85 protein-coding genes (2 of these 85 cut by a window edge) are annotated in these 115,343 nt (G+C 46.4%); 51 read left to right on the top strand and 34 right to left on the bottom strand.

What is annotated here, in order from left to right:
• From HQ865_RS08295 to HQ865_RS08355, 13 genes are all read left to right on the top strand, one after another.
• A protein-coding gene (locus HQ865_RS08295; RefSeq protein ID WP_237073773.1) for a glycoside hydrolase family 95 protein crosses the window boundary here: on the top strand, positions 1–2,353 show its 3' portion. The gene continues 137 nt to the left of window position 1, outside the view; only the last 2,353 of its 2,490 coding nucleotides appear in the window; its start codon lies beyond the left edge, outside the window; the stop codon is at positions 2,351–2,353.
• On the top strand, positions 2,353–3,402 hold the full coding sequence (locus HQ865_RS08300) for a family 43 glycosylhydrolase (protein ID WP_237073774.1): 1,050 nt from the start codon (positions 2,353–2,355) through the stop codon (positions 3,400–3,402). The genes HQ865_RS08295 and HQ865_RS08300 overlap by 1 nt, the downstream gene beginning before the upstream one ends.
• A gap of 539 nt (positions 3,403–3,941) precedes the next feature.
• A complete protein-coding gene (locus tag HQ865_RS08305; protein ID WP_173414450.1) occupies positions 3,942–6,242 on the top strand; it encodes a fasciclin domain-containing protein in 2,301 nt (766 codons plus the stop codon).
• A gap of 17 nt (positions 6,243–6,259) precedes the next feature.
• Positions 6,260–9,547 (top strand): SusC/RagA family TonB-linked outer membrane protein, encoded by a 3,288-nt coding sequence (locus HQ865_RS08310; RefSeq protein ID WP_173414451.1) that lies wholly within the window; start codon positions 6,260–6,262, stop codon positions 9,545–9,547.
• An 18-nt stretch (positions 9,548–9,565) separates the two neighbouring features.
• Positions 9,566–11,062: a RagB/SusD family nutrient uptake outer membrane protein gene (locus tag HQ865_RS08315; RefSeq protein ID WP_173414452.1), complete on the top strand. Its 1,497-nt coding sequence runs from the start codon at positions 9,566–9,568 to the stop codon at positions 11,060–11,062.
• A gap of 35 nt (positions 11,063–11,097) precedes the next feature.
• On the top strand, positions 11,098–12,816 hold the full coding sequence (locus HQ865_RS08320) for a fasciclin domain-containing protein (protein WP_173414453.1): 1,719 nt from the start codon (positions 11,098–11,100) through the stop codon (positions 12,814–12,816).
• Between the two features lie 46 nt (positions 12,817–12,862).
• Complete coding sequence (locus HQ865_RS08325) at positions 12,863–14,434, top strand: fasciclin domain-containing protein (RefSeq protein WP_173414454.1); 1,572 nt, start codon at positions 12,863–12,865, stop codon at positions 14,432–14,434.
• 16 nt (positions 14,435–14,450) lie between these two features.
• Positions 14,451–17,678, top strand: coding sequence for a SusC/RagA family TonB-linked outer membrane protein (locus HQ865_RS08330; RefSeq protein ID WP_173414455.1), 3,228 nt, complete (start codon positions 14,451–14,453; stop codon positions 17,676–17,678).
• A 26-nt stretch (positions 17,679–17,704) separates the two neighbouring features.
• Positions 17,705–19,489, top strand: a complete 1,785-nt coding sequence (locus HQ865_RS08335; RefSeq protein WP_173414456.1) for a RagB/SusD family nutrient uptake outer membrane protein — start codon at positions 17,705–17,707, stop codon at positions 19,487–19,489.
• A 287-nt stretch (positions 19,490–19,776) separates the two neighbouring features.
• Complete coding sequence (locus tag HQ865_RS08340; protein WP_173414457.1) at positions 19,777–22,470, top strand: glycoside hydrolase family 2 protein; 2,694 nt, start codon at positions 19,777–19,779, stop codon at positions 22,468–22,470.
• Between the two features lie 152 nt (positions 22,471–22,622).
• Complete coding sequence (locus HQ865_RS08345) at positions 22,623–24,578, top strand: rhamnogalacturonan lyase (RefSeq protein WP_173414458.1); 1,956 nt, start codon at positions 22,623–22,625, stop codon at positions 24,576–24,578.
• Between the two features lie 18 nt (positions 24,579–24,596).
• Positions 24,597–26,507, top strand: coding sequence for a rhamnogalacturonan lyase (locus tag HQ865_RS08350; protein WP_237073775.1), 1,911 nt, complete (start codon positions 24,597–24,599; stop codon positions 26,505–26,507).
• Positions 26,508–26,531: 24 nt separating this feature from the next.
• Entirely contained in the window at positions 26,532–27,614 is a 1,083-nt protein-coding gene (locus HQ865_RS08355) for an arabinan endo-1,5-alpha-L-arabinosidase (RefSeq protein ID WP_173414459.1), read from the top strand.
• Between the two features lie 138 nt (positions 27,615–27,752).
• On the opposite strand, the gene HQ865_RS08360 is transcribed toward HQ865_RS08355, so the two are convergent.
• Both HQ865_RS08360 and HQ865_RS08365 read right to left on the bottom strand, forming a co-directional pair.
• Positions 27,753–28,580 carry an SGNH/GDSL hydrolase family protein gene (locus HQ865_RS08360; RefSeq protein ID WP_173414460.1) on the bottom strand — a complete coding sequence of 276 codons (828 nt, stop codon included), beginning with the start codon at positions 28,578–28,580 and terminating at the stop codon, positions 27,753–27,755.
• A gap of 35 nt (positions 28,581–28,615) precedes the next feature.
• Entirely contained in the window at positions 28,616–29,590 is a 975-nt protein-coding gene (locus HQ865_RS08365) for a family 43 glycosylhydrolase (RefSeq protein WP_202020459.1), read from the bottom strand.
• 200 nt (positions 29,591–29,790) lie between these two features.
• On the opposite strand from HQ865_RS08365, the gene HQ865_RS08370 reads away from it, so the two are divergent.
• Positions 29,791–30,729, top strand: coding sequence for a glycoside hydrolase family 43 protein (locus tag HQ865_RS08370; RefSeq protein WP_173414461.1), 939 nt, complete (start codon positions 29,791–29,793; stop codon positions 30,727–30,729).
• Between the two features lie 69 nt (positions 30,730–30,798).
• Positions 30,799–32,349, top strand: coding sequence for an alpha-N-arabinofuranosidase (locus HQ865_RS08375; protein WP_173414462.1), 1,551 nt, complete (start codon positions 30,799–30,801; stop codon positions 32,347–32,349).
• Positions 32,350–32,494: 145 nt separating this feature from the next.
• Here HQ865_RS08375 and HQ865_RS08380 read toward each other — a convergent pair whose 3' ends face one another.
• The gene (locus tag HQ865_RS08380) at positions 32,495–33,526 is read right to left on the bottom strand and encodes a GntR family transcriptional regulator (protein ID WP_173414463.1); all 1,032 of its coding nucleotides are present in this window, start codon (positions 33,524–33,526) and stop codon (positions 32,495–32,497) included.
• A 234-nt stretch (positions 33,527–33,760) separates the two neighbouring features.
• Here HQ865_RS08380 and rhaT point away from each other — a divergent pair, with 234 nt between their 5' ends.
• From rhaT to HQ865_RS08420, 8 genes are all read left to right on the top strand, one after another.
• On the top strand, positions 33,761–34,843 hold the full coding sequence (gene rhaT, locus HQ865_RS08385) for an L-rhamnose/proton symporter RhaT (RefSeq protein WP_173414464.1): 1,083 nt from the start codon (positions 33,761–33,763) through the stop codon (positions 34,841–34,843).
• A 20-nt stretch (positions 34,844–34,863) separates the two neighbouring features.
• Positions 34,864–36,984, top strand: a complete 2,121-nt coding sequence (locus HQ865_RS08390; RefSeq protein WP_173414465.1) for a bifunctional aldolase/short-chain dehydrogenase — start codon at positions 34,864–34,866, stop codon at positions 36,982–36,984.
• 102 nt (positions 36,985–37,086) lie between these two features.
• Positions 37,087–37,401: an L-rhamnose mutarotase gene (rhaM, locus tag HQ865_RS08395; RefSeq protein ID WP_173414466.1), complete on the top strand. Its 315-nt coding sequence runs from the start codon at positions 37,087–37,089 to the stop codon at positions 37,399–37,401.
• Between the two features lie 18 nt (positions 37,402–37,419).
• Positions 37,420–38,694, top strand: a complete 1,275-nt coding sequence (locus HQ865_RS08400; RefSeq protein ID WP_173414467.1) for a TIM barrel protein — start codon at positions 37,420–37,422, stop codon at positions 38,692–38,694.
• Positions 38,695–38,697: 3 nt separating this feature from the next.
• Complete coding sequence (locus HQ865_RS08405; protein ID WP_173414468.1) at positions 38,698–40,068, top strand: FGGY-family carbohydrate kinase; 1,371 nt, start codon at positions 38,698–38,700, stop codon at positions 40,066–40,068.
• Positions 40,055–43,786, top strand: coding sequence for a DUF4450 domain-containing protein (locus HQ865_RS08410; protein WP_173414469.1), 3,732 nt, complete (start codon positions 40,055–40,057; stop codon positions 43,784–43,786). Before HQ865_RS08405 ends, HQ865_RS08410 begins: the two co-directional genes overlap by 14 nt.
• Before the next feature lie 144 nt (positions 43,787–43,930).
• On the top strand, positions 43,931–45,535 hold the full coding sequence (locus HQ865_RS08415; protein ID WP_173414470.1) for an arylsulfatase: 1,605 nt from the start codon (positions 43,931–43,933) through the stop codon (positions 45,533–45,535).
• A gap of 445 nt (positions 45,536–45,980) precedes the next feature.
• On the top strand, positions 45,981–47,594 hold the full coding sequence (locus tag HQ865_RS08420) for an ArnT family glycosyltransferase (RefSeq protein ID WP_173414471.1): 1,614 nt from the start codon (positions 45,981–45,983) through the stop codon (positions 47,592–47,594).
• A gap of 167 nt (positions 47,595–47,761) precedes the next feature.
• Here the strand turns inward: HQ865_RS08420 and HQ865_RS08425 are convergent, their stop codons facing one another.
• Together HQ865_RS08425 and HQ865_RS08430 are read right to left on the bottom strand one after the other, a co-directional pair.
• Positions 47,762–49,021 carry an RNA polymerase sigma factor gene (locus HQ865_RS08425; RefSeq protein ID WP_173414472.1) on the bottom strand — a complete coding sequence of 420 codons (1,260 nt, stop codon included), beginning with the start codon at positions 49,019–49,021 and terminating at the stop codon, positions 47,762–47,764.
• Positions 49,018–49,359: a YciI family protein gene (locus tag HQ865_RS08430; protein WP_173414473.1), complete on the bottom strand. Its 342-nt coding sequence runs from the start codon at positions 49,357–49,359 to the stop codon at positions 49,018–49,020. The genes HQ865_RS08425 and HQ865_RS08430 overlap by 4 nt, the downstream gene beginning before the upstream one ends.
• A gap of 391 nt (positions 49,360–49,750) precedes the next feature.
• On the opposite strand from HQ865_RS08430, the gene HQ865_RS08435 reads away from it, so the two are divergent.
• The gene (locus HQ865_RS08435) at positions 49,751–50,941 is read left to right on the top strand and encodes an alginate lyase family protein (RefSeq protein WP_173414474.1); all 1,191 of its coding nucleotides are present in this window, start codon (positions 49,751–49,753) and stop codon (positions 50,939–50,941) included.
• Positions 50,942–50,953: 12 nt separating this feature from the next.
• Positions 50,954–52,492, top strand: a complete 1,539-nt coding sequence (locus HQ865_RS08440) for a hypothetical protein (RefSeq protein WP_173414475.1) — start codon at positions 50,954–50,956, stop codon at positions 52,490–52,492.
• A gap of 75 nt (positions 52,493–52,567) precedes the next feature.
• Here HQ865_RS08440 and HQ865_RS08445 read toward each other — a convergent pair whose 3' ends face one another.
• From HQ865_RS08445 to HQ865_RS08470, 6 genes are all read right to left on the bottom strand, one after another.
• On the bottom strand, positions 52,568–53,191 hold the full coding sequence (locus tag HQ865_RS08445) for a tetratricopeptide repeat protein (protein ID WP_173414476.1): 624 nt from the start codon (positions 53,189–53,191) through the stop codon (positions 52,568–52,570).
• On the bottom strand, positions 53,179–54,381 hold the full coding sequence (locus HQ865_RS08450) for a hypothetical protein (protein WP_173414477.1): 1,203 nt from the start codon (positions 54,379–54,381) through the stop codon (positions 53,179–53,181). Before HQ865_RS08450 ends, HQ865_RS08445 begins: the two co-directional genes overlap by 13 nt.
• On the bottom strand, positions 54,357–56,528 hold the full coding sequence (locus HQ865_RS08455) for an urea transporter (RefSeq protein ID WP_173414478.1): 2,172 nt from the start codon (positions 56,526–56,528) through the stop codon (positions 54,357–54,359). Before HQ865_RS08455 ends, HQ865_RS08450 begins: the two co-directional genes overlap by 25 nt.
• A 25-nt stretch (positions 56,529–56,553) precedes the next feature.
• On the bottom strand, positions 56,554–57,915 hold the full coding sequence (locus HQ865_RS08460) for a type III PLP-dependent enzyme domain-containing protein (RefSeq protein WP_173414479.1): 1,362 nt from the start codon (positions 57,913–57,915) through the stop codon (positions 56,554–56,556).
• A 110-nt stretch (positions 57,916–58,025) separates the two neighbouring features.
• On the bottom strand, positions 58,026–59,084 hold the full coding sequence (locus tag HQ865_RS08465) for an ATP-grasp domain-containing protein (RefSeq protein WP_173414480.1): 1,059 nt from the start codon (positions 59,082–59,084) through the stop codon (positions 58,026–58,028).
• A gap of 4 nt (positions 59,085–59,088) precedes the next feature.
• Positions 59,089–59,331 carry a PqqD family protein gene (locus HQ865_RS08470; RefSeq protein WP_173414481.1) on the bottom strand — a complete coding sequence of 81 codons (243 nt, stop codon included), beginning with the start codon at positions 59,329–59,331 and terminating at the stop codon, positions 59,089–59,091.
• Positions 59,332–59,827: 496 nt separating this feature from the next.
• Here HQ865_RS08470 and HQ865_RS08475 point away from each other — a divergent pair, with 496 nt between their 5' ends.
• Both HQ865_RS08475 and HQ865_RS08480 read left to right on the top strand, forming a co-directional pair.
• On the top strand, positions 59,828–60,916 hold the full coding sequence (locus HQ865_RS08475; RefSeq protein ID WP_173414482.1) for an acyltransferase family protein: 1,089 nt from the start codon (positions 59,828–59,830) through the stop codon (positions 60,914–60,916).
• A 265-nt stretch (positions 60,917–61,181) separates the two neighbouring features.
• A complete protein-coding gene (locus HQ865_RS08480; protein ID WP_173414483.1) occupies positions 61,182–62,288 on the top strand; it encodes an acyltransferase family protein in 1,107 nt (368 codons plus the stop codon).
• Between the two features lies 1 nt (position 62,289).
• On the opposite strand, the gene HQ865_RS08485 is transcribed toward HQ865_RS08480, so the two are convergent.
• The 3 genes from HQ865_RS08485 to HQ865_RS08495 form a co-directional block, all read right to left on the bottom strand.
• Positions 62,290–62,994 carry a LytR/AlgR family response regulator transcription factor gene (locus HQ865_RS08485; RefSeq protein ID WP_173414484.1) on the bottom strand — a complete coding sequence of 235 codons (705 nt, stop codon included), beginning with the start codon at positions 62,992–62,994 and terminating at the stop codon, positions 62,290–62,292.
• A gap of 122 nt (positions 62,995–63,116) precedes the next feature.
• Positions 63,117–64,271, bottom strand: a complete 1,155-nt coding sequence (locus HQ865_RS08490; protein ID WP_173414485.1) for a sensor histidine kinase — start codon at positions 64,269–64,271, stop codon at positions 63,117–63,119.
• A 255-nt stretch (positions 64,272–64,526) separates the two neighbouring features.
• Positions 64,527–66,083: a M20/M25/M40 family metallo-hydrolase gene (locus tag HQ865_RS08495; protein ID WP_173414486.1), complete on the bottom strand. Its 1,557-nt coding sequence runs from the start codon at positions 66,081–66,083 to the stop codon at positions 64,527–64,529.
• A 143-nt stretch (positions 66,084–66,226) separates the two neighbouring features.
• On the opposite strand from HQ865_RS08495, the gene HQ865_RS08500 reads away from it, so the two are divergent.
• The 3 genes from HQ865_RS08500 to HQ865_RS08510 all read left to right on the top strand — a co-directional run bounded on the left by HQ865_RS08500 (position 66,227) and on the right by HQ865_RS08510 (position 68,481).
• Positions 66,227–66,703, top strand: coding sequence for a DinB family protein (locus tag HQ865_RS08500; RefSeq protein ID WP_173414487.1), 477 nt, complete (start codon positions 66,227–66,229; stop codon positions 66,701–66,703).
• A gap of 104 nt (positions 66,704–66,807) precedes the next feature.
• Positions 66,808–67,002, top strand: coding sequence for a hypothetical protein (locus HQ865_RS08505; protein ID WP_173414488.1), 195 nt, complete (start codon positions 66,808–66,810; stop codon positions 67,000–67,002).
• Between the two features lie 45 nt (positions 67,003–67,047).
• Positions 67,048–68,481, top strand: a complete 1,434-nt coding sequence (locus tag HQ865_RS08510) for a phytoene desaturase family protein (protein ID WP_173417754.1) — start codon at positions 67,048–67,050, stop codon at positions 68,479–68,481.
• 113 nt (positions 68,482–68,594) lie between these two features.
• Here HQ865_RS08510 and HQ865_RS08515 read toward each other — a convergent pair whose 3' ends face one another.
• Positions 68,595–69,842, bottom strand: a complete 1,248-nt coding sequence (locus HQ865_RS08515; protein ID WP_173414489.1) for a DUF2264 domain-containing protein — start codon at positions 69,840–69,842, stop codon at positions 68,595–68,597.
• Positions 69,843–70,028: 186 nt separating this feature from the next.
• On the opposite strand from HQ865_RS08515, the gene HQ865_RS08520 reads away from it, so the two are divergent.
• On the top strand, positions 70,029–70,643 hold the full coding sequence (locus tag HQ865_RS08520) for a GNAT family N-acetyltransferase (RefSeq protein ID WP_173414490.1): 615 nt from the start codon (positions 70,029–70,031) through the stop codon (positions 70,641–70,643).
• A 51-nt stretch (positions 70,644–70,694) separates the two neighbouring features.
• On the opposite strand, the gene HQ865_RS08525 is transcribed toward HQ865_RS08520, so the two are convergent.
• Entirely contained in the window at positions 70,695–71,165 is a 471-nt protein-coding gene (locus tag HQ865_RS08525) for a hypothetical protein (protein WP_173414491.1), read from the bottom strand.
• A gap of 142 nt (positions 71,166–71,307) precedes the next feature.
• Between HQ865_RS08525 and HQ865_RS08530 the strand changes: the two genes are divergently transcribed.
• Together HQ865_RS08530 and HQ865_RS08535 are read left to right on the top strand one after the other, a co-directional pair.
• A complete protein-coding gene (locus tag HQ865_RS08530) occupies positions 71,308–71,793 on the top strand; it encodes a DUF4126 family protein (RefSeq protein WP_173414492.1) in 486 nt (161 codons plus the stop codon).
• A 113-nt stretch (positions 71,794–71,906) separates the two neighbouring features.
• Positions 71,907–72,524 carry a TetR/AcrR family transcriptional regulator gene (locus HQ865_RS08535; RefSeq protein WP_173414493.1) on the top strand — a complete coding sequence of 206 codons (618 nt, stop codon included), beginning with the start codon at positions 71,907–71,909 and terminating at the stop codon, positions 72,522–72,524.
• Between the two features lie 310 nt (positions 72,525–72,834).
• Here HQ865_RS08535 and HQ865_RS08540 read toward each other — a convergent pair whose 3' ends face one another.
• The 6 genes from HQ865_RS08540 to HQ865_RS08565 form a co-directional block, all read right to left on the bottom strand.
• The gene (locus HQ865_RS08540; RefSeq protein WP_173414494.1) at positions 72,835–73,242 is read right to left on the bottom strand and encodes an OsmC family protein; all 408 of its coding nucleotides are present in this window, start codon (positions 73,240–73,242) and stop codon (positions 72,835–72,837) included.
• A 23-nt stretch (positions 73,243–73,265) separates the two neighbouring features.
• Entirely contained in the window at positions 73,266–73,679 is a 414-nt protein-coding gene (locus tag HQ865_RS08545) for a hypothetical protein (RefSeq protein ID WP_173414495.1), read from the bottom strand.
• A gap of 49 nt (positions 73,680–73,728) precedes the next feature.
• Positions 73,729–74,763 (bottom strand): PorP/SprF family type IX secretion system membrane protein, encoded by a 1,035-nt coding sequence (locus tag HQ865_RS08550; protein WP_237073776.1) that lies wholly within the window; start codon positions 74,761–74,763, stop codon positions 73,729–73,731.
• A 12-nt stretch (positions 74,764–74,775) separates the two neighbouring features.
• Positions 74,776–76,878 carry a PKD domain-containing protein gene (locus HQ865_RS08555; RefSeq protein WP_173414496.1) on the bottom strand — a complete coding sequence of 701 codons (2,103 nt, stop codon included), beginning with the start codon at positions 76,876–76,878 and terminating at the stop codon, positions 74,776–74,778.
• A gap of 470 nt (positions 76,879–77,348) precedes the next feature.
• On the bottom strand, positions 77,349–79,391 hold the full coding sequence (locus HQ865_RS08560) for a S9 family peptidase (protein WP_173414497.1): 2,043 nt from the start codon (positions 79,389–79,391) through the stop codon (positions 77,349–77,351).
• A gap of 5 nt (positions 79,392–79,396) precedes the next feature.
• Complete coding sequence (locus tag HQ865_RS08565; RefSeq protein ID WP_173414498.1) at positions 79,397–80,635, bottom strand: nucleoside recognition domain-containing protein; 1,239 nt, start codon at positions 80,633–80,635, stop codon at positions 79,397–79,399.
• A gap of 90 nt (positions 80,636–80,725) precedes the next feature.
• Here HQ865_RS08565 and HQ865_RS08570 point away from each other — a divergent pair, with 90 nt between their 5' ends.
• Genes HQ865_RS08570 through HQ865_RS08580 form a run of 3 tightly spaced genes read left to right on the top strand, consistent with a single transcriptional unit; the run spans position 80,726 to position 82,029 of the window.
• A complete protein-coding gene (locus HQ865_RS08570; protein WP_173414499.1) occupies positions 80,726–81,160 on the top strand; it encodes a DinB family protein in 435 nt (144 codons plus the stop codon).
• Between the two features lie 3 nt (positions 81,161–81,163).
• On the top strand, positions 81,164–81,613 hold the full coding sequence (locus tag HQ865_RS08575) for a DinB family protein (RefSeq protein WP_173414500.1): 450 nt from the start codon (positions 81,164–81,166) through the stop codon (positions 81,611–81,613).
• Positions 81,592–82,029, top strand: a complete 438-nt coding sequence (locus tag HQ865_RS08580; RefSeq protein ID WP_237073777.1) for a DUF3052 domain-containing protein — start codon at positions 81,592–81,594, stop codon at positions 82,027–82,029. The genes HQ865_RS08575 and HQ865_RS08580 overlap by 22 nt, the downstream gene beginning before the upstream one ends.
• Before the next feature lie 143 nt (positions 82,030–82,172).
• On the opposite strand, the gene corA is transcribed toward HQ865_RS08580, so the two are convergent.
• Positions 82,173–83,294 (bottom strand): magnesium/cobalt transporter CorA, encoded by a 1,122-nt coding sequence (gene corA / locus HQ865_RS08585; RefSeq protein ID WP_173414501.1) that lies wholly within the window; start codon positions 83,292–83,294, stop codon positions 82,173–82,175.
• A complete protein-coding gene (locus HQ865_RS08590) occupies positions 83,295–83,903 on the bottom strand; it encodes a WbqC family protein (protein ID WP_173417757.1) in 609 nt (202 codons plus the stop codon).
• A gap of 111 nt (positions 83,904–84,014) precedes the next feature.
• On the opposite strand from HQ865_RS08590, the gene HQ865_RS08595 reads away from it, so the two are divergent.
• Both HQ865_RS08595 and HQ865_RS08600 read left to right on the top strand, forming a co-directional pair.
• On the top strand, positions 84,015–84,833 hold the full coding sequence (locus HQ865_RS08595; protein WP_237073778.1) for a lysophospholipid acyltransferase family protein: 819 nt from the start codon (positions 84,015–84,017) through the stop codon (positions 84,831–84,833).
• On the top strand, positions 84,834–85,874 hold the full coding sequence (locus tag HQ865_RS08600) for a glycosyltransferase family 2 protein (protein WP_173414503.1): 1,041 nt from the start codon (positions 84,834–84,836) through the stop codon (positions 85,872–85,874).
• Between the two features lie 111 nt (positions 85,875–85,985).
• Here the strand turns inward: HQ865_RS08600 and HQ865_RS08605 are convergent, their stop codons facing one another.
• Positions 85,986–88,502 (bottom strand): mechanosensitive ion channel family protein, encoded by a 2,517-nt coding sequence (locus HQ865_RS08605; protein WP_173414504.1) that lies wholly within the window; start codon positions 88,500–88,502, stop codon positions 85,986–85,988.
• A 140-nt stretch (positions 88,503–88,642) separates the two neighbouring features.
• On the opposite strand from HQ865_RS08605, the gene HQ865_RS08610 reads away from it, so the two are divergent.
• Positions 88,643–90,928 (top strand): TlpA family protein disulfide reductase, encoded by a 2,286-nt coding sequence (locus tag HQ865_RS08610; protein WP_173414505.1) that lies wholly within the window; start codon positions 88,643–88,645, stop codon positions 90,926–90,928.
• A 4-nt stretch (positions 90,929–90,932) separates the two neighbouring features.
• Here HQ865_RS08610 and aroQ read toward each other — a convergent pair whose 3' ends face one another.
• Positions 90,933–91,349, bottom strand: coding sequence for a type II 3-dehydroquinate dehydratase (gene aroQ / locus HQ865_RS08615; protein ID WP_173414506.1), 417 nt, complete (start codon positions 91,347–91,349; stop codon positions 90,933–90,935).
• Between the two features lie 26 nt (positions 91,350–91,375).
• On the opposite strand from aroQ, the gene HQ865_RS08620 reads away from it, so the two are divergent.
• On the top strand, positions 91,376–92,275 hold the full coding sequence (locus HQ865_RS08620) for a site-specific tyrosine recombinase (RefSeq protein ID WP_173414507.1): 900 nt from the start codon (positions 91,376–91,378) through the stop codon (positions 92,273–92,275).
• Positions 92,276–92,297: 22 nt separating this feature from the next.
• On the opposite strand, the gene prmC is transcribed toward HQ865_RS08620, so the two are convergent.
• The gene (gene prmC, locus HQ865_RS08625) at positions 92,298–93,155 is read right to left on the bottom strand and encodes a peptide chain release factor N(5)-glutamine methyltransferase (RefSeq protein WP_173414508.1); all 858 of its coding nucleotides are present in this window, start codon (positions 93,153–93,155) and stop codon (positions 92,298–92,300) included.
• Between the two features lie 33 nt (positions 93,156–93,188).
• On the opposite strand from prmC, the gene ribD reads away from it, so the two are divergent.
• The 6 genes from ribD (at position 93,189) to bioB (ending at position 98,572) form a co-directional block, all read left to right on the top strand.
• The gene (gene ribD / locus HQ865_RS08630; protein WP_173414509.1) at positions 93,189–94,235 is read left to right on the top strand and encodes a bifunctional diaminohydroxyphosphoribosylaminopyrimidine deaminase/5-amino-6-(5-phosphoribosylamino)uracil reductase RibD; all 1,047 of its coding nucleotides are present in this window, start codon (positions 93,189–93,191) and stop codon (positions 94,233–94,235) included.
• A 10-nt stretch (positions 94,236–94,245) separates the two neighbouring features.
• The gene (locus tag HQ865_RS08635) at positions 94,246–95,112 is read left to right on the top strand and encodes an EamA/RhaT family transporter (RefSeq protein WP_173414510.1); all 867 of its coding nucleotides are present in this window, start codon (positions 94,246–94,248) and stop codon (positions 95,110–95,112) included.
• Positions 95,112–95,726 (top strand): IMPACT family protein, encoded by a 615-nt coding sequence (locus HQ865_RS08640; protein ID WP_173414511.1) that lies wholly within the window; start codon positions 95,112–95,114, stop codon positions 95,724–95,726. Before HQ865_RS08635 ends, HQ865_RS08640 begins: the two co-directional genes overlap by 1 nt.
• A 91-nt stretch (positions 95,727–95,817) precedes the next feature.
• Positions 95,818–96,099 (top strand): hypothetical protein, encoded by a 282-nt coding sequence (locus HQ865_RS08645; protein ID WP_173414512.1) that lies wholly within the window; start codon positions 95,818–95,820, stop codon positions 96,097–96,099.
• A 94-nt stretch (positions 96,100–96,193) separates the two neighbouring features.
• The gene (mgtE, locus tag HQ865_RS08650; protein WP_173414513.1) at positions 96,194–97,543 is read left to right on the top strand and encodes a magnesium transporter; all 1,350 of its coding nucleotides are present in this window, start codon (positions 96,194–96,196) and stop codon (positions 97,541–97,543) included.
• A 27-nt stretch (positions 97,544–97,570) separates the two neighbouring features.
• The gene (gene bioB / locus HQ865_RS08655) at positions 97,571–98,572 is read left to right on the top strand and encodes a biotin synthase BioB (protein ID WP_173414514.1); all 1,002 of its coding nucleotides are present in this window, start codon (positions 97,571–97,573) and stop codon (positions 98,570–98,572) included.
• A gap of 197 nt (positions 98,573–98,769) precedes the next feature.
• Here the strand turns inward: bioB and hscA are convergent, their stop codons facing one another.
• Positions 98,770–100,653, bottom strand: a complete 1,884-nt coding sequence (gene hscA, locus HQ865_RS08660; RefSeq protein ID WP_173414515.1) for a Fe-S protein assembly chaperone HscA — start codon at positions 100,651–100,653, stop codon at positions 98,770–98,772.
• A 114-nt stretch (positions 100,654–100,767) separates the two neighbouring features.
• Between hscA and HQ865_RS08665 the strand changes: the two genes are divergently transcribed.
• Entirely contained in the window at positions 100,768–103,593 is a 2,826-nt protein-coding gene (locus HQ865_RS08665; protein ID WP_173414516.1) for a hypothetical protein, read from the top strand.
• A 67-nt stretch (positions 103,594–103,660) separates the two neighbouring features.
• On the opposite strand, the gene HQ865_RS08670 is transcribed toward HQ865_RS08665, so the two are convergent.
• Both HQ865_RS08670 and HQ865_RS08675 read right to left on the bottom strand, forming a co-directional pair.
• Entirely contained in the window at positions 103,661–104,416 is a 756-nt protein-coding gene (locus HQ865_RS08670) for a copper homeostasis protein CutC (RefSeq protein WP_173414517.1), read from the bottom strand.
• A gap of 59 nt (positions 104,417–104,475) precedes the next feature.
• A complete protein-coding gene (locus tag HQ865_RS08675) occupies positions 104,476–105,435 on the bottom strand; it encodes a N(4)-(beta-N-acetylglucosaminyl)-L-asparaginase (protein ID WP_394353376.1) in 960 nt (319 codons plus the stop codon).
• Between the two features lie 242 nt (positions 105,436–105,677).
• On the opposite strand from HQ865_RS08675, the gene HQ865_RS08680 reads away from it, so the two are divergent.
• Complete coding sequence (locus HQ865_RS08680) at positions 105,678–106,646, top strand: helix-turn-helix transcriptional regulator (protein ID WP_173414519.1); 969 nt, start codon at positions 105,678–105,680, stop codon at positions 106,644–106,646.
• Here the strand turns inward: HQ865_RS08680 and HQ865_RS08685 are convergent.
• Entirely contained in the window at positions 106,638–107,327 is a 690-nt protein-coding gene (locus HQ865_RS08685) for an aspartate/glutamate racemase family protein (RefSeq protein ID WP_173414520.1), read from the bottom strand. The two genes, HQ865_RS08680 and HQ865_RS08685, sit on opposite strands and share 9 nt — an antisense overlap.
• A gap of 6 nt (positions 107,328–107,333) precedes the next feature.
• A complete protein-coding gene (locus HQ865_RS08690) occupies positions 107,334–108,668 on the bottom strand; it encodes a dihydroorotase (RefSeq protein WP_173414521.1) in 1,335 nt (444 codons plus the stop codon).
• Between the two features lie 259 nt (positions 108,669–108,927).
• On the opposite strand from HQ865_RS08690, the gene trxB reads away from it, so the two are divergent.
• On the top strand, positions 108,928–109,884 hold the full coding sequence (gene trxB / locus HQ865_RS08695) for a thioredoxin-disulfide reductase (RefSeq protein WP_173414522.1): 957 nt from the start codon (positions 108,928–108,930) through the stop codon (positions 109,882–109,884).
• Positions 109,885–110,095: 211 nt separating this feature from the next.
• Here trxB and HQ865_RS08700 read toward each other — a convergent pair whose 3' ends face one another.
• The gene (locus HQ865_RS08700) at positions 110,096–111,547 is read right to left on the bottom strand and encodes an IS1182 family transposase (RefSeq protein WP_173414268.1); all 1,452 of its coding nucleotides are present in this window, start codon (positions 111,545–111,547) and stop codon (positions 110,096–110,098) included.
• A gap of 208 nt (positions 111,548–111,755) precedes the next feature.
• On the opposite strand from HQ865_RS08700, the gene HQ865_RS08705 reads away from it, so the two are divergent.
• Both HQ865_RS08705 and HQ865_RS08710 read left to right on the top strand, forming a co-directional pair.
• On the top strand, positions 111,756–114,056 hold the full coding sequence (locus HQ865_RS08705) for a family 20 glycosylhydrolase (protein WP_173414523.1): 2,301 nt from the start codon (positions 111,756–111,758) through the stop codon (positions 114,054–114,056).
• A gap of 8 nt (positions 114,057–114,064) precedes the next feature.
• A complete protein-coding gene (locus tag HQ865_RS08710) occupies positions 114,065–114,823 on the top strand; it encodes a hypothetical protein (protein WP_173414524.1) in 759 nt (252 codons plus the stop codon).
• A 216-nt stretch (positions 114,824–115,039) separates the two neighbouring features.
• Here HQ865_RS08710 and HQ865_RS08715 read toward each other — a convergent pair whose 3' ends face one another.
• Positions 115,040–115,343: the final stretch of a phosphohexomutase domain-containing protein gene (locus HQ865_RS08715; protein ID WP_173414525.1), read on the bottom strand. It continues 1,109 nt past the right edge of the window; only the last 304 of its 1,413 coding nucleotides appear in the window; the start codon falls outside the window, past its right edge — the gene reads right to left on this strand; the stop codon is at positions 115,040–115,042.

The raw sequence follows: 115,343 nt of genomic DNA on the forward strand, positions 1-115,343 counted from the left end.
CCTGCCGTTGGGCAATGGCCGCCTTGGCGCAATGGTATTTGGCGGGGCAGGTAAGGAGCTGATCCAATTGAACGAAGCGACCTTATGGAGTGGCGGGCCGATGCGGACTAATCAAAACCCAGGTGCCTACGCCAATCTGCAACTGGCCCGCGAAGCGCTGTTTAAAAAAGAAGATTATACCGCTGCCAATGCCTACGCTAAAAAAATGCAGGGCTATTACAGCGATTCGTACATGCCGCTGGGCGATCTGACCATCGATCAGCAGTTTAAGGATAGCACCATCAGCAACTATTACCGCGACCTTAATATTAAGGATGCTATCGCCACCACCCGTTTTACTGCCGGCGGCGTACAGTTTACCCGGCAGATGATCAGTTCGGCACCCGACCAGGTGATGGTGCTGCACTTTACAGCCAGTAAACCCGGTCAGCTAAATTTTAAGCTGGGGATCAAAAATCAATTACGCCACGAAAACTTTTTAGTATCGAACAATGAGATCGGCATGAAGGCAAAAGCGCCGTCGCATATCGAACCTAATTATAATAAGGTGCCGGTAGTGATCACCTGGGAGGATAGCACCCATATCCGAGGCATGCGTTACCGGCTGTTGGTGAAAGCCGTAAATAAAGGTGGTACCGTAAATGCTGATACCACCGGTATCGTTGTAAAAAACGCTACGGAAGTTACGGTTTATCTTTCGGCCGCGACCAGTTTTAACGGGTTCGATAAGAGCCCGGTTATACAAGGCAGGGATGAGGCAAAGCTGGCCGCTGGATATTTGAGCACTGCTATTCAGAAACCCTGGCCGGTATTGTTGAATCGCCATTATGCCGATCATCACAAATATTTTAACCGGGTGAGGTTTGACCTGTCCGTGCCTGCGGATAGCAGCAATGCTGCTTTGCCTACTGATGAACGACTTGAAAACTATACCAAAGGTGCGGCCGATCTATCGCTGGAAACCCTTTACTTTCAATATGGCAGGTATCTATTAATAGCAAGTTCGCGCCCGGGTGGCGTTAATGCCAATTTGCAGGGCATCTGGAATAAGGATGTTCGCCCGGCATGGAGCTCGAATTATACCACCAATATCAACGCGCAAATGAACTACTGGCCTGCCGAAGCCGCCAACCTGTCGGATGTCCATTTGCCTTTTATTAATTTTATTAAGGAAGCTTCGGTTACCGGCAAGGTTACCGCAAGTGAGTTTTATCACGCCCGTGGTTGGGTGTTGCATCATAACAGTGATATTTGGGCTATTACCAATCCGGTGGGTGATATTGGTCGAGGTGATCCCAAATGGGCCAGTTGGGCAATGGGTTCGCCATGGTTATCGCAACATTTGTGGTGGCATTACGAATTCACCAAAGATAAGGATTACCTGCGCAATACCGCGTACCCCATTATGAAAAGCGCGGCGCTGTTCTGTATCGACTGGCTGCAACCCTATAAAGGCCATTTGGTAACCGCACCATCCGTATCGCCCGAGAATAACTTTTTTGACGATAACCATAAGCAGGGGAGTGTATCCATAGCCACTACCATGGATATGTCCATCATCCGCGACCTGTTTACTAATTTGATTGATGCCAGTAATGAACTGGGTTACGATAAGGCTTTCCGTGATACCATCATCGCCAAAAAAGCATTGCTGTTTCCATTGCAGATAGGGCAGAAGGGCAATATCCAGGAATGGTATAAGGATTGGGAAGATCCGGATCCGCACCATCGCCATGTGTCGCACCTGTTTGGTTTGTTTCCCGGGAAAGAGATCTCTCCGATACAAACGCCAGCCTTCGCCAATGCCGCTAAAAAAACATTGGAGTTAAGGGGCGATGCCGGCACCGGCTGGAGCCTGGCCTGGAAGATCAATTTTTGGGCGCGCCTGCTGGATGGCAACCACTCCTATAAAATGATACGCGACTTGTTACGTATCACCCGTGATCTGGGTACCAATATGTCTAACGGGGGCGGTTCGTATCCTAATCTGTTCGATGCGCACCCGCCGTTCCAGATCGACGGCAATTTTGGCGGGCTATCGGGCATGTGCGAAATGCTGCTGCAAAGCCAGTCGGGCGAGATCAATATGCTGCCCGCCATCCCGGATGCCTGGAGCAGCGGTGAGGTTTCGGGCTTAAAAGCCCGCGGCAATTTTGAGGTGGCTATGAAATGGAACAATAAGCAGATCGTTAACGCATCGGTATTATCGGGTGCGGGTGGTGTGTGCCATATTCGTACAGCTAATCGGGTTAAGGTAGCAGGTGTACAAACTAAAATGTCTAAAACCGATAATGGTTATCTGATCAGCTTTAATACGCAAAAAGGAATGCGCTATCAAATTACAGGCATATAATGATGGCGGTCCCAAACAGAACTTCACTGAAGCAACTATCGTTAGCCGGTATTATTACATTGGCTATATTATTATGGTATTACAATGGCTATGCGCAGCAATTGCAAAGAAGCATCCCGGTGCACGACCCGGTGATGATCAAACAGGATAGCACTTATTTCCTGTTTTGCACGGGTAGGGGAATAGCGGTATGGTCATCCACAAACATGGTGGATTGGAAGCGGGAACCACAGGTTTTTGAAACTGCTCCTGAATGGATAACGGGTATTGTCCCGGGTTTTAAAAACTCCTATTGGGCGCCGGATATATCTTATTATAACGGCCTTTATTATTTGTATTACGCGGTGTCGGCATTCGGCAAAAATACTTCGGCAATTGGTCTGGTTACGAACAAGACATTATACACTAAGTCGCCCGATTTTAAGTGGGTAGATCATGGCGAAATCATCCGCTCTGTTCCCGGTAAAACCAATTGGAACGCTATCGACCCAAATCTTGCAATCGATGGAAAAGGCGTGCCTTATTTATTCTTCGGATCGTTTTGGGACGGGTTGAAAATAGCCCGGTTAAATAAGGATAGGATGAGCGTGGCGGACGACATAAACAAACTGCCAACTGTAGCCAGCCGGAAGAAAAACGGGTCGTCCGGAACAAACCCGCCATCGGTAGATGATAACCCGGTAGATGCGGGTGGGAACGCCATTGAGGCACCTTTTGTATTTAGTAAGGGAAAATACTTTTACCTCTTTGCGTCAATTGATTACTGTTGCAAAGGGCCTAAAAGTACCTATAAAATGATTGTAGGACGGGCTAAGAATATTAAGGGGCCATATCTTGATAAAGACGGGGTAAATATGGCCACTGGCGGCGGTACAATTGTGCTTGCAGGCGATAACAACTGGTATGGAGTAGGGCACAACGCGGTGTGTACTTTTGACGGAATTGACTACCTCATCTTCCACGGTTATGATGCCGCGGATAAGGGAATATCCAAATTAAGAGTGGAGAAACTCACCTGGGATAATGATTGGCCCGTTGTGCTAAAATAGTATTATAAATAGATAAAATGTGCCATAAAAGGCAGGATAGTGTGGTAAAAAGAGTGTTTTGGGGGCGCTAAAGAAGGACAAACGCCAATGAGAAATGACCTGTAACGTAAAAATGCAATCGTTTGTTTTTAATAAAAACAACTTTTTTTTAAATATAACGTGCCTGAACGTGGAATTTGTTATGAATTTGAAAATGATTTTATACACTAACTATCAGGTTTCAAAATTCAGGATAGCACAGGATGGTTAATTAGGATACTTGTACATATCTTTATTTTACACAATCAGGTAAGTGTATGCGAACCAATTAGTACACTAACTGATATTATAAACCAATTAAAACCAACACCAAATGAATCAAATTTTACAAAACCAATTATTGGGGCCAAAAACGCATAACCCCTTATGTACTTGTCAAAAATACATTTATTAAACCTGATCAGTTTAATAGCTAAATCCAGATCATCATTGTATTAAAACCCCTCAACGGTTTTGATCTGACTTTTGTATTGTAAACTTAATTTTCTAAATATTTTAGTATGTATAAATTTTTAAAAAATTTATCCTGTTTGCTTTGCCTTATCGTGATTTTTGGCAGCTGCCGTAAAAAGGCATTTGATGACTATTACGGACGGCCAAGCAACTTACAACCGCCAATTTACCAGGTGCTGCAGGGTCGTGGTAATTTTAATACCTTTTTGGCTGTTATTGACAAATCGGGGTATAAAGCTACATTAAGCGCCGCCGGTTACTGGACGCTTTTCGCGCCTAACGACGCGGCTTTCCAAAAATATTTTACCGCAAACAATACCAGTCTTGATAAAATAGACTCGGTAACTGCAAGGAAGATCGTTACTTACAGTTTGGTGTTTAACGCTTTTCAAACAGATCACATTGCCGATTATCAATCAGCAAAAGGATGGGTGCCAACATCGGCATTTAAACGCCGCACCGCTTACTATGATGGTTTTATGTTTGGTGCAGGTCCTGATGGTGCCAATGGTGTTTACGTATCAGAAAATCGTAACGTTGGTGTTTATCAATATGGTGATAATAATAATAAATACATCCCGTACTTCTATTCTACCTTCATGACAGCGGCCGGCTTAAGCGCTGCAGATTACAACTACTTCTTCCCGTCGTCTACCTATTCGGGCTTTAACGTTGCCAACGCATCGGTAGTTAATAAGGATATCCTTGCTGAAAATGGTGTGATCCACGAGATAGACCAGGTTGTGCTTCCTTTACCAAGTGTAGAACAGAAGATGGCTTCAAACTCGCAATACAGCGTATTCAAAAGCATATTCGATCAGTTTATGGTAACTTATGCTTCTGATGTTAACTATACACGTCAATATAATACCGTTACCAATAAAAACAACACGGTATACGTTAAAAAGTATGCTCCTAACCTTACGTTCGCTCCGGGTAATGAGAACTTTGTAAAACTGGAAGATAATGACGGCCAGCGCGATGGCTATACTTTATTTGCGCCAACCGATGCCGCTCTTATACCATATATTGATAATACCATATTAGAGTTTTATGTGCCTGATGCTACGCAACGCACACCGGCCAAACTGCTTACCAATATGGCTGTTTTGCCAACAAATATTATAGCCGACTTGCTGAATGCTCACATGTTCCCAACTACTGTGTGGCCAAGCAAGTTTGCAAGTGCCGGCAATGCTAACGGCGAACCGCCCCGCTTTAACACCACTACCGATATTGTTGAAAAGCAATTTGGTAGCAATGGTTTGTTTTACGGTGTAAATAAAGTACAACAAGCCAATGTATTCAGTACTGTTTATGCCCGTGCCTACCTGGACCCTAACTATTCTATCATGACCAGGTTGCTTGATCTGTATGCTAAAGCGCAAACCAGCAGCCCAAGCTTAAAATACACCGTGTTTATGTTATCTGATGCACAATTGCGTGCCTTAGGTTACGATTTTAACACTGCATCGCAGGCATTTACCCAAACCGTAAATGGTACAACTACCAGCGGTGGTACGCCACAAGCGGCTTTGCAACGAATATTGAATATCAACATCGTGCCAACACCTAATGGCGAACTGGACGACCTTTCGGGTAACGGTATCGCTGAAAGCCTTGGGGGCGAATATATCAGGTGGAATAATAACAAGGTTTCATCGGCCGGAACAGTTGAGCAAAACTTAACTCTTAACGTTATTGGTTCGCGCTCTTACAGTAATGGTAAAGTATACTATTTAAGCGGAGGGATACTGGATCAGGCCAGCAAGCTGATAGCTGCCGATATCGCTGCTAACGCGGGTACCTCAACAGCACAGGGGCCATATTACGATTTTTATACGTACATGGTTAGCTCGGGGGCCTATAACGCCGGCGCAGGTGAGTTACTGAACGTACAATTGGGCGCTAACTATACAGTGTTTATACCTACACAGGCTGCTATGAAGCAAGCGGTTATTGATGGCTATTTGCCAGGTGTAACTGCCGGTTCGGGCGCGGCCAAAACCTTTGTGTCATTTACCTATAATCCATCTTCAAGTACTGATAAGGATTTGGTAACCAGGTTTATACAATATCATATTTTAAATGGTATATCTATAGCGCCCGATGGTAAAAAAGGTGTAAACGGTGTAACATTCCCAACGTTGCTTAAAAACGTTGCCGGCGATGCGTTATCGGTAGTTACGTTTAACCAACCGGGCAATTTAACCATCAGGGATAGCCAGGCCCGTACAATTGGGTTGGTAGCACCAAATAACAACAGTTACTTCCCGGCCACAAGCAATTACCTGGGCAACCGCGTATTGCTGCACCAAATAGACGGTTATTTAAGATACACACTCTAAACACTTATATCTTACACATGAGAAGACTTTTTACTTCTGTTTTTTGCACGGTTATCGGCTTCTGTTTGTGTGCAGTAATGCACGCGCAGGCTCAAACCGCTGACAAAATATTGATCAAGGGCAGGGTCATTGATTCTAAAGACAAACTCCCGGTTATAGGTGCCACCGTTACCGAGCAGGATAAAGATAAACGTACAGTTAGCGCTCAGGCAGCTGATATCGATGGTAACTTCGCGCTGAAGATCAGCGATGTTACGCACAAACTGGTTATTTCTATCATCGGTTATAAAACATTAACGCTTGATATCGGTACACGCCGCGAGTTTAACGTAAGCATGGTTAGCACAACTAACGATATTGCCGAGGTAACCATTACCGCCCGTGCGCAAACTAACAATGGTACCGGTTTAAATATCGATAAACGCGACCAAACAACTTCTACCGTTACACTGAATGCGAAAGACGTGGAGACCTTACAGGCTACCACTATCGATCAGGCTATTCAAGGCCGCTTGCCAGGTGTCGATATCGTTTCTAACTCGGGCGACCCCGGGGCAGGTATGTCTATTAAGATCAGGGGTACCTCATCCATCAATGGCGTATCTAATCCGCTGATCGTTGTGGACGGTGTACCATTCGATACTTCGGTTCCCAGCGACTTTAACTTCGCTACCGCTAACAACACCCAATATGCCGACTTGTTATCCATCGCCCCGTCTGATATAGAGGATATATCTATCCTGAAGGATGCTGCTGCTACGGCAGTTTGGGGCGCACGCGCGGCAAACGGTGTGTTAATTATTAAAACTAAGCGTGGTAAAAAAGGCCCGCCTACCATCAGCTATACTTTTAAGGGTACATCAACCCAGCAGCCAGGGGGCATCCCACTGTTAAGCGGCGATCAGTACTCGTCTTTTATCCCTGAAATGGTGATGAATGTAAACGGCACGCCTTTAAACACCTTAACCATTAAGGAGTTTGCCCGCGACCCGCTTGATCTTTATAACTATAACAACTATAGCCAAAATACCGATTGGGTAAAAGCTATTTCGCGCCGCGGTAGTGTTTATGATAACAACTTGTCTATATCAGGCGGTGGCGAAAAAGCACGTTACTTTGCTTCGGTGGGCTACAACGATCAGGTAGGTACTACTATTGGTACAGGCTTAACCCGTTTAAATACCAGGTTGAACCTTGACTATATCGTGTCGGACAAAATTAAGTTCACCACCTTTTTTGCTTATTCGCACAGTAATACGGCCTTTACCTATGCAGCAAGTAATGATGGTACCGGCAGTGATGGTGTGCGCGCAATTGCAGCTATCAAAATGCCAAACAGCAGCATTTACGAGTATAATGAGTATGGTTTGTTAACACCAACCTATTTTTCGCCAGCTCAAAACGTACAGGGGTCATACATCGCCGGCGGTATATTTAACCCGGTTGCCATGGCCAACGCTGCGCAAAATAATAAGATCAACGACCGTATCACTCCGCACTTTAACCTGGTATATAATATCAGCAGCGTGCTGAATGCCACCGGTGATGTTGTTTTTGACATTAATAACGTAAGGCAAACCCGGTTTTTACCACAAATTGCTACAGGCAGGCCGTTTACCGAAACTTCGGTTAACCGCGCTTCTAACTCAGACTATGATACCTATAGTGTAAGCACTAAATTAAACCTGGTTTATACGCCTACCCTAAATGATAAGCATTCGTTCCAGGGCTTATTCTCGTTCCAAAGCGAGGATGATAAAAGCCTTACGCAGGGACAGCTGATCACCAATACGGCATCAAGTTATCTGATCGATGCATCGGCACCGGGCCGTACTACCTTAGATAATGCGATTATCTCGGGCATTGGCCAAACCCGTTCGGTAGCCATGCTGATCAATGGTCAGTATAAATACCTCGACCGTTACATCATCAACGTGGCTTTGCGCGGCGATGGTAGTTCGCGTTTCGGTTCAAACAGCCGTTACGGCCTGTTTCCGTCAATATCAGCCCGTTACCGTCTGTCGGCCGAACCATTCATGAAGCAATTTTCAGGCTGGCTGGATGAGTTTAGCTTTAGAGGTGGTTACGGTGCATCCGGTAACTCGCCAGATAACGATTACCTGTTCTACAGCATTTATGCCAATACGCCAACCAACTACCTTGGCTTGTCGGGCTTATATCCAACCAATATCCAGTTGAATAACCTGAAATGGGAAACACTAAAGGGTATTGACGCTGGTGTGAACATCATCCTGTTCAAAAACAAACTGAACATCGACCTGGGCTTTTACCGCAACCGTACAGAGAACCTGTTGAATAAAAATCTTTCAATAGCAAGCTACAATGGTTATAGTTCGTTGCCTTATCTTAACGTAGGCACGTTAGATAACCAGGGTATTGAATTAAGTATTTTCAGCACGCCATATAAATCGAAAGAATTACAGGTTGATTTTAACTTCAACATTTCTAATAACATTAATACATTGCGTGCTATTTCGCCTTACTATGCTACCTCAAGCGGTAACGTAACCCAAAACGGACAATACCTGTCGGTGTTGCAGTTGAACAATCCGCTGGGATCTATCTACGGCTATAAATTTAAAGGTGTTTACAAAGATGCCGATGCTACCATAGCCCGCGACGCGGCTGGCAACAAGATCATCAGCCCCGATGGAACACCTGTACAAATGAGGTTTAACTACCCGCAGTCGGTTTATGCGTTCCAGCCAGGCGACGCTCAGTACGAAGACATTAATCACGATGGTAACATCAACTACCAGGACGTTGTTTACCTGGGTAACGGTAACCCTAAATTCACCGGTGGTTTTGGCCCTACATTCACCTACAAAGGGCAGTTTACACTGCAGGCGTTCTTTAACTACCGTATAGGCGGCGATATTATTAACAGTACCAAAATGATCACTACCAATGAGTACTCTTATAATAATCAAAGCACGGCGGTATTGCGCAGGTGGCGTAACCCGGGCGATGTAACCGATATCCCGCGTGCGGTATACAATACAGGTTTCAACTGGTTAGGCTCAAGCCGTTATGTTGAATCGGGTACATTCCTGCGTTTCCGTTCGATAACCGCACGTTACAATTTTGCTAAAGAATTGGCAAGGAAGCTGCGCTCTAAAAACATAAGCGTATACCTTACTGCCGAAAACCTGATGACCTTTACCAACTACACAGGTCAGGATCCGGAAGTACCAAACAGGGGAGGTATTTACCAACAGGTTAAAGATGATTCAACAACACCACCGTTGAAACAGTACACCTTAGGTTTATCAATAGCATTTTAACATTTAAAATAGATAGCAATGTTTAAAAGTATCATATATAAAACAGCGTTACTTGCCTTATTAGCGGTATCGTTCTGTTCGTGCAATAAATACCTGGAATTGCGCCCGCAAAATGGTATTACCAGCGACAAGTTCTGGCAAACCAAGGAGCAGTTGCAGTCGGCTGTAATTGGATGTTACAGCGCTTTGCTTACAGGAAGCAAAGCTCCGGCCGAGATATTTTTCCTGTGGGGAGAGTTACGAGCCGATTTTATAAAACCTGGCCCGGGTATAGCCAACGATGAAACAAACATCATTAATACCACTATACTTCCAACTAATACTATAGCAAACTGGGCTTCAATATACAGGGTTATCAACTTATGTAACAATGTGTTGCAGTTTGGTCCGGATGTTATAAACAAAGATAACACCTTAACCCAAACCCAACTTAACGCCTACCTTAGCGAAGCATTGGCCATACGCGCGTTGATGTATTTTTATTTGGTACGTTCGTTTGGTGATGTGCCGCTTAAAATAACGGCTACAGCAACAGACGATGACCTGGCCATGTTAAGCAAATCAACAGCCAAGGATGTTTTGGCGCAGATAGTTGCCGATTTGAAGCAAGCAGAAACCTATGGTATTGCAAGCTATGGCAACACAGCGTCTGATAAAGGCCGTATTACCAAGTTCACTATAAACGCTATACAGGCCGATGTTTATTTGTGGATGGATAACTATGCTGACTGCATTGCCGCTTGCGATAAAATTATCAACTCAGGCAAGTATGGATTGGTAGCGGGTGATGGCAGCTGGTTTGGAAAACTTTTTGTTAATGGTAACTCGTCTGAAGGTATATTTGAACTGCAATTTGACAACCAGGTGTTAAACCCATATTACACCATGTTTTCACCAAATGCAGGGAAGTACAGATTTGCTGCCGATCCGCTGATCATCGATAATGTTTACACTATCGATCCGATAGACCCGATCAATAATTATGATATCCGCGGTTTGGATGTGGCCATACATGCTGCCGATCAAACTATCTATAAGTTTATAGCGCTAAGCCCAAATACATTACGTACATCCGATATATCTTACGCGCACTGGATGGTTTACCGTTATGCTGATGTTTTATTAATGAAGGCCGAAGCTTGCGCCAACAGCAACAGGGGGCAGGACGCGCTTGACCTGATCAACATTATACGTACACGTGGAAAAGCGCTGCCTGCCACAGCACAAAGCCCGGCTAATAATGACGCGGTAGGTATAACCCGCTATGTTTTAGCTGAAAGGGGCCGTGAATTTGCCTTTGAAGGCAAGCGTTGGTATGATTTGTTGCGTGTTGCAAAACGAAATAACTTTGCGATGCTTGATGTACTTATTACTGCCGCTATAGAAAGCGTACCTCCTTTGTACCAGCAATCGGCATTAAGCAAGTTGAGAGATCCGAACAGTTTGTATTTCCCAATTCCGCAGGGCGATATTCAGAATGACCCTAACCTTGTTCAAAATCCATTCTACAAATAATGCATAATGAAATTATAAACGATATGAAAAAGTTAATGAATAGGATTAAAATAGTTATGCTGCTGATCGTATCGGGCATAGCATTAATGGTTAGCCTGAATGGCTGTAAGCAAAACCACCTTACCTTAACAACAACCAGCACTGTAAATATGTACAGTTATTTACAGCAAAATCCAAACAGCTTTTCGCTGTTTCAGCAAATTGTTGATAAGGCCGGTTACGCCAGCTTTTTAAATACATATGGCACATACACATTATTTGCGCCAACTAACGATGGGGTAAACGCTTACCTGAAAAAAACAGGTAAAGCAAGTGTCGACGCGATAGACGCGGCTACAGCAAAAAGCCTGGTTAGTATCGCTTTAATTGCCGACACGCTAAGCACACAGTTCTTTACTGATGGTAAGTTGCGTACACCAACAACTATAGGCCAGTATTTAATTACCGGTAATACAACGGTAAACGGTGTATCAAGCACTGTTATTAATAAACAGGCAAACCTGGTAAAAGGCAACATAAAAGTAGGTAACGGTATTATACACTCTATTGATAATGTGCTGATTCCAGCCAATCTAACTATTGCACAAACTATCGAGCAAAACCCTAAATACAGCATTTTTACTGCCGCGTTAAAGGCTACCGGTTTTTATGATACGTTAAACGTGTCGGCTGCTGCAAACACTAATGTAAACCGGAAGTATTTAACACTGATAGCTATTCCGGATAGTGTGTATAAAGCAGCCAAGTTTGCCGATTTTAATGCTTTAAAAACAAGGTATTCAACCAAAGGCGATCCGAAGAACCATGCCGATAGCTTATGGTTATATATGGGCTACCATATTTGGTCCGAATTATCGTATATATCAGATATCGCGGTCTTGCCTTCGCATGCTACGCTTGCACCGCTTGAAATTACAACCAGCACATTGATAGGGCAGGACGTATTGCTGAATAACGATACCTTTAACGGTGTGTTGGAGCCGGGTGTTAAACTATACAGGCCAACCAGCGATATGTCGGCAACTAATGGGGTTATCCACAATGCCCTTGATAATTATACGATCAAGATCCGCTTCCCGTCACCGGTTTACTTCGACGTATGCGTGCAGCCTGAAATATTGAAGACACCAGGCTTATACAGGGGAAGCAGCAAAAACCAGCAATTTAACCCGGGCACTATTGCAGGCATTGTGGCTACAGGTTCAAGTAACTATTATGTAAACTATATTTCAGGTGTGCTGCCAATCCCGGCTACCTCAACCGATTATTACTATAATAACGATTATATGAATATAGGTGTAAGGTGGAGAACCGGTAATAATGGTGCCAACACTATAGAATATGTAACGCCGGTAATTGTTAAAGGAACTTATAAAATTTGGATTGATTACAAAAGACAGGGTTCGGGCCAGGTTACACCAACATTTTTTGATGGTGTTTCATTACCAAATACATTTAACAACGTAGATCCGCTAAACGGTAACGAAACCGATGCCCAGGCCGAATCAAGAGGCTTTAAAAGCTATTCTGACTCGCCGGTTACAACAAATCTTACCAGCGCTTATAATGGCCATGTGGGCCGTTTGCTGGGTATCGTGACTATCAAAACTACCGATCACCATAAATTTAAAATGGTAGCCACCGCGGGCACCGGCGATGCGAGGGTTATGCTTTTAGATGTGATCGAATTTAGGCCTGTTGATATGGACCAGGTGCACCCACGTCTCGGACGCGATGGCAGCCTTGTTCCATAAATAAACGCAGCAAATAAAATTATTTGATAAATAAACCGATTTGATAATGACTCACTATAGAAATAAATACTTTTTAATGGTACTTGCAGCCACACTGATGTTAACATCGGCGTGTAAAAAGCAATGGAGCCAACGTGATGCAGTGGTTGATCAGCAACTGAACATCAACCTGATGCAGCAAATACAGGCTAATGGTAACCTGAGTGTTTTTGCAGGTTATCTTACCAAAATAGGTTTCGATAAAGTGCTTTCGGCCTCAAAAACCTACACCGTATTTGCCCCGAGCAATGCCGCGCTGGCAAATATCGACCCTGCGATAGTAGCGGATACAGCTAAGTTGCATGTGTTTGTGGCAAATCATATTGCTAATCAAACCTATCTGACAACCAGTGTGCAAACATCGCTGCGTGTGCGCAACCTGAATGGTAAAAACGTAACCTTAACGCCAACTACGGTTGAAGATGCTAATATTACCAGCGCCAATCAATATGTAAGCAATGGTGTGGTAAACGTGATCGACAAGATGCTTACACCAAGGTTAAATATTTCGCAATTTGTTAGAAGCCTGACCACGGTTGGGGCGCTGCAACGTGATTATGTTATTCGCCAGGATAGCACTTTTATCGATACCAGTAAAGCTACCGTGGCCAGCATAAACCCAACTACAGGTAAGCCTGTATTGGTGCCAAACACTGGTGTGGTAACCATTAATAAGTATTTTAATAAAGTTGCCAATTTAGCTAACGAAGACAGCACCTATACCTACATTGTGCTAACCGACGCGGCTTACACTGCCGAACGTAACAAGGTAAGCAAGTATTTTGCTACCAGTTCGGTTGATACCACCATGAATATTTTGGCAGGTTTCAATGTGTTGAAGGATGTAGCTATCAGGGGCACTTATACACTTGCAAATATGCCGGCAACCTTAACTTCTGTTAATGGTGTACCAGTACCTTTTGATAAAACTGCGGTAGTGCAAACCTATAATGCCAGCAACGGGATAGTATATGTAATGAGCGCGGTTAACTTTAACGTTTCCGATAAAATAACCCCTATAACTATACAAGGCGAACAACCATCATTTTATGCCCGTACCGATAAAGGCGGCAATACACAACTGCGCAGCAGGCTTGATAATAACCTTGTTAAGTATAACGACCTGTATATTTCCGGAACAGGTATTGCCTCTTATTTTGCCGCCTACAAGTTAAGTAACCTGTATACCTGCCAATACAAAGTGGTGATACGCGCTATAAACGATACCGCGGTTACGCATATCCCTGCCGCATCTCCTACGTTGGGTAATATATCTGAAAAAGTAACTTTTGGCCAGATAACAGCTACAACTAACCCTACCGGAGCGCAGGTAGTACCGGTAACGGCGGTTAACTATCCGTATCAAAACGTACCGCCATATGTTTATACCGAAATTACACAAACACCGGCAACAGCAGGTACGGTGGCCGCAAATGCCACTATTAACGTGGCCAGTGGTAATCTGAACGTGATCAAGTATAATTCGATATACATGTATGTTACGGGAGCCAACGTCACAACGTCGAACCTAAATAACGTTATAGTAGATTATATTAAACTGATACCAATTATACAATAACTTTTAAACCTTAACTATGCAAAATTTTACTAAATCAATAGGTTTGCTGCTCTTTTTATGCCTTTTTGGTGGCATAAAAGCCATAGCGCAGAAAAAGGACGGTGTAACGGATCGGTTAACAGATAGTATTGCCCGTTATAAAGCAGATTCTGTTTCGAAGGCGCAAGGCAAAAAAATCAGCGGTGTTGTAAAGGATGCCTCTACCGGTAAGCCGGTTTCGGGTGTTAGCATCAGTGTATCGCTATACTCGGCCGCTATCACCGATGATCGTGGCAATTTCACTATCACTGTTCCCAGTTACGATGCGGTGCTTTTAATAACATCGCCGGGTTATCAGCAAAAAGAAGTTCCGGTTAAAGGCCGTACTTCACTTCCTGACGTATTATTATTTGAAGACTCATATAACTCGATATATGATGAAGCCAGGATGCCTTTTAACAAGGTTGCCGTAACCCGCCAGGCAGGTGCTGTTTCAAGTGTTAATACACTTGGTGCCTGGGAACCGATCAACTCGGAAACCCCTGACTCATACCTGCAGGGAAAGGTAGCTGGTTTAAATGTTACCCGCCGTTCGGGTACGCCAAACATAGGCGCCAATTTGTTTCTGCGTGGCTTTAATTCGTTATATGCCAGCAACGCGCCATTGGTGGTTGTTGACGGTATGATATTCGATACCTATCATTATGGTAACTCTATCATTGGTGGTCATATCCATAACCCATATGGAACGCTTGATCTGCACGATGTTGACAATATCACTGTTTTAAAAGACGCTTCTGCCGGAATTTATGGTACTAAAGGTGCTAATGGTGTTATTTTAATATCAACCAATAACCACCCCGATCTGGCTACGAAAATTGACCTGGGTATCTACGGTGGTTATAACACCATGCCGCAAAACAAGTTTTACCCGATGATGCAATCGCCAGATTACCGTGTTTATTTATCAGACGCTTTACGTACCAGTGGGATGACATCTGACCAGATAGCCGCCCAACCATTCATGAATGATAATGTAAACAATGGTACCTACTATGCCTACCACAATAACACGGATTGGCAAAAGCAGCAATTTGTTAACGGATACAACAAGAATATGAATTTGCGTGTATCGGGTGGTGATGACATAGCTACCTATGTGCTGGCACTGGATTACGGCAGCAACAAAGGTGTTACTAATTTAACCGACCTGACCAAATACAGCACCCGTTTTAACGGTAACTTAAAAATCAGCCGTAAATTTACGATTAACACAGCCTTATCTTTTGCTTATAACGAGCAGAATTTGAAAGATCAGGGCCTTTCACCAAAAACAAACCCTATTTATTTAGGCCTGATCAAATCTCCATTACTGCGCGTGCAACAAGTTAACGCCCAGGGGGTAGAGTCGCCTAACCAATCGGATGTGGATGTGTTTGGTTATAGTAACCCTGCCGCCATTACTAAAAGCTCGCAGGAGTTTAACCAAAACTACCGCTTCTTTGGTAACTTCAACTTCAAATTCGATTTCACCAAATACTTCAGCGCGCAAACATTGATCGGGGTAACTGCCGATAAAATTCGCGAAAATACATTTATACCACGTTTTGGCGTAACCGATGATACGCTTGCTAACGGCGCCATTGCCGATAGCCGCTTAGGTAGCCAGGTACAACGTTTGTTCAGTATTTACAGCGATACCTACCTTTCGTACAACCGTACCTTTAACCGGATCCACACACTTAACGCTTATTTAGGTACAAGGTTCACCCAGTCTAACACCAACGATAACTACAACCTGGGCTATAACTCGGCAATTGACCAATTGGTGAGTGTTAACACAGGTAACCCCGCGCTACGTGTAACAGGTGGCGATTTGGGTACCTACAGGTGGATGAATAATTACTTTAACGCCAATTACCAGTTATATAATAAATACATTTTAGGCTTTAACGTAGCTGTCGACGCGTCATCACGCTTCGGTACAAATATTCCGGATGCTTTAAAAATAGGTGGTGTGAACTATGCAGTTCTGCCTTCGGCATCAGCTGCATGGGTAGTATCGTCAGAGAAATTCATGGCTAATGTTAAATTTATCGAACTGCTGAAATTGCGTGCAAGTTATGGCTTAACCGGTAACGACGATATTGGCAACTATACTGCCCGTCAATACTACATTTCGCAAAACCTGCTTGGTTTACAAGGTTTGGTAAGGGCCAACTTCGGTAACCCTGCCTTACAATGGGAAACCGGCAAAAAACTAAATTTTGGTGCTGATGCATCATTCTTCCAGGAACGGTTAAACATTACGGTTGATTTTTATAAAAACAAAACCGAGCATATGCTTACCCAAACGCCAACACCGGCTTATTCGGGCATATTATACGCTATCACAAATGATGGCGCTATGCAAACTACCGGTGCCGAACTTAGTGTAAGCGGCCGTTTGATCAGTACTCCTAAATTTAAATGGGACCTGGGTATCAACATTGCATCATACCACAATAAGATCACTTCGCTTCCTGGTGGCAGTTTATATAACACTTATGCTGGTGCAACAATTGCTACCCGTGTTGGCCGTCCGGCAGGTATATTCTACGGCTACCGCACCAATGGTGTTTACAGCTCAAACGCCGAAGCCGCATCAGCAGGTGTTAGTGTACGTAACTCTACTGGTAACTTAGTAGCCCAGCAAGGTGGCGATATGCGCTTTGTTGACGTGAACGGCGATAAGATCATCGACTCGAAAGACCTGCAGGAAATTGGCAATCCAAATCCGGATTATACAGGTGGTATCAGCACAGGCTTAACCTACAAAAGGCTTAGCCTTAATGCGTTGTTTACCTTCAGCAAGGGTAACAAGATCTACAACTATACCCGTCGCCAGTTAGAATCAGAAAGCAGCCCGCAAAATCAAACACTGGCTGTTAATAACAGGTGGCGTGCAGATGGCCAGGTAACCACTATGCCAAGGGCATCATACGGCGACCCAAGCGGCAACTCAAGCTTCTCTGACCGCTGGATAGAGGATGGTTCTTACATACGCCTGCGTACTATTACGTTAAGCTATGATGTGCCAATGAAATACAAATACTTTAAATACATAAAAGTTTACGCAACTGGCAGCAACCTGGTAACCTTCACCAAGTATTTAGGTTACGATCCGGAATTTGCCGCTAACGAAAATGTTTTATTCCAGGGAATAGATAATACACTTGAGCCACAGTTTAAAACAGTGCAGTTGGGCTTACGTATTGGTATATAATAATTATAATTTGACTATCATAAATTATGAAAAGGACTTCGTTAAAATTCATTTATAAAACTTGCCTGGTAGGCTTAGCGATCACTACTTTTTCGTGCAAAAAAGTGTTCGATCTGCCTGCTAAAAACCAGGTAGATGCTGTTAATGCCTATCAAAACGTATTTGACGCTAATGCGGCAGTAGTAGGCATTTACGGTAAGTTTTTGGGCCTGGCAGACAGGTATATCGTACTAAACGAGTTAAGGGCCGATTTAGTGAGCCCAACTGTTAATGCCGATACCTATCTTAAGCAATTAAATACGCATACAGAAACAACAGACAATCCATGGGCCGATCCGAAACCATGGTATAGCCTGATACTGAACTGTAACGACGCGATGTATCACTTTGATGACATGCTGAAAACCGGTAAATTAAAGCCGGTTGATTATCAGCAGCGTTACTCGGATATTGGCGCGTTGCGCTGCTGGTTATACCTGCAGGTGGCTATCCAATACGGAACCATCCCTTATGTAACCGATCCGGTATCTAACCTGACCGATTTGAATGATGCCACTAAATTTCCGAGGTTAACCTTAGACCAGGTGATAGACAAATTGGCTACGTTTATGAACGATCCGGTTCGTTACCTGGATACTTACTCAACTACCGACCCGATCACGGCTTCGGCAAGTTCATCATTAAACGCTACGGTTGACGGCCAGACTACCAGCTTATTTTTTATCAATAAATATGCGCTTAAGGGCGATATTAACTTGTGGAAAGGGGATTTCAAAACCGCGTCTACAGCATATCGCACCATATCTGATATCGGTCCGATCACATCTAATAACAATGCTGCCGACTTTACCACTTACGAGCAGTTTAAAGCTTGTTACGATAACATGAACGTAAGCTATGGCAACCCAAGCAGTAACCCTAACCCAAATCAAACCGAAAACCCGTTAAACGATAATAACGTTACCGGTTGGCGTCAAATGTTTGCCGATCCAACCATCAGTACAAATTCCCGTTCTGAATTGATCTGGCGCTTGCCGTTTAGTTCAACATTTGCACCTGTTAACCCTTTTATAGATCTGTTTGCAAACCAGGGCGGCAGCTACAAGCTAACCGTTTCACAAGCAATGATGGATAACTGGAATTCGCAGGTACAAAATAACGGTTACCCTTATGATGCGCGCAGCCGTGTGGCCGTACGCACTATTGGCGGCCAGCCTGTTATCATGAAACAGCTATACTATTATCTTGATAACACATCGTTTCTGCCTGTAAACGTATTGCAAAAGCCGGGCTATTGGTTACTATACCGTAGTGGTGTATTGGCAAACCGCTTTGCTGAATCTGCTACTAACGATAACCAGTTAAAATTAGGTTATGCTTTACTTAATATTGGTGTAGGTAACGTTTTTGCGCCAACCCCTTTGCCATCAGATCGCACCAATACCATGCAAACTTTCCTGCCGGCGCCGTATGATATGGATGGTCGTTCAGGCGGCCCGCAAAACTATCATGGTATATGGTATCGCCAGGTGGGCACCCGCAGCAGGGCTAACCTGGTACCGCTTCCGGCTTCAACTTATAACGATAAGATCACACTGGAAAACGCTATTCTTGATGAAGCTGCACGCGAGACTTCTTTTGAAGGCTTCCGTTGGGGCGACCTGGTGCGTGTAGCACACCGCCGTGGTACACCTGCATACCTGGCTGATAAAGTTTACAATAAATTGGTAAAAGAAAATAATCCTGCCGCCGTGTCTGTACGTGCTAAACTAATGACCGAGGCCGGCTGGTACATGCCATTCAAACTCTAATTAGTTTTGATTAAATCCAAAAACAAAAGGCGCCGGTAGATCTACTATCGGCGCCTTTCTGCTTTAGGGAATATAGGTTGGTAAGCCATCAGGCAGGCTGTCTTTTTTATTATGCTGAATTAACGTTTTACTATCCGTAACTATCCGTTAAGCGTAACAATGGCAATACATCGGCCTATCTTCGGGATAGTACGGGATGGTTTACACTTAGTGTATAACTAAATTTAATTCACCAATTAAAACCATCATTACCTGGTATTTTATAATGCCAATTTTATCTGTTACGAATGAAAAAACAAATCTTTAGATTATTACTGATTATTGCATTGCCCGCATTGTATAACCATGTTTTGGCGCAAGGCAATAGCGCGTCTGCAAAATTTCAGGCGCCGGCAACTCCGCGTGCCACCTATAACTTTAATCCCGGCTGGCGCTTTGTTTTTGGCGATGTTGCCGGTGCCGAACAACCCGGTTTTGATGATGCCGCCTGGACTGCCGTAAGCCTTCCCCATACCTGGAATGAGACTGATAGCTACCGTGCCTACATTAGCCACGGTGGTGGCGACCAGAGCGAGAAAATGCTGGGCGCGGGCTGGTATCGTAAGCACTTTAAACTACCAGCCAGCGCCGATGGACAAAAAGTATTCCTGCAATTTGATGGGATGCGCCAGGCAGGTAAATTCTTTCTGAATGGCAAACAAGTTGGTTTATATGAGAATGGGGTTACCGCTTATGGTCTGGATATTACTTCATCGGTGAAATTTGGTGGTCAGGATAACGTGATAGCCGTTAAGGTAGATAACAGCCCGGGTTATAAGGAAGAATCGACCGGTACCGCTTTCCAATGGAACTCTAAAGATTTTAACCCCAATTTTGGCGGGTTAAATCGCGATGCTTCGCTGATCATCACCGGAAAAATATATCAGACCCTGCCACTATTTATGGGCTTAAAAACTACCGGCATATATGTTTATCCCGAAGATATCGACCTGAAAAAGAAAACAGCTACCATTAAGGTAGAAGCTGAAGTATCTAATGAGGTTGCCGGCGATTATGCATCGATAACCTTATCGGCCGTAGTGGTGGATAATGAAGGTAATATCAAAGCTAAACTTGAAGGCAATACGTCTGACCTGGTTGCCGGCCAAAAAGAAGTATTTACCGCTGAAGGAACTTTAGCCGATGCCCGTTTTTGGGATGTGAAAGATCCCTATCTGTATCATGTATACTCGATGCTTACCGTAAACGGAAAAGTGGTTGACGTTTGCGATACCAAAACCGGTTTCCGTAAGGTTGAGTTTAAAGGCGGTGTTGGGACAGGCGGTGTTTGGCTAAACGGCCGCTTTGTTTGGCTAACCGGTTTCGCGCAGCGATCGGCAAACGACTGGGCGGGCTTAGGTGGTGGCTATCCAGACTGGATGCACGATTATACCATGTCGATGATCCGCGAAAGCAACTCTAATTATTTGCGCTGGATGCACGTATCGCCGCAACCGGCCGATGTTTCTGCCTGCGACAGATTTGGCGTAATTGAGGTTTGCCCGGCAGGCGATAAGGAACGCATGGTTACCGGCCGCCAATGGGACCAGCGCGCGGAAGTAATGCGCGCCTCGATGATATTTTACCGCAACAGCCCAAGTATACTTTTTTGGGAAGCAGGGAATACCATCGTAACACCCGAACAAATGAACCAGATGGTAGCCCTGCGCAAAGAACTTGACCCGCATGGAGGCCGCGTAATGGGAACACGCGATAACGATTTGGCCGAAGCCAATAAAGCACTGACTCCCATGTCTGAGTATTACGGTGTGATGATAGGGCAGGCCCCGCAAACTGATAGGGTTTCGGGCGATGATATCTTCCGTGGCTATAGTATCTCGCGACGCGATAAAGCTCCGCTGATCGAGACCGAGGATTTCAGGGACGAGGCCGGTCGTAATGTATGGGACGATTATACCCCGCCGCATTTCGGCTTCAAACCAAAATTGGGTACTGGTTCGGATGGCCGTGCGGTAGATACCTGGCACTGGAATTCGGAGACATTTGCTTTGGCTGGTGCAACACGTTACAACAGTTATGTAACCAATATGATCAGCAATACCGATCCGGCGCATTCTAAATGGGCGGCTTATTGTTCGATATACTTTTCCGATTCGGATGCCGACGGTCGCCAGCAGGGTAGTTACGTACTGCGGGTAAGCGGTAAGGTTGATGGCGTACGTTTACCTAAACCCATGTATTATGTAACCCGGGTTATGCAGAATGAGCAGCCAGATCTGCATATCATTGGCCACTGGAATTATCCGGCAGGTACTAAAAAAGCGATGTACGTAGCCGCTACGCATTGCGATAAGGTTGAATTGTTTGTAAACGGCAAATCGGTAGGTGTTCAAACCAAACCTACCGTATTTAAGGATACTATTAAAAAAGGCGATGCCCCTGTAATGGAGCGCCCAAGCGATGATAATACCGGTTGCATTTACGCTTTCCCTAATGTGGTGTTTGCGCCCGGCGCCATTAAAGCTGTTGCTACAAAAGGGGGGAAAGTAGTAGCTCAGCAGGAAATCCAAACCGCTGGCGAAGCTAAGGCAATAAAGCTTACCCTGCATACAGGCCCGCAAGGCTTGGTGGCTGATGGCAGCGATGTAGCCCTTATTGATTTTGAGGTGGTTGATGCCAAAGGCCGTCGCGTACCTACCGATGAAGCAAAGGTTGATTTTGCCGTGAACGGCCCTGTTGTATGGCGTGGTGGTTTTAACGCGGCCAAACTGAACACCACCAATAACCTGTACCTGGATACCGAGTGCGGCATTAACCGTGTAGCTATCCGTTCAACAGAAAAAGCAGGCACCATCACTATAACAGCCAGCCGCCCGGGTTTAACCAGCGCGACTTTAAAAGTTGACAGCAAGGCGGTGGATATCAAAGGTGGTATTACTGGCAGCATGCCGCAACAAATGGCAGGTGTAGCGGCTAAATAATTAATATAGGGGGTTTCCTGTATAACATCGGCGGGGATACCAAACCCGCAATGATCCTTAAACCTAAAGGAGCCTTTCAGTCTATCGAAAGGCTCCATTTTATACCATATTGTAAACCTAAATTAAACGCCTGGTGGCGTAACGGAAAACTTATGAGAAAACTTTACAATTTCAGATCAGCAGGGTTAAGGCACTTAACCACATGTTTATCAATTGCCTGTTGTGCTACTTTTGCATATGCACAAGGCCCCGGCCCATCTATACTTAACCTGCCTGCCAAAAAGGTAACCAAAGTAACGCAGCCACGACAGATGGAAAACCTTGGCCGCGGGATGATAGCTATACACAAAGGCGCCGACTCGGTTTACGTAGGTTGGCGTATGTTGGGTACCGAGCCGCAAAGCATCGCGTTTAACCTGTACAGGCAAACCGGTAGTGCCGCCCCTGTAAAGCTGAACAAACAGCCTATTACGGAAAGTACTAATTATGTTGATACCAGGGTTGATATCAGTAAAACCAATTCCTATTTCGTAAAAGTAGTTACAGCAGGTAAGGAGGGCGCGGCATGCAAACCATTTATATTGGCTGCCAATGCCCCGGTGCAGCAATACATCAATATCCCGTTGAAAACGCCGCCGGGTTATACACCCAACGATGTATCGGTGGGCGATCTGGACGGCGATGGCGAATACGAGATCATCCTCCATCAAACTGGCCGTGGGCGGGATACTCCATCGCCGGGCTTGACGGACGCGCCGATATTCCAGGCTTATAAAATGGATGGCACCATGTTATGGCAAATTAATCTTGGCGAAAACATCCACGAAGGTGCGCATTATACGCAATTCATCGTTTTTGATTTGGATGGCGATGGCATAGCCGAATTTGCGTGTAAAACTGCCGATGGCACCATTGACGGAAAAGGCAAGGTAATTGGCGATAGCACCAAGCACTGGCGCCGTACCAATGTAGACCCACGAAATACCTTTTACGGAAAGATTCTTGATGGGCCTGAGTACTTTACCATCTTCAGCGGCCGTACCGGCGAGGCTTTGGCCACTACCGATTATATCCCGAACCGCTATCCAACAGCAGGTTGGAGCGGACATGGCGGCAACGGCGGCAGCGATAATACCGGCAATCGTGTAGACCGATTTAACGCCTGCGTAGCTTACCTGGATGGTGTGCACCCCAGTGTGGTAATGTGCCGTGGCTATTATGGCCGTTCGGTATTAGCTGCCTGGGATTGGCGCGGCGGCAAACTCACCTCGCGCTGGGTGTTCGATAGCAAAGATGGGGAAAATCCATACTCGGGCCAGGGCTATCATACGGTTAGCGTGGCCGATGTGGATGGCGATGGTAAGGACGAGATCGTTTACGGGTCGATGGTGGTAGATGATGACGGAAAAGGCTTGTTTACAACCGGCTATCGCCACGGCGACGCGCTGCACGTATCCGATCTGGATGTTGAACGGCCAGGACTGGAGGTTTTCGGTATTCACGAAATTGAGGACAATACCAAAGGCCCCGGCGCTACGGTTTATGATGCGCAAACCGGTGAAACACTGTATAAAGGCAACATGGATAAAGACCTTGGCCGTGGCGTAGCCGAGAATATCGACACTACCCGCGTAGGGGCGCAGATGTGGTGGAACGGTTCGGACCTGATGGATATCCATGGTAATCGCATAGGGCCTGCCCCCGGATCGGTAAACTTTGTTTGCTGGTGGGACGGAGACCTGACGCGCGAATTGCTGGATGGTAACCACATTGATAAATATGGAAAAGGACGCATCTTTACCGCCACCGGTGCCGTATCTAACAATGGTTCAAAATCAACCCCGGCCTTAAGTGCCGACTTGTTTGGCGACTGGCGCGAAGAGGTGATATTACGCAGTGCCGATAACCAAAGCCTGCGCATTTATACCACCACCATCCCAACCAAGCATAAGATATACACGCTGATGCACGACCCGCAATACCGTGACGCCATTGCCTGGCAAAACTCGGGCTATAACCAGCCGCCGCATGTGGGTTTTTATTTGGGTTATGGTATGAAAGCTTTGCCTAAACCTAATATCGTTTTGGTTCAACCGGTTAAAAAATAAACCCTTTAAAATACAGGTATGAAGCTATTGTTTAATTTGATGATCCGCGCAGGGATACTGATGATCATCCCCATAAGCCTTTTTGCCCAGCGCCAAATGGAATATTTAGGCAGGGGAGTAGTAGCTATACATCAGCCCGGCGATAGCGTTTTTATAAGCTGGCGTGTACTCGGCACCGATCCGGATGATATGGCTTTTAACCTGTATCGCAAAACAGGTAACGCAAGCCCGGTAAAACTGAACAAATCGCCGATTACGGGGGCTACCATATTCTCGGATGTTAAGATAGATTTCACCCAGGCCAATGCTTACTTTGTAAAACCCGTACTTAAAGGAAAAGAACAACAGCAAAGTGAGGCTTTTACACTTGCGGCTAATTCGCCTGTGCAGCCCTACTTATCGGTACCATTACAAACGCCGGCCGGGTATACGCCCAATGATATATCGGTAGCCGATCTGGATGGCGACGGCGAATACGAGATCATCTTGCATCAAACCGGTAAAGCGCACGATAATTCGCAGGCTGGTTATACCGATAAGCCGATACTACAGGCTTACAAGTTAGATGGGACGCTTATGTGGACTATCAACCTTGGCATTAACATCCGCGAGGGCGCGCACTACACCCAGTTTATGGTGTACGATTTTGACGGCGACGGCCGTGCTGAACTGGCCTGCAAAACCGCCGATGGTACTGTAGATGGCGTAGGTAAAGTAATTGGCGACAGTACTAAGGATTGGCGCAACAGCCAGGGGTATATCCTTTCCGGCCCGGAATACCTGACCATGTTTAACGGTATGACCGGCGCTGCAATGAACACCATCGATTTTATCCCGGCCCGTTATCCTGACAACCTGAATCCGACAACACAACAACTGAAGGATATGTGGGGCGATGGCTACGGTAACCGTATGGATCGGTTTTTAGGGGCGGTGGCCTACCTCGATGGCGTGCACCCCAGCCTGATCATGAGCCGAGGCTGCTATACCCGCACCTTCGTTACCGCATACGATTGGAAAGGCGGTAAGTTGGTTAAGCGATGGGCCTTTGATAGTAAAGACCGCTCGAACCCGTACTCGGGACAGGGTAATCATAATCTGAGTATTGCCGATGTGGACGGCGATGGCAAGGACGAGATCATTTATGGCGCTATGACGCTGGATGATAACGGCGAAGGCTTATACTCCACCCGCATTGGCCATGCCGATGCGCTGCACGTCGGCGATCTTGATCCCGACCGGCCTGGGCTGGAAGTGTTTGATACACAGGAGCGATTCTCGGACGCCGGCGCAAACTTCCGTGATGCCCGTACAGGCGAGGTGCTTTGGAAAAAGGCATCGGTAAAGGCTGGTGGCGATGGCGAAGGGCCGGGTAGGGCTTTGGCCTTAAATGTCGATCCAAGATATCGTGGTTCGGAATGTTGGGTGGCAGGCGCCGGTTTAACAGGGATGTGGGATGCCAAAGGCAATAAGATATCGGAAAAGAACCCATCGGTAAACTTCGGCATATTTTGGGATGGCGATTTGCAAAGCGAATTGCTGAACGGAACCAGCATCGATAAATGGGATTACATGAACGAGCGGATGGTGAATATCGTCAACGCCCGCCAGTACAATTGCTTATCCAACAACGGCACCAAATCTACACCATGTTTATCGGCAGATATTTTAGGCGACTGGCGCGAGGAAGCCATTTATCGCACAGCTGATGGTAAGGAGTTACGCATCTTCACAACCACTATACCCACCACGCACAAGCTATACACCTTTATGCACGATCCGCAATATCGCTTAAGTATTGCCTGGCAAAATGTGGCCTACAACCAGCCACCGCATACCGGTTTTTATATGGGCGATGATATGCAGCCGCCACCTAAGCCCAATATTACGCTGATCAAGTATAAGGGTAAGCAGTCAGCTAAAAAGTAACGGGTATTATTTAACCAATATAAAATGAACAGGTATTTTATAACAGGCATCGCAATAGCGCTGTCGGGCATAGCTTATATAACTAACGCGCAAACTACGCCGCCCGCAAGCCCACCCGCAAATCAGCAAGCCCAGCGGGGCCCCAGGCCCGATTTGAATATCAGCAATAATGGCCTGAACGGCAGTTTGGGCGTACACGACCCGGTGATGATAAAGGCAGGCGGCACTTATTACGTACTGACCACCGGCATGAATATGAAATCATCCACAGACATGATCAACTGGCAGAATGCAGGCAGCGTGTTTGGAAGGGACGCGAAGTTTAGCTGGTGGAATAATGACATCCCCGATAAGGTTGGCCTGTGGGCGCCTGATATTCATTACGCCAATGGTAAATATCATCTGTACTATTCGGTTTCGGCCTGGATGAACTTTAACTCGAGTGTGGGTTATGCTACCAATGTAACTTTAGATCGTAACAGCCCCGATTACAAATGGGTGGATGAGGGCAAAGTGATCGATTTCAGGAACGGCGGCGAGAATGTGAACGTGATCGACCCGAACTTCTTCCAGGATAGCGATGGTAAGCAATATTTGCTGTACGGATCTTACAAAGGTGGGTTGCGCTTAGTCGAGCTTGATCCTAAAACCGGTAAACCATTCGGCGATAAGCCCGAGCTTACTACCATCACCACCAGCCTTGGCGAAGGCAGTTTTATTATTAAAGGGCCTGAGTATTACTACGTCTTCGCATCGCGCGGAAAATGTTGCGCAGGATTGGAAAGTACCTATCAAATCGTTGTTGGCCGCGCTAAAACTGTGAAAGGGCCGTACCTTACTAAAGAGGGTAATGCATGGACCGACAACAAATACACTGTGTTTTTAGCCGGCAATTACGACGAACCTGGCCGTGGACATAATGGTTTCTTCGCGCAGGGCGATACAACTTATATTGTTTACCATGCCTATACCCGCGCATTCAACGGGCAATCGTTACTGAATATTAAACCGCTTTATATGGATAAGGACGGCTGGCCAAGTTTAGACCCGAGCGATAAGCTGTTTAAAATGCCGGCTTACGAGAAGAAGTTGTTTGTAGGGAAATAGGTTGTAGAAACTTGTTATTGCGAGCAATAGCGCGGCATCCCATAGGACATTCATCGTGGACCTGCCAATGAGATTGCCACGTCGCGCTTTCGCTCATTTCCTCCCGCCGCTCCTCGCAGCAATGACAATTGTAGAGGTCTAATACTTCTTCATCACCCCAACTAACATCTTCGCGATAACTGAAAGCCCTTTATCCGACGGATGTAAACCATCGTAGGTCATATCAATGGCATCTATAGGGTAGGGGTACTCATCCGCTACCGGATCGAAAGGAACGGTGGTATATTCGGGATAGGTAAAGTTTTTGTACTGCCCGGTCTTAGGATCTTTCAATCGCTTATATTTTACAACATTAGCGGGGGTAATGCCGCTTTTGTAATAAAGGTCTACCAGTTCAAAGTTCTCCAATTGGGCAATGTTTTTAACCGCGTCGGCAAATTCAGATAGCTGATGCCCGTTCTTCTCTTTGTACGATCCGTAGGCGTTGTTCTTAAAGTTTTTTACGTAAACAAAATCCCCGCGTTGCATAGGCGTGATGAGGATGATCTTTGCTTCGCTGTTCTGGCTGCGGATCTTATTGATGACGGTTCGGTACGCGCCGTACATGGTTTTATTGCCGGTGCTGTTCTTGTAATCATCCAGGGTGCCTAAGGTATTGCTGCCCCACCAATCGTTAGTACCTAAATAAACGGTGTAAATGTCAGCCTTCATCACATTTAAACCCTCAATAGCGGCAGCCATGCGGGCGGTAGTCCAGCCGTTATGGCCGTAGTTAATATAATGGATGTTGGGTAACTCTTCACACACGCGTGCCATATAACCAAGCGTGGTGCGGTTATTGGCTTCTTCTGGATGCCCGTCCAGGTAGGTGATGGAATCGCCAATGGCGGCCCAGCTCAGCTCTTTTTTTGGAGCGCATGAGGTGCAAACAAACAGGAAAACTATCAGTAGTATCGATCTTTTCATTATCAGCAGATATTGGTTCACCTAAAATAATAATATTACTTCGGCTGTGTCAAATTTATCTCTGTTGGTGCATCTCTGTCGCAACTAAGGGTACCATCAGCATTATACTTCAATTCGGTTACCTGTATCCAGCTACGCTTCCTGACTTCGACAAAGTAAAACAGGTAAGCCCTGTCGTTACTGATCACCACATCGGCGTGGTCGCCTTTGGCGTTGTCCTCCTTGCCTGTACCTGGTTTTTCCACAAGTCGTGCTTCCTGCCGCTTCCAGTTTAGCCAGTCGTCGCTACTGTATACACCCAGCCCTTTCCAGTTATCAACTATCAGCCAGTTATGTCCTTTCCAGCTAAAGGCTATAGGGCCTTCGCCGGCCATATCATGCACGGCCTGTCCTTTATCCGTCCAGTTGTACAGATCTTTGCTATCGGCATAATAAATGGATTTACCGGCCTTTTCATTGTTGTAAAACATGCGCCAGGTGCCGTCGGGCAATTTGACCACGTATGGGTCTATTACCTTTTCGTTCACCAGTTTTAAAACTGCTTCATACTTCCAGTTGCGCAAATCCTTACTGGTTAAGTGTACAATTACGCGGGGATGGTTCCAGTCGGTAAATGTTCCCGGCACATAGGTGAGGTACATATGGTATAAGCCCTTATTTTCTATCAGCGCGGGGGCCCAATGGGTAAAACCCGAATCGGGCCGGTAATTGATATTTGCAGTATCTACATATTTCCAGTGCGCGCCATCAGCCGATTCGGCGATGCCTATACGCGTGCCATGTACCCAGGTAACCCCTTTGGCGTTCTCATCCGTCGCGCGGCGATTGGTGTAGAGCATCCACCACTTTTTCGCTTTCTTATTCCAGATAATGGCCGGATCGGCTGCACCATCATAAACGGGATCGTGAAATAAAGGCTTATCGGCAATATGATTACTTTGCGCAAAGGTGTGTTTAATTGCTGCTAAATTTAAAACAAGCGCAATCATTAATAAAAACCTGGGTTTCATAATTTTTTGGGTTCGCTGATATGAACAGATAAATAAAAATAAACGTATGTTTGACGGTTATAATGGTATAACAAATATATTTTACCGGGCATAATAAACCATCCTGTTCCATACGGTAAAATAAGGATGGATTATTGCCTTTAACCTATTATTGAAGTATAAACCGATCGGCTCTCCGGAATGAAAATTAAAATCGCTATATGAAAAAGTTCATATTTCTGCTACTTATTGCTATTAGTTTTAATGCCTCTGCTCAGCAGGCAAAGGAAGTTTACCTTTTTAGTTACTTTAAAAACAACGGGCAGGATGGTTTACATTTAGCCTATAGCTACGATGGCTTGAAATGGACAGCATTGAAAGGAGATAGTTCTTTCCTTACCCCAATGGTATCGAAGGATAAGCTAATGCGCGACCCTTGCATCATTCGTGGTGCCGATGGTATCTTCCACATGGTGTGGACCGATAGCTGGACCGATAAAGGCATTGGCTACGCCAGTTCGGCCGACATGATACATTGGTCGGAGCAGCAGCAATTGCCGGTGATGGAAAAAGAAGCCAACGCGCTCAACTGCTGGGCACCCGAGATCACTTACGATAAGGCATCAAAAACATACATGATCTATTGGGCTACAACTATCAAGGGTAAATATCCAACAGATACGCTGGTAGAAAAGGGCTATAACCACCGCATCTATTACATCACCACTAAAGACTTTAAAACCTATACGCCGACCAAATTACTGTTCGACCCCGGTTTTAACAGTATCGACGCTACCATTGTGCCTGATGGCAAGCGCTTTATTATGTTCTTTAAGGATGAGACACCGCGCCCGCCACAAAAAAACATCAAGATAGCTTATGCCGATAAACTGACCGGCCCATACAGCAAACCATTGGATCCTATCACCGGAAATTACTGGGCCGAAGGACCGACCACCTTGCGAGTAGGTGATAAGTGGATAGTTTATTTTGATAAATATACCCAGCATAAATATGGCGCCGTAACATCTACCGATTTGAAAAGCTGGACAGAGATATCAGATCAGATCAGTTTGCCAAAAGGCATCCGCCATGGTACGATATTGAAGATCACACCGGAAGAGTTGGCTAAAATTGTACACCCCGCAGATAAAAAATAACAATAATTGTATTTTGTACATTTATTAATATTTTTTAGATTTACGGTGTAAACCAATCAAATCTAAAAAATGAAGCAACCTTTACAGTACTTTATCGCGGGCGCATTGCTGTGTACTACCAGCCTATGGTCGTACGGACAAACCGCCAAAGCAACTATCAGCAACGATTCAAAGCTGGTGATCAGCAAACATATTTATGGTCAGTTTGCCGAACACCTGGGCCGTGGTATTTACGATGGTTTTTGGGTAGATAAAAACATGCCGGTAAAAAAGCAGGACCGTATCCGTATGGATATTGTGGAGGCGCTGCGTAAAATAAAGATCCCAAACCTGCGCTGGCCCGGCGGCTGCTTTGCCGATGAATATCACTGGCGCGATGGCATTGGCCCACGCGCTAACCGCCCTAAAATGGTGAACACTAACTGGGGCGGCGTAACCGAAGATAACAGCTTCGGCACCCACGAGTTTTTAGAACTGTGCAACCTGCTGGGTTGCGAGCCATATATTTCGGGTAACGTAGGCAGCGGCACCGTTCAGGAAATGTCGAACTGGGTAGAATATCTCAATTTTGATGGCGCAAGTCCGCTCACTAACCTACGTAAAGTTAACGGGCACCCGGAACCGTTTAAAGTAAGCTTTTGGGGTGTAGGTAACGAAAGCTGGGGCTGCGGTGGTAATATGACGCCCGAGTATTATAGCAACGAGTTTAGAAGATATGCCGCCTTTGCTAAGGATTATCATGACGCTAAACTGAAAAAGATAGCTACTGGCCCAAGCGATGCTGACTATAACTGGACAGAATCGCTGATGAAGAATGTGGGTACCCGCATGTGGGGTTTGGCGCTGCACCATTATACCCTGCCAACCGGCGATTGGAAAGATAAAGGCTCGGCTACACAATTTACCGAAGCCGATTACTTTAAAACCATGCAAAACTGCCTGAAAATGGAGGAGTTGGTTACCAAACATTCGGCCATTATGGACAAGTACGACCCGGCTAAAAAAGTAGCTTTAGTGGTTGACGAATGGGGGATATGGACCAATGTAGAACCCGGCACCAACCCCGGCTTCCTTTATCAGCAAAACAGTATGCGCGATGCTTTGATTGCCGGAACTAACCTTAATATCTTCAACAACCATTGCGAGCGTGTGAAGATGGCTTGCCTGGCGCAAACAGTAAACGTGCTGCAATCGCTGGTGTTGACTAAAAAAGAGAAAATGATCCTGACGCCGACCTATCACGTTTTCGATCTATACAAAGTACACCAGGATGCCCGCTTTTTACCGATGAAACTGGACGCGCCGGATTATGAACTGAACGGACAAAAGATACCGGCAGTAAATGCCTCTGCCTCGCAGGATGCCTCGGGCAAGGTGCATATCTCATTTGTAAATCTGGATGCATCGAAGGATATCACTATAAAAGCCAATATGGGCGATATCAACTGGAACAATGTAACCGGGCAAATCCTTACATCGGCCAAGCTTACCGATATTAATACCTTTGAAGAACCCGGTAAAATAAAGATCGCGCCATTTTCAGGTGCTAAAAAGGAGGGTGGTATCGTATCGGTGGTGCTGCCGGCGCATAGTGTTGTAGTGCTGGAGTTGAAGAATTAGAACCCCTCCCTAACCCTCCCCAAGGGGATGGAACTAAAAAGAGCTTGTCATTGCGAGCGATAGCGTGGCAATCCCATAGGACAATCGAAGTGGACCTGCTTATGAGATTGCCGCGTCGCTACGCTCCTCGCAATGACAAGACATTTCATAAAGACGACCTTAAGGTCAAATAAAACGGTACCTCAAATTTAGATGGGGTGCCGTTTTTAATAATATCGGCAGTCATTTCCCCCATTTTCTCAAAATCGGTAGAGATGGTGGTCAGGCCGTTAAGGATGATCTTTTTAAGCGGGGTTTCGTTGTAGGATATCACGCCGATATCTTCACCAATTTTTAACTTGGTTGACAGGATGCGCTCGATCAGGATCACCAGGTCATTCTCCATCAGGTTAATGAATACCTCACCTTTATTAATAGGCTCACTTTGGATATCGTGCACTACCTTATAGCTGAACGCGTATTGAATGCAAAAGCTAAAGAAGCCTTTCAATATCTCGTTAGGGAAGTAAGTATACTCGGGGAAGATGATCTTTAGCGTATTGTATTTGCTAAGTTGAGGTAGCGCTTCCTCCAGCACGTGGAAGATATCGCGCTCAAAGTTTTCATAAACCGCGCCAAAATCGCCGGTTACGCCGGGCACCAACTTATCCAGTAAGATCAGTTTTTCCTTTGGCAGGGTGTTGATGATCTCGTGCACATTCTCACCGCCATCCATAAAATGGGGAATGATCACATAATGGGTATAATCGTTGCTTTTGTTTTGCAGCAGCTTTTTAAAGAAGGCGAAATCGTTATTGTAAATATAAAAATCGATGGCGGCTTCGTTACCTAAGCCATCCACAATAGCATCGTACAATATTTTTTTGTGCGGACTAAGCTTATTAAATATCAGGAAAACCTTATATTGCTGTTCGGCCTCGGCGTTTTTAATATAATATCCCTTGCCGGGCACCGATCCTAACAGCCCGATGGACTTCAGGTATTTATAAGCCTTTTCAGCCGTATCGCGCGAGATCTCAAAATTGTAGTTCAGCTCGTTTATAGAGGGCAGTGTATCATTCTTCGTCAGCTTTCCTTCCCGTACACTTTGAATAATAGAATTGGCTAACTGCAGGTACTTTGGGGTAGATGAGTAATAGTCAATATAAATGTATTCTAAGAATAAAGAAGATTTCATGGCCTTATCACAAAACTGGTTAGTACTATTGGGGCCTAAATGTAAATTTATTCGCGATAAAATGCTAACAAATCTTAAATTAATCATGACGGTGCATGATGGCTGGCTTAATACACTAACTATCAAAAAATAAAGCTATTTATTAACACTTTAACCATGACAGTGCATGATAGCTACTATATTATGCTTTTCTAAATTTAGTCCGTCAATTACCAATTATAACAGATATAACAAATGGAGATCATTTTTGGGGTTATTTTTCATTTTATAGGCGGCTTTGCCTCCGGAAGTTTTTACATACCTTATAAAAAGGTAACAGGGTGGGCCTGGGAAAGCTTCTGGATAGTAGGCGGCCTGTTCTCATGGCTTATCGTGCCGCCATTGGCAGCATGGTTAACTATTCCGCATTTTATGGATATTATCAGGAGTGCTGATAGTAGTGTGTTAACGTACACTTATATTTTTGGCGTACTGTGGGGGATTGGCGGTTTAACTTATGGTTTAGGTGTGCGCTACCTGGGTGTATCCTTAGGCAGCACCATTATATTAGGCTTATGTTCGGTATTCGGTTCACTTGTGCCGTCTATATATTACCAGTTCAAACCGCAGCCGGGTAAAGACACTATCGAAACACTGGCTACTACGCAATGGGGACAATGGGTGCTGGTTGGTATAGTAGTTTGCGTAGTGGGTATTATTATATGCGGCAGGGCAGGTAGTTTAAAAGAAAGGGAACTTTCTAAAGATCAGGAAGTCGCAACCAATAACAGCGATTATAAGTTTGGCCTGGGTATTACCGTAGCTATCATATCGGGTGTGTTGAGCGCCTGCTTCGCCTTCGGTATAGATGCCGGTAAAAGCATGGCTAATATCGCCAATGATGCATGGAAGGCTATTCACCCTAACCAGGGTAATTTCCTTTATCAAAACAATGTTACTTATGTAGTGATACTTTGGGGCGGTTTAACCACTAACTTTATATGGTGTATGATATTGAACGCGCGTAACAAAACGTTCGGTAACTACACTGATAGCAGAACCCCCTTATTAAAAAACTATTTGTTTTCGGCACTGGCCGGTACTACCTGGTTCCTGCAGTTCTTTTTCTACGGCATGGGCGAAAGCCGCTTAGGCAATGGCGCCAGCTCGTGGATATTACACATGGCCTTTATCATCCTGATTGCCAACACCTGGGGATTGGTGCTGAAGGAATGGAAAGGCGTTAGCAAGAAAGCATTTACAACTGTTATAGTAGGTATTATCACCATCATACTTTCGGTAGTGATAGTAGGCTACGGCAACTCTATAAAACCTTAATTTTTTATATTAAACACAATATGTCAGTTAACACGATTGATTTTAAGCATGTAAGTTACCTGTGGGATGATGCAAAGGCGGCAGAGCTGGCCGGCGATGAGGTAGCACTATTAATATACCGTTCTAACCTGTTGGGCGCCGATCTGCGTTTAACCAACTATGGCGGCGGTAATACTTCGTGCAAAGCCATGGCCAAAGACCCCCTGACCGGTGAGGAAGTAGAAGTGATGTGGATAAAAGGTTCGGGTGGCGACATCGGTACGCTGAAAAAAAGTGGTTTAGCCGCTTTGTATGTAGACCGTTTGCGCAGCCTGAAAAATGTCTACCGTGGCATCGAGCACGAAGACGAAATGGTTGAGCTGTTTAACCATTGCATTTACGACCTTGCTTCAAAAGCCCCTTCAATTGATACCCCGCTGCATGGTTTCCTGCCATTTAAGCACATCGACCACCTGCACCCCGACGCGGCTATCGCGATAGCTGCCGCTAAGGATGGCAAAAAGATCACCGAAGAATTATTCGGTGGTACTATTGGTTGGGTTGAGTGGCAAAAACCAGGTTTCGACCTTGGCCTGCAACTGAAACAATGCCTTGATGAGAACCCGGGCATCCGTGGTATCATGCTGGGCTCGCACGGTTTGTTCACCTGGGGTGATACCGCTTACGAAAGCTATATGAACACCCTTGAGGTAATTGAGCAATGTGCTGAATACCTGGAGCAAAACTATGGTAAAAAAGGCCCGGTATTTGGCGGCCAGAAAATAGAGAGCTTAGAAGCCGAAGCTCGTAAAGCACAGGCAGTTGCTTTAGCGCCGATACTGCGTGGTTTCTGCTCGTCAAAAACCAAAATGATCGGTCACTTTACCGATGATGCCCGTGTATTAGAGTTCACCAACTCTAACGACCTTGGCCGTTTGGCTCCACTGGGTACCAGCTGCCCTGACCACTTTCTGCGTACCAAGATCAGCCCGCTGGTGTTGGAACTGGAAGCAGGCGAGGACCTGAGCGATGTTGCCGCCCTAAAAGCGCGTTTAACCCCTGCATTTGAGGCTTACCGCAAAATGTACGAGGATTATTACAATACCTGCAAGCACCCAAACAGCCCGGCCATTCGCGATGCTAATCCGGTGGTTATCCTGTACCCTGGTGTAGGTATGTTCACTTTTGCTAAAGATAAGCAGACCGCCCGTGTTGCTGCCGAGTTCTATATCAACGCCATCAACGTAATGAAAGGCGCCGAGGCTATCTCTGAGTATACTTCATTGCCACGCCAGGAAGCTTTCAATATCGAGTACTGGCTGTTGGAAGAAGCTAAATTACAGCGTATGCCTAAGCCGAAAGCATTATCAGGCCGTATCGCTTTAATTACCGGTAGTGCCGGTGGTATTGGTAAAGCTATCGCCAAAAAATTTGCCGAAGAAGGTGCCGTAGTGGTACTTAACGATATGAATGCCGAGCGTTTAGCTGAGGCTGGTGAAGAGTTTAAGAAATTATTTGGTAAAGACATTTACACTACAGCTGTATTAGATGTTACCAAGGGCGAAGATATTGCCGGCGCGGTAGCCGCGTCTATCCTGGCATTTGGCGGTGTCGACCTGATCGTGAACAATGCCGGTCTGTCTATCTCTAAAACTATTGCCGATCATACCGAAAAAGATTGGGACTTATTATATGATGTATTGGTGAAAGGCCAGTTCATGATCACTCAAGCCGCTGTTGCTGTAATGAAGAAACAGGACATTGGTGGCGATATCATCAACATCGTAAGCAAAAACGCTTTGGTTAGTGGCCCTAACAACGCTGGTTACGGTAGTGCCAAAGCTGCGCAAATGCACCTGAGCCGCCTTAACGCTGCCGAACTGGGTGTAGATAAGATCCGTGTGAACGTGGTTAACCCTGACGCGGTGATCAGCGATAGCAATATCTGGGCTGGTGGCTGGGCCGAAGGCCGTGCAAAAGCTTACGGTATCACCGTTGCCGAACTGCCTGCTTACTACGCGAAACGTACTTTACTGAACGAGATCATCTTACCGGACGATATCGCTAACGCCTGCTTCGCGCTTACCGGCGGTTTGCTTAACAAATCGACAGGTAACGTAGTGAACGTTGACGGTGGTGTAGCTGCTGGTTTCGTTCGCTAACGCGAGTTAATAGTTGATTGGGTTGATTAAGTTGATTAAGTGAGTAGTTTTAACTTCTCGGCCAACTCAATCAACCTAATCAACTTAATCCAACTAATAACTATGCAAAGAGTAGCCTTTAAAATGAAATTATTCCCCGGCCTGAAGGAGGAATATAAAAAGCGCCACGACGAAATATGGCCCGAATTATCGGCGTTATTGAAAGAGACCGGCGTAAGCGATTATTCCATATTTTTAGACGAGGAAACCAATAGCCTGTTCGGCGTACTTAAAGTAACCGACAAGGCAAACCTTGATACCTTACCTGCGCAAGCCGTAATGCAAAAATGGTGGGCCTATATGGGCGATATTATGGAGAGCAATCCCGATAATTCGCCGGTGAGCGTACCATTGACCGAGGTTTTTTATTTACCATAACCAATATACCTATAAATTATGCAGTTAGAAAAATATAAGATAGACGAAGCTAATCAGCAGAAGGCAGCGGCACACCAGCGTAAATTTGACTATGTGGCCGGCGAAGTTGCCAACCTTGATGATGTGATGGAGAAATTAGCGGCGTTCAATATCGCTATACCAAGCTGGGCCTTAGGCACCGGAGGTACCCGTTTCGGCCGTTTCAGCGGAGGCGGCGAGCCACGTTCGTTAGAAGAGAAGATAGAAGATATTGGCGTGCTGCACGCGCTTAACCGTTCAAGTGGTGCTATTTCGCTGCACATCCCCTGGGATATCCCAAAAGATGCCAAAGCCATCAAAGCATTAGCGGCCCAGCACGGCTTGCGTTTTGATGCCATGAACTCTAATACTTTCCAGGACCAGTCAAACCAGGCCCATAGCTATAAATTCGGTTCGCTGCAGCATGTAGATAAAGCAGTACGCAAGCAAGCCGTTGAGCATAATATCGAAGTAATTAAACAGGGCATCGAGCTGGGTTCTAATGCCTTAACCGTTTGGCTGGCCGATGGTTCTTGCTTCCCGGGTCAGTTAAATTTCCGCAAAGCCTTTGAAAATACTTACGAAAGCCTTGAGGAGATCTACGCCGCTATGCCGGATGACTGGAAGATGTACCTGGAGTACAAATGCTACGAACCTAATTTCTATTCGACCACGGTAGCCGATTGGGGCCAATCGTACATGTATGTAAACAAATTAGGTCCGAAAGCTTACACGCTGGTTGACCTTGGCCACCACCTGCCAAACGCCAATATCGAGCAGATCGTTTCGCTGCTGATGATGGAAGGCAAACTGGCTGGGTTCCACTTTAACGATTCGAAATATGGCGATGACGACCTAACCGTAGGCAGCATCAACCCATACCAACTGTTCCTGATCTTTAACGAACTGGTTGAAGGTATGGACGCCCGCGGCATGAACCACGCTAACGACCTGGGCTGGATGATCGACGCGTCGCACAACGTAAAAGACCCGATTGAAGACCTGTTACAATCTGTCGAGGCTATTAAAATAGCTTACGCGCAGGCCTTACTGGTTGATAAAAAGAAACTGGTTGAAGCGCAGTTGAACAACGATGCCGCTTTAGCACAGGAAGTATTACAGCAGGCTTACCGTACAGACGTTCGTCCGCTGGTGGCCGAATCGCGCTTACGTGCCGGTGGTGCTTTAGACCCAATTGGCGTATTCCGCAGCTTGCAGGTACGTGGTAATTTAATTAAAGAACGCGGCGAGAAGACCGTAGCTACCGGTTTATAAGATATGACGACTACACCTGTAATAGCGATCTTTGATATAGGCAAGACCAATAAAAAATTCTTCCTGATCAACGAGTATTACAAGATCGTTTTAGAGCGCACCACATCCTTTGATGAGACCACCGACGATGACGGTGATCCCTGCGAGGATGTGGCCAAACTGAAAAGCTGGGTAGACGAAACTTTGAAAAATGCCCTGTCGCAAAAGAAATTCGACATGAAGGCCATCAATTTTTCAACCTACGGTGCCAGCTTTGTACACCTTAATAACAATAACGATGTTACCGCTCCGCTTTGCAATTACTTGAAGGATTTTCCCGAAGACCTGAAGCAGGAGTTTTACAGCAAGCACGGCGGCGAAGAGAAGATCGCGCAGGAAACAGCGTCGCCTGTTTTGGGTAACCTTAACTCGGGCATGCAGTTATACCGCATCAAGCACCGCAAGCCGGAATTGTTCAACCGGATCAAGTATTCGCTGCATCTGCCGCAATATCTTAACCATTTGGTTAGCGGTAATTTCTATTCGGATATTACCAGTATCGGCTGCCACACCCAGTTGTGGAACTTTGGCGAAAATACCTACCATGCCTGGGTAAAAGAGGAAGGTATCGACAAAATACTGGCTCCGATTTTCCCATCGGATAAGGTTGACGAGGTAATCATCGATGGCAAACCGTATGCTGTTGGCGTGGGGCTGCATGATAGTTCTGCCGCGCTGATCCCATACCTGGCTAATTTTGCCGAGCCCTTTGTACTGATATCTACCGGTACCTGGTGCATTAGTTTGAATCCGTTCAATAACAATGTATTAACGCCCGAAGAACTGAGCCAGGATTGCCTGTGCTACATGGAATATCACGGTAAACCGGTAAAAGCATCGCGCTTATTTGCCGGTAATGAGCATGAGCAGCAGACTAAACGCATTTCAGCCCATTTTGATAAGCCTAGCTTTTATTACAAGATGGTGGCCTACGATGCCGACCTGGTACCCACTATACCGTCAGGTGTTGCCGGGACTGGCGTAAACCAATCAGCTTTTGTTGACCGCGACCTGAATAGTTTTAAAACCTACGAAGAAGCCTACCATTGCCTGATAGCCGATATTATGGAGCAGCAAAAAGCATCCACGCATTTGGCTATACAGGATACACAGGTAAAGCGCATTTTTGTTGATGGTGGCTTCAGCAAGAACCCTATCTACATGAATTTGCTGGCCAAGGCCTTCCCTAATTTCGAGGTGTATGCCGCTTCGGTTGCGCAGGCTACGGCCATTGGCGCCGCGCTGGCCATCCACAAATACTGGAACAATAAACAATTACCGGCCGATATGATCGAGCTGAAATATTATGCGGTTGCACACAATGTTGAAATATAAAAAGCAAAGCATTTTATACCAATCAGGCAAACAGTTAATGTTTGCCTTTTTGTTTACGTCAGTATTTTTGCCGACGGGCACTCATGCCCAAACCCAGCCATCGCTCAAATTATGGCATGGCATAGAGCGTGAATTACGTTACCATCCCGATGGACAAGACTTTGTGATCAATAACGGCAAACGCCGCTTTAACCGCGCGTTGTATGGCACGAATACCGCATTCCGTGTGGAAGCCGGCGACCTGCCTGAGTTTGCCCTGTATCTGCCCGGTATGGGCGGCAATCTGAAGTTTGGGTTAGTTAGCGGCACCGAGAGCAAGTGGCTCATCAACACCGCATCTATCGAAGCCCGCTATCGCCCGGGCACCATGATCTACACCATTAAAGATCCAATGTTGGGGAACGGTACATTGAACATCCAGGTATTGGCCGGTTCTGCCGATGAGAACATCATCGTAAAAGCCAACTTCAGTAATACCAACAAGAACGTAAACCTGCTGTGGGCATTTGGTGGCGCTACGGGCAAGAAATTCTCGCGCGATGGTGATATCGGTGCCGATCCGGAGTCCTCGTTTTACCTGAAGCCCGAGTATTGTAACGGGAACGTTTACACTATCGATCAGCAAAAATTCACCCTCAATTTTAGCGGTAAAGCTATGAGCGAAGCCGGTCGCTACGAAATTGACCAGACCGGAAAGGGGGAAAACAAGGTAGAGACGGTTGTAAAGAGTATGCTGTTCGGTCAATTTCCCGTTTCTGAACAGGTACATGTAGCCGATGCCAATGCGTTGAGCACACCGCTAAGCCTGCTTAATTCGAAAGGAAGTACACAGCCAGTATTAACCGGTGTATTAGATGCCACGCCGGGTAAAGATCAATATTGGGTGATTCAAAGCGGAAAAAGTTTGGGTGCTAACACACCAACACAACTATTCAATTCGGCCGAGGCCGCCCGCCAGAAATTAGCTTCGCGTGTTCAGGTTAAAACACCTGATCCTTTTATCAATACATACGGTGGCGCATTAAGCGTTGCTGCCGATGGTATTTGGGAAGACCCATCGTACATGCACGGAGCTGTGGCCTGGCGCATGCGGTTACCGGCCTGGCGCGGGCCTTATGTAGCCGATCCGCTGGGCTGGCACGATAGGGCATGGTCGCATTTTAGCAGTTACGCCTTATCGCAAATGACCGAACCTGAAAGCGGCCCCGTTACGCCGGACACCGCCCTGCATTTGGCCCGTCAGTTAGAGAAACTGGGTACGGCCATGTTCAGTAGCGGTTATATCAGCCGCAACCCCGGCGGTAAGATCGTGCCGCATCATTACGACATGAACCTGGTTTACATAGACGAGTTGCTGAACCATTTTAAGTGGACCGGCAACCTGGACGAGGTAAAGAAACTATGGCCAACCATCAAACGATCCTTAGCCTGGGAAAAACGTAATTACGATGCCGATGGCGACGGGCTGTACGATGCTTATTGCGCCATTTGGGCCAGTGATGCCATGCAGTATAGCGGGGGTGGGGTAACGCATTCATCGGCCTATAACTACCGCGCTAACCGCGATGCCGCCTTTTTAGCCAAACTGGTAGGCGATGATCCAAAGCCCTACGAGCAGGAAGCCACGCATATCCTTTCGGCCATGAACAAACAGTTATGGCTAAGCAAGCAAGGCAATTACGCCGAATATAAAGACCTGCTGGGCGAGCAATTACTGCATCCATCAGCCGGTTTGTGGACGATATATCACGCTATCGATTCAGATGTGCCGGATGCTTTCCAAACCTACCAGTCGCTGCGATATGTGGATACGCATATTCCGCACATTCCGGTGATAGCCAAAGGCTTGTCGGGCGATAATTACCTGTTATCAACCACCAACTGGGAGCCTTACGATTGGTCGCTGAATAACGTGGTAATGGCCGAGAACCTGCACACCGCCTTAGCTTACTGGCAGGGCAACCGCCCCGAAGATGCCTACAAACTTTGGAAAAGCGCCATACTGGAAAGCATGTATTTGGGCGCGAGTCCGGGTAATTTCCAGCAGATATCATTTTACGATGCCGTGCGCGGCGAACTGTACCGCGATTTCGGTGACCCGATAGGTATGGGCGCCCGTTCGCTGGTGGAGGGGCTTTTTGGTATCCGGCCCGACCTGCTTAATAATACCGTCACCATAAAACCCGGCCTGCCTGCCGAATGGAATTATGCATCGTTAAGCGTGCCTGATGTGAAGTTCGATTTTAAACGCGACGGGCAATCGGATACTTATTTGGTGGAGAGTAACTTCGCAAAGGGCACTAATTTTAAATTTATTATACCAAGGCTTACAGAAAAGGTTAACTCGGTTACACTGAACGGTAAACCTGTTCAATGGGCAGCAGAAGCGGCGGTGGGACAGCCTTTAATGGTTATTAATGCAGGCAGGCAAAGCAAGTACGCTTTGAAGATAACCTGGAATAAAGCAACTACATTTACCACAAACACATCTGCCGAAGATAAGAACTGTTACCAGTTTATCACTGTCGATACTGTTTTTAAGATGCCGGTATTAGCGGTGACCGACCCACAGCATGTATTGAGGGATCACAGGATACAAGGTAAGCGGCTTTATTATACGGCTGATGAGCATCCCGGGCATCACACTTTTTTTGCGAAGATCGGTAGCGCTGGCCTAAATTGGTGGGTGTCCATAAATATCAACATATCGCCAAGTTTATACATTACTGCTCCGCTACAGCAGCCCGAGAATGAGTTGCGGTTTAAAGCCTTCAATTACCTTTCAAAAAGCGTTAATGTAAAAATTAACCATCGTCCGTACACTGGCCGTGGAATGGAAGTTTCCACCGAACATGACCTATCGAGCGATGTAGTTATTCCCGTTCAGGACATATTACCCGGCACTAATGCCATAAATGTTGTTCCTAATGGATTAAAAGGCGGGGGGATATTTGATACCACCATTATCAATTGGCATGTATCGCTCCCTAAAAATCTTAGATCGGAAACCATCAACCTGCAACCCTATTTTAATGATAAGGTAACTAATATCTTCAAAAACCAATACCTGTCGCCCCGACCAAAATCGCCTACGCTGCAGTTGCCAACGCAGGGTATCGGTAACTGGGCTTACCCATTGGTTACGGCCAATATTGATGATAGCGGTATCAAAAAAGAATCGGTTGACGGCATGTTCACTACGCCGCAGGGTATAAAATTCGCTATCGATAGGGGCAACGATAAAAACATCCTGTTTACCTCGCATTGGGATAATTATCCAAAACAAGCAACGGTACCATTAACCGGCAAGGCGTTGCACGCTTACTTCCTGATGGCCGGTTCAACCAATCCCATGCAAAGCCGCATGGTTAACGCTACGGTAACGGTAACTTATACTGATGGCAGCAAAACCGTGCTGGAGTTAAAGAACCCCGAGAACTGGTGGCCGATTGAGCAGGATTGCGATAACGATGGCTTCGCTTTTGATATTGACGCCCCCCGACCTTTACGTGTGCACCTGAAAACTGGTGAAGTAACAGATAACAACCGCAAGTTTACCGGCATAAAAGGCTTCAGCAATAAAGGGGTAGATGGCGGCGCGGCTACAGTATTGGATCTGCCGCTTGATCCGTCGAAGCAATTAAAAGATTTGCTATTGGCCACTCATACCAATGATGTGGTGATAGGGCTGATGGCGGTAACATTGATCAGGCCATAAATTGTAGAGACACGATACTTCGTGTCTCCCCGTAATAAAAGAAACATATCATGAGACACGATACTTCGTGTCTCCCGTAATAAAAGAAACATATCATGAGACACGAAGTATCGTGTCTCTACATTAGAAAATTGAATATAGGTCATGAAAAAACTGTTCACTTTGCTTGCATTAGGCTGTTTAGCTTCGATAGGTTTCGCGCAAAAGAAAATCGCTAAAAAGCCCAATATTATTATCATCCTGGCCGATGACATGGGCTACTCGGATATCAATTGTTTTGGGTCAACCATCCAAACGCCTAATATTAATGATATGGCTAAAACAGGTTTGGTGATGACCAATTTTTATAACGCCTCGCGCTGCTGCCCGTCGCGCGCTTCATTGCTAACGGGCTTGTACCAACATCAGGCTGGGGTAGGCGATATGGTGAATACCCGAACCGAACCCGGCTACCAGGGCTACCTGAACCACAATTGCGTAACCATTGCCGAGGTGCTTAAAACCGGCGGCTACAATACCTACATGGCTGGTAAATGGCACGTAGGCACAGCACCCGAGAACTGGCCTGTAAAACGCGGTTTCGATCATTATTTTGGTTTGATAGATGGCGCGGGCAGCTATTTTAACCCGACCGCGCCATATCGCCCCAATCAACATTTAACAGTTGCTTTGGATGATAAACCTTTTACGCCCGGCGCAAACTGGTACTCTACCGATAACTATGCCGATTACGCGGTGAAGTATATTAAGGATAACAAAGCTACCGGCAAGCCATTCTTTTTATACATGGCCTTTACCAGTCCGCACTGGCCGCTGCATGCTTTGCCCGAAGACATTGCCAAATACAAAGGTAAATTTATGAAAGGCTGGGATGTGCTGCGCGAAGAACGCCTGCAGAAAATGATCGCCCTGGGCATCGTACCTAAAGATACCAAACTATCGCCCCGCGATCCGAACGTGCCCGAATGGAACTCGCTGACCGAAGCTGAAAAAGTTGACTTTGATGATAAAATGGCGGTATATTCGGCTATGGTGGATCGGATGGATCAAAACATTGGCCGCATCCGCCAGGCGCTGAAAGAAACCGGCGTTGACCAGAACACCCTGATTATGTTCTTGTCTGACAATGGCGCCAGCAGCGAGTACACTAAGGGCAACGGCTTCCTGCCCGAGATACTGGCCGCGGCCAAAAAGCCCGCCAGCGACCCGACATCGTTCACCACCTACGGTTTCCCCGGTGCTAATGTAAGTAACACGCCGCTGCGCCTGTTCAAGCATTGGGAATACGAGGGTGGTACCGCTACGCCGTTCATTGCCAACGGACCTTCCATCATCAAAAAGCATATCCAAAGCGCCCAACCAGCACACCTGATCGACCTGATGGCTACCTGCCTTGATGCAGCCGGCGTGGCTTACCCAAAAACCTATAACGGCAGCAACATTACCCCAACCGAAGGCGTAAGTCTGTTGCCACTGATGCAAGGTAAAGTGTGGAAAGGCAACAACGCCCTGTTTTTTGAGCATGAAGGCAACCGCGCCGTACGCCAGGGCGACTGGAAGCTGGTATCGCAATATCCTGAGAACAAATGGCAGCTTTATAATATCAAGACCGATCGTGCCGAGCTGACCGACCTGAGCGCACAATACCCCGACAGAATGAAAGCAATGATAGCCCTGTACGATGAATGGGCGCCAAGCGCAGGGGTAGTGCCTTTTGATAAGTTGGGTAAGGGCAAAGGCGATTTGTAGTAACGGCATATCTGTCGCCAGTTCAAGCGTCCACGCTTGAACTCATTATAATGTAGCGTCTACGCTTACGTTAACAGGCGAGGTTGTGTTTTATCCAGCAAAAAGGGTTAACATAACTTAACATATTTTTGTGTTAACATTTGGAGTATGTATTTGATAATCAATTAATTGAATTTTTTAGATGCTTGATTTTGGTCAAATTCATGTTAACCCAATAAAAAAGTCTAATAAACGTGTGCGGAAGCCTGATATGGCGTATAAATTGCGGCTTCAATACGTCAAATTGCGAAGCATAATGCAACGACAAATAGTTTATATATCGTAAGTCTAAATTGTTCTTAACTGATCTCTATCTCCATAGCATCACTTTTTAAAACTAATCCCCTTCAACTAATTCCTAATCACTAATTTTGCAGCTTCAGTAAAAACTTTACAGTTTTAATAAATGAAGAAAATAACCGAGAGCAACGCGGCTGCAAATACCCTTATACTTATTGTTGTTACCTTTTTAATAAGGCTGTGGATAGCCGCGTATACCGGTTTAGGCATCGGCGAATCGTACTACTTTCGTGGCGCGCTCGATCTGAACCTGAGCTACTTCGATCAGCCGCCTTTGTTTTTTTGGCTGAGCGGTATTACCGTAAAACTTTTCGGTATCAATAATTTAGGGCTGCGCTTCCCTGCGGTATTGCTGTTTGCAGGTACCAGTTGGATGTTGTTCCTGATCACCCGCAAATTTTTTAACGCATGTGCCGGCTTTTGGGCCGTGGTAATAATGAACCTGAGCGCGGTATTTACGGTGGCTATCGCCTGCTGGTTTCAGCCCGATGCGCCGCTGATGTTCTTTTGGCTGGCATCGGCCTATGTAATGATCCGGATCATGTTCGATCCGCAGAACGGACAACCTGGCGCACGTTATCATACCGCTAAAATATATGGCTTATGGTTGCTGGTTGGTGTGCTGATGGGTTTGGCTACGCTGAGTAAATATCACGTGATATTTTTATTTGCAGGCGTATTTGTGTTTGTAGGCACCAACAAAGATCAACGGCACTGGTTGCTGCACCCCGGGCCTTACCTGGCTATTATAATAGCCTTTGTACTGGCCTTACCGGTATTGCTGTGGAATTATCAAAACAATTGGGCCTCCTTTGTTTTCCAGGGGTCCCGGGCGGGCGGGGTTTCATTACATCCCGAGTGGTTTTTACGCAGTATTGGTGGCCAGGCCTTATGGTTATTGCCATGGGTATGGTGGCCATTGATGGTACAGTTGTTTCAATCGTACAAATTGCGCAAGCAGGAGGTTTATAGCTTTAATTTTTGGATAGCCATTTTACCGGTGGTGTTTTTTACGGTGGTAACCTTGTGGGCCGATCTGCAATACCATTTCCACTGGCAGGCGCCGGGCTATATGATGCTGTTTATCCCACTTGGATATGCTATTGATAAAAAGCTGAACGGCCCGCATAAGGAGGGCAGGGCAACCCGTCGCTGGTTAAGATTTTCGGTATGTTTTACAGTGATCACCATTGGCGTGCTGAGTTTGCACATGGTTACCGGCTTTTGGCAATGGTATGGCCCTAAATGGATAGTGAAAGCAGCGCACGGCGATAATATCGATCCCACCATTCAAGGCGTAGACTACGATGATATTAAAGGTCGGTTTGAAAAAGAAGGCTGGCTGAACAACCCCAACGTATTTACCGGCGCTGCCCGCTGGTGGCTAACCGGTAAGGTAGACTGGGCGCTGAAAGGGCAAAAACCGGTGATCTGCTTTAGTGATGACCCCCGCAACCTGGCTTTTTTGGTTGATCCGAATACCCTTATTGGTAAAGATTGCGTGATTATAGGGCAGGAACACGAAGAAAGCGTTAACAGGGATGTAAAGCCATTTTTTGATGAAGTAAAGCAGCTGCCCGATGTGGCGGTTATGCGCAGCGGCCGGGATGAGTTGCACCTGCAGGTTTATTATTGTAAGAATTTCCACCTGCCCGCTACCCCAAGGAATGATTTGCCACTGTATCACCAGTTGACGGGTAGGCCGCCGTTTGGGAAGTGACCTTTCCAATCCTTCGCCAAGGGGAAGGTCCTAAAAAGAGTTGTCGTTGCGAGCGATAGCGTGACAATCCGATAGGACAAGCAACAATGATCTGCCCATGTGATTGCCGCGTCGCCCCAATTCACAAGGCTTGCGCCGCTCCTCGCAATCACATACTTTTATTAATTCTAATTCAACACCGCCGCCAGTTTCTCTTGCAATATCTTCTTCTCCGCGGCAGCGCGTGTCAGGCTTATAGCCCCTTCCAAACTTATCCTCGCCGAAGCAAAATCATGCAAGCGGATATAAATTTCGCCAAGGATGGCATGATATAAGTAGAATTTTTCTGTACCGGGAATATCCTGCAGCGCAGTTAAAGCGGCCTGCGGCCCGTCTACCTGCATAAGGGCTACGGCCCGGTTAATGGCTGTAAAAGGCGAGGGGGCAATGCGGCAAAGCCAGTCGTAATAGCCAAGTATCCGTTTCCAGTTGGTGGTGTCGAAACTGTTGGCTGTGCAATGTTCAAATGCTATTGCCGCTTCCAGGTGGTATGGACTAACGGTATCGCCAAAAGCGGCCTGGTTCATCAGGTGGTTGCCCTGGGTTATCAGGCGGCCGTCCCAACGGGTGCGGTCTTGCCTGCTCAGTAAAATAATTTCTCCCTCCGTACTTAAACGGCTTTCGCTACGCGAGGCGTGGAAACACATCAGCGCCATCAGCGCGTAAGTCTCAGGTTGCTGGGTGTTTTTGTTTTGGATGAGTAACTGGCAAAGCAGCATGGCTTCGTCCATCAGATCCTTACGGATGAGATATTCTGATTGTGTAGAGTTATAACCCTCGTTAAACAGCAGGTAAATAGCGTTCAGTACTACGTCCGTCCGTTTTTTTAATTCGTTTACCGATGGGATACCGAGTTTGATCTTTTCGCTGCGGAAAAACTCCTTGGTGCGATACAATCTTTTGGAAACGGTGTCTTCGGGGATGAGAAACGCTTTGGCTATCTCGATGGTGCTAAAACCGCAAAGCGTTTTCAGTATCAGCGTGATTTGGTTTTCCTTTGGGATTTTGGGATGGCAGCAGGCAAACATCATGCGCAGCATATCATCTTCAAGCAGTTCCTGCTTCCACATTCCAGTGATATCGGGCAGGGCCTGATCGTGGGTTTCACTAAAATCATCCGGATCGGTATTCAGCGAATGCCGGTTATGCCGCAACTTATCTATGGCTTTGTTTTTGGCCACCTTATACAGCCAGGCGGTAGGATTGGAGGGGATTCCTTTATCGGGCCAGCTGTTAAAGGCCAGCAGCAGGGTATCCTGCACCACATCCTCGGCCATTTGCAGGTTTTCGGTACCGAACAGCCGCGTTAAAACAGCAACCATCTTCCCCGCCTCGCGGCGAAAAAGATGGTCGGCCAGTTGAGTGATATGCGGGTTGCGTTCACTCATCTCATTTTAGCGATCTCCTGCACCTCGGTACTGCCATCATATTCAAAAATAGGGCAGCCTTTGGCAATCTCGATAGCCTGTTGCAGGTCGTTTGCTTTAATGGCAATAAAGCCGGCCACAATTTCCTTACCCTCGGCATAAGGGCCGTCAGTCAGTTGTTTTTCTGGGCCACTTAAAACAGCGCCTTGCTGGGTTAGGCGTTCGCCGCTCAGGTAAGTGCCATCGGCTTTCAGGCCATCCATCCAGGTCATCCATTTCATCATCGATTGCTGTAGCAACTCGGGCGAAGCAGTAGTGAAATCTAAACCGCCGCGGAATAATAACATGTACTCTTTCATTTTTTGTGTTTTTTTAAAGTGAATATTTGATTATCACCCCAATGACGGACGGTGGTAATGGATTTGGACAATTATTTTCAAATTTTTTATTCGCCTGATGTTAGGGGCAATTTAACCACAAAGGGCGCAAAGTTTTTGCACAAAGGTCACAAAGATATACAGCTTCGTTTTTGAGTTAAAATCATAAGTACGCAAGGCTTTGTGGGCTTTGTGTTCCTATCTTTGTGTTCTTTGTGGTTAAATCATCATCATGCCTACCTGCTATTAAAACTATCAAAAAATAGCTAATCCCGCATCATACCATGTTAAAAACAAGTATTGCAAAGCAAACAGCTTCTGTTACATTTGAATTATGCGGCTAACCAATGGCCGATAAACCAAATCTGCATTTATGAAAGCTAAACTGATAATAGCATTGCTATGCCTGCTGTTTTTACAACAAACCTACGCGCAACTGCCCGAGGTATTTTTGCTAAGCCCTAAACATATGGCCGATAAAAAAGCGGCCTATAAAAAAGGCGATAGCAAGGTGGTAAGCGATGTGACCGCCGTTGTTAAAAGCGCGGATGAATTTCTGACTGCCAAACCAGCCTCGGTAATGGAAAAGGCGCTTACCCCGCCAAGTGGCAGCAAGCACGATTATATGAGCATGGCCCCCTACTTTTGGCCCGATCCGGCAAAGGCGGATGGCTTACCTTATATCCGCAAAGACGGACAACGCAACCCCGAAATTAAAAAGATCGTCGATCACGAGTTACTGAGCAACCTGGATAACAAGTGTAAATACCTGTCGCTGGCCTATTATTTTACCGGCGATGAGAAGTATGCCGCCAAAGTCAACGAGTTGCTGAAAGTATGGTTTCTTGATGCGGAAACTAAAATGAACCCCAACCTTAACTACGCGCAGGCGGTACGCGGTGTAAACGATGGTAGGGGGATAGGTATCATCGAAACCCGTTCGCTGGCCAATATAGCCGATTGGATGGGTTTGCTGGCCGGTTCCAAATCGTTCACCAAACAAAACCTTGCGGCAATAAAAGATTGGTATAAACAATATCTTACGTGGATGACCACCAGTAAAAACGGCAAGGACGAGCATAATGCCAAAAACAACCACGGTACGCATTATGATACCCAGGTGGTAAGCTTTGCCTTGTTTACCGGGAATACAGCAATGGCCAAACAGGTTTTGGAAGATAGCAGAAAGCGCATCGCCACACAAATTGAACCAGATGGTGAACAAAAACTGGAATTGGAACGCACCAACGCACTGGGCTACAGCAGCATGAATTTAGATGGCTGGATCAATATGTCGGAACTGGGTGACCGGGCCGGTGTAAACCTTTGGGATTATACCACTGCCGATGGCCGGGGCATCCGCAAAGCGCTGGATTGGCTGTTACCTTATGCCTTAGATCAGAAACCGTTCACCTACCAGCAGATCACGCCTTACAGCAAGGATGAATTGTACCATGTGCTGCTGTTATCGGCGCAAAAGTATCACGAGCCTGCTTATAGCAAAGCCGCGGAGAGCATGCGCAAAAAGGATAAGTTTTATTTAGAAGACCTGTTATATAATTAATACCCCTACATAATGAACCGGAGAATTTTAGCCGGCTGCCTTCTGTTAGTTGCAGGCACCATTAAGAATCACGCGCATGCCCAAGCCAAAAGCCAATGGGTTTACCAGGGCGATAACGCTAAACTGAACTACAAAACCCTGCCGCAAGGCGACAGGATAATGGATTTCTCGTACGCTGGCTATATGGGCGGCGGCGTAACGCTTCCATCACCTGAAGTGAAAATTACATTAGATGCGATGAACGGCGATAATGCGGATGCCATCCAGTCGGCCATTGAAAAGGTATCGAAGATGCCACTGGTAAATGGCTTCCGCGGAACTGTATTGTTAAATAAGGGTACGTATGATTGCAGTAAACCCATCAGTATTAATGCCAGCGGCGTGGTGCTGCGTGGCAGCGGGGCGGACGATAAGGGTACCATCATCAATATGACAGGCAATCCACACGTATGCCTCACGGTGAAAAACAGGCCTGTGGTTAAAAATATTGGCAAGGCTGTTTCGGTGGCAGATGCCTATGTGCCTGCCGGGACCAATACATTTACATTGAGCAGCACATCGGGACTATCTGTTGGCGATACCATATCCATCACCAAGCCCGTAGCGCCCGATTGGGTGGCTTTTATGGGTATGGACCAGTTAACCCGCGATGGCAAGAAGCAAACCTGGATGACCGGCGAGATCAGCGCCGAACGGGTAATAACAGCCATTGCGGGTAATAAAGTAACGGTTGATGTGCCCTTTAATGATAATTACGATGCCAAATATTTAGGTGCAGGCAGTGTATCGGTGAGCAAGATCAGTACTACGGGGATGCTGTCGCAAATTGGTTTTGAGCACATGCGCATCGTCTCGCCCGATCAAACCGGAACGATAGACGAGAAGCACCACTCCGGCGTAAACCTAAGCGGGATGGTTGATGGCTGGGTGAAAGATATCGACATTTATAATACAGTGAACAGCTTCGGTATTACCGGCAGCCGCATTACGGTGCTGCGGGTAAACATCATCCATAACCTGGCCACCACGGGCGCTGCCAAACCAGCCGATTTTAATGGCAGCGGCGCGCAATTGTTATACGACCACTGCACCATCACCGGTAACAATGTTTTCTTTTTTGCCACCGGAGCCAAGGTGAACGGGCCAATAGTAATGCTGAACTGTACTTTTAAAGGTAACGGCTGGATACAACCCCACCAGCGCTGGGCCACAGGTTTGCTGATTGACAATTGCCAGGTGCCCGATGGTGGCATCGATTTTATGAACCGCGGGGCAATGGGATCGGGCCATGGCTGGGCTATTGGCTGGGCCGTAGCCTGGAACTGCAAGGCCAAATCGTACCTAAACCAGCAGCCACCCGGTGCCGCCAACTGGGTGATAGGCAGCAGTGGCGAGCAGCAAAAGCGCGATGTGCCATTTATAAAAGGATCGGGCATGGTACCCGAAGGTATATATGATTCGTACCGGAAGCCTGTTACACCGCAAAGCCTTTATCTTTCGCAATTAAAAGAGCGTAAGGGCGAACAAGCGGTTAAGAATGTGGGGTATTGAGGTTAGAGATTAAAGATTAGAGATTAGTCAAATGTAGTAAAGAAGCCTAATCTCTAATCACTAATTAACTAATCTCTATTTAGCTTTCCCCAACCCATCCGTGCACGACGCGTCATCCGGTTTTATCATTAAACCACGCTCGAAACAGGCACGGGCCTCGGCTTTTTTACCCGAGAAGAGGTAGCTCCAGCCCAGCATTTGGTTGCCATCGTAATCGAATGGGTAAAGCGTTACTACTTTGGTGAAATATTTAATGGCGTTATCATATTGCTTGCGGTTATAGCTGATAATGCCTGTCCAGTAATTGGCCTGGGTGTTTTGCGGGTCTATTTTTAAAATAGCGCTATACTGATCTAATACCTTATCCCAGCTTTCCAGCATCGACAGGGGTTTTACGTAACCAAAACGGGCTTCAATAGCGCCGGGCTTCAGGTTAATGGCCTTCAGGTAGTAGCTTTGCGATGAGGTGTAATTTTTATTGAGGAAATGCAGCCAGCCCAGGCGCAGGTTCACCTCATAATTGTTATCGGCATAGTAGGGCATCATATCGTTTATAGCTGCCGAATAAGCTTTTTTGGCCTCGTTGCTGTAGCTGTTATGAAATGCTTTTTCCATTGCCGCTGCGCTGCCCTGCGCGTACATACTTGTGCCGATGAGCAATAATGCTGCTGCGCAAAACAGCTTCTTTAAAATTTCCATGTAAATCCTCCGGTTATTGAATTTTGGTTAAAGTTTTTGTTTAAGTAGTAATCCTGTTTTTGTTCGAAAGCATAATTGATATATAAAACGGCATGCTGCCCCAGTTGAAAGAAACCGGTAAGGCCCGCCTTTAGTTTGGTAACATCAATAGCGTTGTACACATACAACGCATCGGCATCAAGGTAATTATCCATGGTGCCAAAAGTGCCATTAGCTTCCAGCCAGAATGGCTTAGCCGCCTTAAAGCCAAGTGTTTGGCTAAAGATAGTTTGCTGCATATCGCCGCTTTGTACCGATACCCGGCTGATGGTGTACAGGTTCAAATTCCCCATAGGATAAAAGCTGAGTTGCCCGTTATACTGCTGCACATTGTTATTGCTGATGGTCGCCACATTCGCGTCGGCCTGTAGGGTAACGTAGGGCAGGGAATACTTTAACCCGATCAACCCGATGTGATTTTGAAAACTGCTGGTGCCAAAGCTTGTATTGAGGTAATGGTAAGCACCCAAAACATTAAGGTTGCTGTTGACAGCAAAGCCCAGTTTGCCATAATACTCAAATTGCGTATCGGTAAAGGTAGCGCTGTTAGGGCTGGCTATGGCCGGCGCGCCTGCAGCCGCAGGTATAGCTACTAATGCGGTAATAGACTGGTTATAATATGCCACCGATTGATCCAAAGTTAGCTTCCAGCCCAGTCGGTTGCTTAAAAACGCGCGTGTATAGTTACCCGTACCGCGCAGGTTATTTTGCGGCAGCTTTACACTGCTTTCTAAACCTGCCTGTACCAAGCCAAATTGTGTGACTTGTTCCCGGTTCATGGTAACCGTATCAACAAACGATGCATGGTACGATGCCGCGTTGGTATTGCCCAGATACCTGCTGCACAGATAGCTGTAGTACCGCGCCATTTGGTTGTGCGAATCGTCCTTTAGTACCTCGGCATATTGGGTGAGGGCACCGCTATAGTTTTGGCCCATAAAATTGGCGTAGGCCATGCGCAGGCGCAACACGGGATAATCAACCCCGGCAGCGATGGCCTTATTGCCGTAATCTACCAGTCCGGTCCAATTGCGGGCGTTATAATATACCAGCGATGTGCTGTCGGCTTGCTGAAAGCTGATGCTTTGCGCCCGTGCTGCTATCGTGCACAGCGCCAGCAGCACAATTAAAATATATGTTCTGTTTGCCATTGTGCGGTTATGGTTGTTTCGTTTAAATTAATTGTGAACGATTTGATCGCATTATCTGCTACCTGCACAGACGCGCTCATTACTTCTTTTTTGTTATTCAACAGTTGCTTGTACCCGGTAGATGTGATGGTTAATTGCTGTTGTTGATACGCGCTTTTGCTTTGATAGGTACGTTTAATGAACTGGTAAAAAGGCGCCACCAGGTCATGCAACCAGATGCCCGGCGAAAGATTTCGAAGTTGAAGCGGATAAACATCGGTAGCCACCACAGCATTATCGGCCGTGAATACTACCTTATAAGCCGCTAAATAGAAGTAATAAAGCAGCGAGGTATCATCGCCATAAAAGCTGGTGAAGTAAAAAGCTGTGCCGTTATTTACAAAATAAACTGTAGCGCCGGTTTCCTTACTGGTAATGTATGATTGATTGTAGGCATCGGTAAATACCTCCACCGTTTCGGTTTTGCCGTTGCCGCCCGATAGTTTGGCGTTATAGCCCGGCTGCCAGGTAAAGGCCTGTTTTAGCTGGGCGTTCATATCTACCGGTTGCAATTGCATGCCTTCGGCGGGTATTTCAAAGCTGTGCAGCTGTTCGCTGTTGCCATTGTTGCTGGTGTAATAGGCGAAGGGATATGCCAAAGTTTTAGAGCCGATATAAGGCGTAACCTGCATCTGAAAATGCAGATGCGGTTCAGGAGAGCGGCCGGAATTGCCGCACAGTCCCAATAAGTCGCCCTGCTTTACATAATCACCAATTTTTACTTTAACCGAATGCTGCTTCAGGTGCGATACCTTACTGTATAACCCGGTAAGGTGTTTAATAACCACCGTATTGCCCCAGTTTTGCTGTGTGTTTACTACTCCTATTTCATTATCCTCAATATGGTTCACCACATCTTCCACCACGCCGTCGGCACAGGCCAAAACAGGTTTGTTGAAGCAGTAAAAATGTTCGGGTCGGGTGCCGGTATCGCGATAGGTATTGTTATCCTCGTCGGTAATTACAAAATCCAAAGCCTTGCCCCATTCCTCTTTATGGGTGATGCCGCCGTCATATCCCTGCGATACCGTCCATGTGCCGATAAATGGCAGGCTAAGGCGCAGGTATTTCAAATCCTGCAAGCGTTCCTGCCCGTTAAGGAATTGATAAAGATTGATCTCGGGCGAGTAATGTTGTATCGGTGTTAGCTGTAGCTTGCCGGGGTTGGTGCGCAACATAAAGAAATACAGCAGCGCGATGGTAAGCAAACAGAACGGCAGCGAGAAGATAGGCAGGTTATGCACACCCAAGATCCGCGTCAGCGCGTTCACCAGCAGGAAAGCTACCGGTACGGTAATGATAGCCCAAATGTAGGAACGTACCGATGGGATCAGGAAAAAACCACCGATAGCCACCGATACCATCATAAAGTTGGCCCCCAAATGATAATGGCTGATGCCATCAGGATAAACACCTGTAATGCTGTTAAATAAGCACGATGTAATAAAGCCCAGGATCAATAAACTAAAGCCTATTCTTGAATGGATAAAGAGGCCGATACTCATCACAATACCTGCCACAATACTGTTCTGAAAAAAGATGGAACTTAATGAGCGGAAAAACAGATCGGGGTATTTACCAAAGCAAAGCTTATCAAGGTTTGATAAAAATTGAACAATATAGGCGCTGCGCCCGGTGTACAATTCCGTAAGCATGTAGCTTTCCTTTTGTTCAAGCCCCATGCCTGCGTAACCATTAGCCGCAACTAACACTGCCCAAAAAGTAAGCACAAAGGGAATGGATAGCACCGGCAAGCCATATTTACCCAGCCAGGCGGTGAGTACAACGGTTAAGGTAAGTACCAGCAGGCAGGCCGCTATCAGCCACAGTAAAAACGCCGTGTTAAAATGGTAGAACGTACCGAATCCGATCCCCAGCAATAGCGCGTTAAAACTGTATAGCCCGCTTTGTATGCTATCGCGGTGGTAGCCCATCAGGCTGGCCAGTACAATGGTGGCGCAGGTGCAGAGCAAGCCTGTTAACCCTGCGGCCGGGTTAAAAAAGGAGACCAGTAACAGCAGCACCGCCAATATCCTGTTCTGCGAAAAAAAAAGGATGGCGTAGCTGTTTAGTACCGATTTTGTATAATATATGATATTCTTATTCAATTGATTAAGTGTATCTATGTAAATTTTAAACCAGTTTAAATTGTTGCAGGTGGGCGGGTACCTGCTCCATTAATTCTATGTATTCCAGGTTCTCGGCACGGCGTATCTGGTGCACGTTCTGTTGCTCGTCTATCAGCACCACCGATGGGCGCATGCTGATAAACTGCATCCACTGCGTCATGTTATAGGCGCCAACTTTATGCACCACTACATGGTCGCCGGGGTTCATCAGCGGCAAGTTAACGCTGTCGCGCACTACGTCAATGTTCATACATAAAGGGCCGTATAGAACCATGTCTTCGGTATGCTGGTTAAAATCCTGCGCAGGGCTTATCTTATGCTCGTACCAAAAGGATGTGAACAGGGTGTTTACCCCAAAATTCATAATGGTGGCACGGCGGCCATCGCTCAGACGTTTGTTCGCAATTACACTGCCCAGCAGGTAACCGGCATCATCTATCAGCACGCGACCACTTTCCAGTATCAGTAGGGGCAGTTCTTCCTGTTTAAAGCCGTAGCCTAAAATCACGGTGGTAATGGCCTCGGCAAAATCATCAACTGATGGTACGGTATCCACGCCTGGTAAGTAAGCGCCTTTTAAAGTATTTGTTGACGGGAAGCCGCCGCCCAGATCGAGGTATTGAATAGGGGTATACAGCAAATTTTTGCATCGCATGGCCAGTTCGCACAGCTTGCTGGCCGCAATAGCATAAGCCGATGTAGACAGCATAAATGTACCGATATGGCAATGCAGGCCAACCAGCTGCATTTTACCCGAGCCAACAATTTTTGATATGGCGTTCCAGGCCTGCCCGTTCTCGTAGTTAAAGCCGAAGCGGTCCCACAGTGGGTAAACACCGGTATCCAGGTTAATGCGGATAGCTACACGGGGCTTTTTATTCAGTTCTTCACAAATCTCTATCAGGTTATATAATTCATCGAAGTGATCGATATGGATCAGCGAATCGTTCTCTATCGCCAGTATCAATTCCTCGCGCTTTTTATCAGGGCCGTTGAAAATGATATGGTTACCCGCTACGCCATTCCCTAAGGCCTTGTGGTATTCAAAGCCCGACACTACCTCGGCCCAGCTGCCTTCCTGGTGAAAGATATTGCAAACAGCGTTAAGGTAATTGGTTTTATAACTCCATGCAAACTGCACCTTTGGGTAACGTGTTTTGAACGAACGCGCGGCCGACTGATAATTGCGGCGGATCTGCTTTTCTGACAATACGAACAGGGGAGAGCCGTACTCAGCTATCAATTGAGTTACCGGCACGCCGTCAATATGCTTTACTGGCTGAAACTCGGTGCGAGTACCGAATTTATTCATCAAACCGGCATTCATTTTTTTGATGACCGGGCGTTCGTACTTTAATTTTTTCATCTTTTTTAAGCTGAAAGCTTAAAGCATAAGGCTGAAAGCTTTTTTTTAATATCCGTTTATAATCAATTAGGGTTGCTTCGGGCTTTGTGCCTTCAGCTTTCTGCTTTTAGCTACAGTTCGCCAAAGGCGGATAATTGCTGAAACTCGCTTACATCGGTAATATGGTCCCAGGCATAGCGTATAAACATTTTGCCCACCTGGTATTCCTCAAATGGTTTAACGTTTTCGCCTAAGGCCAGTTTTGTTAAGGCCGCGGGCTGGTTTTGTCCGGCTCCGGCACTTAGGTATATCCATGCCGGGAAACGCGGGTTAACTTCCATAATGTATAGTTTGCCGTTGTTATCGCGCATAATTTCCAGTTCGAAACCGCCGCGCCAGTTGGTGGCTTTGGTAAATTGGCGTGCCAGTTCAAGCAGGTCGTTATCTTCAATCGTGATACCCGCCCAAGCCTTGCCCTTATCGGTGATATACAGTTTGCGCATAGGGATAATGCTGATGCAGTTACCCTCGCCATCGCCCAAAGCGGCAATGTTGATCTCGGTGCCTTTTATAAATTGTTGTACAATGATAGGCGTACCCCATTTGGCACTCAACTGGTAAAAAGCCTTTTGGGCCAGTTCAAGGTTGTGGCAAACGTAGGCTTCGTAATATTTACCTTTTACTACCAGCGGGTAATCCAGTTCTTCGGCGGCTTTTTTCAGGTCATCGGCTTTATGGATCACCAGATCCTGAGGTACAACCAACTTATACTTCTTGCCAAATTTGGTCAGGTTCACTTTATCCCGCGCTTCTAATGCTTCGTGGGTAGGTAAAAAGGTGTGGATGCCCATTATACGCAGCTGCGGGCTGATCTTGATAAAGTTGTACAGTTCAGCATCGAAATTAGGGATGATGATGTCGATATCTTCCTTACTATGAATATATTGCAGGCGTTCAGCTAAAGCTTCAGCTCCGGCAGATGGGTAGGGGATCTGGTAGGTTTTATCAACCAGGTCGTGCAGGTATACACCTGGTTCCAGCGATTCGTAAGAGAGGCCGATGATCCTCAACTCCCTGTCCAAACCCTCACGCAGGGCGCGGATCACCGCTACACCCGGGCCGGGGCTATCCACGGCGTTAAGGGCGGTAACACCGATCACTAAAGGCTTATTTGTAAAAGTTTTTACCATCGCCTTATTGCTCTAACAGGTTGGCATCTTTTAATTGCAGTACCCAATCTTCCCAATCGCGCTCCAGTTGGGTGGCGTCAACATCGTAGGTATCCAGTATTTGCTGTTTAATTTCCAGCGAATCCTTGCCGGCTTTCATCAGGGCCAGTATCTCGGCAGCTATAGGGTTGCTGCTAAAGGAATCGCCCGTGGAAGGGTTGAAAATAAAACCATTCTCGCTGGTGGCAATATTTTTTTTTAGTTTCATCTCGGGTTTAATCAGGGTTTATATGCCGCGTTTAGTTAAATGGCGACCGGTTTAAATTATGATATGAAGGTCGGGCTAATATCTTACTTTTTTTACGAATGTATCGGCCAATGGCGATAATGTATCGACGAAAAGTATTGTAAAGATGCAATAAACGGCTTATTAATCAGTTGCCGGTTTGAGACGATAAGGCGGGGAAAATCCTTCGGTAATACCCGAAAAAAATTATTTCACTTGTTTTGATGAGGTGAAAATATCGGTAAGGCAAAACCAGGCGACCCCAATAATTAACAGGATAAGGGCAAACAGGCAGGTGAGGATCTTTTTCATTTTAAAGTAAACGCGGGGTTACGTGCTTTTAAAATGCTTAATTAAAATATATTGATCAACAGGGTGCCGATGAACAGGGGTAATGTATCGGCGAACGGGGATTTAAATATTTATGGCTTAAATAAAGGCTATTTTATTATTATTGCTTATCTCATACCCAAATCACTTGTTTAAGATACCCGGTAACCATATCCCCGAGATAGTCGACAAAAAGTACTTCCCCGTTTTAGATGGGCTTCGTGCTGTTGCCATACTATTTGTGGTAATTGGCCATATCATTATCTATACACCGGCCAACAAATACATTAACGGCGCCATCGGGGTTGAGATATTTTTTGTTTTGAGTGGATTCCTGATCACTACGCTGTTGTTGAAAGAGCGTGTGAGCAACGGACAAATATCCTTACGCAACTTCTATATACGCAGGACCTTGCGCATACTTCCCGTAGCTTATTTGTATTTGTTGGTGATAGGTGTTTTAAACTATATCTTCAATCTGCAAATTTCGGCCATCGCCTTCCTAAGCGATGTGTTTTACTTCCGGAATACCCCTATCAACTACGGCCACAACGCATGGTTAACCGATCATTTCTGGACTTTATCCATCGAGGAGCAATTTTACCTCCTGTTTCCCTTGCTAATGGTTAAAAATTTTGGCCGATATTTTAAGCTGATCGTGGTATTAATTATCGGCATCCCGCTGTTGCAGTTTTTAAGTTACCATAACGTAGGGGTCTTGTATTCAAACTACTGGGTGCATAAAGCGGCCATGGCCATTATCATATTATTTGGTCACGGAACTTTGTCTATACTCATTGGCTCACTACTGGCATTATTAATATTTAACGGGACACTAAAACCCGTCAAACTAAAAAATGCCCATTGGCTAAGCACACTTGTTTTTATAGCGGCCATTATTTTCAATGCCCAATACCCTGTGCTGATGGCAAATGTGTCTTTAAGTGAGATCATTTTTTCGATACTGATAGCGGTAGTTATCTTCCTGTGCCTGTCGTTTAACGATTTGCTGGGCCAACTGCTGTCAACCCCCGTTTTAGTAAAGGTTGGCGTGTTATCCTATAGCATCTACATCTGGCAGCAATTATTTACGTATAGCCAACCCTGGCAGCACGCGTTTAAATATGCAGATGCATGGTGGTTCAACATGCCTTTGTTGCTGATCGTATCAATAGCTTCCTACTACCTGTACGAGCGCAAATTCCTGAAATTAAAGGATAAGTTTAAGGCGGTTTAATTTACTTTTTCACCCAGCCTTTGGCAAAGGCGCTATAACTGTGGCTAATAGGCAATTCGGCGCCGGCCAATTGTAATAATTAACAGGATAAGGGCCAACAGGCAGGTGAGGATCTTTTTCATTTTAAAGTAAACGCGGGGTTACGTGCTTTTAAAATGCTTAATTAAAATATATTGAGCAACAAGGTAGATGAACAGCGACAATGTATCGGCGAACGGATTTTTATTTTTGTGATTTGTAAATCCGAATTTTATTATCATTGTTAATGCCTATAAATATCCATCAGTTGTTTAAAACCCCTGTTAATCATGTACCGGCTATACTTGATGAAAAATATTTTCCGGTTTTAGACGGCTTGCGCGGTGTCGCTATTTTATTTGTTTTAGCCGGGCATCTTTTTTTTGATACACAAAAAGCAGGTAATATAGGACTAACCGGTGTAGAGATATTTTTTGTACTCAGTGGTTTCCTGATCACCACATTACTTTTAAAGGAAAAAGTAATAAAGGGAAGTGTTTCGTTAAGATATTTTTATATCAGGCGTATCCTCAGGATTGTGCCGGTAGCTTACCTTTATTTGGCCGTTTTGGTTGCTTTAAATATTGTTTTTAAGCTGCATGTCCCGCTCATATCCTTTCTTTCATCGCTGCTGTATATCCACAATATTACCTTTTATAAAGGCGACACGTCATGGTCATCCGCTCATTTTTGGACATTGGGTGTCGAGGAGCAGTTTTACCTTATGTTTCCGTTTATATTGGTTAAAAGCATACGTAAATATATAATAACAGCCGCGGCACTATTATTAGCTGTACCCGTTTTACAGTTTTTAGTTTATCACAATATCGGGGTGTTTTATGCTAATAATTGGGTACATAAAATTAGTGTGGCTGTAGTTGTAATTTTAGGCAATGGTACATTGGCCATACTTATTGGTTCGCTAACGGCTTTGCTGGTGTTTAAACAAGTGCTTAAACCTGGTGGTAAAACCAGGGCTTATTATTTAAGCACCTTGATTTTGATCACAGCTATAATCTTCAGGATATTTTGCCCGGTACTGGTGCCCAGCACTTATACGAACCAGATAGTATTTGCCATTTTTATCAGTGGCGTTATTTATTTGTGCTTATCCCGTCATGATTTTCTGGGGCGCTTACTGTCAAACAAAATAATAGTTAAGGTGGGCGTTTTATCCTACAGCATTTATGTTTGGCAGCAATTGTTTACACACCAGCAGCCCTGGCAACATATTTTTAGATATGGCGGGGCCTGGTGGTTTAATATGCCCTTACTATTGCTTGTTGCTTATACATCGTACCAGTTTTTTGAAAGGAAGTTCTTAAATATAAAGGACAGGTTTAAAGCAGCCTGATCTATTTCTTTACCCACCCTTTAGCAAAGGCGCTATAACTATCGCTGATGGGCAATTCGGCGCTGGCCAGTTGTATCTTACGGTTTTGGATGGATTTGATCTTACCCACGGCTACTACAAAGCTGCGGTGTACACGCTGAAACTGATCGGGCGGCAATTTTTCTAAAACCTTTTTTAGTGGCATCAGGGTTAGCACCGGTTTTGAGGATGTGCCGGTATGGATCTTAATATAATCCTCCATACTTTCAATATATTCAATATCGTTCAGGTTGATCTTAACCATCCGGTACTCCGAATATACATAAAGGCTTTCCTGCTGCATGGTGTTAACCTGGCTGGACTTGTATTGCTGAAAATCGACAGCTTTTTCAATCGCCTTGCCAAAGCGGGTCAAATCGATGGGTTTAAGCAGGTAGTCCAACGCTTCCAGTTCAAAACCCTCAAAGGCGAAGTTTTTATAGGCGGTGGTGAAGATCACCATCGGCTTCGGATCCAGCGAACGCACCAGATCGATACCGGTAATATCAGGCATATTGATATCCACAAAAAGCAGGTCGATAGGGGTTTTAGCCAAAAACTCCGCGCCGGATATGGCATCCTCAAAACACTGCACCAATTGCAGGGTGGGGAATTTGGCGATATACTTGCGCATCAGTTCAAGCGCCAGTGGCTCGTCATCGATGGCTATGCATTTTAGTGGTGTCATGTTTTTAAAATCCCGTCATCCTGAGCGATAGCGAAGGATCCCAAATATGAAGAGCAGACTTGCTTATCGGGGATCCTTCGCTATCGCTCAGGATGACGATGTGGTTTTGTGTCAGGCGTTATTTAACTATGCAGCGTCAACTTAACCTTAAATATATTATTCTTTTCCTCAATATTTAATAAATGCTTTTTCGGATAGATATACTCCAGCCGTTGACGGGTATTGGCAATGCCTACACCCACCCGCTCGGGGTTTTTAGGCTGGTTATGAAATATCCGGTTCTCGCAGCAAAGGGTAATGGTTTGCGCTTCGGCTATCAGCTCGATATCCAGCGTGCTTTCTTCCTGTTTACTGATGCCATATTTAAACATATTCTCTACAAAGGGGATCAGGATGAGTGGGGCAATACGCTGGGTGCTGATCTTTCCGGTGATCTTGAAGTTAACTTTTGTTTTTTTACCCAGGCGAAGGCGTTGCAGGTCGATGTAATCGTTCACACAATTGATCTCGTCCTGTAGCAGCACAAAGTCTTCGCTCACTTCGTCGGTAACGTAGCGCATAATATTGGATAGTTTCATAATGCTGTCCGACGTATGCTCGCTATTGGTAACCGAAAGCGTGTAGATATTATTAAGCGTATTAAATAAAAAATGCGGATTGATCTGCGCCTTCAAAAAAGAGAGTTCGGCGTTGGCTTTTTCGGCTTCGGCCTTTACCACGCGCTGCTCGGTACTTTGCCATTGCTGCACGGTGCCTATGGCAATGCTCAAGGCCATCATCAGCGCAAAGATGACCAAACTCAGCGTATCGATATTGCGCGAGTGTTGCAGTAAGGGAGCTATCCCTGATACCGGTTTTGTTTCAGGCTCCTGCATGCGCAGGTCCTGGTGGGGCAGGGGGCCAAAATAGCGATGGCTGTTCTCTACGCTGTCTAAATATCGCTGGTGCGCTTCAATGGCCAACTGGGCCTGTACACGTGGGTTGTGGGTAAGCAGCTTATCAAAAGGCTGCAAAAAGTATACAAAGCCCAGCAAAAACAAAATAACAAGACTGTAAATAATATACCTTCTGCGCAATAATAGCTTTGGGATCAGGTACCCAAGGTTGAAGTAGAACATCCCCATATAAGTGAGGCAGAACAGCCAGTAATATGGCGATATCAGCAGCACCCAGGTAATGCCACCCTTAAGCCCCTCGTTAAGGAACAGCAGGGGGAATATCAGGAACAGCAACCAGCCGGCCGTGTGTATTACATAATTAGCTTTAAAGCGTAGCATAATTGCAAAGCAACGGTTTATTAAGGCATAGATAGTAAAATGTATCGGTAATTGGGCGGTATGTGTGGATGAATGTGGATTTGTATAAACAAAAATGCCATTTCAATCGCAGATTGAAATGGCATTTACACTATACGTCATTGCGAGTATAGCGTGGCAATCCCCGATAAGCAGAGCGGCTCTGGAAGTCGGGGATTGCCACGTCGTTTCACTCCTCGCAATGACGATTTGATCAGAATTGGTTAGTGAGCATTACTACTTATCCAGCCCGCCTCGGCGTATCGGTTTCTGCGGCGCTGGCCATCTTACACCTTCGGCTTTTGCGGTTGATGTTTTCTCGGGATCCTCGCTGGCCATGTACACCAGCATAGCGGCCAGCATGGCGTTTATTTTCACATCGTCGAAGATCACTTTATCATAAGTATCGCGGTTGGTATGCCAGGTATAGTTAAAGTACGACCAGTTTAACGAGCTTAACGATAAGCCCGGCGCGCCGGCCATCACAAACGAGGCGTTATCCGAACCGCCACCGCTTGGCGAACCCGGGAAACTGGTGCGGATGCGGTTTTTTAGCGTATCAGGGATAGGGGCCAGCCAGCGCGGGATAAAGTTTTTAGAATCAGCAAAACCTTGTCCGCTCAGGTTAACCACGCGGCCGGTACCGTTGTCCTGGTTAAACAAGGCCTGCAGGTTCTTCACAATTTCGGGGTGATCTTCCACAAACGATTTTGAACCGTTCAAGCCTTCTTCCTCGCTGCCCCAGTGACCAACTAAAATGGTACGTTTTGGGTGCGGGTAAACCAGTTTCAGGATGCGCATGGCCTCCATCATGGTTAGTGTACCGGTGCCATTATCGGTAGCACCGCTGGCGCCATCCCACGAGTCGAAGTGGGCCGATAGCATTACATACTCATCCGGTTTTTCACTGCCTTTTATTTCGGCAATAGTATTAAAGGTTGGTACCACGCCCAGTTCCTTCGATTCGCAATGCATCGTGATCACCGGTTTGTCGCCACCTTCTATCAGGCGGTACATCAGGGTATAATCTTCAAGGGCAATATCAACACTTGGTACCTTTTTGGTATTAGCGCCAAATATCTTATCCACCCCAAAACCTGCCGACCAGGTGTTGGTGATAATACCTACCGCGCCTGCATTTTCCAACGCTACCGGCAATGTCTTGGCCGTAAGCCCGGTTTTGCGGATGCGTTGCGCCCAGGCAGCGGTTACGGCCCTTTGCTCTTCGGCCAGCTTGGCAATTGTTTCTTTCATGCCAAATTGCTGCAGGTTATCAACCGGGCGGCCGGTTACCTGGTTACTGGATACCATTACAAACTTGCCTTTTACACTTGGCAGCCATTCTTTAAATGCTGCCGAGTCGGCCAGGTCTGGCAGCAGGATCACCTCGGCAGTTACGGTTTTTTTGCCCATGCCGGGGCTCCAGGCCAACTGCGTACCCTCCAGCGAGCGCACCCTTGGCGATATCATATCAATGTGCGATATGCCGCGTTCCCAGCCGCGCCACTCGCCCCATTTTTCATTACGGGCATCAATGCCCCAGCTTTTATATTTTTCAACGGCCCAGTCGTTGGCCTTTTTCATTTGCGGGGTGCCTACCAGGCGCGGACCGATCTGGTCGAAGAGTTCGTGCGCCAGCTTCTCTAACTGAGAGTTGGTCATTTCCTCCTTCATAATGGCATCAATAACAGGTTTGGTAGATTGGGCCGAGGCTATGCCGGTGCAAAGCAGCAAGCCAAAAGCCAATGGTTTTGCCCGTCGCCAGGCATTTAGTGGTCGGTTAATGGTTTTCATGAAATTTAAATTAGTTAATAGTTGCGATCGCTCTAAATTACCTTTTCATCATGGTAATATCAAATTTGCAACATGTAACAAAAGTGTGCCGATAGCTGAAAAAGCCTGTTTACTTTTATATCAAACAAACAAACCTTAAAAAAATGGATCAGCAACAATTATTTGTGAAGATGGCCCTTGGCAACTGGAACCTGCAGATAGGACGTATCGAAAAAATGTTTGATGGTTTTAATGACGATCAGCTTTTACAGCCGGTAGCGCCGGGAAAGAACAGGGTGATTTACCTGCTGGGCCATTTTGTAGCTTATCACGATATGCTGGGCGCCTCACTTGGCCTGGCCGAACGGAAATACGCCCATTTGGATGAAGCCTTCCTTAAAAACCCCGACAACAGTAGCTTTGATATGCCCGATACCGCCTACCTGCGCAATGCCTGGGCCGATGTGCATAGTAACCTGACCAACCTGTTTGCAGGACTAAGCGCTGAGGAATGGTTTAAAAAGCACAATTCGGTAAACGAGGCCGATTTTGCTGCCGACCCAAGCCGCAACCGGCTGAACATGGTGATGAACCGCACGGCGCATGTGGCTTATCATGCCGGGCAAATAAAGCTGATATAGCCGAATGTAACAATTGATTTACGCAACAATAAATTATACATACGGCAAACAATTATCGGCTGATTTAAGTATATTAGTAAACCAATTAAATACATCGCTTTACTATGATACTGACATATTACCAGGCTGTGGAACTGATGACTATACTGCCCGTGCTGTTATCGCCTGCTGATACAACCAATACTACTTCGGTAGAAGAAGAAGAGGCTGCTAACGACGAAGATACATCTGGCATAATAGAAATGTGGACCATGCCCACCACCCCGGCTATAGAAGTGAACGGGGCCGATTTTTATTAATAAACTAAACCTATTGTTTAGTAATTTGCCTTTTTAATAATCGAAATTAAATTGGATTACGATGCAGTAGTAGTAGGATCGGGGCCTAATGGGCTTGCCGCGGCAATATCGCTGCAGCAAAACGGTCTTTCGGTTTTACTGATAGAGGGTAAGGCCAAAATTGGCGGGGGCTTGCGTACGCAGGAACTAACCCTGCCCGGTTACCTGCACGATGTTTGTTCGGCCATACACCCGCTTGCCGTCGCTTCCCCTTTTTTTAGTACCCTGCCGCTTCATCAATACGGGCTCGAATATATCTATCCACCCGCAGCTGCTGCGCATCCTTTTGACGATGGTACGGCAGCTGTGCTGAAAAAGTCCATCGATGAAACAGCCAGCCTGTTAGGTGCCGATGCATCAGCCTATTTAAAACTAATTAAACCATTGGTTGACGGCTGGCCCGATATCGCCCCCGATTTTTTAGCGCCGCTGCATTTTCCCCAACACCCTATCAGCATGGCTAAATTTGGGCTGGATGCTTTGCAGCCCGCCACCCGTTTAGTTAAACAGTTTAAAAGCGAAAAAGCTAAGGGGCTGTTTGCGGGGATGGCCGCGCATGGTATACAGCCGCTTAGTAATATCGCTACATCGGCAATAGGCATGGTATTACTGGCCGCCGGACACCTTAATGGCTGGCCCTTCCCGAAAGGTGGCTCGGTAAAAATTGCCGATGCTTTGGCTGCCCATTTTATAAGCCTGGGTGGCAAAATAGAAACCAGCACTTACATCACCTCACTTCAACAACTGCCTGCTGCAAAGGCTGTTTTGTTTGATGTTACGCCACGTCAATTGCTGCAAATCGCCGGGCATCAATTCTCGGCCATTTACAAATGGCAGATGGAGCGCTACCGCTACGGCATGGGCGTTTTTAAGATCGACTGGGCGCTCGATGCACCAATTCCCTTTACAGCCCCCGAAGCCAGGCAAGCCGCAACGGTACATTTGGGCAACACTTTGCAGGAAATAAAAACCAGCGAACAGCAAACCTGGGACGGCGGGCATCCCGAAAAGCCTTTTGTACTACTGGCCCAACAAAGCCTGTTTGATGATACGCGCGCCCCCCAGGGTAAGCATACCGCCTGGGCATACTGCCACGTCCCGGCCGGATCGACCATGGATATGACCAATGCCATCGAGCAGCAGGTAGAACGTTTCGCCCCCGGCTTCCGCGAACGGGTATTGGCACGCCATACTTTTAACACCGCGCAAATGGAGCAATACAACCCCAACTATATCGGCGGCGATATTAATGCCGGGGCTATGGATATCACCCAATTGTTTACGCGCCCGGTGTTGCGGCGTTCACCCTATACCACATCGGCTAAGGGGATCTATATCTGTTCGGCATCAACACCGCCCGGTGGCGGAGTGCATGGCATGTGCGGGTACCACGCGGCAATGCGGGTGTTGAAGGATTTAGGCTTTGTAATATTCAGGTAACCCGTCGTCATAGCGACGTGGCTATCCCCGATATCAAGGTCGGGTAATGTATGTTGGCTCTGTAAATCGGGGATAGCCACGCTATCGCTCGCTATGACGTTTGTCAACAAATCCTACCGCTCATCCAACGCATGATCGATCGGTACATCAATTCCTTTCCATACTTTCTTTGCGGTCCAGTCTTCATCCGGGCCTTGCCAAAACTCGTCGGTAGCAGGAAGGCCTAACATCAGGAACCCTTCAGAACATAAGTACAAACTCCCGGTAGAGATGTAGCTTTCGCCGATATTGGGCTGATGGCCGAAAATACCGATCTGTAGCCAGCCGTTGGCATCGAAGGTTTGCGGGGCTTCTACCTGGCGCTTGATCATGGTATATAAGGCCGACCTTACCTGTTGCGGTTTTACGTGCTCGGGCAGTTCGCGCATCAGCGCTACCATGGCCAGGGCCTGGAACGCGCCAAAGCGGTAAGCCAGCGAGCGGCCGATAACAGGGTAGGTGCCCTCGGGCGATATCATGCGCTCCTGCACGGCGGCGTAACGCTTAATATGCGATAGCGCGGTGCGGTAGGGGGCCTTTTGGCTGCTGTCGGCCTCGTTTATGGTTTTCAGCGTTTGCACCAGCAGGGGCTGTATTACAAAGCTATTGTAATAATCCCAGTGGAAGGTAGGGCCGTCGCTGTAAGCGCCGTCGCCTTTGTACCAGTTATTCAGGTGCTCTTTTATGGCATAATCCATGCGCATACGGTCGCCGTATTTGTCAAACTTTAATAAGGCAGCCTCGGTAGTGGCGCTAAACAGCAACCAGTTTGAATAATTAGGCGTGATCACCCGCGACGATTTCAGCGCGGCGATAACATTGGCCTTAGTAGCGGCATCCAGCCTGTCCCACAGTTGATGCGGGGCGCGCAGCAACCCCTGCGAAAAGAAGGCGACATCCACCACGGGCTGACCGCCGCCATGGTTAAAGTTCATAAAATCGGGCGAGGATGGGTCGGTAGCGTTATGGATGCCGGCCAATACCAGTTTGATATATTTTTCACGCAGTTTACCCTCCGGGGTGTTATCGGGGCCAAGTTCCAGCCAGGGGGCCATACCGGCTATTAATCGGCCAAAGCCCTCCAAATGCGTGCTGTAAGCATTGTTCTTTGGGTTTTTAGCTTCAACCGGCATTAGCTTTTTCAGTTGGTTTTTGCTAAGGGCATCCAGCAATGGGTCGGCAATGCGGGTAAGGGCGCCTACTAAATAAGCCCGTTCGGCCTGGCCGGTGGTGTTTGATCTATCAGGATTTTGCGCATGCGGCTGAGCGTTGAAAAATACCGTAGCGGCAATAGTAAAGAGCAGGGAAGCGCGTATTTTCATCGGTTTTTTTAGAGGTATTTGGGTTAAAAATATATCCCTAAAGCGGGATTTTACCGATGGTAAATATAATTAAAGCTTTATACCATTGGCAACCTGTTGCATATTTGATACGTTAACCCGTATATTGGTACTCCTTTTATGTTTTTTTAGCTAAAAATTACATAAAGGCACCGAACTGATATGCCAATGAAAGCCTTTATAAAAAATACCGTGAACAGCGCGGCGCGTTACCTTTCGGCCTTTGGCAGGCCATCTAAAAGAGAGAATATGCGGCTGATGAACAAGCGCGGTGATATGCCCGACGACTTTGTGATACGGGAAGCAACTATAGATGATATTAAATTGCTGGCAAAACTGCACGTACAAACCTGGAACGAAACTTACTGGAACGTTAAAAGAAAACCAACGCTGGAAACCCGCCTGAGCCAATGGGAGGAAAAGTTTAATGAACCGGCTGCCAATCATTTTTGCTTTTTGGTGATAAACCCGCAAAAAGATCTGATTGGTTTTGCTTACGGCAAAAGATACGCGCATGATGACCTCCCCGCTTATCGTGGCGAGTTAAACAAGTTATACCTCCTCTCTGCCTATCATCATTTAGGGTTGGGGCGAAAACTGGTTACAAAAGTAGCCGAACGTTTTTTAAGCATGGGTATTGATAATATGGTGTTGTTTGGCACTCCGCGTAACCCCAGCTGCCATTTTCATGAGGTAATGGGCGGCCGGCGGCTTTACGCTGCCAACGGCGAGTTTCATGGGGGGTATGCCTGGGATGATTTGATGGTGATTATTGACCGCTGATTTTTAGGTGATTTCGCTGATTCTATGTAACAATCAACGAAATCACTTAAATCAGCGTCCGCTATCTAACGCATCATAAGCAAAGCCTGCCGCAAGCGCGTATACCGCGTGGTGAAGCGCGTCGATGGCTATGGCCTGTGGTTCCTCTTCGGTTATGGGCGGGCCGGCTTTATATTTAGGGATCATGACCAATGCGGTGCCCCACAGGGTGACGAAATGCACGGCCGCGGCCGGTAGTCCCTTTAAACCGGTTAACCCGATAATGCCGCGCGCTATGCCCCAGGCGGTTCCGTAAGCCCAATGGATCTCCTGCGATACCTTTTCTTTTGCCTGCTTGTTCACCGGTTTTACATCCGTTATCTGCGATGCTACTTTTACCGGCGCCTGGCTGGGTTTGCGCTTAGTGATCTTCATCTCTATCATTTGCGACAGGGTGATGGCCGCCGTTCCGGCTATCCCTGCCAATATGCCTTTGCCAATGGCATTACCCAATTGCCCGGCCGCGTTATCTGCTCTGTTCATAAACTTATCTCTAATCTCTAACCTCTAACCTTTAACCTTTAACCTCTTATCCTTAAACAATGTTTCTCCATAATTAAAATAATGTATTATAAAACAACCTTTGCGGTAAGGGGTTGTAGCATTAACAAACACATATATTACCTTGAAAATAGTTATTACTAAACCACATATACAGGTTATTACCTTGGGCATACTGGCGGGCATGCGTGCCATGTCGGCCCCGGCGGCTGCAAGTAATATGCTTAATAAAAAGCATTCAAAGCAACTCCGGCATTCGCCGCTGCATTTTATGGAGTCGGGCACAACGGCCAACCTGCTCAGCGTGATGGCCATTGCCGAGTTTATTGGCGATAAAATGCCGTCGGCTCCTAACCGTATAGCCTTGCCCGGCTTAGTATCACGGGGATTGAGCGGGGCATTGGCCGGCGCAGGCATTTATAAATCGGCAAAGCAAAATGCCATCGCTGGCGCGTTATTAGGCGGGATAACGGCCCTGGCGGCAACTTATGGCAGCTTTTATTTACGCAGGGCGCTGGTAAAACAGGCCCACATGATAGACCCGGTTATTGGCAGTATTGAAGATGCCATCGTACTTGGGGCAGGTTTGGGACTCACGGAATCAGTGTGAGATTGACATGTAATTTGTAAGCTTAAAGTCACTTCTGTGCGGAGATCACCCATTGTATAGAAAATTTGATAATTTTGTTTAAAAAGTCAGGATTATCAGTTTTAAAGTCAAAAATGGGTTCAGGACCAGATCAGCAGGATATTAAAAAGGAACGGATTTTAGAAGCGTCGTACCAGCGTTTTTTGCATTATGGTTATTCAAAAACAACCATGAACGAAATTGCCGGCGACCTTTCCATGTCGAAGGCCCTGCTTTATTATTACTTCCCCGATAAAAGCCAGCTGTATGTGGCCGTAATGCAAAAGCTCTGCGCCGATTTTATCAGTACGCTGATCGAGCGGGTAAGCCATTCAACCGATCTGCTGAGCGCGTTTAAAGCTCAGATAGATACCCATCACCAGTTTATGGTGAACAACTATAACTTCTTCGATTTCTTTAGGCTGAACGAACAAAACCTGCCACCCGAAATTTGGGAAAACATAGGCCGTGTGCACCAGGCCGAAATAGAGCAGTTGAGCGCTGCTTTATTAAAGGACGTAGAAAAAGGCGCTATAAAACCTGTAGATGATCCGGCCGGAATGGTCGACCTGATATTAGACGCTTTGCACGGTGTGCGCGTACGTTCTATGTCGCACAAAAAAACAGGCTTCCCGCTGAAGGAACACCTGGAGGAGATCTACCAGAAACGATTGGTATTGATAGATCTTTTTGTAAAAGGATTGGCCAGGTAAAAGCAAAATGTCATGATGCCGTAAGTGCTCTGTCATCCAGCGGTAAAAACCCCGGTTTACTATTTATAAGCACTTATATAATTTGTAGATTTGAACCCTGTATTAATCAGTCTGATGGCTGATCAAATATAAAGATACTTCTAAAGTAGAGGTGATTGTTTTAGAGTGATTGAGGCGGGCCGGATGCATTTCCGGTCCGTTTTTTTGTCACTGGTTTCGTCATGCTGAGCATCGCGAAGCATCCCAAATTTGTATGACGGCTCTGCTATCGGGGATTGTTCGCTATCGCTCACGATGACGTGCGGAGGAGTCACACCAGCACCGTCTCCACCACTACTTCTCCCGTTAATATCTTATGTACCGGGCACACATCGGCAATATGGTGAAGGCGCTTCTTCTGCTCGTCGTTCAGGTTTCCTTTTATGTCGATACTGCTTTTTATCAGTGTGCCTGTTTCTGTCGCGAACATTGCCAGGTTGATGATGATCTCGTCTACCACCCACATTTTACGGTTGATATACATTTGCATGGTGATAGCCGTGCAGGCGCTCAGGCTGGCTAACAGTAACTGTTCTGGGTCCATGCCCAAATCGGTGCCGCCAAGGTCTTCGGGTTCGTCGGCAATCAGCGTATGGCCTCCGCTGGTGATCACGGTTTTGTATTGCGTATGCGTAATAGTTGCCCTGGCGGTGGCCAAAGCTTCGGGTTGCTCGCTCATATATATAATGAAGTAGGGGTATGTTATTGCTCTTCGCTGATGTTGAGCAGCGACCAGTTTTTCATATCGGTTTGCTTGCCGCCGTGATATTCCATCATCACCTTAAAATTGGTGCGGCGCTTATCGCCGTTTTCGCTGGTAAGCTCTGTCACCGATTTGATGACGTATACCGAATCAGACTTTTTACCGATCTGGTAGCCCGAACCGGGGAAATCAACATTGCTCGATCGTACGGTGGCTTTCACAAAGTCTTTAGCAACGGCAAAAGCCTCATCGCCGGTAGGCAAGCCACCCGTGCTGAAACGCAAGCCGCTGTTGCTGGCAAATTTAAGTAAAATGAAAATAAAGATGATCCCCAGCAATACCAGTACCCAGCCGGCCTTCTTCGCGGTTTTCTTTTTACCTGCTTTGCTATCAACGTAGTTGGTTTTTGCCATGCAACTTTAATTTTTGTGATAACAAATATGATAAATAAGAAATAATATTTCAATAAAAATCGTAACACCTATGCGCGTTTTGGAACTTGCGAAACAGATCGGGGCGGTTTGGTAAAGTAGTTTCGTAGCCGATACTCCCCTCGGTTGTACCACTGGTGTTTGTGTAACTCATTTTTGACATCGGCGCATCGTGACTAAGGCCGAAACGCAGCTTTTCGCCACCTTCTTTATTAATAAACAGATCGAATATCACCGATATCACCACCGCGCCCGGGCCGGTACCGCCGCCACTGCGGTAGGATAACCCCGCGTTGATGCTGCGCCGCCTGTACTGTATCCCTGCCGAATACAGCTGCTGGTTGGCCTGTTTAAAATAGACTACCGTAGGGATAATGCATGATTTCTCGTCATCGTCAAGATTATCATATTTATTCAGATCAAAAATATAGCTAAGGTGCGCTGTGCCACGCATAGGGACGGTAGCCCTGTCGCCGGTGAACGATTCGTTGGGCCGGTTGATGTGTTGCAGCGCGCCGCCAACCATAAAGTTGCCGGCCACCAGGTTAATGCCGGCGCCCGAATCGAAATAAAATTTGCTGTTAAATACAGGCGGCTCGGCGCCGGTAAGCAGCGATGGGTCGAAACCAAGGCGCGGATCTATCTGGTCGCTAAACACCAGGCTGTTAAAATTGATACTGCGGTTGGTTACCCCCGCCTGCAAACCAAACGATAGCACAAAATCATCGTTCCCCACGCTGTAAGAATATAAGCCCGAAATATTATTTTTTAATAAATATGATGGCCCTTCGGTACCGCGGGTAAACAGCAGGCCAATGCCCCCGCCAAAATTGGGCATATTATAATCAATAGAAGCGCTTAAATATTTAGGGCCGCCGGGCAGACTGGTCCACTGGTTACGGTAAATGAGGTTCAGGCGTAGGTCGCCGTTAAACTGGCCGTTAAGCGCGGGATTAAGATAGAGCGGCGAATTGAAGAATTGCGAGTACTGATGGTCCTGTGCCAGCAAAGCCGTCCGGGCCAGCAGCATCAGCATTAAAAGTATTACGGGTATTTTCCTCATCATTGTTATTTGCTTTTACCTGATGAGTGTAAGTGTACCCGAGCGCCTTGGCGACGAACCTTTATAGCTCATGCCACTCCATTCGGTGCCGTTAATAAATTGTGCCGATATCTCCCAGGCGTAAACGCCTTGCGGCGCCTCCTGCCCTTTATATTTGCCATCCCAAAAATCCAGCGGCTCGCCTTTGCTATTCAGCTTATTGGTCTCAAAGATCACCTGCCCCCAGTTGTTCATAATGCGCATCGTCCATTGCTTAATGCCCGAGCCTTTTACAGTAAACACCCGCAGCTCCTGGGTTAAACTGGTAGGCATAAAGGCGTTGGGGACGTATAACTGTCCGGGCACACCCACCACATGGATGGTATGTATTTTAGTATCGGTACAGCCCGACGCGGTGTGCATTACCAGTTTTACCTTGTAAGTACCGGTATCGGCATAGGTATGCGATGGGTTTTGAAGCTTTGATTGGCCGCCATCGCCAAAATCCCATGCCCATTGCGCTGCGCCGCCGGTGCTTTTATCAATAATATCTACATGGTAATTGGGGATGTTGACAATAGTATCGGGCTTGACCGCGAAATCAGCAAGCGGCAGTGCATTAAGGCTAATGAGGTCGGTTTTTTTGATGATTTTGGTACAGCCGTTGGCGTTTATCGCCGTAAGCGTTACGCTATATTTAACATCCTTATTGGTGAAAGCGTAGGTATGCGAGGGACTGAAGGCGGTTACCTGCGGACTACCATCGCCAAAATCCCAGGTGTATTGATAGGATGCTGCAGGGGCGGTGCTTGAAGCATCGGGGGTAGTGTTTTTAAAATTGACGGTAGTTTGGGTACAATCGGCCGCCGGCGTGATCTGGAAATCAGGCGCGGGCGGAGGGAGCACGGTGATGCTTATTTTAGATGATTCCTTACCTGAAGTACAATTGCTGAAAACACCCAAGGATGCTTTGTATTCTCCGGGGTTTGTGAAGGTATAATAAACATCCGTTTTATCATTAACACTCACTGCTTCTATAAAGGTATCCCCGTTATAAATATTATAAGCGTATGAAGTACCGCCCGCCGATCTGTTGCGTAAAATAACAGTAAAGGGGGCGCAGCCTATAACTTTGTTGTTGGATGGGCTAACCGGTAACACCTCTAAATTGGACGAAATGGCCGATGGCGCGATAGTAAATGTCAACTGATTACTTACAGCGCTGGTTACCCCGCAGGTGCTGGTGGCCTGCATCGTAACCGTATAGGTTTTTATCTCATCATCGGTAGTGATGGGCGTGCGGGTAAAACTCGCCGGCGTATTGTCGGTCTTAACTACATTGTCAACAATGGTCCCGTTTTTATCCTTTAAGGTATAACTGTAGGATGCATTGGTACCGAGTGTTTTATTTTTTACCGTTATGATATATGGCGAACAGGCATTGGGCACACCTTCGGTAGGGGTATTATAAGCAATGGAGGCGATGGGCTTATTAGGATAAACCGTTACATTTTGGGTAAAACGGGTTTGGCAGTTATCGGATATCAGGGTAACGGTGTAAACCTTATCGCTGCCATCGGTAGTGGCTGCAAAATTATGTGGGGATGGGGTGTTGCCGTTATAAACGCCGCTTCCGTCGCCAAAATCCCAGTGATAGCCTGTGCCGGGTGGCGATGTATTGGTAAAGCTAATGCTCAGCATGCCGTTGGTGCCGGCACAACCTTTGGCTGGCGTAGTGGAAAAGCTTAGATCGCAGGTGTTTACGATATTGATATTTACGATATTACTGCTTAAGGCAGGCGACGACGCTTCAACCTGGATGCGATAGCTGCCGGGCGTGGTGCTATAGGGGATAGTGCCCGTAATGCTGGCAGCGGTTTTTCCGTTAACGGTGCCGATAGCCGTTTTAGCCGCGCCGAAGCTGCCATCAGGCTGCGATAAATAAAGCGTAAATGCATTGGTGGCAGTTATTTTGGCAGCGGGATCGCTCACGCTGATATTCACCGTTACCACCGAGCCGGGCGAATAAGGCGTTGTGGAATTAAAATTGACGATGCTAACAGTTTGCGCGTATGCGCTTATGGCAAAAACAGTAAAAACAAACAGCAAAGCAAAAGCGGTGCGGGTGTAACGGTTCATTCAAATACGCTGCCTTTTCTGTTTCAATATCATCTTTTTACGTTGCCGTAAAGATAATTAAAAAAGGGGATTTGCAGGTAAGAATACCCCTGATATGCAAATTAAGTGATAGGATATCTCACAATTTTTAGCTATATTGTATCCTCTTTTAAATGCTCGCCCCAATTCATCTTTATTGTACTATCCTGCAAACGAAGTTTTCGTATGCTGCGCGAATTTAGCAGTAACCCGATAAAAAACAACCGTTTTTTCATTCCTTTTTAAGGCGTTAAAATACGTGCTTTGACGATATGACCCGATGGATGCCACCAAACCGGGAACGCTCTGATCGTGAAAACAGCGATTGTGGCTTAAATAGGGCATAAGGCAACAAGCAGGGCCCGTTATGTTCTTTAATTTCGTGCGTTACAAAGGCATTCAAAAACAAAGGGAGCCTTTTAGAAGCTCCCGAATTTTTTTATGATAAGATTCTACAAAGTTTCCTTTAGCCACTCATAAAATTCGCGCTGCCAAACCAGGGCGTTCTGAGGTTTTAGCACCCAGTGGTTCTCATCGGGCAGGTACAGCAGTTTAGATTTGATACCCCGCAACTGCGCTGCCTGGAAGGCCTGCAAACCCTGCTCTATCGGCACACGGTAATCCTTGCCGCCCTGTATCACCATAATGGGGGTATCCCATTTGTCGACATAGTTGGATGGGTTGAACTTATCGTAGGTGCGCCTGGCGGTTTTATTGTCCTTATCCCAATAGTTGCCGCCAAGGTCCTTATTGGCAAACCAGATCTCTTCGGTAGTACCATACCAGCTCTTCATATCAAAAATGCCATCGTGCGCTATAAAGGTTTTGAAGCGTTTATTATGCACTCCGGCCAACATGTAAACCGAGTAGCCGCCATAGCTGGCGCCAACGCAACCGAGGCGGTTTTTGTCGACATAAACCTCCTTGCTGATATCGTCGACAGCCGACAGGTAATCCTTAATGGCCTGCCCGCCCCAGTCGCCGCTGATCTCGCGGTTCCACTCCACGCCATGGCCCGGCATGCCGCGACGGTTAGGCGCGATGACAATATAGCCCTGCGCCGCCATCAACTGAAAGTTCCAGCGGAAGGAATAACCCTGTGATAACGGCGATTGCGGCCCGCCCTGGCAAAACAACAGGGTAGGGTACTTCTTCGCCGGGTCGAAGTTGGGCGGGTAGATCACCCAGGCCAGCATATCCTTGCCGTCGGTGGTCTTGATGTGGCGCTCGTCTACCTTGCTCAGGCGGGTGCGGTTATAAATATCATTGTTAATACTGCTGATCTGTCGCATGCCGCCGTCGTTCAGGTTAACCACGTAGATCTCGTTAGCGTGGTTCATATCGGTGCGGTTAACAATAAGCGTATTGGCCGCCTGGGCAACAATGTTGTTGATATCCCACTGGCCGCTGGTCAGCTGCTTAATGGCGGACGGCGAACCCATGGTCATGCTCAGATCGATCTGGAACAGTTGCTCGGTACCGTTATGCACCGCCAGGAAGTAGATCTTGCTGCCATCGTTACTAAAACGGAATGAGCTTACCGACTCGTCCCAGTTTTTAGTCAGATTGAACTTCTCGCCATTTTTGGGCTGGATCACAATATCGTTCTTATCAGCCTCGTAGCCGTCTTCCTTCATGCTCAGCCAGGCCAGCTTGCTGCCGTCGGGACTAAAAGCGGGGTTGGTATCGTAACCGTTCATGCCGGTGGTCAGTTCGGTAGTTTGGCCGGTGGCGATATCGTATTGATAAAGATTGGTATTGGTGCTTTGCGCGTAGTCCTTACCAGTCTTCTTTTTGCAAACGTAGATGATGCTTTTACCATCCGGACTAAAGATCATATCTTCCAGGCCGCCGCTCGGTTTTTGGGGTACATCGTAAGGCTCAGATGCCATAATATCCTTCTCGTTGCTGATGGAGCCACCGTTAATATCGGCTACAAACAGGTGCGAACATTTGCCGTTGGCCCAGGTATCCCAATGGCGGTAGTTCAGATCGGTAAATACGTAAGCGTTGCTTTTGGCCAGGTCGGCGTATTTATCCTTGCCTAAGATCTTGGCAATCGGCACATCGCGGCTAAACAGGATCTTCTTGCCATCGGACGAGAGGCGCACATTGTCGATATCGTCCATCGGCTGTGCGCTTAGCATGGTCATGTTATCGCCGTCGAGGTTCATTTGCCAAATACGGCCCTCAAACAGGTAAGTCACGCGGCCGCCGGGTGCTATCTTCAGTATCGACTTGCTACCGGGTTCGTTGGTGATCTGTCGCATTGGGCCACCGGCCACAGGAACGGTAAAAAGGTTCACTTCCGATTTATTCTGCACCATGTTAAATTGCGTAACGCCGAACAGGATCTGCTTACCATCGGGGGTGATATGCTGATCGCCCAGGCGACCGAGTTTCCAAAGCGTTTCGGGGGTGAGGTTTTGCTTTACCTGCGCGTCGGCATCTGTCATGATAAGGGCTGCGATCAGTATTAAAAAATATCGTTTCATAAAATCTATCCAAAAAACAAATATGCAACTAAAATGGCGGCAATGATACCCGCGAAGTCGGCAATAAGGCCAGCGGGGATAGCGTAGCGCGACTTCTTAATACCCACCGAACCAAAATACAAGGCCACAATATAAAAGGTAGTATCTGCCGAACCATTGAAAATACAACCCAAGCGACCGGGGAAGCTATCCGGTCCGAAGGTTTTCATGGTATCTATCATCATCGCCTTAGAGCCTGAACCACTGAGCGGTTTCATATAAGCAACCGGCATGGCATCGATAAAGCGGGTATCGGTATGCAGTTGGGTAAACACCCAGCGCACGCCATCGTTAATATAACCCAAGGCCCCGCAATTGCGGAAAACGCTGATGGCAACCAACATGGCTACCAGGTAGGGGATGATCTTGATCGAAGTTTCAAATCCGCCTTTGGCCCCATCGATAAAAGCTTCAAAAACGGCTACTTTTTTTACCATGGCACCAATGATGAATATAACCGGGATGGCAAACAACATCACATTACTGGCAATCTTAGAGAAATCGCTGATCTCCTGCTTGGTTAAATAAGCGGTAAAATACCAAACCAGCAGGGTGATAAAAGCCGTCATCCCGCCCAGCCAAAGCATAATTACCCTGTCCCAAAGGTTTATACGTTGCTTAATAGCTACTATCAGCATACCTACAACGGTGGCTACATAAGTGGCAATGATGCAGGGGATAAATACGTCGGTAGGGTCGTGTGCGTTCATGATGGCGCGTTGCGCGATGATGGTTACAGGCAATAACTGCAAGCCCGAAGTATGCAGCACCAGGAACATGATCTGCGAGTTACTGGCGGTCTCTTTCTCCGGGTTAAGTTCCTGCAAGCTGCCCATGGCCTTTAAGCCCAGTGGGGTAGCGGCGTTATCGAGTCCCAGCAGGTTGGCCGAAAAGTTCATCATCATTTGCCCAACAGCCGGGTGATTTTTAGGCACTTCGGGAAACATGCGGTTAAAGAATGGGCCAACAATGCGCGATAGGAAGTTGATGGCGCCAGCCTTTTCGCCGATATTCATGATGCCCAACCAAAAAGCCATAGCGCCGGTTAATGGCAGTGCGATATCCATTACCGATGTTTTGGACGAATCGAAGATCCCCTCAACCAGTTGCTTAAAGATCTCGGTATCACCTAAAAAAACCAGTTTAATCAGCGCCAGTGTAAAGGCAATGATGAAGAATGATATCCAGATATAGTTTAACGTCATGCTTGGTTTTTAAAAAGGTTTGAAGATAGGCTTTTTTGCAAAAATTAGGGCAATGCAATATTATGTTTATATTTATTCAGCTTAAAAAAAATGATGAAGATCCCCGTTGTAGCTACCGTTGATGCCTTTATAGAGAAACTCAGAACCAGCAAAATCGACTGGGAACTGAAACCTGCGCCTGATAAATGGTCGCCAAAGGAGATCATCGGGCACCTGACCGATAGCGCGCAAATTAACCTGCAGCGTTTTGTGCGCTGCACTTATGAAGAAAACTTTAAGCTGATCTATTTCCAGGATGAATGGGTGGCGGCGCAGCAATATCAAAAGGCCGATACCACTACCGTACTGCTTTTATGGCGATTGATAAACGGGCAGATACAACGCGTATTGGACAACTATCCCGCCGACCGCTGGCAGATGAAATGCGATAATGGCCGGGACACCGTTAGCCTGAACACCGTAGAATTTTTAGCGCACGACTACGTAGCCCATATGCAGCATCACTTAAAACAAATTATTCCTTAAGATATGAACCCGCTTACCGAGACCTGGCAGATACATAATCGCATTAACTTATACTTGCTCGATGCTATTGATGAAGCTCACCTGAAAGATGTATCCACATCCAAAGGCCGTAACGTTGGCGAACAGTTTGCGCATATCCACAATGTGCGCCTGATGTGGTTAAAGGTTGCCGACCCTGGATTACTGGAAGGGTTAAATAAGATAGAGAAAGAAGGCATCACCAAAGAGTTGCTGACCACTGAATTAAAAGCCAGCGGCTTTGCCGTTGAACAGCTATTTGAAAAAAGCGGTGATAAGATAAAAGGTTTTAAGCCTAACGCTACGGCGTTTTTAGGTTACCTGATCTCGCACGAATCGCACCATCGCGGGCAGGTTATGCTTTGCCTGAAGCAGTCGGGCCACGCGGTTGATAAAAAGATACAGTTTGGGATATGGGAATGGGGGACGAGATAACGAAGCCTGCCGCAGGCTACTCGGGCACACCGTTGGCTAAGAAGCTGGGCATTAAGCAAGGCTTTGATATCGCTTTGGTTAACGCGCCCGATTATTATTTTCAACTCTTTACCGATCTGCCTGCCGACTTACAGATTGCTAATGAAATAAGCAGCGGGCACGATCTGATCCATCTGTTTGTAAAGGATAAACAATCTTATTTAAGCCTATTGCCGATGTTAAAGGATCAGATCAAACAAAACGGTATGGTTTGGGTATCATGGCCCAAAAAGGCATCAAAAATTGTAACGGATATTACCGAAGATATTATACGGAATGAGGCTTTACAAAACGGTTTGGTTGATGTGAAGGTTTGCGCCGTGGATGAGGTATGGTCGGGGTTGAAACTGGTGATCAGGGTGAAGGATAGGAAGTAGACCAATAGTACCCGTTTGTCACGATAGAGCTGGGCTGGAATAGGGGAATGGGGCGAAAGAGAAATCTTATACGATATGTTTACCGCACGTATAAGATTTCTCACTATCGTTCGAAATGACAAGTCTTATATTGATAAATGCCCTTACAACCTATTAAACCACCCCTTTTTCCAAAACACATACAACTGCACTACGGCAATTACCCCCATCAGTACCAGGGCATAAATGTACCCATGGTTCCAGTACAGTTCGGGCATGTTATCCGGTATCACTTTGCCATCCGCACCCTGTCGCGAAAAGTTCATGCCGTAAATACCGGCAATAAAAGTCAAAGGGATAAATATCACCGAGATGATGGTCAGCACTTTCATGATCTCGTTCATACGGTTACTCACCATAGATAGGTACAGATCGATAATGCTTGATGTGATCTCCTTATAGCTTTCTATCAGATCCATTATCTGGATGCAATGGTCGTAAGCATCGCGCAGGTAGGTTTTCACCTCCGGGGTGATCAGCGGACTATCCGTGCGGATCATATCGTTCACCTTATCGCGCTCGGGCCAGCTGGCCCGACGTAGGCCGATCAACTTGCGCTTCAGGTGCTGGGCATCGTACATAATGCTCTTATCGGCCTTATCGTATAGCCTGTCTTCAGTTGCGTCAAGGTAGTCGCCCATTTCAGCCAGTATCACAAAATATTTATCAATGATAGTATCAGTAAGTGCGTAACACATATAACCCGGTCCGGCTGTACGGATGGCGCCCTTGCCGCCTTTTAACCGGCTTTTAACGGCTTCGAAACGTTCTTCGTGGTCTTCTTCAAAGCTGATGATGAGATTCTTTTTTACAATCGCCGAAAACTGCGCGTTTACCAGCTCCTTGTCATCATTTAGGTGCAGGATACGGCTTACAGCAAAAACGTAGTGTTCGTACTCTTCAAACTTGGGCCGCTGGTGGCAACTGGTAATATCCTCTAAAACCAAAGGGTTTATCTTTAGGTGATCGCCGATGGATTCGATCAGCTTGATATCACCCAAACCATTTATCTGGATCCAGTGCGTGTGGTTATCGCACTTTTTAAACTGATCCAGTATCACGCCAAGGTCGTTACCCTCCGAGCATACCAGTTCCTGCTCGTTGTACGAGTAAACATTAATGATCGGCTTCATAGCATTTTCCGATATGCGGATCATGCCCGGGCTGTCGCCTACGTTACCAAGCTTTTTGGGGAAATTGATGCGGCTTTTTTTTCTGATCTCCATTTACAGGTAGTTTATAGTTTGTGGCCCCTGGTTAAACAGCAGGTCAACAATGCTCAGGTCTTTTAAAAACCCTTTGCGCTCTTCAAAAACCTGGAAGTAGGGTTTTTGTTCGGCGGCGGGTTCCTTCTTTGCATTGAAACTTAAACGCAGATCGGCACGGTCGGGGTAAGCCGGCTGATATTCTTCTGTATAGGTAATATTCGCTTTTATCTTCGTCATCCGCAACAGCATCTCCAGCAGTTGTTGATTGTAATCGAAAAGGTATTCAAACTTCTCTTCGTAAAAACGGGCAAAATCGCTTTCGTAGTACTCAAAATAAGCCGAACGGCGGTAACATGCCTGCAGGCTCATCCAGTGCAACCGCTGCCAGCGGAAATCGTAACTGATCTTTACATCCTTTATTTTGGTATGCACCTTGCTTCCTTTAATAACAGGTACCACCAATGGCAGCAAACCATCGGGCGAGTAGATATGCGCGCGGTTACGATAGGTTTGTTTGATAAGGTGTTCCTCCTTTTCTATCAAAATATCCTGCTTGTGCTGGTTCAGTTTGCCAAACCAGGCAACAGGTGGCAGATAAAACATTGGGAAAACAGCACCTTTATCCATCATAAATTTTTATGTTTGTTCAGAAAAAATTTTTCGAAAATAATGATAAATAAAGGGCTTTCAAGAATAGGCGTATTCTTTTTGTACCTAATTTCCTTACTGCCCTTCTGGATGCTGTACCTTATATCTGATGTATTGTACCTCATCCTGTATCGTATTATAGGTTACCGTACGCGGGTTGTACGCGAAAACCTGGCCAATTCATTCCCCGAAAAAAGCGCTGCTGACCGCCTTGCTATCGAAAAAAAATATTTCCATTACCTGGGCGACCTGATCATGGAAACGATAAAAATGCTCAGCATATCGCCGCAGGAGGCCCGTCGCCGAATGCGCCCATTACACAACGATACCGATAGCCGGGTGAACGAAATACTAAACCAAAGCCGCACCCTGCTGGTGGCAGCCGGGCACTATTGCAACTGGGAACTCACCGCGCTAAGCTGCAGCATGATAACCGACGAGGCAAGGATCATTGTTTATAAACCATTGGCTAACCGGGTTTTTGACGATCTGTTTAAAGATGTACGCTCGCGCTTTGGCGGGACGCCGGTGGCGATGAAGGATATTTTGCGCAAACTGGTTACCCTGCGCGGTAAGGCCAGCTTAACGGTGCTGGTATCCGACCAAACGCCGGTGCAGGAATCGGTACAATATTTTGCCCAATTTTTAAACCAGCCAACGGCAATATTTTTGGGGATAGAGAAGATGGCCATGGCCACTAACGCGGTGGTAGGCTTTTGGGATGTACGCTGTGTGAAGCGTGGTTATTATGTTTACGATTTTATTCACTTTACCAGCGAGCCTAAAAAGACAGCCGAATACGAAATAACAAATATGCATGTGGCTTATTTAGAACAAGTAATTAAAGCCGAACCACAGTACTGGCTGTGGTCGCACAAGAGATGGAAATTTAAGCCCCGAAATTTATAAATGAAACCCCTGCCTAAAGTTGCTATTGTTATCCTTAACTGGAATGGCTTAAAGTATCTCAGCCAGTTTTTGCCTTCGGTAATGAAATCGGATTGGCCAAACCTGGAAATCGTTGTGGGCGATAATGCTTCCAGTGATGGTTCGGTACGCTTTCTTCAAAATACGTTCCCATCGGTACGCGTTATTCAAAACGATAATAATTATGGCTTCACCGGTGGCTACAACCGTGTGTTAAGCCAGGTAGAGGCCGATTATTATATCCTGCTTAATTCGGATATTGAAGTTACGCCTAACTGGATACAGCCGGTTATTGAACTGATGGAATCGGACGACATGATCGCCGCCGCCGCGCCAAAAATAAAAGCCTATCATAACCCAACCCATTTTGAACACGCCGGCGCTGCCGGTGGTTTTATAGACAGTTATGGCTATCCCTTTTGCCGTGGCCGCATATTTTACGAAGTAGAAGAGGACAGGGGCCAGTACAACCAATCGGGCGAAGTGTTTTGGGCTACAGGTGCCGCCTTGTTTATCAAAAAGAAGCATTGGGATATGACCGGCGGCTTTGACGAGCGTTTTTTTGCCCACATGGAAGAAATTGATTTGTGCTGGCGCCTGAAAAACCTGGGCTACAAGATAATGTACTGCGCCGAATCGGAAGTGTACCATGTAGGCGGCGGGACGCTGGATAAGGAGAACCCTTTTAAAACTTATCTCAATTTCCGTAATAACCTGCTGTTGCTGAAAAAGAACCTGTCGTTTGGGCGTGCGCTGTTTACTATAAGTATCCGCTTCTGTTTAGATCTGATGGCGATCATTCGCTTTATGAACGAGGGTAAGCGCAAGGACGCCTGGGCTATCAGCCGGGCACATCAAAACTTTATCAGACAATTGTTTAAGTCCAACAAGCAAGTGGCCAAAGTAGCCAAGGCGCATCACTCAACGCTGAAGTGTATGTATAAGCATAACATTGTGTGGGATTTCTTTATCAAAAAGAAAAAGGCATTCAGCGATTTGCTGTTGGAAGACTTTTATAAGTAGACTCCAGGGGGCAATTTAACCACAAAGTGCGCAAGGTTTTTTCGTAAAGGACACAAAGCTTTTATATCCGAACAAGCAAAAAAACTTTGTGCCTTTGTGCTAACAAATTCACTATTTCTTTGTGCCCTTTGTGGCTAAATCGCTACCAGGAGTCTCTTTATTGCTACTACTTGCCCCCGGCACTCCATCCGGGAAGCGCACATTCACATCCTGGCACGATGAGGGCAACTCAACTCCATTCTCACCCAATACCGTATAAATATCGGCCAGCACCCGGCTTTTCAACTCGCTGGTATTGTTAATATCATCGGCCCAGAAGAATAGTTTAAAATCTACCGAATGCTCACTTACAGCATTAAGGTAAACGGATGGCGCGGGCGTGGTCATGATATCATCGCGGTTGGTAAGCGTGGCTTTCAGCAGGTCTTTCACTTTGTTTATATCTACACCGTAGGCGGCGGCTACAGCCAGATCAATCCGGCGGTTGCTGTTGCTTAATGTCCAGTTTACAACGTGCTGCGATATCAGATCGCCGTTAGGGATGATTACTTCCGAACCGTCGCTGGTCAGTAGCTTGCTCGACCGGATACCGATCTCCTTCATGGTACCCGACTGACCGCCCACTTCAATAATATCGCCTATCTGTATCGGTTTTTCAAAGGCAAGGATCAAACCCGACACCAGGTTGTTTACGATGGTTTGCAAGCCAAAACCAATACCGATACCAAAGGCGCTGATGATGATAGTTAATTTTTCTAAAGGGAAGCCTGAAGCTGCAACCGCCAGCAGGAAGCCAGCCGAAAATACCGCCAGCCGGATAACCAGCGCCGATGTGCGGTTCTTCTTTTTCAACACCGAAAGGTCGGTTACTCTGCGGGCAGATACATCATAAAAATAACTGATGATGCGCGAGGTGACCGACGATAACCAGATCACAGCGATAAAGATAACAAAGCCGCCAAAGGTAAACGATGCCCCGTTTACCGTACGCGATTGGTTAAGCAGATCGCTGATGTTATCGCTTGCCCAATCGTCGATATTCAGGTTTTGGCAAAGGGTGAAAAGCCATAGCAAGCCGGCGATGGTGGCCAGTACTGATGTGAATTTCTTTTGCACCAGATCAAAATCCATCCAGTTGATGATACTGTTTGAATCTTTGCGGGTTTGGAAACTAAGGTACAGGCATTGCAGCACAATTTGTATCACCAGGTAAAAAATAACCAGCTGCCATAGGTTAAATACGGCAGTTACGCCAACTATTTTGGCCAGGCTGAACCGCCCGCTTACATTTAGCAGGAACGAAAGGATATGCATCCCTACAAATATCCTTAGCACCAAACCGGTATAAGGTAGGTGCCCATCAGGCAGGCTTTTCAGTTTTTTAAGGAATGATAAGCCCAGGCCAATGCATACCATGCTAAGTAGCAGGATAACGTACCTGTCGATGTTTGATATTTGGATAAACAAATTGCTGAAGCCATACACAAGCGTGATCCAAAACAGGGGTGAGAGGAAGCCAAATGTTTGTGGATGGCGCTTCCAAACCAGGAACAGCGAAATAATAATGGCTACCAGAAAAATACTCTCCAGGCAAACCACCGGTGGCTGATTGTAAAAGTAGGGCACAATGGCCGTGGCTACCAGCAGCGATGCTATTACCGGTTGATTTTGGATAAAATATGCCCGCTCGAACACCAGTTTAGGGTTCTCGCTATTGCGGATAGTTTTTTGGCGGCTAAATATTACCCAGCCTAAAACCAGCGCGAAGAACAAAATGCCCGCCATGTTGGTCAGTTGCTCGTTCTTGTTGAAATAGCTGAACAGGATGCGGTTTAGTTTTACGGTACTGTTAAAAGCTTCTTTAAAATCGGCAGTTTGCAGGCCGGTATTCCAGATATAGTCCGATTCACCATCGATGGCTTTCATTGCAAAACGCCTGATCTTGGCGTCTATCTGGTCGGTTTGATCAAGGATCCGGTTGTAAGCTACCGCAATTTTATCCTGCAGCAAGTTAACCTGCAACAAGCTTTTGCGGTTCACCGAATCGGTTCTGCGCCAAAGCGAACGGATGGATTTAACTTGTTTGAAATAGGTGTGGCGCAGTAAGCTATCGTTTGGAACATTACGCAAGGATGTATCTTTAAAAAACCGGATCAGATCCTTTTGATTTTGCACCAACCGGGCATTGATATCCTCCAGGTCCGATTGCCAGCCCTCCAGTTTGGTTTGTGTACGGTCTAAATTATCGCGCAGCACAAAAAGGTAACGCAGGGTACTCGATTTGTGGGTCTTTGCCAGGCTGTCCATACGGTTAAGCCTCCTGGTTACTGATGGGATCTGCCCGCTGATATCGGCGGTATCCAGTCCGTCGGAAAGATTATTATTGATCTGGTTAAAGGTAATAGTGTATTGTTCGATACGTTGCAGCAGGCCGTTGATGGATGTATCCGACTGATTGAGCGCCCGCATCATTTCATCGCGGGAACGCATCGACCGCCTTTCGCGTTCGCGTTTGGATGTCGGTGTTTTTTTAGCGCTATCCGTTTTAGCGTTATTTTGCGCCCGGGCCATTGGGCCGGCGATCACTAAGAACAGGATGGAAAGCAGGTAGATAAATGCTTTATACATTGTATGTTTTTGGAGGCAGATCATGGTTGATATTTGGGGTTAACGTAAAACTATGCAAAACGTTTTATAATTAATGTTAAGCTTTATAAGGTTTTTGTTACGCGTAACAAATTGTATATTTAAGTATCTTATCTTTAGTTATGAAACCTTACAAACTTATCGCCATACTGCTTTGCACAGCGTTCGCGTCAAATGCTCAAAAACTGAATATCCCGAAAGGGAAGACATTTGAAATAACTACCCGCAATAAAGATGTGGGTACTTTTAAGCGCGATGATATTTATACCTATTCATTTAAATCGTTAGGTAGAAACGGAGAGGGGAATAATGTATTGGAATGTAAAATTGCGCGCGTTATAATTTACGATAACCGTAGCGGCAAAGTTCAGCTAAATACCGATTCTATACGAAACACCAACCTCTATTCCACCGAGGCGCTTACCGCACTGGCCTTGTTAAATAAACCGTTTACCGTTACTATAAACCCTAAAGGTGAAGTTGTAGGTACAGCGGGTATGCAGGAAACGCTGCAACAGGCACTAACCCAATGGAATATTAATGCTGATGTTGCCAAAAATATTTTAAAACAGATGCCTGAGCAGATCTCTAAAAGAATAGACGACCTGTTTTTTAAACCCGCGCAGGCGCAGCAAGCTAAACCGGTTTTAGGTAATGCCGATATGGCAAATCAATTTCGTATCACCAATATCAACGCTAACACGTTGCGGGCTTATGCTTCTTCGGCTACAGATAATAGCAAGGTTACTCACGAGTATATTGTTGACAAGGAAACCGGCCTGGTAAAAAGCAGCACCAAAACAGAAGATGCCCGTTTAACACCCAATGCTGAGATGGGCATCAGGGCAAATTCGGTTAGCAAAATAACCTTAACACAAGCTATGACGCAAGCATCGGCACACCCCTTACCCGATACCGCGTGGATAAACATGGCCGCCAAACTAAGCTACTGGAGCGCCGCGTTTAAAAAAGGCACCTCGTCCGACTCGGCCAAGGTGTACCAGTTTATAAAAAATCCGGATAGCCGTTTTGCAAACGATAAATACTATTTAACCCGAAGGTTAGACCTGGTGCAGTCGGTAAGGAGTGATAGGAGTTACCTAACCTACGATAGCTTACTGCTGGAAACGCCCAATAAGTTTCTTGAGGGAAACCAGGTGCACCTGCATAATAAGTTACATACGGCTTTATCTAAGCAAGGCGCGCAGGCCGCTTACGAGCTAACCAAATACGCTTACAAAACCAACGCTTTTGATGAATGGGTTCAATATTCGTTCTCGCAATATTTCAGGGATAATAAGGATAGCAAAACAGATGATGTATCGCAAAAACGTAATTACGATCTGCTGGCTTTGTTTAAAACCAATCCCGATCCGGTATATGTCCGCAAGATCCAGCCGCTTTATATGTGGGCTATGGCCAGGAAGCAAAAAAACAACATCCCGCTGATGCTGCAAACGGCAGAAGACTTTGAAAAGATGGGGGATAAGGACATGCAGGTAGGTAATGGCGGGCGCTACGCTTTATTGTTGTATCAAATGCTGGTTGCCGCCAAACAAACTGAAGCCGCGCAAAAGCTGATGGATGTAACCGTGCAAAAACTGGAGCGATACACGGCCGATACAGCAAATGCAGATCGTTATGTGCATCAAAACCTATTGGCCGGCGCTTATTACATGCAATATTTAAACCGGGATACTGTAGCTGATCCGCAGGCCATGCAGCTTTTGGCTAAGGCCGCTAAATACTCGCCAAACTCGCGGGCCGAACGGGCTTATGGCAGTAATTACGACAGGTTCTTTTTAGGTACGAAGGACAGCTATCGCGATATCCTGATCAGTAAATTATTGGATGCAGGGAACGAAGCGGAAGCCCTGGCTATGTTTGCGCAACATATCAACGCGGCGCCCGAAAATATTAAGGAGATGCAGGATCTGTACGTAAAAAAATTTCCGGGCAGGGACTTTAAGCAGTTTTTTAAAGAGGGCATTATGAGCAAATGGGCAATGGCCCCGGCGTTTACTTTAAAGGGCATAGATGGCAAGGAACACGCGCTTACCGAATATAAAGACAGGTGGCTGATGCTTGATTTTTGGGGTACCTGGTGTGGCCCCTGCCGCGAAGAGATGCCTAAGGTTAATAAATTTAATGATGAAGTAGTGGCCGGTAAATATCAAAACGTCAGTTTTTTAAGCATTGCTTGTAACGATACGGAGAACAACGTGAAGATGTATCTGGACGAAACCAAGTTCGGGATGCCGGTTGCCATGTCGGACGGGGAGGTACAAAGCAACTACAAGGTGCCGGGCTACCCCTGCAAAATTATCATATCGCCCGAGGGACGAATGATAGCGGTTGATTTTGGTAAAGACTGGCTAAGCGTTATTAAAAACTTTAGCCAGTTATAACCGATTAAACAGTTAAGCTTTCTATAGCCAGTCGATACGAATCCATCCCGAAGCCGGCGATAACGCCCTTGCAGTTTTTAGCCAGCATAGATACATGCCTGAATTCTTCGCGCTTATAAACGTTGGAAATATGCACTTCAACAACCGGCGTGTTAATACCCGCGATAGCATCAGCAATGGCAACCGAGGTATGGGTATAGGCGCCCGCGTTCATCACAATGCCGTCAAAGCTAAAGCCAACCTCGTGCAGTTTGTTGATCAGTTCGCCCTCTACGTTGCTTTGGTAATAATCGATCTGATGCTGAGGGTAGCGCTGCTTCAGCCCGGCTAAATAGGTCTCGAAGCTACTGTCGCCGTAAATAGATTTTTCCCTAACGCCCAGCAGGTTTAAATTGGGGCCGTTTATAATTTGTATCTTCATCGCGTCAAACATAAAAAAAATATCAATTGGACTGGCAACCCGCGATAAAAGGTTTTAGATCGTATTTGAAGTTAGAGCGGTCGCTGGCCGAAAATTCCATCCTGGCCTACGAAAGGGATATAGAAAAACTATATCAATTTTCTGATATACAATCGCCTAGGATAAAACCTGAAACTGTTACTTTAACTGATTTAAGAAATTTTATGGTTTGGTTGGGTGAGTTGGGAATGATCCCCACCACCCAGGCCCGTATTGTATCGGGGGTGAAAACCTTTTACAAGTACCTGCTGATGCATGATGTTATCGACATCAATCCATCTGAATTATTGGAGGCCCCCAAGACCAGGCGCAAGTTGCCCGCGGTACTGACGATAGCAGATATCGATATGCTAATAGCAGCGATAGACCTATCCAAACCCGAGGGGCCGCGCAATAAGGCCATACTGGAGGTATTGTTCAGTTGTGGCCTGCGCGTATCCGAACTGACCAACCTAAAGATCTCAAACCTGTTCCTCAATATCGATTTCATTAAAGTTACCGGCAAAGGGAGTAAGGAAAGGCTGATCCCTATTGGCAGCGAGGCCAAAAAAGCGCTCACTATTTGGCTGGATGAAGTGCGTGTGCATACGCATCCTAAAAAAGGCGAAGACGATTACGTGTTTTTAAACCGCAGGGGCGCCCATTTAACCCGGGAGATGGTATTTATTATCATTAGGCAATTGGTGGTCGCTACGGGCTTAAAAAAGGCCATTAGTCCGCATACATTCCGCCACTCGTTCGCCACCTATTTAATTGAGGGTGGGGCCGACCTTCGCGCTGTACAGGAAATGCTGGGGCACGAGAGTATTACCACCACCGAAATCTACACGCATCTTGACCGGGAGTTTTTACGTAGTACGATCATTGAGTTTCATCCGAGGAGTTAAGTCATTGGTCATTGGGGAGATCTTAAATCTCTGCCTTTAGCATCCTGTCCCTGCCCGACATATCCTGCCTTAACTCTATGTTTTTAAATGATTTATCCGCGATCATTTCAACCGTTTCCCTGCCAAGGCTTTCATTGATCTCGAAGAACAGCAGGCCGTTTTCGTTTAAATACAACCTGGCAAAATCTGTTATGGCTTTGTAAAAAACCAGCGGATCCTGCTCCGGGACAAATAGGGCGGTGTGCGGTTCAAAGTCGGTTACGTTGCGGTGCATCCGTTGTTTATCAGCCAGTGTAACATAAGGTGGGTTGCTGATGATGATATCAAATTTAGGTAACTCAATGGACGTATTGAAGTTCAAAATATCGGCTTCAATAAAATTTACATCGACTTGATTGAGCAAAGCATTACCTTTCGCAACTTCTAAAGCTTCAGTTGATATATCGATTGCAAATATTTGAATATTAGACTTATTTTCTTTTAAAGAAATAGAGATGCAGCCGCTACCAGTACCGATATCCAGTATATTTTGGATGGGTTTGGGCGACTTATCGATGCTTTGAATAACCCATTGCACCAGTTCCTCAGTCTCGGGGCGAGGTATCAATACCGACGGGTTGACATTAAATGATAAGCCGTAAAACTCGGTATGGCCAAGTATGTATTGCACGGGTTTGCCGGTCTTTAATTCCTGCAGTATAATTTCCAACTCTTCCTGCTGTTCATCGGTGCTTGTTTCGGGAAAGGCTTTAAGTTTTGCTTTTGATGCATTTAATAATTCGCTTAAAACTAATAGGGTTATCGCTTCTGCTTCCTGCTGATCGTATACGCTAATTAATTCCTGCTTATAGCGGCCTAACACATCCTTTACGGTTTTCATGCAACAAAGAAACATAAAAGCTACTTTTGTGCCATGTCTGTCCACCATAAATATTTGCAGCGTTGTATAGAACTTGCCCAATTAGGCGCTGGTTACGTTAGTCCCAACCCTATGGTGGGCGCGGTTATCGTTCATGATGGCGATATCATTGGCGAGGGCTATCATCAAAAATACGGCGGCCCTCATGCTGAGGTGAACGCGGTTAACAGCGTTTTAAGCAAATATGATAATGCCGTAGCATTGTTACAGGCCTCAACCATCTATGTTTCGCTGGAGCCTTGTGCGCATTATGGCAAGACACCGCCCTGTGCCGATCTGATCATCAAGCATCGTATTCCAACCGTTGTAGTTGGTTGTCGTGATCCATTTAATCAGGTGAATGGTAAAGGGATAGAGAAGTTACAGGAAGCAGGAATTGAAGTAATTACCGGCGTAATGGAACAGGAATGTTTGGATCTGAACCGGCGATTCTTTACCCGGGTGCAAAAGCAACGACCCTACATCATCCTGAAATGGGCGCAAGCCCAGGACGGATTTTTCGCGCCTGATGACGATAGTCAATACTGGATCACCGGCCCCGAAGCCCGCAAGTTGGTGCATAAGTGGCGGAGTGAGGAAGACGCTGTACTGGTAGGCAAAAACACCGCCCGTATAGATAACCCCCAACTGAATATACGCGAATGGGAAGGCCGGTCGCCAAAACGGGTGGTGATAGACCGGCGACTGGAATTAAGCCACGATCTGCACTTATTCGATCAGTCGGTGGAAACATTCGTTTTTAACGAAATTAAGACCGATATTGACGGCCGGATAAAGTACATCGCCCTGGAGGATTTTGATAACTATGTGCCGCAATACATCATGTTTCAACTGTACCTGCAGGATGTGCAATCGGTAATTATTGAGGGTGGAGCTGCTACTTTAAACTCGTTTATAGCCGCCGGTCTTTGGGACGAAGCCCGTGTTTTTACCGGTAATAAAATTTTAGGTAATGGTATTCAATCGCCTTTAATTAAAGGAGTTAAATACGAAGAATATATAATAGGGTCTGACCAATTACAGATCATCTTTAATAGCTGACACGTTTTACATGATCTACGTTTTATTAAGTGTTTGTTGCAGCGTCATCGTATCGGTTTTGCTGAAGCTGGCAAAACGGTATAGCATCGATATCTTTCAGGCCATCACCTGGAATTATTCCATGGCCATGATACTCACCTGGTTGATCTATCGCCCGGTATTAAACAATGTGCAGGGTGCGCCGGTGTCTATATACGGCTCGCTGGCTGTATTGTTACCCTCGCTTTTTGTAGTGATCGGGATGGCTGTTAAAACGGCAGGTATAGCCCGCACAGATGTAGCGCAGCGCTTATCACTGTTTATATCGCTTACTGCGGCCTTTCTGTTGTTTAACGAAGCGTTTACCGCCTGGAAATTTGCAGGGCTTATAGTTGGCTTCGCGGCCATTTTATGCGCCATCCCCTGGAGCAAGCAAACCGGCGACCGCGACAACAACGGCAGCGCATGGATCTACCTGCTGGTGGTTTTTGTAGGCTTCGGCGTTATCGATATCCTGTTTAAGCAAATGGCCACGTTTAAGGGCGTGCCATTCCCGGTGTCACTTTTCTTTGCTTATCTCGGTTCGTTTGTGTTATCATTAATTGTGTTGGCATGGATGGTGTTTACCGGGCGCTTAAAATCTCCATTGCGGCATATCTTCTTTGGCTGGGTGCTGGGCGTGGCCAATTTTGGCAATATCCTGTTTTACCTGAAGGCACACCAGGCTTTATCGGCTAATCCGTCAACGGTATTTTCAGCCATGAATATCGGGGTGATCACGTTGGGAACGATAATCGGCATGGTGGTGTTCAAGGAGAAGCTGACCACTTTAAACAAAATTGGTATAGTGTTGGCTATCATTGCTATAGTTATTATTACTTATACGCAAACACATTAATGCTTTTTGACGATACTTACCAAACTATAGCCAAACCTGCCGAAGCCATCTTTCGCGATAAGGGCAGCAAGTTTTTGGCTTTTGCATATCCTATCTGCACAGAGGCTGAAATAAAGGAGACACTCGCTAAATTAAAGTCCGAACATCCCAAAGCTAACCACCATTGCTGGGCCATGCGCTTAAGCCCCGACCGTTCGGTATTCAGGGTGAACGACGATGGCGAACCATCAGGGACCGCAGGTCGGCCTATCCTGAATGTATTACTTTCTAAAAATATCACAAATATATTGGTAGTTGTAGTACGCTATTTTGGCGGTACACTATTGGGGGTTCCCGGGTTGATCAACGCCTACAAAACATCAACCGAAATGGCCCTAACCGAAGCAGAGGTGATCGAGCAAACCGTTAAGGATATTTATACCATCAATTTTGATTACCTGCAAATGAACGAGGTGATGAAAGTAATTAAGGACGATCAACTGACCGTACTGAACCAGTCGTTCGATAATAATTGCAGTATTACCTTCGCCATCCGCAAGATGCAGGTGAACCAGGTTTTGGGCAGGCTGGAGGGGATTGCCGGTGTAAAAGCCGTGTTTAATTACACCGCGTAAAAAATCTTCAAAAAAACTAAACTTCTTTAAAACAAGTTGTTAGCGGCTTTGTTATCCTCTTATCCTATAAAAACAAACCTTACAATTGGCTATGAAAACAACTTTACCTATTGGCATTTACCAGGAGAATGATAAGCGCTTCGAATTTGATTTTGCGCATTACCTGCTGAAGATAAAAACCTACGAGCACGACCGTGTATGGGGCACAACGGTATCGCCTTTTCGCGTTATAAAAAACGAAGACAGCCTTTACCTGCTAATACACAATTATGATCGCAGCGGCGACCGTATGATCATGATCGAATCGATGGATAGCGATGAACTGGTGATCAGTCATGATAATACTTCCTACAAACTCAACAAGGTTGCGTAAATACCAGTAACAATAGATCAGTTAATTGAAAAGGGCTATTTTGTAGCCCTTTTTTTATTGCCGGCTTGCCCAATAATGCGTAATTTGCCGCTGTATGCAATCGTTCGAGATCAATAAATCCGACCTGCTAAAACTGCGGGAAGCCCTGGAGGGTACAGATGCCGGCCTGGAAGCGGTTTTGCAGGAATACCACTCCTCCGAAATTGCCATCCTGTTCGAGAAGCTGGACGTGGAGGATCGCGAACGTATAATCAACATTCTTCCTGCTGATATCGCTTCTGAAGTTATTTCGGAAATGGACGAGGAGCATAACCCCGGCGAACTGTTGGTTGGTCTCGATCCGGAAAAGCGTTCGGAGATCGTAGAAGAACTGGATTATGACGATGCTACGGACATTATCTCGCAACTTGACGAGGAAGACCAGCAGGCCATATTAGCTGATATTGACCAGGACGATGCCAGCAGCATCCGCGCGCTGTTAAGTTACGAGGAAGATACGGCGGGCGGTCTGATGAACACCGACCTGATCCGTGTAAACATCAAATTGGATAAAAAGCACGCACTGGATGAGGTCATCCGCCAATCGGAGGAGATGGAGGAGTTTTATACCATTTACGCGGTTGATGATTCGGATGTTTTGCAGGGCATCGTATCGGTAAAGAATATCATTAAGGCCCGGGCCTCGGCCATGGTGTCCGACCTGATGATCACCGATTTTGTTTACGTTAAGGTCGACCTTGACCAGGAGGAGGTAGCCAGCCTGATATCGCAATATAACCTCACCAGTATCCCCGTGGTGGATGATAATATGCGCCTGCTTGGCCGGGTTACGGTTGATGATATCATCGACGTAATGGAGCAGGAAAACACCGAGGACATTCTGAAGATCTCCGGTGTATCCGAAGATGAGGAACTGAGCGGTAACTGGCAGGACGCGGTAAAAAGCCGTCTGCCGTGGCTTATTATAAACCTGGCTACAGCTTTTCTGGCGGCATCTGTGATCCGGTCTTACGAGGGGGTTGAAAAAGATGTTCCGGCTATTGTAGCCTATTTAACAATTATTGGCGGAATGGGCGGTAACTCAGCTACCCAGGCGCTGGCGGTAACAGTCAGGCGTATTTCGCTAAGCGACCTAACCGATAAGCAGGCTTACAATACCGTATTAAAAGAATTTTTAGTAGGGATGACCAACGGTGCAGTGAATGGCTTAATTGTATTGCTTTTTGCCTTTTTTTATGATGCCAACCCTATGCTGGGCCTGGTATTGTTTTTAGCCATGACAGGCAACCTGATTGTGGCTGGGTTAACAGGATCGGGTATCCCGTTGATATTGAAGCGGGTAGGGATAGACCCGGCTGTTGCATCATCTATAATTATTACCACTTTTACAGATTGTATTGGTTTTTTGCTGCCACTATGGTTGGCAAGTAAGCTTTTATTATAAATTTGAACCCTGAAAACGACATTTGATATGACTGAAGTACGCAATAACTGGACTAAAGAAGAGATAGCCGAAATATACAACACCCCATTATTAGACCTGATTTACCAGGCTGCTACCATCCACCGCGAGAATAAGGATTATGCCGAAGTGCAGATCAGTTCGCTGATATCGATAAAAACTGGCGGTTGCCCCGAAGATTGCGCTTACTGCCCGCAGGCGGCGCGTTACAATACAGGGGTAAACGTACATGCCATTTTACCGAAGGAGGAAGTTGTTGCCGCTGCTGAAAAGGCAAAGGCTGGTGGCGCATCGCGCCTGTGCATGGGCGCTGCCTGGCGCGAGGTACGCGATAATAAGGATTTTGATAAGGTGATAGATATGGTAAAGGCTGTTAACGAATTGGATATGGAGGTATGCTGCACGCTTGGCATGCTCACCGAAAGCCAGGCGCAACGCTTAGCCGATGCCGGCCTGTACGCCTACAACCATAACCTGGATACATCCGAAGAAGATTATAAACGCATTATCAGCACCCGTACTTATGATGAGCGCCTGCAAACTTTGCATAACGTGCGCAAAGCCAAGATCAGCGTTTGCAGTGGTGGCATCATCGGCCTCGGTGAAACGGTTGAAGACCGTATTTCTATGCTAAAAACTTTAAGTAACTTACCGCAACATCCTGAATCTGTGCCGATTAATGCATTGGTTCCGGTTAAAGGCACCCCACTGGCCGACCAAGCGAAGGTATCTGTTTGGGATATGGTGCGCATGGTGGCTACTGCCCGCATTGTGATGCCTAAAACGGTAGTAAGGTTATCAGCCGGCCGTACGGAGATGACCACAGTAGAGCAGGCATTCTGCTTTATGGCAGGTGCTAATTCTATTTTTGCAGGCGATAAACTACTGACCACGCCAAACCCTTCTTTCGATACGGATATGGCGATGTTTGAGATATTGGGCTTAAAGCCCCGCGAAGCCTTTAAAAACGGCAGGCCGAAGGCTTTGCAGCAGGAGGTTGTTGCGGAGTAAGAAGCTATGATTAAACAGAAAAAGGCGCATTAAGCGCCTTTTTCTGTTTAGCCTCATTGTCATTGCGAGGAGCAGCGAGGTATGTGTAGTGGGGCGACGCGGCAATCTCATAGGCAGGTCCTCGTTGTATGTCCTATGAGATTGCCGCGCTATCGCTCGCAATGACAAGTTGTTTATAAGTGCTAACTGCCTATTGTTTACTGCTCCCCATCATCCCCATCCGGGTTCTCCACACTCTTCCCGCGCATGGCCTGGCCAATGGCCTGATCCATCAAGCGCTCTGCAAAGGGGCGGGTAAATTCATTTAAAGTGTCTATGTTTTTATGCATCAGGTCTTTATCGCCCGATATTAAGGAAGCCTGTAAAACATCCATTAGTTTTTGCGTCTCCGATATTTCGGCAATAGAAAGCCATTCTGTATTCTTTTCGATGAAGCGTTTGGCCTGGTAGATCATCTGTTCGCCCTCGGTGCGGGCTTCAATTACCATGCGTTCGGCTACGTCGCCTTTAGCGTGGGTGATGCTGTCCATCAGCATTTGCTCCACCTGGTCGTCGGTAATACCGTAGGTAGGGGTAACCTCCACCTCCTGTTTTACGCCCGAGCGCAGTTCTATCGCCTGGATCTTCAAAATGCCATCGGCATTCAGCAAAAAATTAATATCCACCTTAGGGAAGCCTGCCGGCATGGCCGGGATGCCTTTTAGGTCGAACTCGGCCAGTTTGCGGTTCTCTTTGATCAGATCGCGCTCGCCCTGGTAAACGGCTATCTTCATGTTCACCTGGCCGTCTATGGAGGTAGTATACTGGCGACCGGCCTTTGTTGGTACCTTAGAGTTACGCGGGATGATGACATCCATCAAACCACCCATAGTTTCGATACCCAGGGATAATGGGGTAACATCCAGCAACAGGATATCCCGGCGGTTTCCGGCTAAAATATCGGCCTGTATGGCAGCGCCAAGGGCAACCACCTCATCAGGGTTAAGGTCATCGTGAACAGCTTTGCCGAAGAACTCCGACACCATCTTTTTAACCAGCGCGGTACGGGTAGAGCCGCCCACCATCACCACCTCATCAATGGCTTTAACATCTAAACCGGCATCTTTCAGCGCGTTTTTACAGCAATCTATGGTTTGCTGTACTTTAGGCAAAATCAAGCTTTCGAATGTATTACGATCCAGCGTACACCAGATCTCGCCTATCTTTTCGTTAAACAGGCTTTGGTGCGCGAATGCCTTTTTAGCTTCCTCGGCTTTCAGACGCATTTGCTGCATCAGGCCCGAATCGGCAGCGATAGCCGCTTTATCTAATTTGTTTTGTTCTATCCAGTAATTAACAATAGTGCGGTCAAAATCATCGCCACCCAAAAAGGTATCGCCGTTGGTAGAAAGTACTTCAAATATACCGTTCTGGATCTGTAAGATGGAAACATCGAAGGTGCCGCCGCCCAGATCGTATACGGCAATGGTCTTGGTTTCTTCGGGATCTAAACCGATGCCGTAGGCTAAACTGGCGGCTGTCGGCTCGTTAACAATGCGTAAAACATCCAGTCCGGCCAGTTTACCTGCGTCGCGGGTGGCCTGGCGCTGGCTATCATTAAAATAAGCCGGAACGGTGATCACGGCGCGGTTGACAGGCGTTTTAATAGCATGTTCAGCACGATCCTTCAGTTCCTTTAATATCATACCCGAAAGTTCAATAGGGGTGTAAAACTTATCACCCACCTTTATTTTCACCAGGCTTTCAGTATTATCGTCGATCACCTTGTAGGAGAAGAAGTCTTTATAATTTTCTATATCGTGGTAAGATCGGCCCAGTAAACGCTTAACCGAGAAGATGGTATTGGCCGGGTCGGTGGTCAGATATTCCTTTGCATCATTACCTACGGTGATGTCGCCTGCCGTGCCAAAATGCACTACTGACGGCACCAAAACGCCTTTACCGGTATCATTAATTACCTGCGGGTCTTTATCAGGATTGATGAACGCCACCAGCGAATTAGTGGTACCCAAATCTATCCCTACAATAATATCTTCCTTTTGCAATGAACCTGTTGCCAGGTTGATAGAAACTTTAGCCATGTAAACACGTTAACAAGCGGCAAATGTAGCGAGTTTTGCGCGATGGAGTGTCATGTTAGTGTGAATTGCTTCAGCTAATTGTTTTATAGCTATTTTGTTCCTAATTTCATGATAATGATTAAACCTAACTATTCCCATAAACTATTGCTGCTGTGGCTGCTGATAGCTGGAACTGCTGTAACCACTCATGCCCAGGAATTTGGCGGCAACCCGCCATCCATTAAATGGAACCAGGTGAACACGCCCGAAGCCAAAGTGATCTTCCCGGTGGGGATGGACAGCGCGGGCAGGAGAGTGGCCGACATCATCCACCGGATGAACGGCGCCGTGCAGCCTACCATTGGCTTTAAGCAAAGGCAGGTGAGCATTTTGCTGCAAAATCAAAATACCATATCAAACGCGTATGTGGGTTTAGCCCCGTTCCGCAGCGAATTTTACCTAACACCCGAACACAATAGTTTTGAACTTGGCAGCTTGAACTGGGTGGATCAACTGGCTATTCACGAGTACCGCCATGTGCAACAGTACAATAATTTTAACGTAGGCCTGTCGCACGGTCTAAAGGTAATCTTTGGCGAGGGCGGGCAGGCTTTGGGTAACGAATTAGCCGTCCCTAACTGGTTTTTTGAGGGTGATGCCGTTTATAACGAAACACTGGTAAGCAGTCAGGGCCGTGGCCGTATCCCATATTTTTTTAATGGCTACCGGGCATTGTGGGCAGCGGGGAAGAATTACAGTTACATGAAGCTGCGCAATGGATCGTATGTCGATTTCATCCCCGATCATTACCCTTTGGGCTATATGCTGGTAAGCTATGGCCGCGAAAAATACGGCAACCAGTTTTGGAAGAATGTTACGCATGATGCTGCCGCTTATCACTCTTTATTTTACCCTTTCCAAAGCGCGGTTAAGAAGAATGCAGGTATCGATTTTACAAAATTTCGTACAGACGCGTTGCAGTCGTTTAAGCAGAAATTTTCGGCAGATAGGGTAGAGCAGACAGTCGACAAGAAGCAGCACTTTATAGCCGACCAGGAATACCCTGCCTTTGTGAATGACGGGGTGATGGTGTATATGAAGAGCACCTACGATCATCGCCCGGTATTTGTGATGCGGAAAGGCGATAATGAAAGTGATATTAGGGTGAGGGATATCTCCATAGATAATTACTTTGCAGCTCATGGAGATAAGATAGTTTACGCCGCCTACCAGATAGACCCGCGCTGGGGCTACCGCACCTACAGCGACCTGCGCCTGTTGGATATTAATACCGGTCAGCAACAACAATTAAGCCGCCATACCCGGTATTTTGCCCCTGATTTTAGCCAAAATGGCCGCAAAATAATAACTGTTGATGTGGCAACATCGGGCAAGAACACCATACACATCCTGAATACTACCGATGGTAAGGTGCTTGAGGAGGTACCTAATCCGGACGGTATTTTCTACACTTATCCAAAGTTTTATGGCGATGACCAATTGGTATCTGCTATCCGGAATAAGGATGGCGACATGTACCTGTCTCTCATCGATATCAAAACCGGTAGGGTAAACCACCTGCTCAAAACTGCCATCTCCGGCTTCCCGACGGTGAAAAACGATACTATTTATTTCGCTGCCAGCATGGGCGAAAACGACCGACTATTTGCTCTGGCAATTAAGACCCGTAAATTATACCTTTTGGATAATGCGGAGATGAAAGGCAGTATCGGAAATTATCAACCGGCTGTAACCGATGGTAAAATGGCCTGGGTAAGCTTTACTGCTGCTGGTTATCAAATTCACGAAACTGATAAATCGTCGGTAAAATGGAACGATATTTCGGCGACCAGCATCAGCACTTTATCGGATCTCGGTATTCATTCTGTAGCTAAGGATAGTGCATCGGATGTATTGGTAAAGGTTAAGGATGAACCGCTACCGGTGACGAAATATAATAAGGCTTATCACCTGTTTAACTTCCATAGCCTTATCCCATCGTTTGACGACCCTAACTATTCCATATCGTTAGAGGGACAAAACGTGTTGAACACCTTTCAAAGCAGTCTGCTGTTTAATTATAACCGCGATGAAGGTTATAAGGAATTTGGCTTTGGTGGAGTGTATGGCGACTTGTATCCATATCTGCATGGTTCGGTAAATTACGTGGTCGACAGGAAGGGTTTTTACCGCGGCAGCGATGTTTACTGGAACGAGGCCGAGGCCCGCGTTGGCGCGCAGGTGCCGCTGGTGTTTACCAATGGTATCAATATCACCAACCTGTCGTTTGGTACCGATGTGGTTTATAATACCACCAGTTTCCAATCAGCCTACCGTAGCATGTTTGCCGACAGGACTTATACTTATCTTAACAATACCATCTCTATTAATAACCGCATCAGCAAAGCGAAACAAAATATTTACCCGCGGTTTGGACAAAGTCTTACGCTCAATTATAAATATGCCATGTCGGGCGTTACGGCCAACCAGTTCCTGGCATCGGGCGCGCTTTATTTGCCAGGCATCGGAATCAATCATAATTTGGTGTTGACCGGGGCCTTCCAGCAAAAGAACCGTAATAGCGTGATCAGCTTCTCCAATAACTTCCCGTTCTCGCGCGGGTACACTGCCGAGAACTTGTACCAACTGGAAAAATTTGGTGTGAACTATCACTTCCCAATCGCTTATCCCGATGCCGGCTTTGCCAATACCATTTACCTTACCCGCCTGCGTGGCAACCTGTTTTTTGATTATACCCACGCCAACGATTTCTATACAAACGGAACAACTTTCAAAGCCAAGTTCCGCACCGTAGGCGGCGAGGTTTATTTTGATACCTCATGGTTTAACCAGGTGCCCATTACCTTCGGCATCAGGTATAGTCATTTGCTGGATGATGATCTGTTTGGGGGATATGGGAGGAACAGGATAGAGTTGATCGTGCCGCTGACGCTTTTTTAGTCATTGGTCAAATGCATTCGGCATTTTTAAACACTTAGTGCAATGACTAATGACAGCAGCGAAATGACTATTTAATTAACAACCCATTCGCTATTGCGATAAGCTTCTTCACCACTAAAACATCGGTTTCGTAGGTGGCATATTCATCCACAAAGCGGCTGCCCATCATAATATTATCATTCCGGAATTGCATATCGCTGTGAATGATTGAGCGGGCAGAGGAATGGAATTCGGTAATACCGGTGAAGCGTACCAGGTGGCTCAGGTTGCTTTCGCTGATGCCACCCCCGGGCATGATCATGATGCGGTTGGCGGCTTTTTCCTTTAATTGGCGGATTGCACTGGCACCCTCCATGGCGCTCGATTTGCCGCCCGAAGTTAAAATGCGTTCGAAGCCTAATTTGATGACATCTTCCAAAGCCTTTTCCTGGTCGTTGCAAACATCAAAGGCGCGGTGAAAGGTAACACCTAAACCATGTTTGCGGGCAAGGCTGGCCAATTGCAGATTGCGTTCTATATCCACGCTGCCATCCTTATTCAAAATGCCGAAAACTAAACCGTCGCAGCCATGATCGATACACATGCGCGCGTCTTCTATCATTACTTCAAACTCGTTTGCGGTATACAGGAAATCGCCGCTGCGTGGCCTGATGAGGGCGTAAAGTTTAATGCTGAGTTCCTTGCGGGCAATTATAATATGGCCTAATGATGGGGTGGTGCCTCCCTGGTGTAAGTTATTGCATAATTCAACCCGGGCGGCGCCGCCCGTTTGTGCTGAAATAGCTGATGTTGCAGAGTTGGCGCATACCTCTAATGAAATCATGTTTAGGCCGATGTTTATAGTTAATGTAGGGTTAGCTAATTAAACTATAAAGATACGCATTAACTATTATAAAAGCTCTTTCCTTTTATCAAAAGGTCTTGTTTTTCTTTGTTACACACCGCGAACGAGAATCCCTTCTGTATGGCGTAAGCCCCATATTCACCTTTTTTGTTGATAGCCAGGAAGCCCACCTGTATCTCCTTAGCAGTCTGCGGCTTCTTTTTAATAATGCGGTTAACAGCTTCGCGGCAAGCGTCCTCCGGGCTATAACCGCGGCGCATCAGTTCAACCACCAAAAAGCTGCCCACGTTGCGGATCACTTCTTCGCCCACACCGGTTGATGTCGCGCCGCCCACCTCGTTATCTACATACAGGCCCGCGCCAATAATAGGGCTGTCGCCTACGCGGCCATGCATTTTGAAGGCCATACCGCTGGTGGTGCACGCGCCCGATATATTTCCCTTGCTATCCAGCGCCAGCATGCCAATGGTATCGTGATTATACTTACTGCCGGGCATTTGGTTCTCAATGTTCATTACCGGTTTATACTCGGCTTTTTTCAGCCACTTCTTCCATTCCTTTTCCGATTCAGGCGTCAGCAAATGCTCCTTCTTCATGCCGTTCTCTATGGCAAACTGGCGGGCACCGTCGCCTACCAGCATTACGTGCGGGGTTTTCTCCATCACCATGCGGGCAACAGAAATAGGGTGGGCAATATCCTCCATCGCCGCTACCGATCCGCAATTGCCAAACTCGTCCATAATACAGGCATCCAGCGTAACAAAGCCGTCGCGATCCGGGTAACCAGCGCGACCAACAGTATGGTTTTTCATATCAGCTTCGGGTATTTTAACGCCGGCTTCAACGGCGTCGAGCGCGCGGCCGCCCTTACTTAATACTGCCCAGGCACCCGCGTTGGCGGCGATACCAAAATCCCAGGTAGAGATAACTACCGGTAAAGTAGATTTGCCGCCCGTTTCCGGATCGGCCTTAACGATACGTGGGAAAATGGAAGCCATGGACGCGCCAATGGCCGATAGTTTAATAAACTTACGCCTGTTATACATGTCTGTTAATAATGGTTAATAAGTGCTAATATATATTTAAAGGTACATACATAAGCCAATTGTATCCGGAATAATACTCGTTTGTCCACCGTATGTCCTCCCTTTTATAGCATGCCGAAATAAATTAAAGTAAAAATGATAATAAAATTAGCAATTTAAATACCGATATTAGCCTTGAACAAAATAGTTTGCTCATGAATCGCATCGACCGCATATCTGCCATACTGATCCAACTTCAATCACGTCGTGTGGTAAAGGCATCGGATATTGCCGAGCGCTTTGATATCAGCCTGCGTACGGTTTACCGCGATGTGAAAACATTGGAGGAAGCCGGCGTACCAATCATAGGCGAAGCCGGTGTGGGTTACTCGATAATGGATGGCTATCGCTTGCCGCCGGTGATGTTTACCAGGGAGGAAGCCACCGCCTTTTTAACCGCCGAGAAGTTTGTAGAAAAGCTGACTGATAGCGAAACCAGTGCGAATTACCAATCGGCCATGTATAAGGTAAAGGCGGTGTTACGTTCGGCAGATAAGCATGCGCTGGAGGATATAGACAGCAATATCGCCGTGTTGCGTTCAAGAAACCACCGGCCCGAAGACGCCGACCATAACACCTTGCAACCGATACTGAATGGCATTACCAATAAAAGCGTGTTGGGCCTTGATTATTTTGCCCTGCATAGCCAGGAGCATACCACCCGCCATGTGGAACCTGTAGGCATATTTTTTTCGGAGGGCAAATGGCACCTCATTGCCTTTTGCCGGCTGCGGAACGATTACCGCGATTTCCGGGTCGACCGCATCAAAAAGTTATATACCACCGGTTTAAAGTTTGAGCAGGAGCATCCCACACTGAAGCAATACCTCTCGCAGGTGGCTAAAGAGCAGAAGCTGCATACGGTAGTGATCAGGGTTGATTCATCGGCCTGCGCGTTTATCGATTCGCAAAAATACTACAGCGGTTTTGTATCGCAGGAGAATGTGGGTAATGCTGTACAAATGACCTTCCTGACGCATTCTATCGAGGGCTTTGCCCGATGGTACCTGATGTTTGGCGATAAGGCCAGTATTGTCGAGTCTGATTTTCTAAAGGATAAGGTCAGGACTATTTTGGATGGTGTGCTAAAGAATGTACCGGTTGATAACCTGCAACTAACTTAATGCGTAAGCCACTGCCGCTGCCGAATGAATGCGTGTGGTATCAAAAACAGGTACGCTCACATCATCTTGATTGATGAGTAAAGGTATCTCTGTGCAGCCTAATATGATGCCTTCCGCGCCCCGGGCAATCAGTCGGTCTATGATTTCAAGATAACGTCGCTTAGTTTCAGGCAAGGTAATGCCCTTTGACAATTCGCTATGTAAAGTGGTGTGAATGTACAGCCTGTCCTCATCACCAGGGATGATCGCTTCAATATTTTGCTCGTGCAGCTTATCTTTAAAAAAGTCCATCTCCATGGTAAAGCGCGTGCCTAATAAGCCTACTTTTTTAAGGTTTTGTTTGGTAATGGCATTGGCCGTTGCCGTGGCGATATGTATCACCGGGATGCCGATGCGTTGCTCCAGCTCGGCGGCAATTTTGTGCATGGTGTTGGCGCAAAGTACGATGGCTGTCGCGCCGCATTGCTTCAAGCCCTCGCAGGCAACGGTAAACTTATCAAGCGTGTCGGCCCAGTTACCGCTTTCGTTGTTTCTTATAATATCCTGGTAATTAAAGGAATATATAACGCAGTTGGCGAAATTAATACCACCTAATTGCTGGTTAATCCCCTCGTTAATGAATCGGTAATAATCTACCGTAGATACCCAGCTAATACCACCAATAAGCCCGATGATCTTCATTACTTTTTACCTTTCAAAGGATAGACGCCTGCCGTTAACACCCTCTATCAATTTACCATCGCTATAAGCCAAATTGCCTGATACAATGGTATGCGTTACCGACGAATGAAATGTTTCACCCTCAAACGGACTCCATTTGCATTTGTATAGTATATTGCCGGTTTCCACTTTATTTGCTCTGTTCAAGTCTACCAATACCAAATCGGCCCAGTAGCCTTCTCGTATAAAACCACGTTTTTCAACTTGGAAGCAGATGGCTACATTATGCGCCATCTTCTCGACTATTTGCTCTAAGGTGATCTTGCCTTTGTGATATAGTTCCAGCATAGCCGGTAAAGCGTGCTGCACCAGCGGCCCGCCCGATGGTGCCTGTAAATAAGACTGTGCTTTTTCTTCGATGGTGTGCGGGGCGTGATCCGTAGCGATCACATCTATACGGCCATCTAAAACAGCGGCCAAGATACCATCGCGGTCATGTGCAGTTTTCACGGCCGGGTTCCATTTGATCAGGTTGCCCTTGGTGGCATAATCCGAATCGCTAAACCATAGGTGGTGTACGCAGGCTTCGGCGGTGATGCGCTTATCTTTTAACGGGATGCTGTTATCAAACAGGTGTGTTTCCTTTTCGGTAGAGATATGCAGGATGTGCAGGCGGGTGTTATTCTTTTTCGCCAGTTCAACCGCCATTGATGACGACAGGTAACAAGCTTCCTCGCTGCGGATGATGGGGTGATAATCTATTGTGATATTATCGCCCAGTAACTCTTTATAATGCGCCATGTTTCGTCTGATGGTCGCTTCGTCTTCGCAATGCGTAGCGATCAGCATCGGCGACTCGGCAAAAAGCTTTTCCAACGTGCCGGGGTTATCCACCAGCATATTCCCGGTTGATGAACCCATGAACACCTTGATCCCACAAACGTTTTTAATATCGGTTTTCAATACCTCATCCAAATTATCGTTACTGGCCCCCATAAAAAACGAGTAGTTAGCCAGCGACTTCTGCGCCGCTATGGCATACTTATCGGCCAGCAGTTCCTGTGTTAAAGTATTGGGCACCGTATTCGGCATCTCCATAAATGAAGTGATGCCACCCGCAACTGCCGCGCGTGATTCGGTATAGATCTCGGCCTTATGTGTAAGCCCCGGCTCGCGGAAGTGAACCTGGTCATCAATACAGCCAGGCAATAGGTGCAGGCCTTCGGCGTTGATGGTTTGGTCGGCTTGCGTATCTATATGTTGGTCGATGCGTTCGATATAGCCATCTTTAACTAAAAGGTCGGCAACAAATTGTTTGCCTTCGTTAACTATGGTGGCTGATTTGATGAGGATGGTAGACATAATGGAGGTAAGTATCTAATAGGTGCAAATCTAATAAAATATGGACGACGTACCGGTATTAATCAAAATGTCATGCTGAACTTGTTTCAGCACCCCATCACTCAGGTCAAGTATGTAAAGATTACACGATGCAAATAGGTCCCGAAACAAGTTTGGGATGACTTGTTGTTAGTTGGTCAGTTTCTAATTGCACAACCCTGACCAATGCCTATTGCCCCGCACCACAATAAACACTAAATTCGCACACTATTTTATTACCATGTCTCAAGAAACTGAACACGTAAAATGCCTGATCATCGGGTCGGGCCCGGCAGGCTATACGGCTGCCATATATGCATCGCGCGCCGATCTGAAGCCTGTATTATATACAGGCATACTGGCCGGCGGCCAGCTAACCCAAACCACCGAGGTAGAAAACTATCCCGGCTACCCTGATGGCATCCAGGGCCCCGAAATGATGGAGAACTTCCGCCGCCAGGCCGAGCGGTTGGGTACCGATATCCGTTTCGGTTATATCACTTCGGTTGATTTTAGCAGCCTGCCGCATAAGGTAGTGGTTGATGAAAGCAAAACCATCCTGGCCGATACGGTGATCATCTCTACCGGTGCATCCGCCAAATGGCTGGGTTTGGAATCAGAGCAGAAATATAACGGCTTCGGCGTATCGGCCTGTGCCGTTTGCGATGGTTTCTTCTTCCGCGGGCAGGATGTGGCTATTGTAGGGGCAGGGGACACCGCCGCTGAAGAGGCTACCTATTTAGCCAAGCTTTGCAAAAAGGTGTACATGCTGGTAAGGCGCGATGAGTTCCGCGCATCAAAAGCGATGATGCACCGCGTACTGAACACCCACAACATCGAGATATTATATAATACCGAAACCAAAGAAATTGTAGGCGACGGTATGAATGTAACTGGCGTTAAAGTACAGAACAATCAAAACAACGAAGAAAAGACACTGGAGGTAACCGGTTTCTTTGTAGCCATTGGCCACCACCCGAATACCGATATTTTTAAAGGCTGGCTGGATATGGACGAAACAGGTTATATCAAAACCAAAGCGGGCAGCACGTATACCAACATCGAGGGGGTATTTTGCTGTGGCGATGCGCAGGACCATGTTTACCGCCAGGCGGTAACAGCGGCAGGTACCGGCTGTATGGCCGCTATTGATGCCGAACGTTACCTGGCCGCTAAGGAGCATGTAGTAACCGCGTAAATGATGTAAAACAACACAAAAAAGGCCCGTTTAAAACGGAGGTCACTGAAAAAGTAGCTCAATAAAACGGCGCACTTAAAGCGATCAAGAGAAAGGCAACCTTTACTTGGTCGCTTTTTTATTTGAGTTTACAGGAGGAAGATTATTTGTCGTTGATGATACAGGCCAGTTAGGGTAGCGATGTGCGGCTAAGCGCTATTTTAGCTAAGACTTAGCTCATCAATTTGATGATCCTTTTCAGATTGACGGTGAAGATAGCCAAGGCGCCCTGCATCTGCATATTTTCGATTCCGTAGGCTATTGCCCGGTCATAACCATGAGCATTTTTCAACTCGCTGTTCTTGGCTTCGATCTTATACCTGTGTTTGCTGCTTTGTTTATACTCGTCAGTTTCCTGAAATGCCATTTGCTGTTGGTGCAGACCTGATTTAATGCTAACGGAATAGGTTTTGGTTTTGGCCCCAGGCTTATAGCAACCATCTCTCAATGGACATACCTTACACTTTTCAACATCAAAGTAATAAGTATCAACCTGATTCTCTCCGATATCCTTTTTACCCCCGCGCGCCTTCCGGATAGCCAGATGCCCGGCCGGGCAGACGAACCGATCAGCATCTTTATTGTAATCAAACTTATTTTCATCTTTTCTGAAGCCCTGGGTGATCGACGGGTTGAGTTTAGCCACCAGTTTGATATCTTGTTCATTTGTCATTTCAAGGTTCTCTTTCCCTGAATAAGCAGAATCCCCGATGATCGTTTTTACGTCAATGCCATTCTGCTGACTGATCTCCAAAAGCTTAGGGAGTTCCGGGCCATCGCCTTTTTCACCCGAGGTGACCACCGCTGCGGTAATGATGCGTTCTTCGGTCATCGCCAGATGGGTCTTATAGCCAAAGAAGGAGCTATCAGCCGATTTATGGCCGGTTTTAGCATCCTTGTCTTTGGATAACGTATAGTGCTCCTGCGTGTCTGCTACCGTCTCCTTCAACAGGTTCAGCTTTTCTTTTACCGCAGGTATCTGGCTTAACGGCGGGTCGGCTTCAATATACTTTTCCAATGCACTGCAATAGGCAAGTTCTTTTTCCAGTTCATCCGTGGTGTTCTTTTCCGGCATCCCTGCCTTCATATCTTCATCTATGGCATACACCGCTTTGCGAAGCCGTTTCGAGCGCTCCCTTAATACTTCTAAGGCTGAATACGGATTTGATCTTGACAGGGAATGTGTAGCATCAACTGTAATGGACTTTGACCGGATGATCCCCTTTTCAATGGCGATGGTTACCGTTTTATTGATGAGCAGGTTTAACAGATCGTTATCCTTCAGCCGAAGCTTTCTGAACTTGGTCAATGAGCTCGGATCGATAACCCCTTCCTCTGGAGACATCTCCAGAAAATATTTGAAGGACATGTCATACTGCGAACGTTCCACCACATCTACATCTGAAACCGTATAGATCGTTTTCAACAGCAGATATTTGAACATCCGTACAGGGCTTTCGGCTGTCCGCCCATTGGTTGTGCAATATTTGCTGATCAATTCCTCGTAGATAAACGTAAAATCTATCAGGTCATTGATCTTCCGCAGAAGATTATCTTTCGGAACGATCAGGTCATATAACCCTGAGTATGCACTGAACTGGATCTGCTGTTGCTGAATGAGCATCTTAGTGTCTTTCTTTTGACACTTTAATATACTAAAAAAGGAGCAGAAAACTTTCGCCTTCTGCTCCCTTTTCCCTATTGGACTTTTTCAGTGCCCTCTTAAAACGGGCCTTTTTTGTGTTATTGATTTTTTACATGCTATCAATAGCATAAATTTTAAAAATCTGTTAACTTCACGGTTTCAGTTTTAAATACTATTGATAGGGTTTATGTATAAAAAGTCGGCACTGCTTGTTATTGTATGGTTAATTATTGCAAATATTGTAAACGCCCAGGTTAAGGAGCCCAATTTGGGGATCATCCCGGCGCCGGTATCGATCAGGCAGACCAATGGTCAGTTTGTGCTGAGCCAGGAAACCGTTATCCTGGCCGATAGCACCGAGAATAAGGCTGTAAAATTTCTGGCCGATTTTCTACTGAATAAATACGCGTTAAAGAACCAGCTTAAAGCCAACACCGGCGTTGCTGCCAACAATGCTATTATCCTAACCGCTTCCGGCACCGATGGCTTAGCCCCCGAGGGCTATCGCCTGAAAATTACACCTCAACAGGTTACTATTGCAGGCAAGGGAGCCGGTTTGTTTTATGGTATCCAAACCCTTATCCAGCTTTTGCCTTTGGAACACGGCGCTACCGTTAAATTGCCGGGGGTTGAGATTGAAGATTATCCCCGCTTCGGTTACCGCGGTGTACACCTTGATGTTTGCCGCCACTTTTTTGGAGCGCAATTCGTTAAAAAATATATCGACCTTTTGGCCGCTTACAAAATGAATACCTTCCACTGGCACCTAACCGATGACCAGGGCTGGCGCATCGAGATCAAGAAATATCCGCGGTTAACACAGGTTGGCAGCCAGCGTGCGCAAACACTTATTGGCAAATATACCGACCGCAATCCACAGTACGATGGTACGCCCCATGGTGGCTATTATACCCAGGAGGAAATAAAAGATGTAATTAAATACGCTGCCGACCGCTATATCAATATCGTACCCGAAATTGAAATGCCGGGCCACTCGCTGGCTGCTATTGCCGCTTACCCGCAGCTAAGCTGCGACCCGTCTAAAACCTACAAGGTAGGCGAAACCTGGGGTGTGGTAAGCGATGTGTATTGCCCTACCGAATACACCTTTAACTTTTTACAGGATGTGCTGACCGAGGTGATCGATCTGTTCCCCAGCAAGTATATACACATTGGTGGTGATGAAGTACCTAAGGAGGCCTGGAAGAAATCGGAGTTTTGCCAGAAACTGATCAAAAAGCTGAAGTTGAAAGATGAGCATGGCCTGCAAAGCTATTTTATACAGCGTATGGAGAAGTTCGTTAACTCCAAAGGTCGCAGCATTATCGGTTGGGACGAAATACTGGAAGGCGGCCTTGCACCCAATGCTACTGTAATGAGCTGGCGCGGCGAGGCCGGTGGTATCGCGGCAGCCAAACAAAATCACAACGTGATCATGACACCAGGCAGCGGCGGTTTGTATTTCGACCACCTGCAGGGGCCTGCCAGCCGTGAGCCGATCAGCATTGGCGGTTTCGCGCCGTATAGCAAGGTTTACAGCTATAACCCTGTACCGGCCGTATTAAGTGCCGACCAGCAAAAGTATATCCTGGGCGTGCAGGCCAATTTATGGACGGAGTATATCGCTACCGAAGATAAAGTAGAATATATGCTACTGCCACGTTTATTCGCCTTGAGCGAGGTAGCTTGGACTCCTTTGGCCAACAAGGATCTTAATAACTTTGAACTGCGCTTACCACGCCATTTGGCCTGGCTGGATAAGGCCGGTTATACCTACAGGCTGCCAAAAGCCAATGGCGCTATAGATACCATGACCGTAGGCACCCAATTGAATGTTAACCTTACGCCGCCATTCCCGGGCGCTAAGATCTATTACACGATTGATGGCTTTGATCCGGGGGAGACCACTTTGTTATATGATCATCCATTCACTTTAGATGTTCCCGAAGGGCAATTCCGTGAATTAAAGACGGTGGTGATCACTCCGGCAGGACATACCAGTTTGGTTTCGCATGCCATGGTGAGTAACAAGCCGGCATTGGCACCGGTTAGCTTTGATGGCACAACGCCTGGAGTGAAGTACAAAGTGATGAGCGGTATCTTCACCGAAGCCAACCAATTGGAAGCCGCCCCGGTGATCGATTCGGGGGTAGTTAAAACATTCAGCACAGCGGCCTTTAAAAAGAATAAGGCTTATGGCGTAATATATACCGGTTATATACGTATTGATAATGATGGAAAATACCTGTTTGCCACCAAACAGGGCGATGGCGCCAACATATTGATAGACGACCAAACCGTAGTGCTGAACGATGCCAAGCACGGTTTATACCATGACGGGGGCGAGGTGCTGCTGCAAAAGGGCTATCATAAATTTACGCTGAAATATTTTGAAGCCACCGCTTCAAATAATAACGTATTGCATATTTATATGACCATCCCCGGCAAACCACAGGGCGAGCTATCGGCCGAATCCATCTATAACTAAATAATGTGATGAGAAATATATTACGTTGTTGCCTATTTTTATTTACCGGTTCGGGCTTGTTGGTGGCTTGTACGCAGGAGCAACCCAAAAAGAATTTTGCCGATGCCAAATCAACAGCGCCTGCTGTGATGCAGCCTTTTCGTTTCCATAAGATGATAGAGGTATCGCCCGGGCAGGATTTTGATATCATGAGCTGGGGCAGGGGTAGTACCACATCGGGTTCGTTGCTGATCCTGCGGTCGGATACCATTAGTAAAACCTTTACCACCACCACCGGTGATCTGGATGGCGCCATTGCCGATGTGTTTAACTCGGATATGGATGCTGATGGGAATCCGGAATTGCTGATCGAAGCTAAGGCTAAAGATACCATTGCTTATATGTCTATCTACGCGTACGAGTTTAACGAAAGCAAAGCCAGCAAGCTTGATTTCCCTAAACTGACATCTACGCAAAAGAAGGGCTATCGTGGCAACGATAATTTTTACATGAAGGATGGCAAGCTGATACGCGAATACCCGATATACGATGGGAATACATCGGCAGCTAAGCCAACCGGACAAAAGCGTGTACTGCAATACAATATGCGCAGCAACAGTTTAACGGTGAAAGACCTGAGCGCCGATACCCTGAAAATGAAGGGGGATACCACAGCGGTAAAGAAGCCGGTGGAGAAGAAGGAAGAACCTAAGAACACTAAAACCGAAAAGAAGACAACTAAGCATAAGGAAACTCCTAAGAAAAAGAAGAAGCATCATCGTGGATAGGGGGTGTTTAAGGTCAAAAAAAGGTTAACACAATGTAACATAATTTTAGTGGTATTTTGTATTAAGTATTTGATTTTAAATTACTTAAATGAAAATGCAACACAAAACATGTTACATTGTTTTCACTGGTTTAAACCAGCTAAAATATAAAGAGCCTAAAACAAGAACGGCTTGCCAAAATGGCAAGTCGTTCTTGTTTTATCTGTTCTGCAAAGACTATCCCAATAAAGTTGCCTTCGTAGCATCCAGCACCTTAAATGATGCTGCCGAATCCGGTGCCTCTGAGTAAACGCGCAGTACAGGCTCGGTGCCCGACGGGCGGATCATTACCCAGGTGCCATCTTCAAAGAAGAATTTAAACCCGTCCAGATCTTCTTTGCGGGCAATTTTATGATCGCCGAATGAAGTGTATTTGTCGTTTTTGCAGTTGGAGATGATCGATTGCTTCAACTCTTCGGTTACATGCAAATCGTAACGCTCAACCGCGAATGAACCTACTACATCGTAAATTTCCTGTACC

Source organism: Mucilaginibacter mali (assembly GCF_013283875.1).
Taxonomy (GTDB): domain Bacteria; phylum Bacteroidota; class Bacteroidia; order Sphingobacteriales; family Sphingobacteriaceae; genus Mucilaginibacter; species Mucilaginibacter mali.

Bases quoted from the DNA above. Each gene is read 5' to 3' on its own strand.
- HQ865_RS08535 (WP_173414493.1), top strand. From the start codon at position 71,907: ATGGGTTCAGGACCAGATCAGCAGGATATTAAAAAGGAACGGATTTTA.
- HQ865_RS08415 (WP_173414470.1), top strand. From the start codon at position 43,931: ATGAAAAAACTGTTCACTTTGCTTGCATTAGGCTGTTTAGCTTCGATA.
- HQ865_RS08355 (WP_173414459.1), top strand. From the start codon at position 26,532: ATGAACAGGTATTTTATAACAGGCATCGCAATAGCGCTGTCGGGCATA.
- HQ865_RS08635 (WP_173414510.1), top strand. From the start codon at position 94,246: ATGATCTACGTTTTATTAAGTGTTTGTTGCAGCGTCATCGTATCGGTT.
- HQ865_RS08350 (WP_237073775.1), top strand. From the start codon at position 24,597: ATGAAGCTATTGTTTAATTTGATGATCCGCGCAGGGATACTGATGATC.
- HQ865_RS08590 (WP_173417757.1), bottom strand. From the start codon at position 83,903: ATGGATAAAGGTGCTGTTTTCCCAATGTTTTATCTGCCACCTGTTGCC.
- HQ865_RS08495 (WP_173414486.1), bottom strand. From the start codon at position 66,083: ATGAAAACCATTAACCGACCACTAAATGCCTGGCGACGGGCAAAACCA.
- HQ865_RS08460 (WP_173414479.1), bottom strand. From the start codon at position 57,915: ATGAAAAAATTAAAGTACGAACGCCCGGTCATCAAAAAAATGAATGCC.
- HQ865_RS08520 (WP_173414490.1), top strand. From the start codon at position 70,029: ATGAAAGCCTTTATAAAAAATACCGTGAACAGCGCGGCGCGTTACCTT.
- HQ865_RS08445 (WP_173414476.1), bottom strand. From the start codon at position 53,191: ATGGAAATTTTAAAGAAGCTGTTTTGCGCAGCAGCATTATTGCTCATC.
- prmC (WP_173414508.1), bottom strand. From the start codon at position 93,155: ATGAAAACCGTAAAGGATGTGTTAGGCCGCTATAAGCAGGAATTAATT.
- HQ865_RS08470 (WP_173414481.1), bottom strand. From the start codon at position 59,331: ATGAAACTAAAAAAAAATATTGCCACCAGCGAGAATGGTTTTATTTTC.
- HQ865_RS08550 (WP_237073776.1), bottom strand. From the start codon at position 74,763: ATGATGAGGAAAATACCCGTAATACTTTTAATGCTGATGCTGCTGGCC.
- HQ865_RS08555 (WP_173414496.1), bottom strand. From the start codon at position 76,878: ATGAACCGTTACACCCGCACCGCTTTTGCTTTGCTGTTTGTTTTTACT.
- HQ865_RS08685 (WP_173414520.1), bottom strand. From the start codon at position 107,327: ATGAAGATCATCGGGCTTATTGGTGGTATTAGCTGGGTATCTACGGTA.
- ribD (WP_173414509.1), top strand. From the start codon at position 93,189: ATGTCTGTCCACCATAAATATTTGCAGCGTTGTATAGAACTTGCCCAA.
- HQ865_RS08305 (WP_173414450.1), top strand. From the start codon at position 3,942: ATGTATAAATTTTTAAAAAATTTATCCTGTTTGCTTTGCCTTATCGTG.
- HQ865_RS08600 (WP_173414503.1), top strand. From the start codon at position 84,834: ATGAAACCCCTGCCTAAAGTTGCTATTGTTATCCTTAACTGGAATGGC.
- trxB (WP_173414522.1), top strand. From the start codon at position 108,928: ATGTCTCAAGAAACTGAACACGTAAAATGCCTGATCATCGGGTCGGGC.
- HQ865_RS08420 (WP_173414471.1), top strand. From the start codon at position 45,981: ATGAAGAAAATAACCGAGAGCAACGCGGCTGCAAATACCCTTATACTT.
- HQ865_RS08675 (WP_394353376.1), bottom strand. From the start codon at position 105,435: ATGGCTTCCATTTTCCCACGTATCGTTAAGGCCGATCCGGAAACGGGC.
- HQ865_RS08435 (WP_173414474.1), top strand. From the start codon at position 49,751: ATGAAAGCTAAACTGATAATAGCATTGCTATGCCTGCTGTTTTTACAA.
- HQ865_RS08565 (WP_173414498.1), bottom strand. From the start codon at position 80,635: ATGACGTTAAACTATATCTGGATATCATTCTTCATCATTGCCTTTACA.
- HQ865_RS08690 (WP_173414521.1), bottom strand. From the start codon at position 108,668: ATGTCTACCATCCTCATCAAATCAGCCACCATAGTTAACGAAGGCAAA.
- HQ865_RS08505 (WP_173414488.1), top strand. From the start codon at position 66,808: ATGATACTGACATATTACCAGGCTGTGGAACTGATGACTATACTGCCC.
- HQ865_RS08325 (WP_173414454.1), top strand. From the start codon at position 12,863: ATGACTCACTATAGAAATAAATACTTTTTAATGGTACTTGCAGCCACA.
- HQ865_RS08680 (WP_173414519.1), top strand. From the start codon at position 105,678: ATGAATCGCATCGACCGCATATCTGCCATACTGATCCAACTTCAATCA.
- HQ865_RS08665 (WP_173414516.1), top strand. From the start codon at position 100,768: ATGATTAAACCTAACTATTCCCATAAACTATTGCTGCTGTGGCTGCTG.
- rhaM (WP_173414466.1), top strand. From the start codon at position 37,087: ATGCAAAGAGTAGCCTTTAAAATGAAATTATTCCCCGGCCTGAAGGAG.
- HQ865_RS08595 (WP_237073778.1), top strand. From the start codon at position 84,015: ATGCTGTACCTTATATCTGATGTATTGTACCTCATCCTGTATCGTATT.
- hscA (WP_173414515.1), bottom strand. From the start codon at position 100,653: ATGGCTAAAGTTTCTATCAACCTGGCAACAGGTTCATTGCAAAAGGAA.
- HQ865_RS08360 (WP_173414460.1), bottom strand. From the start codon at position 28,580: ATGAAAAGATCGATACTACTGATAGTTTTCCTGTTTGTTTGCACCTCA.
- HQ865_RS08450 (WP_173414477.1), bottom strand. From the start codon at position 54,381: ATGGCAAACAGAACATATATTTTAATTGTGCTGCTGGCGCTGTGCACG.
- HQ865_RS08390 (WP_173414465.1), top strand. From the start codon at position 34,864: ATGTCAGTTAACACGATTGATTTTAAGCATGTAAGTTACCTGTGGGAT.
- HQ865_RS08425 (WP_173414472.1), bottom strand. From the start codon at position 49,021: ATGAGTGAACGCAACCCGCATATCACTCAACTGGCCGACCATCTTTTT.
- HQ865_RS08335 (WP_173414456.1), top strand. From the start codon at position 17,705: ATGAAAAGGACTTCGTTAAAATTCATTTATAAAACTTGCCTGGTAGGC.
- HQ865_RS08670 (WP_173414517.1), bottom strand. From the start codon at position 104,416: ATGATTTCATTAGAGGTATGCGCCAACTCTGCAACATCAGCTATTTCA.
- HQ865_RS08320 (WP_173414453.1), top strand. From the start codon at position 11,098: ATGAATAGGATTAAAATAGTTATGCTGCTGATCGTATCGGGCATAGCA.
- HQ865_RS08485 (WP_173414484.1), bottom strand. From the start codon at position 62,994: ATGACACCACTAAAATGCATAGCCATCGATGACGAGCCACTGGCGCTT.
- HQ865_RS08710 (WP_173414524.1), top strand. From the start codon at position 114,065: ATGAGAAATATATTACGTTGTTGCCTATTTTTATTTACCGGTTCGGGC.
- HQ865_RS08315 (WP_173414452.1), top strand. From the start codon at position 9,566: ATGTTTAAAAGTATCATATATAAAACAGCGTTACTTGCCTTATTAGCG.
- HQ865_RS08560 (WP_173414497.1), bottom strand. From the start codon at position 79,391: ATGAAACGATATTTTTTAATACTGATCGCAGCCCTTATCATGACAGAT.
- HQ865_RS08300 (WP_237073774.1), top strand. From the start codon at position 2,353: ATGATGGCGGTCCCAAACAGAACTTCACTGAAGCAACTATCGTTAGCC.
- HQ865_RS08525 (WP_173414491.1), bottom strand. From the start codon at position 71,165: ATGAACAGAGCAGATAACGCGGCCGGGCAATTGGGTAATGCCATTGGC.
- HQ865_RS08330 (WP_173414455.1), top strand. From the start codon at position 14,451: ATGCAAAATTTTACTAAATCAATAGGTTTGCTGCTCTTTTTATGCCTT.
- HQ865_RS08700 (WP_173414268.1), bottom strand. From the start codon at position 111,547: ATGCTCATTCAGCAACAGCAGATCCAGTTCAGTGCATACTCAGGGTTA.
- HQ865_RS08375 (WP_173414462.1), top strand. From the start codon at position 30,799: ATGAAGCAACCTTTACAGTACTTTATCGCGGGCGCATTGCTGTGTACT.
- mgtE (WP_173414513.1), top strand. From the start codon at position 96,194: ATGCAATCGTTCGAGATCAATAAATCCGACCTGCTAAAACTGCGGGAA.
- HQ865_RS08500 (WP_173414487.1), top strand. From the start codon at position 66,227: ATGGATCAGCAACAATTATTTGTGAAGATGGCCCTTGGCAACTGGAAC.
- HQ865_RS08575 (WP_173414500.1), top strand. From the start codon at position 81,164: ATGAACCCGCTTACCGAGACCTGGCAGATACATAATCGCATTAACTTA.
- HQ865_RS08570 (WP_173414499.1), top strand. From the start codon at position 80,726: ATGATGAAGATCCCCGTTGTAGCTACCGTTGATGCCTTTATAGAGAAA.
- aroQ (WP_173414506.1), bottom strand. From the start codon at position 91,349: ATGAAGATACAAATTATAAACGGCCCCAATTTAAACCTGCTGGGCGTT.
- HQ865_RS08345 (WP_173414458.1), top strand. From the start codon at position 22,623: ATGAGAAAACTTTACAATTTCAGATCAGCAGGGTTAAGGCACTTAACC.
- rhaT (WP_173414464.1), top strand. From the start codon at position 33,761: ATGGAGATCATTTTTGGGGTTATTTTTCATTTTATAGGCGGCTTTGCC.
- HQ865_RS08640 (WP_173414511.1), top strand. From the start codon at position 95,112: ATGCTTTTTGACGATACTTACCAAACTATAGCCAAACCTGCCGAAGCC.
- HQ865_RS08380 (WP_173414463.1), bottom strand. From the start codon at position 33,526: ATGAAATCTTCTTTATTCTTAGAATACATTTATATTGACTATTACTCA.
- corA (WP_173414501.1), bottom strand. From the start codon at position 83,294: ATGGAGATCAGAAAAAAAAGCCGCATCAATTTCCCCAAAAAGCTTGGT.
- HQ865_RS08465 (WP_173414480.1), bottom strand. From the start codon at position 59,084: ATGGTAAAAACTTTTACAAATAAGCCTTTAGTGATCGGTGTTACCGCC.
- HQ865_RS08430 (WP_173414473.1), bottom strand. From the start codon at position 49,359: ATGAAAGAGTACATGTTATTATTCCGCGGCGGTTTAGATTTCACTACT.
- HQ865_RS08370 (WP_173414461.1), top strand. From the start codon at position 29,791: ATGAAAAAGTTCATATTTCTGCTACTTATTGCTATTAGTTTTAATGCC.
- HQ865_RS08540 (WP_173414494.1), bottom strand. From the start codon at position 73,242: ATGAGCGAGCAACCCGAAGCTTTGGCCACCGCCAGGGCAACTATTACG.
- HQ865_RS08610 (WP_173414505.1), top strand. From the start codon at position 88,643: ATGAAACCTTACAAACTTATCGCCATACTGCTTTGCACAGCGTTCGCG.
- HQ865_RS08405 (WP_173414468.1), top strand. From the start codon at position 38,698: ATGACGACTACACCTGTAATAGCGATCTTTGATATAGGCAAGACCAAT.
- HQ865_RS08310 (WP_173414451.1), top strand. From the start codon at position 6,260: ATGAGAAGACTTTTTACTTCTGTTTTTTGCACGGTTATCGGCTTCTGT.
- HQ865_RS08605 (WP_173414504.1), bottom strand. From the start codon at position 88,502: ATGTATAAAGCATTTATCTACCTGCTTTCCATCCTGTTCTTAGTGATC.
- HQ865_RS08705 (WP_173414523.1), top strand. From the start codon at position 111,756: ATGTATAAAAAGTCGGCACTGCTTGTTATTGTATGGTTAATTATTGCA.
- HQ865_RS08410 (WP_173414469.1), top strand. From the start codon at position 40,055: ATGTTGAAATATAAAAAGCAAAGCATTTTATACCAATCAGGCAAACAG.
- HQ865_RS08340 (WP_173414457.1), top strand. From the start codon at position 19,777: ATGAAAAAACAAATCTTTAGATTATTACTGATTATTGCATTGCCCGCA.
- HQ865_RS08400 (WP_173414467.1), top strand. From the start codon at position 37,420: ATGCAGTTAGAAAAATATAAGATAGACGAAGCTAATCAGCAGAAGGCA.
- HQ865_RS08545 (WP_173414495.1), bottom strand. From the start codon at position 73,679: ATGGCAAAAACCAACTACGTTGATAGCAAAGCAGGTAAAAAGAAAACC.
- HQ865_RS08490 (WP_173414485.1), bottom strand. From the start codon at position 64,271: ATGCTACGCTTTAAAGCTAATTATGTAATACACACGGCCGGCTGGTTG.
- bioB (WP_173414514.1), top strand. From the start codon at position 97,571: ATGACTGAAGTACGCAATAACTGGACTAAAGAAGAGATAGCCGAAATA.
- HQ865_RS08440 (WP_173414475.1), top strand. From the start codon at position 50,954: ATGAACCGGAGAATTTTAGCCGGCTGCCTTCTGTTAGTTGCAGGCACC.
- HQ865_RS08515 (WP_173414489.1), bottom strand. From the start codon at position 69,842: ATGAAAATACGCGCTTCCCTGCTCTTTACTATTGCCGCTACGGTATTT.
- HQ865_RS08480 (WP_173414483.1), top strand. From the start codon at position 61,182: ATGCCTATAAATATCCATCAGTTGTTTAAAACCCCTGTTAATCATGTA.
- HQ865_RS08580 (WP_237073777.1), top strand. From the start codon at position 81,592: ATGGGAATGGGGGACGAGATAACGAAGCCTGCCGCAGGCTACTCGGGC.
- HQ865_RS08645 (WP_173414512.1), top strand. From the start codon at position 95,818: ATGAAAACAACTTTACCTATTGGCATTTACCAGGAGAATGATAAGCGC.
- HQ865_RS08365 (WP_202020459.1), bottom strand. From the start codon at position 29,590: ATGAAACCCAGGTTTTTATTAATGATTGCGCTTGTTTTAAATTTAGCA.